The sequence below is a fragment of the Citricoccus sp. K5 genome (assembly GCF_902506195.1).
GTDB lineage: Bacteria > Actinomycetota > Actinomycetes > Actinomycetales > Micrococcaceae > Citricoccus.
The window spans coordinates 1-89,192 of record NZ_LR732819.1 but is presented as its reverse complement, the minus strand read 5'-3'; the positions used below and the strand labels follow the sequence as shown (position 1 = coordinate 89,192).

The 89,192-nt window shown below is 65.2% G+C and carries 126 protein-coding genes; 108 read left to right on the top strand and 18 right to left on the bottom strand.

Features of this window, described 5'->3' with window-relative positions:
- Positions 1–141: 141 nt before the first annotated feature.
- Genes BOSE125_RS17640 through BOSE125_RS17620 form a run of 5 tightly spaced genes read right to left on the bottom strand, consistent with a single transcriptional unit; the run spans position 142 to position 3,320 of the window.
- On the bottom strand, positions 142–1,257 hold the full coding sequence (locus tag BOSE125_RS17640; protein ID WP_159555501.1) for a site-specific integrase: 1,116 nt from the start codon (positions 1,255–1,257) through the stop codon (positions 142–144).
- The gene (locus tag BOSE125_RS17635) at positions 1,254–1,718 is read right to left on the bottom strand and encodes a hypothetical protein (RefSeq protein WP_159555499.1); all 465 of its coding nucleotides are present in this window, start codon (positions 1,716–1,718) and stop codon (positions 1,254–1,256) included. Before BOSE125_RS17635 ends, BOSE125_RS17640 begins: the two co-directional genes overlap by 4 nt.
- A gap of 29 nt (positions 1,719–1,747) precedes the next feature.
- Positions 1,748–2,347: a hypothetical protein gene (locus BOSE125_RS17630; RefSeq protein WP_159555497.1), complete on the bottom strand. Its 600-nt coding sequence runs from the start codon at positions 2,345–2,347 to the stop codon at positions 1,748–1,750.
- On the bottom strand, positions 2,344–2,727 hold the full coding sequence (locus tag BOSE125_RS17625) for an ImmA/IrrE family metallo-endopeptidase (RefSeq protein ID WP_159555495.1): 384 nt from the start codon (positions 2,725–2,727) through the stop codon (positions 2,344–2,346). Before BOSE125_RS17625 ends, BOSE125_RS17630 begins: the two co-directional genes overlap by 4 nt.
- Before the next feature lie 47 nt (positions 2,728–2,774).
- The gene (locus BOSE125_RS17620) at positions 2,775–3,320 is read right to left on the bottom strand and encodes a helix-turn-helix transcriptional regulator (RefSeq protein WP_159555493.1); all 546 of its coding nucleotides are present in this window, start codon (positions 3,318–3,320) and stop codon (positions 2,775–2,777) included.
- A gap of 193 nt (positions 3,321–3,513) precedes the next feature.
- On the opposite strand from BOSE125_RS17620, the gene BOSE125_RS17615 reads away from it, so the two are divergent.
- From BOSE125_RS17615 to BOSE125_RS17565, 11 genes are all read left to right on the top strand, one after another.
- Positions 3,514–3,840, top strand: coding sequence for a helix-turn-helix transcriptional regulator (locus BOSE125_RS17615; protein ID WP_159555491.1), 327 nt, complete (start codon positions 3,514–3,516; stop codon positions 3,838–3,840).
- A complete protein-coding gene (locus BOSE125_RS17610; protein WP_159555489.1) occupies positions 3,837–4,124 on the top strand; it encodes a hypothetical protein in 288 nt (95 codons plus the stop codon). The genes BOSE125_RS17615 and BOSE125_RS17610 overlap by 4 nt, the downstream gene beginning before the upstream one ends.
- Complete coding sequence (locus BOSE125_RS17605) at positions 4,124–4,300, top strand: helix-turn-helix domain-containing protein (RefSeq protein WP_159555487.1); 177 nt, start codon at positions 4,124–4,126, stop codon at positions 4,298–4,300. Before BOSE125_RS17610 ends, BOSE125_RS17605 begins: the two co-directional genes overlap by 1 nt.
- Positions 4,297–4,473: a hypothetical protein gene (locus BOSE125_RS17600; RefSeq protein ID WP_159555485.1), complete on the top strand. Its 177-nt coding sequence runs from the start codon at positions 4,297–4,299 to the stop codon at positions 4,471–4,473. Before BOSE125_RS17605 ends, BOSE125_RS17600 begins: the two co-directional genes overlap by 4 nt.
- Positions 4,474–4,579: 106 nt before the next feature.
- Complete coding sequence (locus BOSE125_RS17595) at positions 4,580–5,497, top strand: lambda-exonuclease family protein (RefSeq protein WP_159555483.1); 918 nt, start codon at positions 4,580–4,582, stop codon at positions 5,495–5,497.
- A 17-nt stretch (positions 5,498–5,514) separates the two neighbouring features.
- Complete coding sequence (locus BOSE125_RS17590) at positions 5,515–5,946, top strand: HNH endonuclease signature motif containing protein (protein ID WP_159555481.1); 432 nt, start codon at positions 5,515–5,517, stop codon at positions 5,944–5,946.
- Positions 5,943–6,923, top strand: a complete 981-nt coding sequence (locus tag BOSE125_RS17585; RefSeq protein ID WP_159555479.1) for a RecT family recombinase — start codon at positions 5,943–5,945, stop codon at positions 6,921–6,923. Before BOSE125_RS17590 ends, BOSE125_RS17585 begins: the two co-directional genes overlap by 4 nt.
- Positions 6,920–7,396, top strand: coding sequence for a single-stranded DNA-binding protein (gene ssb / locus BOSE125_RS17580; protein ID WP_159555477.1), 477 nt, complete (start codon positions 6,920–6,922; stop codon positions 7,394–7,396). The genes BOSE125_RS17585 and ssb (BOSE125_RS17580) overlap by 4 nt, the downstream gene beginning before the upstream one ends.
- A gap of 87 nt (positions 7,397–7,483) precedes the next feature.
- A complete protein-coding gene (locus tag BOSE125_RS17575; RefSeq protein WP_159555475.1) occupies positions 7,484–7,762 on the top strand; it encodes a glutaredoxin domain-containing protein in 279 nt (92 codons plus the stop codon).
- A 166-nt stretch (positions 7,763–7,928) separates the two neighbouring features.
- The gene (locus BOSE125_RS17570; RefSeq protein ID WP_159555473.1) at positions 7,929–8,336 is read left to right on the top strand and encodes a hypothetical protein; all 408 of its coding nucleotides are present in this window, start codon (positions 7,929–7,931) and stop codon (positions 8,334–8,336) included.
- Positions 8,333–8,632, top strand: a complete 300-nt coding sequence (locus tag BOSE125_RS17565) for a hypothetical protein (protein ID WP_159555471.1) — start codon at positions 8,333–8,335, stop codon at positions 8,630–8,632. The genes BOSE125_RS17570 and BOSE125_RS17565 overlap by 4 nt, the downstream gene beginning before the upstream one ends.
- A 131-nt stretch (positions 8,633–8,763) precedes the next feature.
- On the opposite strand, the gene BOSE125_RS17560 is transcribed toward BOSE125_RS17565, so the two are convergent.
- Complete coding sequence (locus tag BOSE125_RS17560; RefSeq protein ID WP_159555469.1) at positions 8,764–9,033, bottom strand: hypothetical protein; 270 nt, start codon at positions 9,031–9,033, stop codon at positions 8,764–8,766.
- A gap of 287 nt (positions 9,034–9,320) precedes the next feature.
- Positions 9,321–9,893 carry a DUF4145 domain-containing protein gene (locus tag BOSE125_RS17555; protein ID WP_201301312.1) on the bottom strand — a complete coding sequence of 191 codons (573 nt, stop codon included), beginning with the start codon at positions 9,891–9,893 and terminating at the stop codon, positions 9,321–9,323.
- A gap of 179 nt (positions 9,894–10,072) precedes the next feature.
- Here BOSE125_RS17555 and BOSE125_RS17550 point away from each other — a divergent pair, with 179 nt between their 5' ends.
- Entirely contained in the window at positions 10,073–10,450 is a 378-nt protein-coding gene (locus tag BOSE125_RS17550; protein WP_159555467.1) for a hypothetical protein, read from the top strand.
- Between the two features lie 234 nt (positions 10,451–10,684).
- Here BOSE125_RS17550 and BOSE125_RS17545 read toward each other — a convergent pair whose 3' ends face one another.
- The gene (locus BOSE125_RS17545; protein WP_159555465.1) at positions 10,685–10,987 is read right to left on the bottom strand and encodes a hypothetical protein; all 303 of its coding nucleotides are present in this window, start codon (positions 10,985–10,987) and stop codon (positions 10,685–10,687) included.
- 41 nt (positions 10,988–11,028) lie between these two features.
- Here BOSE125_RS17545 and BOSE125_RS17540 point away from each other — a divergent pair, with 41 nt between their 5' ends.
- The 9 genes from BOSE125_RS17540 (at position 11,029) to BOSE125_RS17500 (ending at position 14,488) form a co-directional block, all read left to right on the top strand.
- Positions 11,029–11,385, top strand: coding sequence for a hypothetical protein (locus BOSE125_RS17540; protein ID WP_159555463.1), 357 nt, complete (start codon positions 11,029–11,031; stop codon positions 11,383–11,385).
- 222 nt (positions 11,386–11,607) lie between these two features.
- The gene (locus tag BOSE125_RS17535; RefSeq protein ID WP_159555461.1) at positions 11,608–12,168 is read left to right on the top strand and encodes a hypothetical protein; all 561 of its coding nucleotides are present in this window, start codon (positions 11,608–11,610) and stop codon (positions 12,166–12,168) included.
- Positions 12,155–12,505, top strand: a complete 351-nt coding sequence (locus BOSE125_RS17530; RefSeq protein WP_201301311.1) for a VRR-NUC domain-containing protein — start codon at positions 12,155–12,157, stop codon at positions 12,503–12,505. The genes BOSE125_RS17535 and BOSE125_RS17530 overlap by 14 nt, the downstream gene beginning before the upstream one ends.
- An 80-nt stretch (positions 12,506–12,585) precedes the next feature.
- Positions 12,586–13,101, top strand: coding sequence for a helix-turn-helix domain-containing protein (locus BOSE125_RS17525; RefSeq protein WP_159555459.1), 516 nt, complete (start codon positions 12,586–12,588; stop codon positions 13,099–13,101).
- A complete protein-coding gene (locus tag BOSE125_RS17520; protein WP_159555457.1) occupies positions 13,098–13,385 on the top strand; it encodes a helix-turn-helix transcriptional regulator in 288 nt (95 codons plus the stop codon). Before BOSE125_RS17525 ends, BOSE125_RS17520 begins: the two co-directional genes overlap by 4 nt.
- Positions 13,382–13,852: a hypothetical protein gene (locus BOSE125_RS17515; RefSeq protein WP_159555455.1), complete on the top strand. Its 471-nt coding sequence runs from the start codon at positions 13,382–13,384 to the stop codon at positions 13,850–13,852. Before BOSE125_RS17520 ends, BOSE125_RS17515 begins: the two co-directional genes overlap by 4 nt.
- On the top strand, positions 13,849–14,049 hold the full coding sequence (locus tag BOSE125_RS17510; protein WP_159555453.1) for a hypothetical protein: 201 nt from the start codon (positions 13,849–13,851) through the stop codon (positions 14,047–14,049). The genes BOSE125_RS17515 and BOSE125_RS17510 overlap by 4 nt, the downstream gene beginning before the upstream one ends.
- On the top strand, positions 14,046–14,270 hold the full coding sequence (locus BOSE125_RS17505; RefSeq protein ID WP_159555451.1) for a hypothetical protein: 225 nt from the start codon (positions 14,046–14,048) through the stop codon (positions 14,268–14,270). The genes BOSE125_RS17510 and BOSE125_RS17505 overlap by 4 nt, the downstream gene beginning before the upstream one ends.
- On the top strand, positions 14,267–14,488 hold the full coding sequence (locus BOSE125_RS17500; protein WP_159555449.1) for a hypothetical protein: 222 nt from the start codon (positions 14,267–14,269) through the stop codon (positions 14,486–14,488). Before BOSE125_RS17505 ends, BOSE125_RS17500 begins: the two co-directional genes overlap by 4 nt.
- A gap of 160 nt (positions 14,489–14,648) precedes the next feature.
- Here BOSE125_RS17500 and BOSE125_RS17495 read toward each other — a convergent pair whose 3' ends face one another.
- Positions 14,649–15,107, bottom strand: a complete 459-nt coding sequence (locus tag BOSE125_RS17495) for a hypothetical protein (protein WP_159555447.1) — start codon at positions 15,105–15,107, stop codon at positions 14,649–14,651.
- A 92-nt stretch (positions 15,108–15,199) separates the two neighbouring features.
- Between BOSE125_RS17495 and BOSE125_RS17490 the strand changes: the two genes are divergently transcribed.
- From BOSE125_RS17490 to BOSE125_RS17330, 33 genes are all read left to right on the top strand, one after another.
- Positions 15,200–15,922 (top strand): hypothetical protein, encoded by a 723-nt coding sequence (locus tag BOSE125_RS17490; RefSeq protein ID WP_159555445.1) that lies wholly within the window; start codon positions 15,200–15,202, stop codon positions 15,920–15,922.
- A 152-nt stretch (positions 15,923–16,074) separates the two neighbouring features.
- On the top strand, positions 16,075–16,716 hold the full coding sequence (locus tag BOSE125_RS17485; RefSeq protein WP_159555443.1) for a hypothetical protein: 642 nt from the start codon (positions 16,075–16,077) through the stop codon (positions 16,714–16,716).
- Entirely contained in the window at positions 16,703–17,374 is a 672-nt protein-coding gene (locus BOSE125_RS17480) for an HGGxSTG domain-containing protein (protein WP_159555441.1), read from the top strand. Before BOSE125_RS17485 ends, BOSE125_RS17480 begins: the two co-directional genes overlap by 14 nt.
- Positions 17,371–17,613 carry a hypothetical protein gene (locus BOSE125_RS17475; RefSeq protein ID WP_159555439.1) on the top strand — a complete coding sequence of 81 codons (243 nt, stop codon included), beginning with the start codon at positions 17,371–17,373 and terminating at the stop codon, positions 17,611–17,613. Before BOSE125_RS17480 ends, BOSE125_RS17475 begins: the two co-directional genes overlap by 4 nt.
- Positions 17,614–17,905: 292 nt before the next feature.
- Complete coding sequence (locus BOSE125_RS17470) at positions 17,906–18,535, top strand: hypothetical protein (protein ID WP_159555437.1); 630 nt, start codon at positions 17,906–17,908, stop codon at positions 18,533–18,535.
- A gap of 339 nt (positions 18,536–18,874) precedes the next feature.
- Positions 18,875–20,353 carry a phage terminase large subunit gene (gene terL / locus BOSE125_RS17465; RefSeq protein WP_159555435.1) on the top strand — a complete coding sequence of 493 codons (1,479 nt, stop codon included), beginning with the start codon at positions 18,875–18,877 and terminating at the stop codon, positions 20,351–20,353.
- Between the two features lie 16 nt (positions 20,354–20,369).
- Positions 20,370–21,965 carry a hypothetical protein gene (locus BOSE125_RS17460; RefSeq protein ID WP_159555433.1) on the top strand — a complete coding sequence of 532 codons (1,596 nt, stop codon included), beginning with the start codon at positions 20,370–20,372 and terminating at the stop codon, positions 21,963–21,965.
- Positions 21,965–22,141: a hypothetical protein gene (locus BOSE125_RS17455; protein WP_159555431.1), complete on the top strand. Its 177-nt coding sequence runs from the start codon at positions 21,965–21,967 to the stop codon at positions 22,139–22,141. The genes BOSE125_RS17460 and BOSE125_RS17455 overlap by 1 nt, the downstream gene beginning before the upstream one ends.
- 12 nt (positions 22,142–22,153) lie before the next feature.
- Complete coding sequence (locus BOSE125_RS17450; RefSeq protein WP_159555429.1) at positions 22,154–23,197, top strand: phage minor head protein; 1,044 nt, start codon at positions 22,154–22,156, stop codon at positions 23,195–23,197.
- Between the two features lie 171 nt (positions 23,198–23,368).
- Positions 23,369–24,607 carry a hypothetical protein gene (locus tag BOSE125_RS17445; protein WP_159555427.1) on the top strand — a complete coding sequence of 413 codons (1,239 nt, stop codon included), beginning with the start codon at positions 23,369–23,371 and terminating at the stop codon, positions 24,605–24,607.
- A gap of 2 nt (positions 24,608–24,609) precedes the next feature.
- Complete coding sequence (locus BOSE125_RS17440) at positions 24,610–24,951, top strand: DUF2190 family protein (protein WP_159555425.1); 342 nt, start codon at positions 24,610–24,612, stop codon at positions 24,949–24,951.
- 14 nt (positions 24,952–24,965) lie between these two features.
- Positions 24,966–26,075 carry a Mu-like prophage major head subunit gpT family protein gene (locus BOSE125_RS17435; protein WP_159555423.1) on the top strand — a complete coding sequence of 370 codons (1,110 nt, stop codon included), beginning with the start codon at positions 24,966–24,968 and terminating at the stop codon, positions 26,073–26,075.
- A gap of 103 nt (positions 26,076–26,178) precedes the next feature.
- Positions 26,179–26,547, top strand: a complete 369-nt coding sequence (locus BOSE125_RS17430) for a hypothetical protein (protein ID WP_159555421.1) — start codon at positions 26,179–26,181, stop codon at positions 26,545–26,547.
- On the top strand, positions 26,541–26,990 hold the full coding sequence (locus BOSE125_RS17425; protein WP_256376004.1) for a DUF6093 family protein: 450 nt from the start codon (positions 26,541–26,543) through the stop codon (positions 26,988–26,990). Before BOSE125_RS17430 ends, BOSE125_RS17425 begins: the two co-directional genes overlap by 7 nt.
- Entirely contained in the window at positions 26,990–27,343 is a 354-nt protein-coding gene (locus BOSE125_RS17420; protein WP_159555417.1) for an HK97-gp10 family putative phage morphogenesis protein, read from the top strand. The genes BOSE125_RS17425 and BOSE125_RS17420 overlap by 1 nt, the downstream gene beginning before the upstream one ends.
- Entirely contained in the window at positions 27,343–27,789 is a 447-nt protein-coding gene (locus BOSE125_RS17415; RefSeq protein WP_159555415.1) for a hypothetical protein, read from the top strand. The genes BOSE125_RS17420 and BOSE125_RS17415 overlap by 1 nt, the downstream gene beginning before the upstream one ends.
- A 9-nt stretch (positions 27,790–27,798) precedes the next feature.
- Positions 27,799–28,005 (top strand): hypothetical protein, encoded by a 207-nt coding sequence (locus BOSE125_RS17410; protein ID WP_159555413.1) that lies wholly within the window; start codon positions 27,799–27,801, stop codon positions 28,003–28,005.
- A gap of 2 nt (positions 28,006–28,007) precedes the next feature.
- Complete coding sequence (locus tag BOSE125_RS17405) at positions 28,008–28,250, top strand: hypothetical protein (RefSeq protein WP_159555411.1); 243 nt, start codon at positions 28,008–28,010, stop codon at positions 28,248–28,250.
- Between the two features lie 2 nt (positions 28,251–28,252).
- The gene (locus BOSE125_RS17400) at positions 28,253–28,810 is read left to right on the top strand and encodes a hypothetical protein (RefSeq protein ID WP_159555409.1); all 558 of its coding nucleotides are present in this window, start codon (positions 28,253–28,255) and stop codon (positions 28,808–28,810) included.
- 99 nt (positions 28,811–28,909) lie between these two features.
- The gene (locus BOSE125_RS17395) at positions 28,910–29,125 is read left to right on the top strand and encodes a hypothetical protein (protein ID WP_159555407.1); all 216 of its coding nucleotides are present in this window, start codon (positions 28,910–28,912) and stop codon (positions 29,123–29,125) included.
- Entirely contained in the window at positions 29,118–29,678 is a 561-nt protein-coding gene (locus BOSE125_RS17390; RefSeq protein ID WP_159555405.1) for a hypothetical protein, read from the top strand. The genes BOSE125_RS17395 and BOSE125_RS17390 overlap by 8 nt, the downstream gene beginning before the upstream one ends.
- Positions 29,591–30,055, top strand: a complete 465-nt coding sequence (locus tag BOSE125_RS17385) for a hypothetical protein (RefSeq protein ID WP_159555403.1) — start codon at positions 29,591–29,593, stop codon at positions 30,053–30,055. Before BOSE125_RS17390 ends, BOSE125_RS17385 begins: the two co-directional genes overlap by 88 nt.
- A 12-nt stretch (positions 30,056–30,067) precedes the next feature.
- Positions 30,068–33,622, top strand: coding sequence for a phage tail tape measure protein (locus BOSE125_RS17380; protein WP_159555401.1), 3,555 nt, complete (start codon positions 30,068–30,070; stop codon positions 33,620–33,622).
- Entirely contained in the window at positions 33,619–34,404 is a 786-nt protein-coding gene (locus BOSE125_RS17375; protein ID WP_159555399.1) for a hypothetical protein, read from the top strand. Before BOSE125_RS17380 ends, BOSE125_RS17375 begins: the two co-directional genes overlap by 4 nt.
- 9 nt (positions 34,405–34,413) lie before the next feature.
- On the top strand, positions 34,414–35,529 hold the full coding sequence (locus BOSE125_RS17370) for a hypothetical protein (protein WP_159555397.1): 1,116 nt from the start codon (positions 34,414–34,416) through the stop codon (positions 35,527–35,529).
- A gap of 510 nt (positions 35,530–36,039) precedes the next feature.
- Complete coding sequence (locus BOSE125_RS17365; protein WP_159555395.1) at positions 36,040–39,561, top strand: hypothetical protein; 3,522 nt, start codon at positions 36,040–36,042, stop codon at positions 39,559–39,561.
- A gap of 130 nt (positions 39,562–39,691) precedes the next feature.
- Positions 39,692–40,147 (top strand): hypothetical protein, encoded by a 456-nt coding sequence (locus BOSE125_RS17360; RefSeq protein WP_159555393.1) that lies wholly within the window; start codon positions 39,692–39,694, stop codon positions 40,145–40,147.
- Between the two features lie 24 nt (positions 40,148–40,171).
- A complete protein-coding gene (locus tag BOSE125_RS17355; RefSeq protein ID WP_159555391.1) occupies positions 40,172–40,444 on the top strand; it encodes a hypothetical protein in 273 nt (90 codons plus the stop codon).
- Between the two features lie 2 nt (positions 40,445–40,446).
- On the top strand, positions 40,447–41,358 hold the full coding sequence (locus BOSE125_RS17350; protein ID WP_159555389.1) for a M23 family metallopeptidase: 912 nt from the start codon (positions 40,447–40,449) through the stop codon (positions 41,356–41,358).
- Between the two features lie 2 nt (positions 41,359–41,360).
- Positions 41,361–41,681 (top strand): hypothetical protein, encoded by a 321-nt coding sequence (locus tag BOSE125_RS17345; protein WP_159555387.1) that lies wholly within the window; start codon positions 41,361–41,363, stop codon positions 41,679–41,681.
- 153 nt (positions 41,682–41,834) lie between these two features.
- Entirely contained in the window at positions 41,835–42,659 is an 825-nt protein-coding gene (locus BOSE125_RS17340) for a M23 family metallopeptidase (protein ID WP_159555385.1), read from the top strand.
- Between the two features lie 313 nt (positions 42,660–42,972).
- Positions 42,973–43,704 (top strand): hypothetical protein, encoded by a 732-nt coding sequence (locus tag BOSE125_RS17335; RefSeq protein WP_159555383.1) that lies wholly within the window; start codon positions 42,973–42,975, stop codon positions 43,702–43,704.
- Positions 43,705–43,803: 99 nt separating this feature from the next.
- On the top strand, positions 43,804–44,433 hold the full coding sequence (locus BOSE125_RS17330; RefSeq protein WP_159555381.1) for a helicase associated domain-containing protein: 630 nt from the start codon (positions 43,804–43,806) through the stop codon (positions 44,431–44,433).
- A 193-nt stretch (positions 44,434–44,626) separates the two neighbouring features.
- Here the strand turns inward: BOSE125_RS17330 and BOSE125_RS17325 are convergent, their stop codons facing one another.
- Genes BOSE125_RS17325 through BOSE125_RS17305 form a run of 5 tightly spaced genes read right to left on the bottom strand, consistent with a single transcriptional unit; the run spans position 44,627 to position 47,805 of the window.
- Positions 44,627–45,742, bottom strand: coding sequence for a site-specific integrase (locus tag BOSE125_RS17325; RefSeq protein ID WP_159555501.1), 1,116 nt, complete (start codon positions 45,740–45,742; stop codon positions 44,627–44,629).
- Complete coding sequence (locus BOSE125_RS17320; protein WP_159555499.1) at positions 45,739–46,203, bottom strand: hypothetical protein; 465 nt, start codon at positions 46,201–46,203, stop codon at positions 45,739–45,741. Before BOSE125_RS17320 ends, BOSE125_RS17325 begins: the two co-directional genes overlap by 4 nt.
- Positions 46,204–46,232: 29 nt before the next feature.
- Positions 46,233–46,832, bottom strand: a complete 600-nt coding sequence (locus BOSE125_RS17315) for a hypothetical protein (protein WP_159555497.1) — start codon at positions 46,830–46,832, stop codon at positions 46,233–46,235.
- On the bottom strand, positions 46,829–47,212 hold the full coding sequence (locus BOSE125_RS17310; RefSeq protein ID WP_159555495.1) for an ImmA/IrrE family metallo-endopeptidase: 384 nt from the start codon (positions 47,210–47,212) through the stop codon (positions 46,829–46,831). The genes BOSE125_RS17315 and BOSE125_RS17310 overlap by 4 nt, the downstream gene beginning before the upstream one ends.
- Before the next feature lie 47 nt (positions 47,213–47,259).
- On the bottom strand, positions 47,260–47,805 hold the full coding sequence (locus BOSE125_RS17305) for a helix-turn-helix transcriptional regulator (protein WP_159555493.1): 546 nt from the start codon (positions 47,803–47,805) through the stop codon (positions 47,260–47,262).
- 193 nt (positions 47,806–47,998) lie between these two features.
- Here BOSE125_RS17305 and BOSE125_RS17300 point away from each other — a divergent pair, with 193 nt between their 5' ends.
- The 11 genes from BOSE125_RS17300 (at position 47,999) to BOSE125_RS17250 (ending at position 53,117) form a co-directional block, all read left to right on the top strand.
- Positions 47,999–48,325: a helix-turn-helix transcriptional regulator gene (locus BOSE125_RS17300; protein WP_159555491.1), complete on the top strand. Its 327-nt coding sequence runs from the start codon at positions 47,999–48,001 to the stop codon at positions 48,323–48,325.
- The gene (locus BOSE125_RS17295; protein ID WP_159555489.1) at positions 48,322–48,609 is read left to right on the top strand and encodes a hypothetical protein; all 288 of its coding nucleotides are present in this window, start codon (positions 48,322–48,324) and stop codon (positions 48,607–48,609) included. Before BOSE125_RS17300 ends, BOSE125_RS17295 begins: the two co-directional genes overlap by 4 nt.
- Positions 48,609–48,785, top strand: coding sequence for a helix-turn-helix domain-containing protein (locus BOSE125_RS17290; protein ID WP_159555487.1), 177 nt, complete (start codon positions 48,609–48,611; stop codon positions 48,783–48,785). The genes BOSE125_RS17295 and BOSE125_RS17290 overlap by 1 nt, the downstream gene beginning before the upstream one ends.
- Positions 48,782–48,958 carry a hypothetical protein gene (locus BOSE125_RS17285; protein WP_159555485.1) on the top strand — a complete coding sequence of 59 codons (177 nt, stop codon included), beginning with the start codon at positions 48,782–48,784 and terminating at the stop codon, positions 48,956–48,958. The genes BOSE125_RS17290 and BOSE125_RS17285 overlap by 4 nt, the downstream gene beginning before the upstream one ends.
- A gap of 106 nt (positions 48,959–49,064) precedes the next feature.
- Positions 49,065–49,982: a lambda-exonuclease family protein gene (locus BOSE125_RS17280; protein WP_159555483.1), complete on the top strand. Its 918-nt coding sequence runs from the start codon at positions 49,065–49,067 to the stop codon at positions 49,980–49,982.
- 17 nt (positions 49,983–49,999) lie between these two features.
- On the top strand, positions 50,000–50,431 hold the full coding sequence (locus tag BOSE125_RS17275; protein ID WP_159555481.1) for an HNH endonuclease signature motif containing protein: 432 nt from the start codon (positions 50,000–50,002) through the stop codon (positions 50,429–50,431).
- Complete coding sequence (locus BOSE125_RS17270; RefSeq protein ID WP_159555479.1) at positions 50,428–51,408, top strand: RecT family recombinase; 981 nt, start codon at positions 50,428–50,430, stop codon at positions 51,406–51,408. Before BOSE125_RS17275 ends, BOSE125_RS17270 begins: the two co-directional genes overlap by 4 nt.
- A complete protein-coding gene (ssb, locus tag BOSE125_RS17265; RefSeq protein ID WP_159555477.1) occupies positions 51,405–51,881 on the top strand; it encodes a single-stranded DNA-binding protein in 477 nt (158 codons plus the stop codon). Before BOSE125_RS17270 ends, ssb (BOSE125_RS17265) begins: the two co-directional genes overlap by 4 nt.
- An 87-nt stretch (positions 51,882–51,968) precedes the next feature.
- Positions 51,969–52,247 carry a glutaredoxin domain-containing protein gene (locus BOSE125_RS17260; RefSeq protein ID WP_159555475.1) on the top strand — a complete coding sequence of 93 codons (279 nt, stop codon included), beginning with the start codon at positions 51,969–51,971 and terminating at the stop codon, positions 52,245–52,247.
- 166 nt (positions 52,248–52,413) lie between these two features.
- A complete protein-coding gene (locus BOSE125_RS17255; RefSeq protein ID WP_159555473.1) occupies positions 52,414–52,821 on the top strand; it encodes a hypothetical protein in 408 nt (135 codons plus the stop codon).
- On the top strand, positions 52,818–53,117 hold the full coding sequence (locus BOSE125_RS17250) for a hypothetical protein (RefSeq protein WP_159555471.1): 300 nt from the start codon (positions 52,818–52,820) through the stop codon (positions 53,115–53,117). Before BOSE125_RS17255 ends, BOSE125_RS17250 begins: the two co-directional genes overlap by 4 nt.
- 131 nt (positions 53,118–53,248) lie before the next feature.
- Here the strand turns inward: BOSE125_RS17250 and BOSE125_RS17245 are convergent, their stop codons facing one another.
- Both BOSE125_RS17245 and BOSE125_RS17240 read right to left on the bottom strand, forming a co-directional pair.
- Positions 53,249–53,518 carry a hypothetical protein gene (locus tag BOSE125_RS17245; protein WP_159555469.1) on the bottom strand — a complete coding sequence of 90 codons (270 nt, stop codon included), beginning with the start codon at positions 53,516–53,518 and terminating at the stop codon, positions 53,249–53,251.
- A gap of 287 nt (positions 53,519–53,805) precedes the next feature.
- Positions 53,806–54,378 (bottom strand): DUF4145 domain-containing protein, encoded by a 573-nt coding sequence (locus tag BOSE125_RS17240; RefSeq protein WP_201301312.1) that lies wholly within the window; start codon positions 54,376–54,378, stop codon positions 53,806–53,808.
- A 179-nt stretch (positions 54,379–54,557) separates the two neighbouring features.
- On the opposite strand from BOSE125_RS17240, the gene BOSE125_RS17235 reads away from it, so the two are divergent.
- On the top strand, positions 54,558–54,935 hold the full coding sequence (locus BOSE125_RS17235) for a hypothetical protein (protein ID WP_159555467.1): 378 nt from the start codon (positions 54,558–54,560) through the stop codon (positions 54,933–54,935).
- 234 nt (positions 54,936–55,169) lie between these two features.
- Here the strand turns inward: BOSE125_RS17235 and BOSE125_RS17230 are convergent, their stop codons facing one another.
- Positions 55,170–55,472, bottom strand: a complete 303-nt coding sequence (locus BOSE125_RS17230) for a hypothetical protein (RefSeq protein ID WP_159555465.1) — start codon at positions 55,470–55,472, stop codon at positions 55,170–55,172.
- Positions 55,473–55,513: 41 nt separating this feature from the next.
- Between BOSE125_RS17230 and BOSE125_RS17225 the strand changes: the two genes are divergently transcribed.
- The 9 genes from BOSE125_RS17225 to BOSE125_RS17185 all read left to right on the top strand — a co-directional run bounded on the left by BOSE125_RS17225 (position 55,514) and on the right by BOSE125_RS17185 (position 58,973).
- A complete protein-coding gene (locus BOSE125_RS17225) occupies positions 55,514–55,870 on the top strand; it encodes a hypothetical protein (protein WP_159555463.1) in 357 nt (118 codons plus the stop codon).
- A gap of 222 nt (positions 55,871–56,092) precedes the next feature.
- A complete protein-coding gene (locus BOSE125_RS17220) occupies positions 56,093–56,653 on the top strand; it encodes a hypothetical protein (RefSeq protein WP_159555461.1) in 561 nt (186 codons plus the stop codon).
- Complete coding sequence (locus BOSE125_RS17215; RefSeq protein WP_201301311.1) at positions 56,640–56,990, top strand: VRR-NUC domain-containing protein; 351 nt, start codon at positions 56,640–56,642, stop codon at positions 56,988–56,990. Before BOSE125_RS17220 ends, BOSE125_RS17215 begins: the two co-directional genes overlap by 14 nt.
- Before the next feature lie 80 nt (positions 56,991–57,070).
- Positions 57,071–57,586: a helix-turn-helix domain-containing protein gene (locus BOSE125_RS17210; RefSeq protein ID WP_159555459.1), complete on the top strand. Its 516-nt coding sequence runs from the start codon at positions 57,071–57,073 to the stop codon at positions 57,584–57,586.
- Positions 57,583–57,870, top strand: a complete 288-nt coding sequence (locus tag BOSE125_RS17205) for a helix-turn-helix transcriptional regulator (protein ID WP_159555457.1) — start codon at positions 57,583–57,585, stop codon at positions 57,868–57,870. Before BOSE125_RS17210 ends, BOSE125_RS17205 begins: the two co-directional genes overlap by 4 nt.
- Positions 57,867–58,337, top strand: coding sequence for a hypothetical protein (locus BOSE125_RS17200; RefSeq protein WP_159555455.1), 471 nt, complete (start codon positions 57,867–57,869; stop codon positions 58,335–58,337). Before BOSE125_RS17205 ends, BOSE125_RS17200 begins: the two co-directional genes overlap by 4 nt.
- Positions 58,334–58,534, top strand: coding sequence for a hypothetical protein (locus BOSE125_RS17195; protein ID WP_159555453.1), 201 nt, complete (start codon positions 58,334–58,336; stop codon positions 58,532–58,534). Before BOSE125_RS17200 ends, BOSE125_RS17195 begins: the two co-directional genes overlap by 4 nt.
- Positions 58,531–58,755: a hypothetical protein gene (locus BOSE125_RS17190; protein WP_159555451.1), complete on the top strand. Its 225-nt coding sequence runs from the start codon at positions 58,531–58,533 to the stop codon at positions 58,753–58,755. Before BOSE125_RS17195 ends, BOSE125_RS17190 begins: the two co-directional genes overlap by 4 nt.
- Positions 58,752–58,973, top strand: coding sequence for a hypothetical protein (locus tag BOSE125_RS17185; protein WP_159555449.1), 222 nt, complete (start codon positions 58,752–58,754; stop codon positions 58,971–58,973). The genes BOSE125_RS17190 and BOSE125_RS17185 overlap by 4 nt, the downstream gene beginning before the upstream one ends.
- Positions 58,974–59,133: 160 nt before the next feature.
- Here BOSE125_RS17185 and BOSE125_RS17180 read toward each other — a convergent pair whose 3' ends face one another.
- On the bottom strand, positions 59,134–59,592 hold the full coding sequence (locus BOSE125_RS17180; RefSeq protein WP_159555447.1) for a hypothetical protein: 459 nt from the start codon (positions 59,590–59,592) through the stop codon (positions 59,134–59,136).
- 92 nt (positions 59,593–59,684) lie between these two features.
- Here BOSE125_RS17180 and BOSE125_RS17175 point away from each other — a divergent pair, with 92 nt between their 5' ends.
- The 33 genes from BOSE125_RS17175 (at position 59,685) to BOSE125_RS17015 (ending at position 88,918) form a co-directional block, all read left to right on the top strand.
- Entirely contained in the window at positions 59,685–60,407 is a 723-nt protein-coding gene (locus tag BOSE125_RS17175; protein WP_159555445.1) for a hypothetical protein, read from the top strand.
- A 152-nt stretch (positions 60,408–60,559) separates the two neighbouring features.
- Positions 60,560–61,201: a hypothetical protein gene (locus tag BOSE125_RS17170; RefSeq protein WP_159555443.1), complete on the top strand. Its 642-nt coding sequence runs from the start codon at positions 60,560–60,562 to the stop codon at positions 61,199–61,201.
- Positions 61,188–61,859 (top strand): HGGxSTG domain-containing protein, encoded by a 672-nt coding sequence (locus tag BOSE125_RS17165; protein ID WP_159555441.1) that lies wholly within the window; start codon positions 61,188–61,190, stop codon positions 61,857–61,859. The genes BOSE125_RS17170 and BOSE125_RS17165 overlap by 14 nt, the downstream gene beginning before the upstream one ends.
- Complete coding sequence (locus BOSE125_RS17160) at positions 61,856–62,098, top strand: hypothetical protein (protein ID WP_159555439.1); 243 nt, start codon at positions 61,856–61,858, stop codon at positions 62,096–62,098. Before BOSE125_RS17165 ends, BOSE125_RS17160 begins: the two co-directional genes overlap by 4 nt.
- Before the next feature lie 292 nt (positions 62,099–62,390).
- The gene (locus tag BOSE125_RS17155; protein ID WP_159555437.1) at positions 62,391–63,020 is read left to right on the top strand and encodes a hypothetical protein; all 630 of its coding nucleotides are present in this window, start codon (positions 62,391–62,393) and stop codon (positions 63,018–63,020) included.
- Between the two features lie 339 nt (positions 63,021–63,359).
- Positions 63,360–64,838: a phage terminase large subunit gene (terL, locus tag BOSE125_RS17150; protein WP_159555435.1), complete on the top strand. Its 1,479-nt coding sequence runs from the start codon at positions 63,360–63,362 to the stop codon at positions 64,836–64,838.
- A gap of 16 nt (positions 64,839–64,854) precedes the next feature.
- Positions 64,855–66,450, top strand: coding sequence for a hypothetical protein (locus BOSE125_RS17145; protein WP_159555433.1), 1,596 nt, complete (start codon positions 64,855–64,857; stop codon positions 66,448–66,450).
- Positions 66,450–66,626, top strand: coding sequence for a hypothetical protein (locus tag BOSE125_RS17140; protein WP_159555431.1), 177 nt, complete (start codon positions 66,450–66,452; stop codon positions 66,624–66,626). Before BOSE125_RS17145 ends, BOSE125_RS17140 begins: the two co-directional genes overlap by 1 nt.
- 12 nt (positions 66,627–66,638) lie before the next feature.
- On the top strand, positions 66,639–67,682 hold the full coding sequence (locus BOSE125_RS17135; protein WP_159555429.1) for a phage minor head protein: 1,044 nt from the start codon (positions 66,639–66,641) through the stop codon (positions 67,680–67,682).
- Positions 67,683–67,853: 171 nt separating this feature from the next.
- Entirely contained in the window at positions 67,854–69,092 is a 1,239-nt protein-coding gene (locus BOSE125_RS17130) for a hypothetical protein (RefSeq protein ID WP_159555427.1), read from the top strand.
- A 2-nt stretch (positions 69,093–69,094) separates the two neighbouring features.
- Positions 69,095–69,436, top strand: a complete 342-nt coding sequence (locus BOSE125_RS17125) for a DUF2190 family protein (RefSeq protein WP_159555425.1) — start codon at positions 69,095–69,097, stop codon at positions 69,434–69,436.
- 14 nt (positions 69,437–69,450) lie between these two features.
- Positions 69,451–70,560 (top strand): Mu-like prophage major head subunit gpT family protein, encoded by a 1,110-nt coding sequence (locus tag BOSE125_RS17120; protein WP_159555423.1) that lies wholly within the window; start codon positions 69,451–69,453, stop codon positions 70,558–70,560.
- 103 nt (positions 70,561–70,663) lie between these two features.
- Entirely contained in the window at positions 70,664–71,032 is a 369-nt protein-coding gene (locus tag BOSE125_RS17115; protein ID WP_159555421.1) for a hypothetical protein, read from the top strand.
- Positions 71,026–71,475 (top strand): DUF6093 family protein, encoded by a 450-nt coding sequence (locus BOSE125_RS17110; protein ID WP_256376004.1) that lies wholly within the window; start codon positions 71,026–71,028, stop codon positions 71,473–71,475. Before BOSE125_RS17115 ends, BOSE125_RS17110 begins: the two co-directional genes overlap by 7 nt.
- Positions 71,475–71,828: an HK97-gp10 family putative phage morphogenesis protein gene (locus tag BOSE125_RS17105; RefSeq protein WP_159555417.1), complete on the top strand. Its 354-nt coding sequence runs from the start codon at positions 71,475–71,477 to the stop codon at positions 71,826–71,828. Before BOSE125_RS17110 ends, BOSE125_RS17105 begins: the two co-directional genes overlap by 1 nt.
- Positions 71,828–72,274 carry a hypothetical protein gene (locus tag BOSE125_RS17100; protein WP_159555415.1) on the top strand — a complete coding sequence of 149 codons (447 nt, stop codon included), beginning with the start codon at positions 71,828–71,830 and terminating at the stop codon, positions 72,272–72,274. The genes BOSE125_RS17105 and BOSE125_RS17100 overlap by 1 nt, the downstream gene beginning before the upstream one ends.
- A 9-nt stretch (positions 72,275–72,283) precedes the next feature.
- Positions 72,284–72,490 (top strand): hypothetical protein, encoded by a 207-nt coding sequence (locus tag BOSE125_RS17095; RefSeq protein WP_159555413.1) that lies wholly within the window; start codon positions 72,284–72,286, stop codon positions 72,488–72,490.
- A 2-nt stretch (positions 72,491–72,492) separates the two neighbouring features.
- Positions 72,493–72,735: a hypothetical protein gene (locus tag BOSE125_RS17090; protein ID WP_159555411.1), complete on the top strand. Its 243-nt coding sequence runs from the start codon at positions 72,493–72,495 to the stop codon at positions 72,733–72,735.
- A gap of 2 nt (positions 72,736–72,737) precedes the next feature.
- The gene (locus BOSE125_RS17085) at positions 72,738–73,295 is read left to right on the top strand and encodes a hypothetical protein (protein WP_159555409.1); all 558 of its coding nucleotides are present in this window, start codon (positions 72,738–72,740) and stop codon (positions 73,293–73,295) included.
- Between the two features lie 99 nt (positions 73,296–73,394).
- Positions 73,395–73,610: a hypothetical protein gene (locus tag BOSE125_RS17080; protein ID WP_159555407.1), complete on the top strand. Its 216-nt coding sequence runs from the start codon at positions 73,395–73,397 to the stop codon at positions 73,608–73,610.
- Complete coding sequence (locus BOSE125_RS17075) at positions 73,603–74,163, top strand: hypothetical protein (RefSeq protein ID WP_159555405.1); 561 nt, start codon at positions 73,603–73,605, stop codon at positions 74,161–74,163. Before BOSE125_RS17080 ends, BOSE125_RS17075 begins: the two co-directional genes overlap by 8 nt.
- Complete coding sequence (locus BOSE125_RS17070) at positions 74,076–74,540, top strand: hypothetical protein (RefSeq protein ID WP_159555403.1); 465 nt, start codon at positions 74,076–74,078, stop codon at positions 74,538–74,540. Before BOSE125_RS17075 ends, BOSE125_RS17070 begins: the two co-directional genes overlap by 88 nt.
- Positions 74,541–74,552: 12 nt before the next feature.
- Complete coding sequence (locus BOSE125_RS17065; RefSeq protein WP_159555401.1) at positions 74,553–78,107, top strand: phage tail tape measure protein; 3,555 nt, start codon at positions 74,553–74,555, stop codon at positions 78,105–78,107.
- A complete protein-coding gene (locus BOSE125_RS17060) occupies positions 78,104–78,889 on the top strand; it encodes a hypothetical protein (RefSeq protein ID WP_159555399.1) in 786 nt (261 codons plus the stop codon). Before BOSE125_RS17065 ends, BOSE125_RS17060 begins: the two co-directional genes overlap by 4 nt.
- A 9-nt stretch (positions 78,890–78,898) precedes the next feature.
- Positions 78,899–80,014 carry a hypothetical protein gene (locus tag BOSE125_RS17055; protein ID WP_159555397.1) on the top strand — a complete coding sequence of 372 codons (1,116 nt, stop codon included), beginning with the start codon at positions 78,899–78,901 and terminating at the stop codon, positions 80,012–80,014.
- Between the two features lie 510 nt (positions 80,015–80,524).
- The gene (locus tag BOSE125_RS17050) at positions 80,525–84,046 is read left to right on the top strand and encodes a hypothetical protein (protein WP_159555395.1); all 3,522 of its coding nucleotides are present in this window, start codon (positions 80,525–80,527) and stop codon (positions 84,044–84,046) included.
- A 130-nt stretch (positions 84,047–84,176) separates the two neighbouring features.
- Positions 84,177–84,632, top strand: coding sequence for a hypothetical protein (locus BOSE125_RS17045; protein WP_159555393.1), 456 nt, complete (start codon positions 84,177–84,179; stop codon positions 84,630–84,632).
- Positions 84,633–84,656: 24 nt separating this feature from the next.
- Complete coding sequence (locus tag BOSE125_RS17040; protein ID WP_159555391.1) at positions 84,657–84,929, top strand: hypothetical protein; 273 nt, start codon at positions 84,657–84,659, stop codon at positions 84,927–84,929.
- Between the two features lie 2 nt (positions 84,930–84,931).
- The gene (locus tag BOSE125_RS17035; RefSeq protein WP_159555389.1) at positions 84,932–85,843 is read left to right on the top strand and encodes a M23 family metallopeptidase; all 912 of its coding nucleotides are present in this window, start codon (positions 84,932–84,934) and stop codon (positions 85,841–85,843) included.
- 2 nt (positions 85,844–85,845) lie between these two features.
- Entirely contained in the window at positions 85,846–86,166 is a 321-nt protein-coding gene (locus BOSE125_RS17030) for a hypothetical protein (protein ID WP_159555387.1), read from the top strand.
- Between the two features lie 153 nt (positions 86,167–86,319).
- Positions 86,320–87,144 carry a M23 family metallopeptidase gene (locus BOSE125_RS17025; RefSeq protein WP_159555385.1) on the top strand — a complete coding sequence of 275 codons (825 nt, stop codon included), beginning with the start codon at positions 86,320–86,322 and terminating at the stop codon, positions 87,142–87,144.
- A gap of 313 nt (positions 87,145–87,457) precedes the next feature.
- Complete coding sequence (locus BOSE125_RS17020) at positions 87,458–88,189, top strand: hypothetical protein (RefSeq protein WP_159555383.1); 732 nt, start codon at positions 87,458–87,460, stop codon at positions 88,187–88,189.
- A 99-nt stretch (positions 88,190–88,288) separates the two neighbouring features.
- Positions 88,289–88,918: a helicase associated domain-containing protein gene (locus BOSE125_RS17015; RefSeq protein ID WP_159555381.1), complete on the top strand. Its 630-nt coding sequence runs from the start codon at positions 88,289–88,291 to the stop codon at positions 88,916–88,918.
- Positions 88,919–89,192 lie beyond the last annotated feature (274 nt).

Genomic DNA, 89,192 nt, shown 5'->3' with positions numbered 1-89,192 from the left:
GACTCCCCGGGCGCCCCGGAGGCTCCTGAGAAGGGGCAGTAGCCTGTAGACGCGAAGAACCCCCGCCGTGCACGGCGGGGGTTCTTCGCGTCTGACGGGACAGGCTGGCTTGTACGCCGGGTTCTGTGAGCCGACCAGTGTTTACGCGACCTTCGCCGGGTCTGTGGCGGTTTTGTGGCGGTTGAGCTTGATCAGACCGTCCGACAGACCCACCAGCATGGAGTCGTCCTCGGGCATCACGTGAGCGTAGGTCTGCAGCGTCTCCGTGCCGTCCTTGTGCCCCAGCCGGCGGGCGACTGCCACCACCGATGCACCCTGGGACAGGAGCACCGACGCGTGGTGATGCCGCAGCTGATGGAACCCCGGGCCCGCCCATGGCAGCTTGGTGCGCATTCTCGACCAGACGCCGGAGGCTCGGTTTCGGGAGAATCCCTCACCGCCGTAATGGAAGACGAGACCCTCCGGCCCCGGGTTCTCGACCAGAGGGCGCAACACCTCAAGTGTGGCTGGTCCAACGCTCAGAACCCGGCGTGAGAACGGTGTCTTGAGGGGCCCGAAGGTCGGCATCGGAGAGTCCCCTCGGTTCTGGCGGTCCACGGTGATGAAGCCGTTCTTCAGGTCAACGCGGTCCGCGGTCAGGCCACGCCACTCCCCCGGGCGCAAACCGGTGGCCGCAACCACGAGGACGACCTCCCGGTACCGCGGCAGGATGGTGTCCGCGATCGTCTGGACCTGCTCGACCGTGAGCGGCACGATCCGTTCCGAAGAGAGTGGGGGCAACCTGATCTTCACGCACGGCGACTTCTCCACCACGCCATCCAGTGCGGCTTCCGTGAAGATCCCACTGAGGTACGAGTACGTCCGTCGGACGGTGGACGGGGCCAGCTTGTAGTCCTGAGACCAGGCCAGCACGGCATCCTGGACCTCGGCCCGCGTGACCTCGTCCATGACCTTGTCCCCCAGTGCTGGCACGATGCTGAGCCGAACCGTGGACGCGATCGTGTCCCGCGATGACTTCCGCTGATGGATCTGACGAGCCTCCCACTGTGCGGCGTACTCGGTGACCGAAATCGGATCTGCGGCGCCCCGCTTGCTCTTGTCGTGAGCCCATTCGATTGCTTCGTCCTTCAGATCGAAGGACTTCTTCTCCTCGGCGCCGCGGCCGTTCGTGCGGATCGCCTGCCAGCGCTTGCCCTTCCCGTACCGGGCGGTCCGGCTCTTGTCCTTCCGCATCCAGAGGTCGACGACGCGGCTCATTCGATGGTGGCCACGCAGGACGCTACCGAGTAGCGACCAGATGAGGACTTTTCCGCCACGACCTCATCGTCAACACTGATCCGGCACAGGACCCCTGCCGCCCCCTCCTGCAGCTGGGCGCTCATTGAGACGATCTCCCCAGCGTCCATCTTGCGCGTAACCCCAGACGTCCCCGTCTTGTTCTGGAGGGGCAGTGTGTAGGTCCCCTGTTCGGTCCCATCGACGCCCGTCAGGGTGACCATGGCCGACGGATCCTTGCCAGTGGCCGAGTTGAACTCATGCGGCTTCACGGCTTCCACTTCGATCAGCACATCCCGTGGGCCCATAGCTTCGAGTGCGGCCTTCATCTCAGCTTGCTGTGACGCTGATTCCCGGGCCTCAGGTTCCGGGTCTCCGCACCCTGTCAGTGCGAGCAGGGTAGCCGCGGTGGCGAGTGCAAAGGGTGCGAGACGGTGCTTCATGGTGCGAGTCCTTCTACGTGAAATTGGAATCATCGGCTGGTGACTGAAGCTGTACCCGTGTAGGTGCCGTCTGAATCAAACTTCACCGAGCATGTGTAGCGGTTGGCGACCATCGCCCCGAAGCTGTTCTGCGACTCAACGGTGCCGGTCGAGGTCCACGAGTTCCCAGAGCCGGTCGCTGACTGCCCCGAAAACTTCGCTGTGGATGGGGCCTTGAGCTTGTCCTTCACGAGTCGTTCACACGAGACGATCGCCAGGCCCTCGTGCGGCTCGTCGCTGTCGTCATCACTGAATGCTCCGTTCATTAGCGCCATACATCCGCCGAGTAGCAGCAGGAGCCCGACCATGAACGCCGCGAAGCATCCGACGAGCGTCTTCTGCGCGCCATCCATGGGCTTGTACGACAGCAGGGCTACGTCACCGTCCCAGCGGTCCACCTTGTAGCCGGCGCCGTCGATCTTGGCCTCAATGTCCTCACGGTTGTCGGCGGCACGGAGATCCTTGCGAACCTCTTTGCCGCTGGAATCTTCGATGAGGATGGGTCGATAACTGATGGTGGACGGTTTGCCGTCGTTGTCCACCAGCTCCTCCCGCAGGGGCAGGACTGTGGCGGTGAACTTCTTCTTCATGGTGCGAGTCCTTCTGCGAGTTGGTGCTTCTGGTGGTCGGTGAGGTGGTGGAGCCGGTCGAGGAGGACTGGGTGGGTCACCTCGAGGTGGTCGGCGAGTTCGTGGAGGTTGACCACGTGGCGGTGCCGCCACAGGGCTTCCCATGGGATGAGCCACTCGGCGGCCTGGCGCCGTACCCATGTTTCGATCTTCGGGGGCTGGTGATGGGTGTGCCCGGCGTCGATGTGGACGAGCTCGTGGGCGATGGCGCACCGCCGTTCCACTTCGGTGAGTCGGTCATCGACCCAGATCCGTGAGCCGTCGGTGACGCCGGCGAGGTTGATGGGGAGTCGAGCGGCAAGGACGGGGATGCCCAGGGCCGCCGCGATTCGTTCGGGCACTTCGCAACACCTCCATTCGATGGACGGTACTGAGCAGCCCGGACGCGTTAGCTGTCCTGCGACTCCTCCCCTGCACTGTCAATCTCGTCCCGGATGGCTCGGCCATGACCGGACCGGTCCTTGTCGGCCGCCAACTCGTAGACGTTGGGCGGAAGGCCGGGTTCGGCGTCGTCGGGCGCAGATTGGGCGTTCTGGAGACGTGCTTGCAATTCTCGGATGGTGGCATTCCGGTCAGCGAGCCGTCGAGTGAGCTCTACGAGGAGGGCGTCATCGGACGCGTCGAAGATCTCGCTCGAGACGGTGCTGGTGCTGGCGCTGGTCCAAGGGTCGGACTGAAGGTCGGTTAGCTGAAGGTCAGCAGGGTCGGAGTCTGAGGCGATGGCCTGGGTGACTTTCGACCAGTCCCACTCGAGGCCTTCGGCCACGGCCCGGAGGATTCTGGTGGTGGGGATGCGCTTGCCCTTGATGAAGTCGGAGACGGTGTTCTCGGATGCTCCGATGCGGAGGATGAACTGCCTGCGAGATTCATGGCTCAGTTTGAGTTGCTGGTCGGCGAGTGCGCCGAGTCGTTGGTAGGTGTCCTGTTCGCTCATGACCTCAAGTTTGGGGCCGATTGAGGTGCAACACCAAGAATGGAACATGTCATGGGTTGCGCCATTTGAGTGTGAGACACGCATGTGATTCATGTACGTGGATGCGTGATTGACGTGCGGTTATGCGTGTTGCACCTCCATGTTGCGGTGCGATTGCTGGACAGATGTAACAACGTTGCGGTACGGTTCATGCATGAACACCGCAACCCTCCCCTTCGCAATAGGGGCACCAGAAACCACAGATGACGAACGAATCGCCGTCGGCAAGCGGCTGCGCTTCATCCGTTCCAATATCCACCTCATCCGCAACGACCTTTTCGGCCGCCCTGTCGGACAGCAGGACATCGCCAACGCCCTGCAGATCGGCCGAGCAACCGTCGCTCACTACGAACGTGGATCCCGAAACATCCCCGACTGGGTGATTCAGGACATCGCCGCCATGTACGGCATCGACGTCGATCTCCTCACCCCGACCGCACGACGCGGGCTCTCGCCTCGCATCCACGGGGTGCCGGCATGAGCCGCCCCGCAGTCCTCGAGCAGGACCCGGGCGCATGGATGGCTGACGCGATCGACTACATCGTTCGCCGCGCCAACGCCGTGGGCACTGTGACCGCCGACGACCTGCGCCGGGATCTCCCCGAACCGCACCACCCGAACGCGGTGGGCCGGGCCTTCGGCATCGCATCCAGCCGCAACCTCATCACCAAGGTGCGCCCGGTCAACTCCACCACCCGCTCCCGTCACGGCGGCGGCTCCTGGGCTTGGGGCCTCCACGAGTCACAGATGGTGAGGGCCGCCTGATGCCGACCGTTCTCCTGTCTGTGAAGCAGGCCGCTGAGCGCCTCAACGAACACCCCGACACGACCCGGGCCCGGCTCCGGGCCGGTGAGCTCAAGGGCACCCGGTTCTCGAAGCGCGGCGCGTGGAAGGTCACCGAAGCCGCCGTCGAACATCTCATCAAGAGGAGCACCAAGTGAAGTACGGCATGTGTGACATCGAGGTCAGCCCGGCCTCCAACTACATCGACCCGGAACCGGCCGAGTACTGCGCGGCCGACACTGCCCCTTGGCATGACCTCTGCCCCGAGCACGGCGGCCCGGACATCAACGCCGCCGACCCGGAAGAGGTGGACCACGCATGGGCCGCCTGATCCGAGACGCCACCGACCTGCTCCTGCTCGTGGCGATCTTCTTCTCCGCCAGCCTCCCCTTCCTGATCTTCGGCCAGTCCGGCCTCTCCTGAAAGCGACACCCATCATGAGCACCAAATACGAACACACCACGTTCCTTGCCACGCAGACCGAACCCCTCACCCCCGGCTCTGATGAATGGGCGCGCACCGTGTCCGCATCGAAGGTCCCCGCGATCCTCGGCATCAGCAAGTGGGACTCCGCCTACAGCTTGTGGGCCCGAGCCACCGGCCGCCTCGAGAACGAGGAAGGCAACAAGGCCACCGAGCGCGGCACCTACCTCGAGCCGGCCATCCGTCAGTGGCTCGCCGACCAGCTGCCCGGCAACCGAGTCACCGAGGGCGCCACCTTCGTCCACCCGGACAACCCCGCCCACATCGCCACCCCTGACGCCCTGATCTACGAGGGCCGCCGTCGCACCCCCTGGGCGCTCGGTGAGGTCAAGACCGCCTACAACGGCGACGAGTGGGGCAAGGCCGGCACCTGCGACGTCCCGGCGGACTACATGGCCCAGGTGGCGTGGCAGATGTGGATCACCGGCGCCCGCACCGTCTACGTGGCCGCCCTCGTGAACATGGAGTTCCGTCTCTACGTCATCCACTGGGAGGACGTGGCCGCCGACATGGACGACATCCTCGCGATGGTCGCCGTGTGGGAACACCACGTGGCCAAGGACATCGCCCCCGACTGGGACGGGTCGGACGCCACCCTCGCCGCGGTGCGCCGCATGCACCCGGACATCGACCCGGAAGCCGAAGCCGTCATCCCGGAGTGGTGGGCCCTCGAGCTCTGGGCAGCAATCGACGCCGAGAAGACCGCCGTCGCGGAGACCAAGCGGTGCAAGTCCCGGATCCTCGGCTCCGCCGGCAACGCCCGGGCCATCGTGACCGAAGACGGCCGCAAGGCCGGCACCCGCTCCGCCAAGAACGGCGGCACTCCCTACCTCACCCCAGCCAAGTACACCCCCGCGACCATCGCGGCCTGAACGAAGGACCACCCATCATGACGATCACCCGGCGCCCCATTGGCGAACGCCTCTGGGAGCGCGTGGACAAGACCGGCACCTGCTGGATCTGGACCGGGCCAGTCAACGACAACGGCTATGGCGTCATCAGCACCGGTGGCCGTGAAGGGCGCCTCCTGAGAGTCCACCGGCTTGCCTACGAACTCCTCGTCGGACCTATTCCGGAGGGCCTCCACATCGACCACGTCAGGAACAAGGGGTGCGCGTCGAGAAGGTGCGTCAACCCGGACCACCTTGAGCCAGTCACGCAGGCGGAGAACAACCGCCGCGCCTTCGAGAACCACACCCATTGCCCGCGAGGGCACGAACTCCCACCCAAGACCGCTCCCGGCGTCCGCCGGCCCCAGTGCAGGACCTGCAAGAGCGAATACGACCGCAAGCGACATCAGAAACGGAAGGCATCAGCATGAGCAACGCAGTAGCAACCCGAGGCGATACCGCCCTGACCATCCACCCCGGGCAGACCGAGTTCAACGAAGCGCAGGTAGCCACCCTGGCGCAGCTCGGCATGGACCGGGCCAATCGTGGCGACCTCGCCGTGTTCTTCCACCAGGCAGTCCGAACAGGGCTTGACCCCTTCGCCCGTCAGATCTACATGATCGAACGGCAGGGCAAGCAGACCATCCAGACCGGCATCGACGGGTTCCGCCTGATCGCCCGCCGTGCGGTGAACAACTCCCGTGAGACGTTCGGGTACGAGGACACTCTGTGGTGCGGGCCGGACGGTCAGTGGACGGATGTGTGGCTGTCCAAGGATCAGCCCGCCGCTGCCAAGGTGACCGTGGTCCGCAACGGTGAGCGGTTCCCGGCTGTGGCCCTTTTCGATGAATACGCCGGACGCAAGCGAGATGGCGGCCTCATGCAGATGTGGGCTACCAAGGGCGCCCTGATGCTCGCCAAGTGCGCCGAGGCTCTGGCCCTGCGCAAGGCGTTCCCGCAGGATCTGTCCGGCCTGTACACCTCCGACGAGATGCAGCAGGCCGACTACCAGGGTCCGTCCGGCCCTGCTCGCCCTGACGCCCCGGCATCCCAGGGTGGCGGCTCTCGGATCGCTCAGGCCCGCCAGCGTGCACAGTCCCAGGGCAAGGCGCCCTCCGCGCCCTCCCCTGCCCAGGCTGCCGAACCAGAGGCCCCAGCCGACGAGCCCTCGGAGCCGATGTGCGACCGCGACCTGTGGAACCACATCAGCAAGGCACTCGACGGGCTCGACGTCACCACCCCCGACGACAAGCTAGCCGCCGTGTCCGACATGCTCGGCCGCCGGATCACCCGCGGCGGGGAAATGACCGCAGCCGAAGCGCACGGCGTGCTCTCCAAACTCGACCCCACCGTTGGCCAGGACGACGCAGTGGAAGCCGAAATCGTGGACGAGGCGGACGCGGCATGAGCAGCGAACAGATGATCACCATCCGCGGTCGACTCACCGCCGATCCGGAACTGAGGTTCACTCCGTCCGGCGCGGCAGTCGCCAACTTCACAATCGCGGCGAACCCCCGGAAGTTCGACAAGCAGTCGAATGAGTGGAAGGACGGCGAAGCCATCTTCTGGCGGTGCACCGCATGGAAGGACCTCGGCGAGAACATCGCAGCCTCACTGGTGAAGGGGTCGGCCGTCATCGCACTGGCCGAGCTCGAGGCCCGCTCCTACGAGACGCGTGAGGGCGAGAAGAGGACGGTCACCGAGGCTCGCATCGAGGCCATGGGCCCGGACCTCCGGTGGTCCACGGCCCGTGTCGAGAAGGCCAGCCGTTCGAGCAGCGGTTTCGGCGGGAGCGCCCCGGCATCGGACGCCGGCGCGTGGGGCGGGTCCACCGGCGGCAGCTGGAACACCCCAGCGGCCGACCAAGAACCCCCGTTCTAGCCACACCAGCGTGAGCCGATCCAGCGGCCCCCCGGAATGCAACAGGCCGGGCACGCACTCCCCCAACACCGATGAGAGGACCGCGCCATGCGCACCATCACCGTCTACTCCAAGACCAACTGCCAGCAGTGCACCGCCACGAAGCGGTGGCTCACCAAAGCCGGCACCCCCTACGAGGTCAAACAGGTTGACCTTCCCCTGGCCTCGGCCGAACGGGACATCGCCGCCATCAAGGCCCTCGGCTACAAGGGTGTCCCGGTGACCATCGTGTCCCGCGACGGAGTCCCGGACGAGCACTGGCACGGGTTCCGGCCCGACAAGCTCGAAGCGTTCTGCGCCGCTGACTTCGAGGAGAAGGTGGCATGAAAGGCGATCGCTGCTGCATGAAGTGCCGAGCCATCCCTGGAACCTGCGTGCGCAAATGGGCGTGCCCTTGCCACATGGAATCCAAGCAGAAGCCGCCGAGCGGCACAGCTCCGGCCCTCCGCGCCCTGCTCGCTGAGGCCGGGTCACTGACCGGGGTGAGGCGAGCATGAGCGGATACCAGCACCGGCCCGAGGTCCACGCGCACACCCGGGTGGCTCACGAGCTCATGGCATGGAGGCAACGCGCAGAGGTCGCCGAAGCGCGAGCCGGACGCCAAGACGCCCAGATTGCCCAGGCTCAACGACGCGCCGACTACTACGAGAAGAGGGCGCGGACGGCCACAGAGAAGGCCCAGCAGGTGGCTGCTGAAGAAGTCAACAAGGCCACCGAGCGGGTCCGCACCCTCGAAGCCGAGGCCGCTGTCCACGTCCGCGAGATTCAACGCCTCAAGCACATGTACGAACCCGACGGCATGCCCCGCCGGCCAGCAGACGAACGCCTCGGCCGGGAACGCCTGGCAGCCGCAGCCGCCGAAGTCGACCAATACCACCAGCAGGGCAGGGCGGCTGCATGAGCGACGACATCGACGGGCAGGAGGACTTGTTCGACCTGCTGGAAGACGCACCCCCGGTCAAGACGTTCACGGCCTACTACTACGCAGGCACGTTCGGCTACCGGTGCGGATGGTGCGGAGCGCAGACCGGCCCCCACACGGGGGCGATGCTCGCCACCTGGAACGGCCGCGTCAGCACCGCCCCCGGAGCGCTCTGCTGGTCCATCTGCAAGACCTGCGCCCACATCCCCGGCCAATGGAGCCCGCCACCACAGGACACGTGGCAGATCGAAGGAGACCCCGAATGGAAGCCATGACCGGCAACGCCGTCACCCCACCAGCAGCACGCGACCTCATCACCATCGGCGCCGACTCACTCGGGGTAGCAGCGTGAGCGGCACAGCGGCCAGAACGACGGTCATCAGCGTCCGTCACGGAACACGACTGGTTAGCGGCGAATCTTCCACTCGTACCCATAGATCGGCGTGGGCCCTGACGTGTCCACCACGTAATCACAGTTCCTCAGAATCGTGTACGAGACGCCCTGCATATCGAGGCTCGACCGAAGATCCGCGAAGTGGATCAGGCACGTCGTCTTGGACGTATAGAACCTGTCGATCACATCCGCCTGTGCCGGTGCAGCCCCCACAATGCCTGCACCGCCGATCATGCCTACAGCCAAGGCAGCCCCCGCAATGCGCTTCGCGATCGTCTTCATAACCCCTCCAAGAGTCGTTCTCGACACCCCATCACTCTGACGGGGCCTATGCCGAATCACGATCCCATTCCCACGCAAGCCCGACAACCACCGCAGCCCGATAGAGGTACCCATTCCATGAAAACGCCACGCGCCCTACAGGGGCCCATCGGCGCCACCGGCCAATGCCTCGCGCACGTGGACATGGCCCCGATCCCCGCGATCGGCCACCCCGGATACACGGGCCCCTGCTGGCGACCACTGCCCTGTGCTGACCACGACAAGGAGAAGTCATGATCGAATACGCCTCAGGGAGTCTGGTTCTCCCTCTCCACGCGACGTTGTCGAACCCTGGCCGTTCTCGCTGGTCCTTGGAAAACCTCTTGCAGAATCTCGTCCATCAGAGCAAGGATCTCGGCCGCGTCTTCAGCATTCACCTGGACAGCAATGTCTCCGTGAGCCATATCGTTCCCGAACTCACGGATTTCATGGGCAGCATCCTTCGTGTCCTCACGGATCAAATCAGCCGCCCGCATCGCATCGATCTTCTGAACCAAGCGGCCGGAAGTGATGCCCTTCTCTTTGGCCGAGGCTTCGATCACCGTTCGCGCCATCAGTATCGCGGACATGAAGTTTTCGATGCTGTTGGATTTGTGAGCTTCCGAAGCTGCTCGACCAATGTGGTCGGGCACGTCCGGAAAGGCTTGGCCTTCGACCCACTTCGGCTCCCAAGTGTCCGGATCTCTGAAGCGCCAAAACTCAACTGGATCAGCCAGCGAAGCTTCATGCAGGTGGGATTCGATGTGCGTGTCCGTCCGAGCGACCGACAGGCCGCTGCAGTTGGAACACTTCATCGGCGCGTAAAGCACCGCGGAGTGCATTCTTTCGATTCGGTATTCCGCAGGAGCGACCTTCGAAACTGCGTGTCCAGATCCTGCTGGTTGCATCGACGCTTTCTCCCCGCACCATCCGCATTTCCAAGCCGCCATTGTTCCTCCTGGTTGTTCCGTCGCTTTGACCATTCTGCCGGAGGTTCTGCACAACCGGTCGGGTGCGTCTCATGAGGTCCCGCGCCCACCTCCGAGTGGTCCCTGACCTTCCCGAGGTGCAGGTGCGCCCACTGCCGGCGAAGTGGGACGGCAAACCGGTCACCTGGGGCGAATGGTCCAGCGACCTGACCACGTTCGTGCACCACGCACCACCCGAGGAATGGGCCTGCCAGAAGTGCGGCGGGCTCCACGGGCACGACGCGGCCCGCGGCGTCATCAAGGGCCACTCCCTCACCCCGAGGAAGCTCTACGCCATGCGCTGCCGAGCCTGCGGACACGACACCGTCACCGAATGGGATCACTCCAACGAGTGGCGCACCTGGGACCTCGACGAGTCCGACTACGCACCCGACGGGTCATGGGAAACCGGGCAGGGAGTCCTGCTGTGAGGCACCAGCCGACCACACTCCCCCCGCACGTCGTCACCTGTCTCTGCGGCAAGGCGTACTCCCCCACGAAGGCCGACGCCCGGCGCCTGCGCCGTGACATCGAAACCTACAAGCACTCCCACCACCACGTGAGGTTCTACGAATGCCCCCACGGTGGCTGGCACTGGACACGACGAATCGACAGGAGGCCCGCTTGGGTACCTGCCGCATGAACTAAAGCGTTTGCCGTCCCCGCTACTCCGTAGCAGGCGGAACGACTCGGGACTTGTCCTTGCAAAGGTAAACCACGCCCATGGCCACAAACGGAATCAAGAAAGCGACGATCCCAACCCATCCCTGGCCCTCGCTGAGTTGTTCTTCGGCAAGCAAGTACGCTCCGCTGCCGGCTCCAATGATGCTCATCGCGACTATGGCCACTGCTGCCGAATCCTGAGTTGCAACACTGGCGTATTTCGAGTCGCGAATCGCTTTCAACCCGATCAGGGACAAAACCCATATTCCTCCGATGAATGCCCCCGCAGTAACCAGATCGTTCACTTTTCCCCTTAAAGATTCTGACGAATATGACGAGGATAATCATGGCTTGGTTCAACGCCGACGACAAAATGCACTCACACCCCAAGGTCCGGTCCGCAGGACTCGAAGCCATCGGACTCTGGACGGTGGCCGGCACATACTGCACCGACTACCTCACCGACGGCCACGTACCCGCCTGGTTCGTGGACTCCTGGCCCAAGGGCAAGTCCCTGGCCGGACGCCTGGTCAAGGCCAACCTCTGGGAAGTGGCTGAGGAGGGCTGGCAGTTCCTCTCCTGGGCCGAATACCAGCGCACCCGAACACAGGTGGAACGCGACAAGGCCAAGGCCGCAGAACGCAAAGCGAACTGGCTCGCGAAGCAGGGGAAGAGCGGTGACCGCAACCCGGACGAACGGTGACAGAACGGCGTTCCGAATGCGTTCCACACGGAAGGAGAGCGGTCCCCGCACACATGCCGAACGGAGACAGAACGCGAGTGGAACACGAGACCAAGACCAAGACCAAGACCAAGGTCTTTAACTCACCTCCCACATCCATCTCGCCTTTGACTCTGGTCCAGAAATTGATGATCGAAAAATCATCATCATTCGTTACCCAACGCACGCGAGGAGCGACCGCCGATGACCACCCCCGCCAACACCCCGCAGCCCTGCATCCCACAGACCGCCGCCCAAGCCCTGGCCCTCTACATCCACCAGACCATCCGCCCCGACTGGCACCCCACCGGACTCACCACCGGCATCGGCCACGCAGCACGCGCCAGCACCGACCCAGCAGCCGTCGCCATCGCATCCATCCAGGCCGCCAGCAACCCCGCCAACCGCACACCGGCCGTCATCCAGTACCCCGGACCCCACTGGCCCGCAGCCGCCAAACCCGACCGGGCCGCAGCGCCCCGGACCCCGTGCGAGGAGCACGACTGGGAACCCGCCCACACCTGCCGGTGCTGCATCTCCGACATCAAACTCGGACAGCGACCAGCAGACCGACTCGGCAAGCGTCACGACCCAGAGCCGGAACCCTACGCAGGACGCACAAAACCCGGCCCAGGACAGCCGAACACATCAACCTTGAGGAATGATCAAGGCGACCCCGCGAACAGCCCGGAGAACGGCACACAGGACCCCGGAGCGACCCCCACCGTAGGTGCAACCCCCAAAGACACCCATGACCACCCTTAGCGCCACCGGCCGACTCCCCGCAGGACACCCCATCCACACCCTCACCGAGAAGCAACTCCAAGGCACCATCACCGACATGGCCACCCTGCTCGGCTGGCGCTGGTTCCATGTGCACGATTCCCGACGCTCACCTGCAGGCTTCCCGGATTTGGTGCTGGTTCATCCGGGGCAGGGGCGGACACTGTGGCGGGAGTTGAAGACGGCGAAGGGCCGGGTGTCCCCCGACCAGAAGGTGTGGTTGGCAGACCTCGTGGCGGCTGGGGAAGACGCCGACGTGTGGCGGCCGGCTGACCTTGCGTCGGGTCGGGTGCTGGCTGAGTTGCGTGGACAGGGTTGAGGTGTCGGTACTACCGGATTGAGGCATGGTTGATGTAGGCTTGCGGTACGCGAACACGACCAACATCAAGGAGGCCCACCATGGCCAACCCACTCCCCGGCACGATCGGCTCCCGAATCCGGAAGGCCCGCGAAACGCTCGGACTGAACCAGGACATGTTCCGCATCCGACTCGCCAAGAACGGCTTGACCATCTCACAGGGCACGCTCTCCAAGATCGAATCAGGAGTCCGTGAACTGCGGCTCCACGAATCGCCGGCCCTTTGCTCCACCCTCGGCGTCACCCTGGACCACCTCGCTGGCGTTGCGGATCAAGACCCCAATCGCATCCAGGTCACGGACGGCGACCGCTTTGACTTCCATCTCCGGTCACTCGTTGACCTATTGGCTGACATGAATCTCGCTGTCTCCGCCAAGCAACACCTCTCGCTGCAGGACTTGGCTGAACGGTTCGCCATCCCGGAGAAGACTCTCTACGTATGGCGCACCAACGGCTCCGGCCCCAAGGGATTCCGGGTCGGGAAACACGTCCGCTACCGCATCGAGGACGTCGAAGCCTGGGAGCAGGAGCAGGTCGAGGCAGGTGACGACCGATGAGCAAGCACTTTGACGACCGCGTGCGCGAGCGACGCGAAGAACTGGGCATGACGTTGACCGAGCTTGCCGAGAGAGCCGGCTACGGCGGTCACCAGGCGATCATTCGAATCGAGAACGAAGGGTCAGTCGGGATCGAGAAGGCAGTCAAGATCGCCGACATCCTCGGCTCCCCCCTCGATGAACTGACCGGCCGATACCCGGTTGCGCAAGTACTCATGGAGAAGAAGGGCCAACGCGAAATGGCGCGGGACCTCATCGAGCACTTGGAGGGATACCTCGCATGACCACCCCGACCCCGGAGCAGTTGGCCGAAATGGTTGGCCTTGGAACCTTGGACCCCATCCTCAACCACTGGACCAGTGCCCTCGGCTGCGTGGCGTGGGTCGAGAAGTCCGACCGCCGGTGTGGCCGGGACGCCCCCGGCTACCTGTGCGGGCGGCACGAGACAGTGGCCCGGCGCCGGTGGGAGAAGCATGTGGAGCGGGAGGCCGTGAAGCGTGAGAAGCGCACAGCCGACCGGGCCCGGAACCTGCCCGGCTGGAAGGCCGAGCTCGCCCGCGTGGAAGCCGAAATCAACCGGCTGGACCCACCCCGCCCAGCCGACTACGACCGCGCCGCCATCGGGGGCCAGGTCCACCCCAGCATCACCAAGCAGCGCCGTGCCTTCATGTCCGACACACGCATCCAGAAAATGGCCGCCCTCACCCGCCGCCACGAACAACTCACCCGCATGATCGGAGCCGACACATGAGCACCACCACGAACCAGAACACCGACAAGCCCGGCTCAACGATCACCGCCATCGGCCTAGGTCTCGCAGTCCTCGGCCTAGTCCTCACCGTCCTGGGGATGACCGCCGCGATGGCCCTCATCCTCGTCGGCCTGGCCATCGCTGCCGTCGGCTTCGGACGCCGCATCCTCCACTCCCTCGAGGGAGGCCGGTCATGAACCGCCCGAGTATCGCCGCGTTCCTCGACAAGCTGGTCGCCACCCTCGAACCCAAGGACTACACCACCCTCGACTGCAGGGCCGGTGTCCACGGTGGTTGCGAGACCTGCGCCTGCCACTGCCACGCCCCCGCTGTGTGCACCTGCATCCGCGACGTGACGACCCCGGCAACCGTGGCCGTCCCCGACCCGACGTGCGCACGCCACGAGGTGACCGCATGAGCAACGCCGGGAAGATCATCGACAAGCTGACTGGCAGATACCAGTGCGTGGCCCGTGGATGCACGACCGGAATCGTTGCGCTGACCATGGCCCCCAAATGGGTGCAAGAGCGGGACGACGAGCAGATGGTCTACCAGTGCCACAAGTGCGGCGCTCTCTGGTACCAGAACGGCGAGTCAATCCTGTGGCCAGAACCAGAAGAGGAGCTCACCCCATGAGCCCCCTCGCATTCGGCCTACTCATCGCCACCGGATACGCCGTCGTCGGCGGCCTCATGATCGCCGCCCTCGAATACATCTACCGTCGCATCACCAGGAGCCAACGATGATCACCACCTACACGGGCGTACTACTGGCCGAAGGGAAGGCCGCGCCGGTGTCAACGCTTACTTGCCGACGAAGTAGCGGACGCTTCAGGTCCATGGCCGTCATCATGCTTCTCGAACATGCTGGGTACGCCAGCCAACATAATGGTCGGAACAATCGCCGTTGCCAGGACGGCCACGATCCATGCAACCCAGATACCTGTCTCTATCACCCAGAACCAAGAGAAATAGAGACCGACAAACAGGATCACACCGATAAACCACATGGCCGCGACACCGGCGCCATCCACCCGGCGCCGCAGCTGCAAGCTCAGTTGGTCCGACCTGTATTCGAGTGCCTTATTCAGATGCTCTCGCTCAACACTGTCCTCTGGAAGTTTGTCACGGAGGTCAACAAGCTTCTCCAAGTCACTCATACTCCGGTTCCGGCGCATAAAAAAAGCGCTTCCCCCGTAGGCAAGAATGGCCGGGACGGCAGGCAACAGGGTGGGCAACCACGAACCAATATCCAACGATCACTCCTGAGGATAGAAATCAAGCAAAACTCTAACCCGGCGACGAGAGTTACCAAGTCCCCCAGCTGCGAATCCCTAGGATCAAGCGCATGACTACACCATCGCCCGCACCCCGCCCTGAGCTCGAAGAGGGCGTCACCGAACTCGAGCGCATGAATGACCACCTCGATCTCATCTCAGAAGTGTTGGGAGAACCGGAGTCCATCGCCGAAGCTGCGATGCACGCAGCGTGGTGGACCGCCGGTGCGACTCTGCTGTTGGTCGGGGGTGCCATTCTCACCTTTGTGGCTGCGTGGCGCACGCTGAGACAAATGAAGCGTGATAGCCACGCGCAGACTCGCCCGTATGTCCACGCCCGGCTCGAGCCCAGCGTGGCCGGAGCGTCCTGGGATCTTGTCATCGCGAACACCGGGAAGTCCACAGCACGAGAATTGAAGCTCGATCTCAAAAAGTGGCCGAACGTCGAGGGCGACATGCTAGTCGACCACGTCCGAGAGATGTTCAAGGAATACCTCACGCTCCCGCCCGAGACGCACATCCGAGTTATGTGGAACCTCAACCCGGGCCGGAAGAGAAACGGTCACGGAGCAGAAGGCTTCGTGGACCCCACGAGTATCCAACTGGCCTACACCGATGACCGCAACGCCAAGAAGAAGAAGTTCAAGGAGTACACGGACGAGTACTTGCTGGACGCCGACGTACTTGGCATGACGCCACTCGGATGGTCTGGCAGGACTGTTTCCTCCGAAGACGGTGTAACTGCGAAGAAGCTCGCCGAGATCGTGCAATCAATCAATCAGCTACGCCTCTGAGACGGAATCCAAACGGAATCGACCCGTAAGAAGCGACCCGAGGAAGTGTGTGCAAACTTGATCAATTATGGGAGGACCCCGCCCAGCCAGAAATTGGTTGGAGAAAGGCCAAGCTGTGCGTTTGTCGCGTCGGAGAGTCAAGGTGCAGGCACATGACCACCGAGCAAACCCTCCTTCTCTGGACCATGATTGGCACCGCCGGAACCGCACTCTTCACTCTGCTGTTGGCGCTCTTCGCGTTACTCGCATGGCGAGCCTCTGCAAAGTCGCTCGGCATCATGCGCGATCAGGAGAAGGCCACCGCCAAGGCCGCCGCGGAGCAAGTAGAGGACCAGACCTGGGGGCGGCAAGTTGAAGCGCTGGCCAAGTATCTCGACCTGCTCCGGAGATACGCAATGACCGAGCCCATGAGCAAAAGCGACGTGGCCTGGCTTGAAGGTTCGGGAACTCGCCCCGACGAGACGAAACAGCGCGCCGCCCGTGATCAAGTCCAATCTCATGGGAACTTGGAGCGGGACTTGCAAGTCGCGGGCGACATCTGGCGGATGCTCCATAGAAGCGAGTTCAAGGCCACCTTTCCTTTATACCGAGCTGAGTCAGCCATCGTGAAGGCGTTTCCAGAGATACCCCGGGGCCGACAGGACCACATGGCGTGGATAAGCGCCGCTGTGGCACTCGTCGTGGGTGTTCAGGCTTGGCAGTTGTCTTGGAACAAGGAAGCCAACGCTCAAGCATTGCTGGACGACGTTGAACGAATGCTGGCGAAAGGAGCACAGCCGTATGACCGAGCCTGACCCCTACACCCCCGGCCAGACGGCGGAGAACGGGCGGCCGATCTGTGGGGCTAAGAAGAAGGACGGCAACCCATGCGGTGCATCCCCAGCGAAGGGTGCCACTCGGTGCCGGCGGCATGGCGGGAACACGCCACAGGCGAAGGGGAAGGCCAAAGCCCGGGTCACCACGGAGAAGGCCGGCCGTGCCCTCCGGAACCTCGGCTACGACTCCGAGGCCGAGAACATCAACCCCGCCGAAGCCCTCCTACGGCTCGTGTCCGACAAGTACCGGGAAGTCGCCTGGCTCCGCATGCAAGTCGACCACATCCAAGCGGGCAACAACCCCGGCGGCACCACGCCCCTCGTCTGGGGCGTCACCGGCCACGAATTCGGCGTCGGACCCGACGGCCCCATCGACAAGACCACAGAGTCGTCGGACCTGAACATCTACGTGCGCTGGCTCCACACCGCCGAAGACCAACTCGCCCGGTACGCGTCCGCCGCGCTCAAGGCGGGCGTCGAACAACGCCAGTTGGATATCCGCGAAGCCGAAGCGCTGATCTTCGTCGGAGCCATCAACTCCATCCTCACCGCATTGCAGCTCACCACCGAGCAACAGCAGCTCGTCCCCACCATCGTGCCTCAGGCACTACGGGCACTCGAAGGCAGGACCGCATGAGACAGCGAAAGGCACGCGCCGGCCTGACCATCCGCGACGGCCGCGCCTACACCGAGGTGCGGGACCTCCGCAATGGGAGCACACTCGTCACAGATCACGGCACCGTCCGGATCTGGCAGAAGTTGCTGGACGAAGCCCGCGTGGACGTCGCCGCCTTCGACCGGGTCATCTTCGCCGGGCACTCCCTCAAGGACTGGGACGACCTAACCCCCGACGACTGGGAAGGACGGGCCGTATGACCACTGCCAAGGAACGTTTGCAGGCACACGCCGAAGCACTGAGAGCGAGCTCATTCTGGCCGTACCTGTGCGCCCCGTCCGACTGCTCCAAGGCACCACACCGCGGCCCCGAGGGGCCGAACGAGGACATGGGTCAGTGCGGCCAGTGTGGATCCCCGTCGTGGTCCATGCGGCCCTGGGGCGAGACCTTCGGTTACCACCTGGATGACTGCTCCCTACCCATCTGGCACGAGTCTCGCTGCCAGCCCGGCGGCACCGGACACCCTGACGCACCCACGATTCGAGGATGACCATGACCGAGACCGAGATCCACCTGTGCGAGACCGGGTGCGCCCGCCCCGCCCCGTCGACCCTCATGTGCTGGGACTGCGTGGACGACATCGTGCGGGCAGTCGAGCGGGGCTGGTCTGTATCTGATGGACTACTGGCCATCAGCCGTCGGGAGATGGCCCCCCAGCTACTCCGCACCGAAGCCACCACCCGGCCCGCCTACGGCCCCACCGAACCCATGAACCTCACCGCCCTGGCCATCCTCCAAGACCTCCGAGCATGGCGGCAGCTGACCGCCGCGGACTGGTCCCAAGTCGAGAACCCGGGATGGTGGCACCACTGGGTGCAAGCCCGCGTGCAGATGGCCGTGGACATGGTCGAAGGAGAGAAGGAGACGGCGCCGGACCTCGCTGGCGTCCGCCACCGGGTCAAGCAAGAAGGCGCCTACGTGCCCATGCTCGTCGGCACCGCCACCGCCTGGCTCGCCAGGTACGGCATCTACGTCGACAAGAAGCGAGTGGGCATGTGGGCCGCCCGCGGCAAGCTCCACCCCAACGGCAGGGACCACACCGGGACCGCGCTCTACACGCCAGCCGCCATCGTCGCCGCCCTCCACCCGACACGCGACCCAGAAGCACTCATTGAGGTGTAGTTGAGGCGTGATTGCTGTATAGTTGGGTAACAGCAGGGACGTTTGCCGTCCCCACAAAGACCGCCGGTGGTGGGTTGAGGGTCCTGTTCGCGCTAGATACTCCCCACCATCGGCCCCCACTTCACGGTGTGGACAGCCCGGACCGAGCATCGACGAGAACCGCCGGCAGCTAGAACACACCGTGAACACTTCAACAGCCCCGTTGTCTGGCAGGGGGCGACCCGGACGCAATGCATATGCGTCAAGGTGCGAACGGGCTACCCCAAACGCTGGGACGCCGGCGGGCCCGCCACTGTCAACCAACTTCAACACCGAGGATCGGAGGACGGAGGCCGCACCATGGCAGCGGCATCCGTGTGGGAGCTGGCGGCCCAGAAGTTCGAGAAGACGGCGCCCGAGTACGCCAGCCCCTTGGACATGGCCACCGCCCTCGACCCTCGAGTGGTCCGCACCCCAGCACTGGACCTCATCAACCAGCGCCTCGTGGAGACCATGAACAAGCCGGACGGCCGGCTCATCATCTCCATGCCACCCCAGGAGGGCAAGAGCCAGCTCGGCTCCCGCCGCTTCCCCCTCTGGGCCCTGACCCAGAACCCCGATCTGCGCGTGGCCATCGCCTCCTACGAGGCCAACATCGCCCGCCGCTGGGGCCGCGTCATCCGCGACGACCTCAACCAGTACACCGACCGGCTGGGCCTCCGCGTCCGCCCCGACCTGGCCTCACAGGCCGAATGGCAGCTGGCCAACCAAGAGGGCGGCGTCTTCACTGCTGGTGTCGGTGGGGCCATGACCGGCCGCCCCGTGGACCTCATGATCATCGACGACCCCGTGAAGGGCCGCGAGCAGGCCGACTCCCCCACCATCCAGGAGAAGACCTGGACATGGTGGACCGACACCGTCCTGACCCGCCTCGCCCCCGGCGCCCCGGTCATCCTCATCTTGACCCGCTGGTCCGAGAACGACCTCGCAGGGAAGCTCCTCGACGATGAGCCGGACGTGTGGGAGTTCCTCAACATCCCAGCCCAAGCCGAAGGCGACAACGACCCCCTCGGCCGTGATCCTGACGAGTTCATGATCTCCGCCCGTGGCCGCACCACCGCCCAGTGGGAAGCCCGCAAGCGCTCATCCGGCCCCGTCACCTGGGCCAGTCTCTACCAGGGCCGGCCTTCCCCGGCTGAGGGTGGGATCTTCCCCACCGACTGGCCGACCTACGACACGCCCATCTGGGTGCAGCACGACGACGGGCGCCGAACCGTCCCCGGAATCGACCGTGAAGACCACGAGCTCATCCAGTCGTGGGACCTCGCATTCAAGGGCGGCGACCGGTCGGACTTCGTAGTCGGACAGGTCTGGTTGCGAGTCGGAGCCGACGTGTACCTGCTGGACCAGATCCGTGGCCGCATGGACTTCAACCGAACCCTCCAGGCCGTGAAGGACATGACCGCGAAGTGGCCACAGGCCGGCGCGAAGTTCATCGAGGACAAAGCGAACGGCCCCGCGGTGATCAACAGTCTGTCCCAGTCCATCCCCGGGATAATCCCGGTGGAACCCGAGGGCGGCAAGGTGGCCCGCGCCAACGCCATCAGCCCGTTCGCGCACGCCAAGAACATCCACCTGCCAGCCGCGGCCCTGCTGTCCAACGTCCAGGACCTCCGGGACGAGGCCCTCAACTTCCCGAACGCCGCCCACGACGACACGATCGACGGCATGACCCAGGCAGTCAACCAGCTACTCCTGCGCCCGCTCACCGGCGGCCCGCAAGACCTGGATGAACTGGTCCCCGACACAGAGATGGATTGGTCCCTCTCCCCCTACTGACCGAAGGAGGCCGCCCGTGGGCATTCTGCAGACGCTTGGTCTCCGCCAGTCCCCCGCCGTCCGTGAAGCTCTTACTGCCGGGCCGGACCCGGTCGTGGTGGCGGAGGTGGATTCTCTGACGTTCAAGTTGGAGAAGGCGCAGGAGGCCATCGCGGACCTGCAGCGGGACAACGCCGGCTGGGCCCGCATCGGAGCCGAGACCGTGGAAGTGGATCACTCCACCCTCGTGTCCAACGCCAACCTCGTACGGGCCTTCTCCGGGATGAACCCGCTCATGGTGCGGGCCAAGGCCATCCGTGGCGCCTACGTGTGGGGCGCCGGCTGCACCATCACCGCTCCCGACAACGGGCAGATCGAGGGGCGCCGCTCCCAGGACGTGTCCGCCATCGTGGACGCCTACGTGAAGGACGCCGGGAACAAGGCGGCCGTGTTCGGTGAACAGGCCCGCATGGACCTCGAGGGCGACTTGTTCGACGACGGCAACGTGTTCGTCGGCCACTGGGTAGACCCTCTGTTGGGGACCGTCATGGCCCGCGTCATCCCGTTCGATGAGGTCACCGACAAGCTCACCGCCCCGGGAGACCGGGCCACCACCCACTACTACCTTCGTGAGTGGACCGAGCAACTGAACACCGAGGGCACGCCTCGCCGGATGGCGGCCTGGTACCCGGACATCGACTTCGACCCGATCAACAAGCCCTCGGTCATCAAGGGGAAGCCCGTTCTGTGGCCGGGCAAGACCACCCCCGGGTACGGTGGCGGCGCTGCGATCTGCCACGTGAAGGTCAACGGGGCCGGCCGATCCCGCAAGTGGGGTGTCGGTGACGGCTTCCCCGCGATCCCGTACGCCCGCATGTACAAGGAGTTCTTGGAGGACTGCTGGAACCTGTACAAGGCGCTGTCGAAGATCGCCCGTGTGATCAGCTCGAAGACCGACAAGACCCAGACGGCCCGCGCCGCTGCACAAGCCACCAACGGCCCGGCGGGTGGCACCCTGTACGGTTCCGACCTGCAGGCGAACACCCCGTCCTACTCCGGAATTGAGCCGGTCAAGGGCCGCCCGTTCGCGTCCATGGTCGCCGCGGCCACCGGTGTAGCCGTCACCATCCTCACCGCCGACCCCGGCCAGGAAGGTGCCCGTGCTGTCGCCGAGACCCTGGACAAGCCCATGCGGCTCACGTTCGAGAACCGGCAGAAGCTGTGGGCCGAGTTCATCCGCGCCTCCGTTGGGTACCGGATCAAGCAGTCCGTGAAGGCTCCCCGCGGGGAGTTGAAGGGCCGCATCGAACAGGTCCGGGACCGCACTCAGGTGGTGTTTGCGGACGAGACGGACCAGACGGTCACGGTGGACTTCCCGCCAATCGAGGATGACAACCTCACCATCCTCATGGATGCCGTGAAGATCGCTGACGAGACGGGCAAGATGCCGCCGGTGGAGATCCTGCGGCTCATCCTGCGGGCGTTCAACGTTGAGAACGCTGACGACATCATTGATGACGCTCTTGACGATGACGGCAACTGGATCGACCCCAACCAGACCGCAGCCGACGCCGCAGGGCAGGCCGCGGCCAATGCCCTACGCAACGGCGGAAACCCGGCGGACGTCCTGTGATGTGGGTCCACGCCGCCGGTTGGCTACTGCTGTTCGTCGTCATTGCGGTCCTGCTGCTGGCCATCACCTACCAGCCCACGGGCAAGGTCGGCGGGTATCGGCCGGAGGACCCACCGAGGAAGCCGCCCGCGCCGCCGACCGACCCGGGGAGCTCGTCGCACCGAGGAACACTCTGAGGGGGTGCCCGCATGGCTGTAACCGATGAGGTTGTGCAGCTGGTGCGGGCATCCCGTGACCGGACCGTAGAACTCACCGACCAGCAGGTCGTCGCCATCACCCGAGGATGGGTCGATGCCTGGGACGAGCTCACCCCCAAGTTTGCCGACGCTCTCACCGTCTTGCTGGCCACGGACGCCGACACCATCCCAGCCAGCGTGATCGCGAAAGACCGGCGCCTCGCCCAAGCCCTGGCCGCCGCTCGGTCCCGCCTGGACGAGCTCGCCGCCCTGACCAAGGTGACCATCACCAACGACCTCGGCACCGCAGTCCTGGACGCCGTAGACGCGCACCTCGCCTCACTGCAAGCCCAACTCCCGCCCGAGGCCCCCGGGGTCACGCTCGGCACCCTGAACGATGACACCCTGGACGCCATCGTGGCCCGCTCCACCCAGCAGATCGCATCCACCACCGCAGCACTCGCCCCGGCCGCTGAGGCAGCCATGCGCGCCGAGCTCATCCGCGGCATCACCGTCGGGGACAACCCGAACACGGTGGCCCGACGCATCATGACCCGCACCGAGGGAGCGTTCAACGGTGGCCTCGCCCGGGCCGCCCGCATCGCCCGAACCGAAATGCTCGACGCCGGCCGGGCCGCCAGCCGTGCCAGTGCACAAGTCAACCGGGACCTCATCACCGCCCGCATCTGGATCGCATCACTCGACTCCCGGACCTGCGGATCCTGTCTCGCCCAGCACGGCACGGAATGGCCGGTCGATCAGTTCGGCCCCGAGGACCACCAGCAGGGCCGGTGCACGTTCGTGGACAAGACCAAGACCTGGGCGGAGCTCGGCTTCACCGGCATTGAGGACGACGAGCCCGACCGGCCTGCCGAGCGAGACGACTGGTGGAACAGCCTCACCGAAGAGACCCAGGACCGCGCCCTCGGCAAGACCCGGGCCGACCTACTCCGCAACGGGGATGTCACCTGGGCGGACCTATCCACTCGCCACGAGAGCCCCGACTGGCGGCCGTCCTACAGCCTCACCCCAGTGAAAGACCTACTCCCCCAGTAGGTGCGCCCGGTAGTTCGCCGCGGGCCGGTGCTCCACCGCCCCGCAAAACCGGCACTTCACCCACATCGCCCCACCGAACGACGCCAAATGCACACCGTCAAGCACCCACTGGTGCCCATCCGGGGTGCACACGTTCGCGTCATCATCCACCCCAACAGCCTAGGAGGCATCGTGGCGACTCTGCTACAGCAGCGCATCCATGAGGCCACGACCACGGCGCCGGCCAACACCGGTCCGGGCCGTGTTCTCCTGACCATCATCACCCCTGGCCAAGGATCGTCCGGCCAATACTCAGCAGAGATGCTCGAGCGGGCCGCCAAGGACAAGGCGTTCCCCCGAGGCACCCAGGGCCACGTGAACCACACGACCGCCATGGAAGACATGGAGCGCCCGGAGGGTGACCTCCGGAACCTTGCCCTCGTCCTGACAGAGGACGCCCGGTGGACCGGCGATGCCCTCGTCGCCGAGGCCCGTGTCGGGTCCGCGTGGCGTGACTTCGTGACCGAGTTCGGCGAGTTCATCGGGGTCTCCATCAGTGCGGCCGCCGAGATCTCCGAGGACGGCACCGTGAACCGCCTCATCCCGGACCCCTTCAACCGCGTGGACCTAGTGACCGTCGCCGGCCGCGGGGGACGCATCGCCGAGGTCCTGGAAGCGGCCCGAGTCATCGAGTCCCGCTCGATGCGGGCCACTGAGACCACGAACGGTGACCGCAACGGGTGGCTGGCGAAGGCCGTCTACGACACCCACGGCACGGACGGCTCGTACGTCTGGTTCGAGGACTTCGACGACGACTACGTCTACTACTCCACCGATGAGCGGTACACGACTCGCACCTACCGGCAGACGTACACCGTCGACGGGTCCACCGTGACGCTCGAGGGCGGCCCGGAGCCGGTGCGCCGCCGCACCGAGTTCGACCCCATTACCCCCACAGATTCCCCGTCCGGTCCGGCCGGGGTCAACGAGAAAAAGGAGGGCGCCACCATGGCGACCATCGATGACAAGGAACTCGCCGACCTGCGCGAGTCCGCCGGCCGGGTCACCGCGCTGGAGAAGGAACTGAAGGACGAACGCGACGCCCGCGAGGAAGACGCTCGCAAGGCCGCCAAGGAAGCAGCCGAGGCCCGCAAGGACAAGGCCCTGGCCGCCGTCACCGAGGCGTTCGGCAAGGACGCCCCGAAGTTCTACGTGACCGCCGCCGAGTCGGCCGCGAAGGACGACGACTACGACCACGACGCGTTCGCCGCCATGGTCACCGAGGCCGCAGCCGCCCGTGAGTCCGCCAACGGCGCCGGCACCCCCTCCGGCGTCGGCGACACCGCCGCCACCGGCTCCGAGGACATCACCCCCGAGTCCGCCAGCAAGGCCGTCGCTGAGGCGTTCGGCCGCAACGTGAAGGAGGCCTGACCGTGGCCAAGAACATGCGCCTCCCCGAGGCACTGCACATCTCCCTGCCCGTCCCCGCCTACGTCGTCCCCGGTTCCCCTGTGGCCGTCGGCGCCTTCCGCGGCATCGCCCAGACCGAACGATTCCCCGACGGCACCGCCACCGTGTGGCTCAACGGCTCCGCTGACGTCACCGTCACCGGCGCCGTCGCCAACGTCGGAGACCCGGTGTACATCACCGCCGCCACCGGCGCACTCACCACCACCGCCACGGACAACCTCCTGTTCGGCTTCGCACTGGCCACCAAGGCCGCCGCTGCCGGACCGGTCGAAGTCTCCCTGCTCAACGGCCCGGCACAGGCCTGAAGGAGAGAAACACCATGACCATTCTCAACACCGAAGAACTCCTCCTGGCCGAAGGCTGGGAGAAGCGCAACGCCCCCTCGCAGGGCTTCCTCACCAACATGGTCGAGGCCGCCAAGCTATTCAACGACGGCATGAAGCGGGGCAACCCCTTCAAGAAGGCCATGCTGTCTGAGGCGCTCACCCGGGGTGACTTCAACATCTACCTCGGCGCCGCCTTCGACCGGGAGATGCTTGCCAAGTACGAGGATCTGACCCCGGAGTGGCAGAAGCTCGCCCGGGCCACCACCGTGAAGGACTTCAAGCCGAAGACCTTTGTCGACCTGTTCGGCGGCCGTGGTGCCCTCGATGAGGTCAAGGAGGGTGCCGAGTACAAGGAGCGGAACAAGGACGCGGCCAAGTACGAACTGGCCGTGAAGAAGTTCGGCAACCTGTTCAAGCTGACCTGGGAGCTCATCGTCAACGATGACCTCGACGGCCTGACTCAGCTGCCGGCCGACCTGGCCCAGGGCGCAATCGAGACCGAGGACAAGGCCGCCTTCGAGGCATTCGTGTCCGCCGCCGGTCCGAAGGCAGACTTCTTCAAGTCCGCCAACGGCAACGCCGTGGACAACAAGCCGCTCACCCGCGCCAACCTGCAGGCCGCCTACGTGGCGATCAGCAAGCGCAAGGACAAGAACGGCAACCCGTCCCGGGTGGCCAACTCCAAGATGCAGCTGGTTGTCCCCGCTGCCCTGATGTTCGAGGCCGAGCAGCTGGTGTCCACCCCGACGATCCCGAACCCCGAGGGCGGGTCCGGGATGATTCCGAACCCGCTGGCCGGCAAGTTCACCGTCGTGGTGTCGGACTACCTGACTGTGGTGAACACCTCGGCCAAGGCGGACACCACCTGGTACCTGCTGCCCGCTCCGACGGCGTCGCGTCCGGCCCTCGTGGTCGCCAAGCTCCGCGGCCAGGAGAACCCGGACATCCGGGTCAAGGCCGACCAGGGCCAGCGCCTCACTGGTGGGGCCATCTCCCCGGAGGAAGGCTCGTTCGGCGATGACACGATCGCCTACCGCGGCCGCCACGTCGTGGGCGCCGGCACCCTGGATCCGATGCTGACGTACGCGTCCACCGGTTCCTGATCTTCCCCTCTGAATGGGTGGGGCATGTGAGCACCCAGCGCCAATAGCTGGCACCTCTGCCCCACCCGCCCCCTTCAACTTCATAGCGCCGGGAGGTACTGCCGTGCCCATCAACTTCACTACCCCGGTTGGACTCGTCCGTCTGAACATCACGGACCTGGACGAGAATGCCCCGCTGCTCTCGGATGACATGATCACCGGCCTGCTGGTGGCTTCCGATGAGAACGTGAACCGAGCAACCGCCCGGGCGCTGCGCATCATCGCCACCTCTGAGGTGCTGGTCGCAAAGAAGATCCGCACCCAGGACCTCTCGTCGGATGGGCCGGCGGTGGCCGCTGAGCTCCGGGCGCAGGCTGACGAGTACGACGGCCACGCCAACACTGAGGACGGTGAAGCCTCGTTCATCGGCTACGTGGCCCCCGGGCTGTCTGGCCGTCATGAAGCCGAAGAGTACGGACGCTGGCCATGGTAGGCCTCCCGAATCACCAGGTCATCCCACCGGAGTGGCAACAACACCATAGGCCTGTTGCCGAGTCCACCATGACAGGGCTTTGTCGGGTTCATGGTGCCGACGCCCCGCCGGTATGGCCGGACGTAGAGCCCAGCCCCGGTCCTGCGTACGCCAGTGACGTGCCCTGCCGTGTGCAGCAACGCACCGGCGAACGCGAGGCCGAGGTCGTCTCTCAAGACGTGAGCACCCGTGAGTACCTCGTGACCCTGCCACTTTCACGGATGCCGGACTTGACCGTCACGGGCTCAGGCCCGTACATCACCGTCACCGGGTACAAGCCCGGCCACGACGGTGACCCGCACCTGATCGGACGCCGCCTCAAGGTCACGTCCATCCAGCGCGGAACTCTCGTCTGGGAGCGTGACCTCACCTGCCTGGACGACCTCACCCAGGGCGGTGGCTGATGGGTGCAGGCGACGACATTCGGGCCCACGCCAACCGGCTACAGACCGCCCCGGGGAAACTCCGGCCCATGGTCGTGGCCGCCACCGTGAAGGCCACGATCGACACCGCCAACGGAGCCCGGGAACTGGCGCCGGTGGACACAGGCATGCTCAAGGGTTCCATCACCACGGAGACCGGAACCGACGGCAGCGCCGTCTATGGCCAGGTAGAGGCCGGCGTGAACTATGCCGCGTACGTCGAGCACGGCACGTCCCGCATGGCACCCCAGCCCTATATGTCCCCGGCATTCGAGAAGAACAGCGCGAAGTGGTTGGAAGCCCTCGGCCAGCTCGGCGGGAAGGCGGTCACCTGATGGCAGGCATCCCTGACGCTCACCCGATCTTTAAGCACATCGAAGCCCTGATCAAGACGGTCCGGTCATTCGGCCCGACCCGCGTCGACACCGGCAAAGTCCCCGCCGGGATCACCACCGTGGGCGGCCACATCCTGCCGTACTGCGTGCTCTGGCCCGGAGCCGGATCCCCCTACGACCAGGAGCCCGTGGCTGGCGGCCCGGACCTGCAGGGCCAGGAGTTCCGGTTCAACACCACCGTGGCCGCCACAGAGACATGGGCGGTCCTCGGTGCCACCGGCGAACTCAAAGCGGCCCTCACCGGCGCCCGGGTCGGCTCCGGCATCATCCGGCCGGCCCTTTCCCAGCAAGCCGCGACCGTCCTCACGGACACCGACATCTCCCCGGCCCGCCCATTCCTTCCCCTCTCCTGGACCCTGACCACCACCCGCAACCCCGAACAGTAGGAGGCCCCCGTGCCGAAGCAGTCCCCTGATGGCCGTGTGTGGGCCATCCGAAAGAACGACGCCACCAAGCAGAAGTTCCGGTGGCCCGCCCACCTCGTCGAGCTCGACGACAACCTCGACTTCGCCCCCTCGGAGAAGAACCGGCGCCGCGTCACTGAGCCCGAACCGAACACCACCCCCAAGGCCAGCCGCGTGGCCGAGCCGAAGGACGCCTGACCATGAGCAACGAGATTCCAGAGGGCTACGAGCCCGCTGAGAACGCCGCAGCCAATGACATCGTCATGGACGCCCTTGAGAAGGCGCTGGCCGCGCAGGACCGCGACCCCTACGGCGAGGACAGCCCAATCGAGCTGATCGGGCTGTCAGACGCTGTCGTCGAGGCACTGCTCAAGGCAGGCGTCGCCATTCCCGAAGGGCTGCAGAGCCCGTTCACTACACCCCTCACCCAGAAGGAGTCCTGACCATGACCGTCACCCCCATCTCTGCCCTGCCCCCGCGAACGTTCGCCGAGCAGCGCCGCAAGATCACCGTCCTCACCGCACCCCCGACCGAACCCCTCGGTGCGCTCACCGTCGCCACCCTGACGGCCGGCATGGACGCCGCCTGCCGTGTCGCCCAGGAAGGCACCCGGTTCGCGGCCACCGCCTCGGAGACACTGAACCAGCCCGCCGTGTGCGAGCCGTCCTCGGCTTCCGTACCCGCCCGCTCGAACTACGAGGGCTCCATCGCGGTGTTCCGGTACTTCGACGAGACGAACCCGGGCGCTGCCGACCCGACCGGCGACGTCCTGTTCCAGGCCCTCAAGGTCAAGGGCACCCCCGTGTACGTGGTGGAGTCCCTGACCGGCAAGGACTGGGACGAGGAGTGGGAGGCCGGCGACGAGTACTCCGTGTTCGCCGTGACCACGGACAACTGGCAGCGCCAGGCCGACCCTCACGCCGGGTACATCCACGTCACGATCCCACTGACGGTGCAGGACGCCGAACTCAACGGCGTCGTCGCAGGCACCGCCGGGGCCTGACCCACTGAACTCCCGGTCCCGGCGTGCTGATGGGTCACCGCCGGGACCGGGTCCAGCCCCTCCTGATCACCCATCGAAACCCATCAAGGAGAACCCATCATGCGACTCATCTCCCTCGGCGCGACGGTGCACGCCAACGCCGACCACATCACCCACCTGCAGACTGAACTCATACCCGAACGGAACGCAGGTGTGGTCATCATCCACCTGACCGGCGGGGCCAAGATCAACTACCAACTCGACCGCCTCGGCGTGCCACTCGCGAAGCAGGCCGACGACATCATCAAGCAGATCCAGGAGGCCGCTCGTGGCTGACCTGGACCCAGATACCTTCGACCTCACCGGATGGCTGGCCGGCCACGACCCGGACGAGTACCGGCCCCGACAGACCGTCACCGTCTACCTCATCCAGCCCGGCCTCAAGGACGAGCTCGACCGCCTCCGCGAGGAGCACACCAACCGTGACGCTGCGGTCAAGCGAGCCGAGACCGAGAAGCTGCAGCGCTCCGTCGCCGAGCCGTCCGCCAACGCTCACCAGGTGGCCCTCAACCGCATCGAGGCCCGCATGGCCGAGCTCATCGAGCAGGTCGACGAGGCGAAGCGGGAAATCACCATCATCGGCATGATCAACCCCGAAGTTGAGGCAGCCACCGCCGACATAGAGCGCAAGGACGCCGCCGGCCGCACCTACGCCCTGCTGGCCGCCTCCGCTCGAGTCGACGGCAAACGCGTCACCGTCGATGGACTCAAGGCCCTGCACTCCGCCATCGGCCAGGGCCAGTGGCAGCAGCTCGTGAACGCCTTCAACGAGGCCACCTACGGCGATCCGACCGGCGGCGTCACGGCCCCTTTCTCGCCGAGGTCCTGACCCGAGACCACGCCCGCCCCACCCTCGCCCTGCTCGACACCAGCGTCCGTTACCAGCGGGCCCCGTCGGCGTGGGTGGGCGGGGACGGGACTTGGACGGATCGGGACCACCTGCTCACCCACGCCCACACCCTCTACCAACGGATGCTCTGCCCCGACTGCGGGCGCACCCTCACCGAGTGCGGATCCGGCGCCTACAACGTCCAGACCCGCATCTGTGAGCCGTCGGCCGCCATCCAGCGCTGGCGAAAGGAGAACAAGGACCCCGCCCCCGGGATCGTCCTCTTCGCCGTGCCCTCCGAAGCCGCAGCCGACTCACCCACCGTCGCATCCGCACCCGCCTGGTGGCGCGAGAAGTACGGAACCCCAACCGAATAGAAGGAGGCCACCGTGGCGGATGAAGTCGTACGGTCACGGTTCGAGGCCGAAACCTCCGGGTACGACCGGGCGATGGAGCGGTCCGCGAAGGTCACCGACAAGTTCGCCGACTCCGCAGACAAGGCCGGCAAGGCCACCGAGCAGTCAGCGCAGAAGCAAGAGCGGGCCGCTCAGAATGCCGCCAAGGCCCAGGACCGTTCCGCTGACGCCGCCGGCCGCCTCCGCGTCGCCCAGCAGAAGCTCAACGACGCCCGCACCAGCGGCGACACCACCCGCATCGTTGCCGCCGAGGAAGGCGTGGCCAAGGCACAGCGCGACGTTGAGCGCACCGCCCAGGAAGCCGCATCCGCCCAGGACGCCCTGCAACGTGAGCTCGCTGGATCCGGGGACGCCGCACAGCAGTCAACCGGCAAGTTCGAGCGTCTCTCCAAGGCCGTCAAGGACCACCGCGGCGACATGGAGCAGGTGGGTACCGTCGCCCTCGCCGCCGGGGCCGGACTGACTGCCGCTGCGGCTGGCATGGGTAAAGCCGCCATGGACTGGGAGACCGCGTGGGTCGGCGTCAATAAGACCGTCGATGGATCAGCCGAAGAAATGGCAGCCCTCGAGGGCGAGCTCCGGACCCTCGCCACCACCCTGCCGGCCACCCACACGGAAATCGCGGCCGTCGCCGAGGCAGCCGGCCAGCTCGGCATCGCACGGGAAGACGTGGCCGCGTTCACCCGCACCATGATCGACCTCGGCGAGACCACCAACCTCACCGCCGAAGAGGCCGCCACCACCCTCGCTCAGTTCATGAACATCATGGGCACCAGCGCGGACGACATCGACAACCTCGGATCCTCCCTCGTGGCCCTCGGCAACGACGGCGCCAGCACCGAGAAGGACATCCTCATGATGGGGATGCGCGTCGCCGCCGTCGGCAAGCAGATGGGCATGTCTGAGGACCAGGTCATGGCCCTGGCCTCCGCGATGTCCTCCGTGGGCATCGAAGCTGAGGCTGGCGGTACCGCCATATCCATGGTGATGAAGAAGATCGACACCTCCGTCCGTGAAGGCGGGGACTCCCTCACCGGGTGGGCCGAAGCGGCCGGTGTCTCCGCAGAGGAGTTCGCCAACGCCTGGCAGAACCGCCCCGCCGAGGCCATGGTCATGCTCACCTCCGGGCTGGGAGACGTTGCCGCCAACGGTGGAGACGTGAACGGCATGCTCGCCGACCTCGGCGTGAAGGGTGTCCGTGAGGCAGACACCATGCTTCGCCTGGCCCAGTCCGGGGATCTGCTCGCCGAGTCCTTCGAAACTGGCGCCGAGTCATTCGCGTCCGCGTCCGCCCTGGCCGACGAGGCCTCCAAGCGGTACGAGACCGCAGAGTCCCGCATCGCCGTGTCCTGGAACAAGATCAAGGACTCCGCGATCGACGCCGGCGGGGCCATCCTGCCCGTCGTCGCGACCGTGACCGAGTCCATCGGTGGCATTGCCGAGGTGTTCTCCGCCCTGCCTGACCCGGTGAAGGCCGGACTGGGAGCCCTGACCGGTGCCGGTGGCATCGCCTTGTTGGCCGCCGGCGGGTTCCTTACCCTCGCCCCCCGAGTCGTGGACACCGTCGACGCCATGCGCGGCCTCGGTGTCACCGGCGCCCGGGCAAAGTCGGCACTCCGTATCGGTGGTATCGCCACCGGTGCCGCGGTCGGAATCACTGCCCTCGTGACCGGCCTGACCGCCCTCTACAACTCCACACGAGACGCTGCACCTGGCGTGGAGGAAGTCGCCAACGCCACGCTGAAACTCAACGAGGCCGGCGACTCGGCCGACCTGGACAGCAAGTTCGACTTCTCCGGAATCACCACCCACGTCAACGGGTTCGGTGACGCGCTCAAGCGCATCGACCTGTCCAACCCGATCAAGCACGTCCAGTCCTTCGGCGACACCGTCTTCCAGCAGGACAACGTCATGTCACAGGTGCGGGACACCATCACGTCCCTGGACCAAGCGCTGGCCACCATGGACGCCGAATCGGCAGCGCAACAGATGAACGCCCTGCGCATCGAAGCGGAGTCCGTTGGCCGCATGGACCTGTCCTCCTGGACCGAACTGCAACGGGTATTCCCGGAGTACGCGAAGGGCGTGGAGGCCGCGGCCAACGCCACCGGGCAGGCCACGTCCGAGGCGGACCTGTTCCAGGCCGCCATGGGCAACCTCCCGGCGCACATGCAGGCCGTCGCCGAGGGCGGAGAAGCCGCAGGCGAGGGAGCCGCGGCCGGCGCCGAAGGAATCAACGAGCTCGGAGAAGCGGCCGAGGAAACCGAAGAGTCCCTGTCGGACATCGTGGACGCCATGATGACCCTCGGTGTCATCAACCGCGACGCGCAGGCGGCCACCGATGCTCACCAGCAGTCCCTCCGGGACCTGGCCGAGTCGTTCAAGGAGAACGGCATGTCCATCGAAGGGAACACCGAGAAGGCCGCGGCCAACCGCGCCGCCACCCGCGAGGTCGCCGAGACCGCGTGGGACGCTGCGGCGGCCCTGGCAGAGCAGGGGGCCGCGCACGGAGATGTTCGTGCCGAGCTCGAGTCCGGGTATGCCGCCCTGTACGAGACAGCGCGTGCCTCTGGGATGAATGCCACGGCCGCCGAGGAATGGGCTAAGGCCCAGCTTGGCATCGACCGGGACGTGGAAGTGTCCACGTGGATGGATGAGTCTGCTGCTCGTATGGCCGAGTTCACCGGGCAGGCTGTCGAAGCCATCCCTGGGTACAAGGGCGTTACCGTCGCTGTGTCCGAAGACGGCACCGCCGGCTCCGTGCAGGAGAAAATCAACGAGGTCACCGGCAAGACGGAGCACATCTTCGTCACCGAGGACGGAACGACGATCGATGTCCAGGCGAAGATCCGGAACATCAACGGTGTCGAACGCACCGTCTGGGTTGATGACAACGGCACCGTGTACGGGACCCAGCAGGACATCAACAACATCGAGGGCACCGACGTGGTCGCCCGCGCCCATGCCGAGACCGCGGCTGCTGAGCGTGAGTTCGCCCAGTTGGCCCGGACCCGGTCAGTGAAGTTCGTGGCGTCCGGGCTGAACAACCTGAGCAGTTCCCTGTCCGGGATGATGAACCGCTTCGGTGGCTACACAGGCGGCATGGTGGGTCGAGACTTCGGCCTGCCGCGCCTGGCCAATGGCGGGCGCCTGCCCTACTACGGGTTGGGCACGGACACCATCCTCGGCATTGGGTCCCACGGAAGGCCGACAGCCCTTGTGGATGATGGCGAATTTGTGGAGCCGGAGCCTATGACGCGGAAATACCTCGGAGTGCTTGAGGCGATCCGGGTGGATCACCCATCCATCCAGCACCTCGCCGGACTGCAGGGCGGGGGCACGGTGGGCCGGGAGTGGTCGGGGTCCTCGATTAACGTCGGCCTCGACTACGAACGACTGGAGGCGTCACTGGGTGGGCGTGGCGGTCCGCAGATCAATCTCGGGGGCATCCACACCATTGATCCGACAGCGGCGGCCAAGGTCGCTGTGGGGGATCTGCAGCACGCATTGGAGGTCAACGGACTATGAGCCAGATTGTCTACGTCGATGGGGTGAACATGTCGGCGCTGCCGTATGGGGTAAGGGCTACGGTCACGACCTTGGACGGCTGGTGGGATTCGCCGGAGACGCGTTCCCAGTCAGTCCCCCGCCTGGCTCGGGGCGGAGATTTCGAGGCCCCGGTCTATGACGAGGCTCGGTTCATCGAATTCGCGGCCAACATTCACGCGCCGTCGCACGAGTCCATGCACAAGATCGGCATGGTCTTCACTGGCATGTTCCGCCGCAATGGCGGGCGGGGTGCGTTCCGTGTGGACGATCACTGGCCGGGTCAGTATCAGTTCGCCAACGTGGAGCGTGCCTCCTCGATCCGGTTCACGCCGATCACGGACAAGCTGGCGCGGCTGTCGATGACGCTGAAGGCCCCAGACCCCTACAAGTACGGGATCCGCAACGAGTTCAACGGCGTGCCGGGGACCGCCATCGACATCCACCATGACGGCAATGCTGAGGCGTGGCCGATCTTCGTGGTGTCTGGGACGTTCCCCGGTGGGTTCACGGTGTACGGGTCCTCGACCGCCCCGATTGCGTTTACGGACGCCATCTGGCAGTCCGCAGGCGATGTGGTGACGATCTACTCCGGCACAGGCGAGGTCTACCTGAACGGCAACCCGGCCCCCGGCGGGTCGGTCGGACGGTCCACGCTGACGTCTGTGGCGCCGAGTGAGTCCCGCCGGGTGAACGTTATCCCCCACGACGGGGCGAACAGCACGGCCACGTACCTGGTCCGGCTGTACGACACCTACATCTAAGGAGGCCGCGTGGAGCGGGACTGGCGGTTCTTCATCGTGAGCACGAACAGCGGGGTCGTCCATCGGGAGATCTACCCGTCGGCGTTCAACGGGGACATTTCCTTGAACACAGGTGTCGGCGGATCGGTCACGATCCCACTGGCGTCCGTTCGCGACGCGGGCAAGTCGTACTGGGAGTCGCTGACCCTGCCGACCATCCGGTCCTTGTTCGTGACCTACAAGGGTGTCGCCGTGTGGGGCGGTGTGGTGTGGAAGCGGAAGTACACCAAGTCCGCGAACACGATCACCCTGACGATGCAGGATCTGTGGTCGGTGCTGAAGCGCCGCTACCTCATCCGGGCTATCACCCGGCCTGCCGAGTCCCATCTCCAGTTCGGGCCCTACTCCTTGGTGACCGCTGCATGGAAGATCGTCCAGTTCGCCAAGGATGACGCCACCTGGCGCGATGACCTGCCGATCATCTTCCCGTCCAACACGGTGGCTGGCGACACGGTGCTCAACTACCGGGGGTACCAGGCCATTACGGTGGCCGACGCGGTGGAACAGGTGATCGGTTGGTCCGGCGGACCGGATGTCTGGTTCAAGCCGGAGCGCAACACCTCTGACAGCACGGGCCGGTTCCACTGGCGGATGCAGTCCGAGGCCGCCCTCAACATGGACCACCAGATCGACGTGAACCTGGTGGGCTCGGGCGTGGACTACGAGGTCGAGCACGATGCCGAGAACGTGGTGAACAAGGCGTACGTGTTCGGTGTCGGCAACGGGTCCAAGACCGCGTCCGCGTCCGAGTTCCGCCACGAGACCCAGTACATCCAGTTGGACGGGGCGTGGATGGATCGCAAGACCCACCAGCGCCACCATCTCGTCCGCTTCGCCGGGGAACGGGTCCGCCGGAACGCCGACATGAACTACACGCACCGGATGACGATCCACCCGGATGGGTTTCCTGGCCTGCTGAACAACAACGAGTCCGCGCTGAGGATCGTGCCGGGCATGGTCGTGAACCGCATCTCGGACGACTCGGACCCGTTCCTCAACCCCAATAAGTCGTTCCGGCTGGCCGGTTACCGGCTGTCCGTCGGCGCGAACGGCGCAGACCCCATTGAGCTTGATCTGAGAGGATGACCAGCTTTGGCAGACCGTAACCCCCTCACCCTGGATCAGGGTCCGATGGTGACCACGATGAAGGCACTGGACCGCCGTGCCAGGTCTCTTGAGGCAGGGTTCTCCCTGGCCAACTCGTCCGTGGATGACGGCGAGGTGATGGTCATCGGCCCGGGTGGCCACATCGAAGGCCTGCCGCTAGAGGACATCCCAGTGGATACCGTCCCGCCGCAGGCCCCATCCAAGCTGGTGACGGCAGAGCGGTACGGTGTCCTGTTGCCGCAGTGGGACGGGCTGGGTGAGGACGGCCAGTCGATGCCGGACGACTTTGCCAGCACCACCGTGTACGCCGCCCTGTCAGCCACCGCGCCTGACGATGAGTGGGAGGCCGTAGGCACCCTTGGTGGCGGCGGCGTGCTGCCGGTGGCCGGCCGGGAGGCTAACGTGCCGGTGTTCTTCCGTGCCATCGCTGCCGATACCACGGGCAACCGTTCCGATCCTGGTCCGGCGTCTGACGGGGTGGCCCCCTCCGTGCTGGTCAACGTGGACGACATCAAGGCCGTGCTGGCCGCGGCCCGTGAGGAACTGGCGGAGTACGCGGAGACGGCCGACGCCCGCATGGTCACTCTGGACCAGAAGGCCACAGAAGCCCGCACGGACATCGACGCCGCTGTCAGCCGGCAAGGTGAGCTAGAAATCATCCTCGAGCCGCTGCCCGGTCAGGTGGAAGCGGCAGAGAAGAACGTCGAGATCGCGACCAACGCCGCCATCGCCGCCGAGGCACGGGCGACCGAGGCCAACAACAGGGCGATGACCCGGCTGGCCAACGGCAACTTCGAGGCGGGATTGCAGTACTGGACCGGCAATGCTGTTCTTGCCGACGAGGGCCATTCCGGCTCCCACTCCGCGCTCATCGGTTCAGTGGGCGACGGGATCACGCCAGAGTCGTTCATGCCCGTTGTGGAGGGGCAGATCTGGGAGCTGCAGTATTACTTCAAGGCAGCAAACGATGCCGCTGTCGGGGCGCAGATCGTGGCCGCCCTGATGGACGAATCCGGGGCGTATGTATCTGGGTACTGGAGGAATACCGAGTCCACCATGGACTGGCAGGATTCCGGCGCGCTTCGGTACACACTTCCAGCCGACGTAAATATGGTGCGCCCTAGGATCTTTCGGTCCGGTCTGGCAACCAAGGCGGCTCACTTTCTGATTGACGACGTGGTCCTCCGTGATGTGACCGACGTGGTCCGCCTCGAAATCGCCGCGCAGGAGGCCAAGAAGGCCGGCACGGATGCCCAGTCTACGGCCGCCGCACTGCAGCTCCGCGTGGACGGCGTGGACACCCGCCTGGAAGCCGCAGAGGGGCGAACCGAGGCTGTGGCCGGCGAAGCCGCCGAAGCCCTGTCCGATCTGGACGCCGCCCTCACGCAGGCGTTCCAGCAGGGTGACACGGCCGCGAAAAATGCCGCCATCCAGGCTGCCGCCTCCGACGCTACGACCAAGGCCAACAACGCTCGCACCGCCGCTGAGGCTGAGGCCAAACGACTCGCCGAAGCGGAGGCCGCTGCCGCCCAGTCTGCTGCTGAGGCGACCGCCGCTGCCGACGCCAAGACCAAAGCCGACAAGGCCCTTGCCGACGCCAAGCTCGATGCCACCAGCAAGTCCGGAGCGGCGCAGACCGCAGCGGAAGCGGAGGCTAAACGGCTGGCTACCGCCGCAGAGAACGCGGCCAAAGCTGCTGCTGCAGCCGACGCGAAGGCTAAGGCTGACGCTGCTCAGGCTGAGGCCATCAAGCAGGCCAAGGCTGACGCGACGACCAAGGCTGATGCCGCTCAGGCAGAGGCCCTCCGGCTGGCCAAGCTCGACGCTACGGCGAAGGCTGACGCGGCCAAGAGCGGGGCGATCAGTGCTGCCGCTGCTGATGCTCAGGAAAAGTTTGATGCCGCCATGTCCGCCGCTGTCGAGGCCTACAAGTCCACCGAGAATATGGTAGCCAACGGCTCGTTCGAGCAGGGCTGGACCGGATGGAACCGCGAGCACTCCGGTGGCACTGTTGACACCTCTGTGTCCCGTTCTGGCGGATCTTCTTTTCGGACTAACAACAATGGCGCGGCAAGCCAGGCAGAGTTCCCCGTGCAGGCCGGGCAGATCTGGCGCTACTCGTGGTGGTACAAGACCGAAGCTGGATTCATCTCTGGCACTCCTGGTGGTTTGCGGTTGCGTGGCAAGGGGGCCGCTGGCGTCCTGACCGACGTGGCCTCTACGGCCATGACAGAAAGCCTTGACTGGAAGCATCAGGCAGTTGAGTACGTTGTACCTGCGAATGTGACTCACTTGGCGGCGCGCTTCGCGTTCGCAATGGGTAGTACTCAGAAGAACATCTGGGTTGACGACCTCGAGTTGAAGAACGTCACCGATGTGAAGAGGCTTGAGCAAGCTGCGCTGGCCGCGCAGAACAGGGCCGACAGCGCACACGGCGAGGCCGGCAAGGCGTGGAACCACGCCGATGCCGCGATGGATGCCGCCGCGACGGCGAAGTCCGACGCTATCAAGCACGCTGACAGCCTGCCGAAGGTGCTGCACGGCACGGCCGGCCCGTCGGGCACGGCTCCGAACGGCTCAATCTGGTGGCAGCACCAGAGCACCCTGTCCGGTCGTGTCATTGGCCAGTGGAACCGGGTGAACAACGCCTGGGTCTCCACCCCGATCGACAGTGCGGCCATCGCCAACCTGGACGTGGGCAAGCTGACCGCCGGCAGCGCCGAGGTGGCCGAGCTGGTCACGCAGAAGCTCCTGGCCAACCAGGCGATCATCAACCGCCTCACGGTCGGAATCCAGGCGTGGATCAGTGGCGTCCTCATCAAGGATGGGGCTATCGACGCCTCTAAGATCACTGTCACCGACGAACTGATCACGGACATCTTCGGGGCCAATCGGGCGCTGATCGAGGACGAGTTGGTGGTGCAGGGGAGCCTGTTTGCCAATAACGCCACCCTTATCTCGGCAGCCATGAAGACCCTCTCCGTCACGGAGAAGGCCCAGTTTGCCGACGCCTATGCGGATCAGCTCTACGCGGCTATGGCTGTTATCGAGAGGCTGCAGGCCACTGAGGCCTGGATCGGCGGGACACTCCTCAAGGACGGGGCTGTCACCACTGACAAGATGACAGTGACGGAAACGCTGTGGGCGGCGCTGGGCCAGTTCGTGGAAATCACGGCAGGCATGATCAAGGCCAATGCCTTCGAGGGCCAGACCTTTACCGGCGGCCGCTTCGTGGGCGCGCTGTTCGAAACACTGGCCGCAGCGAACCGGGGACTGAAGTGGGACGGCCAGGGCATTCGGTCATTCGATCCGAATGGCAATCTCATGTTGCACTTCGACTCCGCGACGGGCAAGCTCATCGTCGGGCCTAACGGCATCATCGAGGGCGGCAAGATCCAGACCACGCCCGTGCCGTCCGACCATGTGGTCGGGGCCCACAACTCGGTCTACATGAACACGAACGGCATCAGCGTCGGCACTGCTGGCGCGCAGTCCGGCGACGCGCTCTGGTACGTCTCCGCCCGCGACGGGCACATGTGGGCCGCCGAGGCGCAGATCGACCGGCTGGTCGGCGGCCTCGCACTCGAAGGACCGGCCTACTCCTACGCCGCTGACGGCAACTGGAACATGCCACAGCCTGTCGAGTCCGAGGCGCAGCTCACCACGAAGGCCTACGTCGATAAGCAGGCGGGCGGCCAGTGGGCTTTCATCCCCCTTCGGAACGGCTGGACAGCATTCGGTCAGGGCTATGCCGGGCCGCAGTGGCGCCGTGAGGGAAAGACCGTTCGCTTGCGTGGGGTCCTCAGCGGTGCCATGGCCACCACTGCCATGTCGGTTCTGCCCGCCGAGGCGCGGCCGACATACCCGCAGCTGCTCAATGTCCGCGCATGGACAGCCCAAACGGCGCCCTACCGCCTCAACATCGCCACCGACGGCACCATGTCCCAGACCGGACTCACCACCGTGCCGTCCTGGATCTCCTTGGACGGCGTCACCTACCCCATCGACTGACGCAACGGCACCCACTAGGTCGACCTCATCCGGTCCACCATTCACGCCCTGATCACCACAATCCGAGCACAACCAGAACAGAGGCCCTGACCACACCGGTCGGGGCCTCTGCCATGCTCAAGGAGGGCAGATGACGCAAGCCAACGTCCTCGAACCAGCCGGGACCGGCGCGCTGCGCCGGCTCTGGCTCCGCATTCACGAACCCCGTGTCGTCGCCCTCATCCACTTCTTCACGTACACCGTGCTGCTGTGCGGCGGCATCGCCGCCCTCTGGGATCCGCCCACATCCATCGCCGGACAGATCGGCCTAATTTCAATGCTCATGCTGGCCGGAATGCTCGCCATCGGCGGCGCAATCGGGGCGGTGGCCGTGCTGCCCGGATGGTGGTGGGTCGAGCGCTACGCCACCATGCTCATCGTCACCGCGGCCACCATCTACGCCGTCATCATCGGCACCCTCCAGATCACCTCAGCCGGCAACCGGCTGCTGCAGCTGTCCGTCGTGCTCGGACTGATAGGCCACGTCATCGTCCGCATGGTCCGCATCTGGGACCGGCCATACGATCCGGCACGCCGAAACCGCTGACCACAGCGAGAGGGAGGGGCCAGCGTGGACCCAGCAATCATCACCGCACTCATTTCCGTACCCGGAGGGTTCATCCTCAAGGCCGCCTATGACGGGATCCGTCAATGGAGCGTCGGCAAGAAGGACGAAGCCCAGCGGATGGCCACCAAGCTCGACGAGGCCCGAATAGAGGCCGGCAGGTCCCGCCGGTTCTGGTACCTCTGGCGCGAACACGCCCACCTGGTCCGCCGACTTCTCATCGACAAGGGAACCCCCTACCAGGAGCTGCCACCCATCCCCGAAGACCAGGAGAACTGACCATGCCAGTAGAAGACCGATCCCGGTTCACCAGCGCCTTCGGGAAGCGTGACATCGACAACGGGCCACGAGACCACTGGGGCGTGGACTTCGGCGGCCCTACGCCCGGCGAGTCCGTGTTCGCCAAGGCCGCAGCAGATGGCGTCATGGAGTGGATCAAGACCATCCCACTGCGCTCCGGCCCGGCCATCGGCATCCGGCACCCGGACGGGTCACTGACCGCCTACCTCCACACCCGCCGCCACAAGGTCAAGCCGGGCCAACAGGTCAAGCGCGGCGAGGTGATCGCCGAGACATGGCACACCGGCATCCCCCTGTCCAACGGCATCCACCTCCACTTCGAATGGTGGGACGACTACCGCGACCACCGCAGCGTGTTCAACCCTCTCAGCAGGCTCGCCCAGTACGGGTGGGTCATCAAGGACGGTCGGCTCTACGACGAATGGGACGGCCGCGCCACCGCCACCCCGTCCAGTTCCACCGATAAGCCGTCCGCCATCATCCCCGCAGCACCAGCACCCCAAGAAGGAGAACTCACCGTGAGTGATGTCAGCAAGATCATGCATGAACTGGCCCAGATCCGAGCTCAGATCTCCGGTGGCCACGTCCAGCAGCTCGGTAAGCACGACGAAGAGGCCGCACGGGACGCCGGGGACAGCCTCGCTGACACCCTCGCCGAGGTGCGCTCCACCGTCAACGAGCTCCGCGCCATCGTTGGCACCACCAGCCGCACGTCCGCATGGGTCATCGACCCCGAGACCGGTCAGCAGGTCGAGGTCTACCTCTCCGGCGTCCTCCAGCGCATCGACGGCAAGCTCTCCGCGCTCGTGGAGTCCGCCGAGAACGCGGGCACGGTGGAACCCGACCGCGTGCGCACCCTCGCCCCCGCCGTCAATACCGTGAAGGAGGCCTGACCATGGCTGTCACCCAGCTCGCACCCGGCACGCCGACTCAGGTTGCTCACCCGGCGAAGACCACGGTCCGCACCGTGGTGCAGACCCTCGTGGCCGTGGCCGTCGGCATCGTGGTCCTCGGCCCGCCGATCATCGACGCCATCGTCCAGGAGGAGGGCCTGCCCGAGCAGACCCGCGGCCCGCTCCTGGCCGTCTCCGGCGTCGTCGTGGCCATCGGCGCGATCGCCGCCCGCATCATGGCCATCCCCGGCGTCAACAAGCTGCTCGAGCGCATCGGCCTCGGCACCGGCGTCGAGAAGGAACCTGGCCGCCACGTCGCCTAATAGCCGGTCACACAAAGCCAACCCTGACGGCCTACATGGCCGACCTCCCCGGCGGGCCCCCACCACCTCACTCGAGGTTGGTGGGGCCCTTCCGTCTGTTAATGGTCATGTCGTCGCCTATTCACTTTTGTCGCCTCCAATGAGCCTGACAGCATGCATTCATCGCATCGCAGAACCATCGTCGAAAAAAGGTGGCGCAAATTTCGTGTGAGGGGTTTTCATGAAGCGCTCGTTGAACTACGGTTTGCAGGGAACGGCCAGGAAAATCTAAGGGAGATTCCAGGCGCATTAGACGGGATAACTTTTAGATGGGAACGCTTCATGCCCACAATTGATGGCGCCCGATTGACCGATATTTATGGGTATCGTGAATGGCGTGACGAGGATCCATACTTGGATGCGTATCATTACGGGATCGACATTGCTGGCGTCACTCCCAACACCCGCCCGGCAATTTTCGCCGCAGCTAATGGCCAAGTGGAGTTCGTCGGCTCCTATGTTGTTCCGAATCGGAATGGTCAACATATCGGCATTCGACACCCGGACGGCACGCTCTCGTTCTACGGTCACATCAGTGATCCTCGCGTGTCTCAGGGTCAGAGAGTCGGCCGAGGTCAGCGAATCGCAACGATGGGCAACACGGGTACAGCGAATGTCCACTTGCATTTTGAGTCTTGGGTGACCGATCAGACTACTCACAGAAACCCGATTTCATGGCTCAGTCAATACGGCTGGTCACTTTCGGGTGATCGTTTACGAGACACCGGTGATTTCCCGGATGATCCCACATATGGTAACTATCAGGAGGATGAAGTGCTTTTTCTTTACGGGGCCAGCAAGGGTCGAGTTCTGTCGGGCGGCGTCTTCGCCGGGGTGCACGTTTCGGTAATTGAGCAGGCACGGGCCGCAGGGATCCCGGTCATTTCGCTCACCGATGCCGGGCACGCAAGCTTGGTTGCCTCATTCGGTCTGTCCTGATTTAGCGCCTGACCTCCTCGGTGGGGTCATCGCACCTCTTAGCGTGAGTCTCTGTCTGGGATTCACTGCGCTCAAGTCATTGGGCTTCGCCCTGATGGCTGGCCTGGACACCGCAGAGATTGGCCAGGCGTAGCAAGTTCGAGTTCCGAAAAGACGGGCGAAACACATGGCGCGAAATCTGTCGCGAAGAAATGTACTCCTTGGCACCCTCATATCAGTATCTTCGACTGCCCTGGTCGGTCAAGGCGTAGCCAGCGCCAGTCCCGTCCGGAGCCCACAGGCGTCCGATTTGCTTGTGGGGCTTCAGGCGGGGATGACCGTGTCCATCGGCGTTGATGCCGGGCACGTCGGCACGGTCCACGCTGGCCGTCAGGCGGCTGCAAGAAAAAATGCCGGATCAAGCAGTAGCAAAGAGGCCTTGCGTTACAACTGGGCCGAGAATAAGGACGTCGGGGGTGATCGTGCCGCTATCGCGAGTCCGACAGAGCCTTTCGCCTACTCCAATGCCAGTGGAACGGGGCTCTATCCTAGCGGGTCCCTCCCAGGGGGCGAAGGACTCGACAGCTTAGGTCTCTGGTTGTCCCATACTCGGGCGTCAGACGGTGTTTCTGCGCAATTGTTGCCCGGTGCTGAATTCGTCTCGGATTTCTTACTCAAGGCCGAGACGCCAGATCGCAGCGAGGACATCTTTCCTGACATCCCGGAGGTTGGTCGGTGGCAAGGGCGAATTGAATCGACGATGCTGTCGAATGAATCGACGTCGGGGAAACTCGAGTTCTCCGAGCCAAAGACTGATCACTCCGAAAGTGGGTTCACCTACTTCCAGGGTCTTGTGCGGTTCACTACGGATCAGCCAGTGAACCTCGGTAGTTCCGTGACTCGCGTTGAGTTCTTGCCACGCGTGACCTGGAAGTCGGAGATGTACTTGTCCTTGCGCGTCTCTAGTGTCTTGCGATCCGGTGTGATTGAACTGCGGCAAGGTAATACCGTTGAGCGGCTGGACATCGCGCACGACGGCATCACAGATGTTCGACTGAACCGATAAGCACGACCCCGTGGGGACGCTCCAGGACGGTCGGCGCGTCCCCGCAGTCGCTAGCATTCGTCAATCTCAGCGGATGCTAGAGAAGCTAATCTGACTCGTATGACCGACAGCCCCCGCCTACTCCACCCGGAGTGGGTGCTGTTCTACCGGCAGGGCATCACCCCCGAGAAGATCGCCGAGCTCAACGACCACCCCGTGCAGAAGGTCCGTGACTACCTGGGCCGCATCACACACAAGTACCCCGAGATGGTGGCCGGCCGCCTGTACCTCCACGACCAGCCCCGGCCACGGCCCACGACGGTCGTGGATCGCGACCGTCGGTGGAAGGCCGCCCACGCCCGCGTGATGGCGTTCATTGAGGAGCACGGCCGGCGCCCGTACCGGAACTCCTACGACGATCCCGAGGGGCCCCTCTCCCAATGGCTGTCCACGCAGCGCTCCGAGCACAAGCTAGGACGGCTGGCCGTGCACCGGGCCCGGTGGCTCGACGAGACGATCCCCGGCTGGAAGACGGACACCCGCAGCCTTCACCACGACGCAGCATGGAGACTCCGCCTGATCGACGCCGTCCAGTTCCGGAGAGAGCACGACCGGTGGCCGAGGTCTGCCGGTCCGGAAGACCCACTGAGCGACTGGATCGGCCACCAGCGCACCAGACACCGCACCGGGAAACTCCCCACCGAGCAGCGCCGCGCCCTGGACCGGGACCTACCCGGATGGCGGGACTGAAATCTGTGGCGGTTCTGTGGCGGTTGAGCCGCCACAGAGGGCCCGAATGGACCACAACTTCTAGTACATCCGTTCGACTGTCCGATATGCCGACGCCCCTGGATCACCGCAATCTAGAGGCAATACAGGGGCGTTAGCAGAGGTAAGCGGGACAGGCTGGCTTGTACGCCGGGTTCTGTGAGCCGACCAGTGTTTACGCGACCTTCGCCGGGTCTGTGGCGGTTTTGTGGCGGTTGAGCTTGATCAGACCGTCCGACAGACCCACCAGCATGGAGTCGTCCTCGGGCATCACGTGAGCGTAGGTCTGCAGCGTCTCCGTGCCGTCCTTGTGCCCCAGCCGGCGGGCGACTGCCACCACCGATGCACCCTGGGACAGGAGCACCGACGCGTGGTGATGCCGCAGCTGATGGAACCCCGGGCCCGCCCATGGCAGCTTGGTGCGCATTCTCGACCAGACGCCGGAGGCTCGGTTTCGGGAGAATCCCTCACCGCCGTAATGGAAGACGAGACCCTCCGGCCCCGGGTTCTCGACCAGAGGGCGCAACACCTCAAGTGTGGCTGGTCCAACGCTCAGAACCCGGCGTGAGAACGGTGTCTTGAGGGGCCCGAAGGTCGGCATCGGAGAGTCCCCTCGGTTCTGGCGGTCCACGGTGATGAAGCCGTTCTTCAGGTCAACGCGGTCCGCGGTCAGGCCACGCCACTCCCCCGGGCGCAAACCGGTGGCCGCAACCACGAGGACGACCTCCCGGTACCGCGGCAGGATGGTGTCCGCGATCGTCTGGACCTGCTCGACCGTGAGCGGCACGATCCGTTCCGAAGAGAGTGGGGGCAACCTGATCTTCACGCACGGCGACTTCTCCACCACGCCATCCAGTGCGGCTTCCGTGAAGATCCCACTGAGGTACGAGTACGTCCGTCGGACGGTGGACGGGGCCAGCTTGTAGTCCTGAGACCAGGCCAGCACGGCATCCTGGACCTCGGCCCGCGTGACCTCGTCCATGACCTTGTCCCCCAGTGCTGGCACGATGCTGAGCCGAACCGTGGACGCGATCGTGTCCCGCGATGACTTCCGCTGATGGATCTGACGAGCCTCCCACTGTGCGGCGTACTCGGTGACCGAAATCGGATCTGCGGCGCCCCGCTTGCTCTTGTCGTGAGCCCATTCGATTGCTTCGTCCTTCAGATCGAAGGACTTCTTCTCCTCGGCGCCGCGGCCGTTCGTGCGGATCGCCTGCCAGCGCTTGCCCTTCCCGTACCGGGCGGTCCGGCTCTTGTCCTTCCGCATCCAGAGGTCGACGACGCGGCTCATTCGATGGTGGCCACGCAGGACGCTACCGAGTAGCGACCAGATGAGGACTTTTCCGCCACGACCTCATCGTCAACACTGATCCGGCACAGGACCCCTGCCGCCCCCTCCTGCAGCTGGGCGCTCATTGAGACGATCTCCCCAGCGTCCATCTTGCGCGTAACCCCAGACGTCCCCGTCTTGTTCTGGAGGGGCAGTGTGTAGGTCCCCTGTTCGGTCCCATCGACGCCCGTCAGGGTGACCATGGCCGACGGATCCTTGCCAGTGGCCGAGTTGAACTCATGCGGCTTCACGGCTTCCACTTCGATCAGCACATCCCGTGGGCCCATAGCTTCGAGTGCGGCCTTCATCTCAGCTTGCTGTGACGCTGATTCCCGGGCCTCAGGTTCCGGGTCTCCGCACCCTGTCAGTGCGAGCAGGGTAGCCGCGGTGGCGAGTGCAAAGGGTGCGAGACGGTGCTTCATGGTGCGAGTCCTTCTACGTGAAATTGGAATCATCGGCTGGTGACTGAAGCTGTACCCGTGTAGGTGCCGTCTGAATCAAACTTCACCGAGCATGTGTAGCGGTTGGCGACCATCGCCCCGAAGCTGTTCTGCGACTCAACGGTGCCGGTCGAGGTCCACGAGTTCCCAGAGCCGGTCGCTGACTGCCCCGAAAACTTCGCTGTGGATGGGGCCTTGAGCTTGTCCTTCACGAGTCGTTCACACGAGACGATCGCCAGGCCCTCGTGCGGCTCGTCGCTGTCGTCATCACTGAATGCTCCGTTCATTAGCGCCATACATCCGCCGAGTAGCAGCAGGAGCCCGACCATGAACGCCGCGAAGCATCCGACGAGCGTCTTCTGCGCGCCATCCATGGGCTTGTACGACAGCAGGGCTACGTCACCGTCCCAGCGGTCCACCTTGTAGCCGGCGCCGTCGATCTTGGCCTCAATGTCCTCACGGTTGTCGGCGGCACGGAGATCCTTGCGAACCTCTTTGCCGCTGGAATCTTCGATGAGGATGGGTCGATAACTGATGGTGGACGGTTTGCCGTCGTTGTCCACCAGCTCCTCCCGCAGGGGCAGGACTGTGGCGGTGAACTTCTTCTTCATGGTGCGAGTCCTTCTGCGAGTTGGTGCTTCTGGTGGTCGGTGAGGTGGTGGAGCCGGTCGAGGAGGACTGGGTGGGTCACCTCGAGGTGGTCGGCGAGTTCGTGGAGGTTGACCACGTGGCGGTGCCGCCACAGGGCTTCCCATGGGATGAGCCACTCGGCGGCCTGGCGCCGTACCCATGTTTCGATCTTCGGGGGCTGGTGATGGGTGTGCCCGGCGTCGATGTGGACGAGCTCGTGGGCGATGGCGCACCGCCGTTCCACTTCGGTGAGTCGGTCATCGACCCAGATCCGTGAGCCGTCGGTGACGCCGGCGAGGTTGATGGGGAGTCGAGCGGCAAGGACGGGGATGCCCAGGGCCGCCGCGATTCGTTCGGGCACTTCGCAACACCTCCATTCGATGGACGGTACTGAGCAGCCCGGACGCGTTAGCTGTCCTGCGACTCCTCCCCTGCACTGTCAATCTCGTCCCGGATGGCTCGGCCATGACCGGACCGGTCCTTGTCGGCCGCCAACTCGTAGACGTTGGGCGGAAGGCCGGGTTCGGCGTCGTCGGGCGCAGATTGGGCGTTCTGGAGACGTGCTTGCAATTCTCGGATGGTGGCATTCCGGTCAGCGAGCCGTCGAGTGAGCTCTACGAGGAGGGCGTCATCGGACGCGTCGAAGATCTCGCTCGAGACGGTGCTGGTGCTGGCGCTGGTCCAAGGGTCGGACTGAAGGTCGGTTAGCTGAAGGTCAGCAGGGTCGGAGTCTGAGGCGATGGCCTGGGTGACTTTCGACCAGTCCCACTCGAGGCCTTCGGCCACGGCCCGGAGGATTCTGGTGGTGGGGATGCGCTTGCCCTTGATGAAGTCGGAGACGGTGTTCTCGGATGCTCCGATGCGGAGGATGAACTGCCTGCGAGATTCATGGCTCAGTTTGAGTTGCTGGTCGGCGAGTGCGCCGAGTCGTTGGTAGGTGTCCTGTTCGCTCATGACCTCAAGTTTGGGGCCGATTGAGGTGCAACACCAAGAATGGAACATGTCATGGGTTGCGCCATTTGAGTGTGAGACACGCATGTGATTCATGTACGTGGATGCGTGATTGACGTGCGGTTATGCGTGTTGCACCTCCATGTTGCGGTGCGATTGCTGGACAGATGTAACAACGTTGCGGTACGGTTCATGCATGAACACCGCAACCCTCCCCTTCGCAATAGGGGCACCAGAAACCACAGATGACGAACGAATCGCCGTCGGCAAGCGGCTGCGCTTCATCCGTTCCAATATCCACCTCATCCGCAACGACCTTTTCGGCCGCCCTGTCGGACAGCAGGACATCGCCAACGCCCTGCAGATCGGCCGAGCAACCGTCGCTCACTACGAACGTGGATCCCGAAACATCCCCGACTGGGTGATTCAGGACATCGCCGCCATGTACGGCATCGACGTCGATCTCCTCACCCCGACCGCACGACGCGGGCTCTCGCCTCGCATCCACGGGGTGCCGGCATGAGCCGCCCCGCAGTCCTCGAGCAGGACCCGGGCGCATGGATGGCTGACGCGATCGACTACATCGTTCGCCGCGCCAACGCCGTGGGCACTGTGACCGCCGACGACCTGCGCCGGGATCTCCCCGAACCGCACCACCCGAACGCGGTGGGCCGGGCCTTCGGCATCGCATCCAGCCGCAACCTCATCACCAAGGTGCGCCCGGTCAACTCCACCACCCGCTCCCGTCACGGCGGCGGCTCCTGGGCTTGGGGCCTCCACGAGTCACAGATGGTGAGGGCCGCCTGATGCCGACCGTTCTCCTGTCTGTGAAGCAGGCCGCTGAGCGCCTCAACGAACACCCCGACACGACCCGGGCCCGGCTCCGGGCCGGTGAGCTCAAGGGCACCCGGTTCTCGAAGCGCGGCGCGTGGAAGGTCACCGAAGCCGCCGTCGAACATCTCATCAAGAGGAGCACCAAGTGAAGTACGGCATGTGTGACATCGAGGTCAGCCCGGCCTCCAACTACATCGACCCGGAACCGGCCGAGTACTGCGCGGCCGACACTGCCCCTTGGCATGACCTCTGCCCCGAGCACGGCGGCCCGGACATCAACGCCGCCGACCCGGAAGAGGTGGACCACGCATGGGCCGCCTGATCCGAGACGCCACCGACCTGCTCCTGCTCGTGGCGATCTTCTTCTCCGCCAGCCTCCCCTTCCTGATCTTCGGCCAGTCCGGCCTCTCCTGAAAGCGACACCCATCATGAGCACCAAATACGAACACACCACGTTCCTTGCCACGCAGACCGAACCCCTCACCCCCGGCTCTGATGAATGGGCGCGCACCGTGTCCGCATCGAAGGTCCCCGCGATCCTCGGCATCAGCAAGTGGGACTCCGCCTACAGCTTGTGGGCCCGAGCCACCGGCCGCCTCGAGAACGAGGAAGGCAACAAGGCCACCGAGCGCGGCACCTACCTCGAGCCGGCCATCCGTCAGTGGCTCGCCGACCAGCTGCCCGGCAACCGAGTCACCGAGGGCGCCACCTTCGTCCACCCGGACAACCCCGCCCACATCGCCACCCCTGACGCCCTGATCTACGAGGGCCGCCGTCGCACCCCCTGGGCGCTCGGTGAGGTCAAGACCGCCTACAACGGCGACGAGTGGGGCAAGGCCGGCACCTGCGACGTCCCGGCGGACTACATGGCCCAGGTGGCGTGGCAGATGTGGATCACCGGCGCCCGCACCGTCTACGTGGCCGCCCTCGTGAACATGGAGTTCCGTCTCTACGTCATCCACTGGGAGGACGTGGCCGCCGACATGGACGACATCCTCGCGATGGTCGCCGTGTGGGAACACCACGTGGCCAAGGACATCGCCCCCGACTGGGACGGGTCGGACGCCACCCTCGCCGCGGTGCGCCGCATGCACCCGGACATCGACCCGGAAGCCGAAGCCGTCATCCCGGAGTGGTGGGCCCTCGAGCTCTGGGCAGCAATCGACGCCGAGAAGACCGCCGTCGCGGAGACCAAGCGGTGCAAGTCCCGGATCCTCGGCTCCGCCGGCAACGCCCGGGCCATCGTGACCGAAGACGGCCGCAAGGCCGGCACCCGCTCCGCCAAGAACGGCGGCACTCCCTACCTCACCCCAGCCAAGTACACCCCCGCGACCATCGCGGCCTGAACGAAGGACCACCCATCATGACGATCACCCGGCGCCCCATTGGCGAACGCCTCTGGGAGCGCGTGGACAAGACCGGCACCTGCTGGATCTGGACCGGGCCAGTCAACGACAACGGCTATGGCGTCATCAGCACCGGTGGCCGTGAAGGGCGCCTCCTGAGAGTCCACCGGCTTGCCTACGAACTCCTCGTCGGACCTATTCCGGAGGGCCTCCACATCGACCACGTCAGGAACAAGGGGTGCGCGTCGAGAAGGTGCGTCAACCCGGACCACCTTGAGCCAGTCACGCAGGCGGAGAACAACCGCCGCGCCTTCGAGAACCACACCCATTGCCCGCGAGGGCACGAACTCCCACCCAAGACCGCTCCCGGCGTCCGCCGGCCCCAGTGCAGGACCTGCAAGAGCGAATACGACCGCAAGCGACATCAGAAACGGAAGGCATCAGCATGAGCAACGCAGTAGCAACCCGAGGCGATACCGCCCTGACCATCCACCCCGGGCAGACCGAGTTCAACGAAGCGCAGGTAGCCACCCTGGCGCAGCTCGGCATGGACCGGGCCAATCGTGGCGACCTCGCCGTGTTCTTCCACCAGGCAGTCCGAACAGGGCTTGACCCCTTCGCCCGTCAGATCTACATGATCGAACGGCAGGGCAAGCAGACCATCCAGACCGGCATCGACGGGTTCCGCCTGATCGCCCGCCGTGCGGTGAACAACTCCCGTGAGACGTTCGGGTACGAGGACACTCTGTGGTGCGGGCCGGACGGTCAGTGGACGGATGTGTGGCTGTCCAAGGATCAGCCCGCCGCTGCCAAGGTGACCGTGGTCCGCAACGGTGAGCGGTTCCCGGCTGTGGCCCTTTTCGATGAATACGCCGGACGCAAGCGAGATGGCGGCCTCATGCAGATGTGGGCTACCAAGGGCGCCCTGATGCTCGCCAAGTGCGCCGAGGCTCTGGCCCTGCGCAAGGCGTTCCCGCAGGATCTGTCCGGCCTGTACACCTCCGACGAGATGCAGCAGGCCGACTACCAGGGTCCGTCCGGCCCTGCTCGCCCTGACGCCCCGGCATCCCAGGGTGGCGGCTCTCGGATCGCTCAGGCCCGCCAGCGTGCACAGTCCCAGGGCAAGGCGCCCTCCGCGCCCTCCCCTGCCCAGGCTGCCGAACCAGAGGCCCCAGCCGACGAGCCCTCGGAGCCGATGTGCGACCGCGACCTGTGGAACCACATCAGCAAGGCACTCGACGGGCTCGACGTCACCACCCCCGACGACAAGCTAGCCGCCGTGTCCGACATGCTCGGCCGCCGGATCACCCGCGGCGGGGAAATGACCGCAGCCGAAGCGCACGGCGTGCTCTCCAAACTCGACCCCACCGTTGGCCAGGACGACGCAGTGGAAGCCGAAATCGTGGACGAGGCGGACGCGGCATGAGCAGCGAACAGATGATCACCATCCGCGGTCGACTCACCGCCGATCCGGAACTGAGGTTCACTCCGTCCGGCGCGGCAGTCGCCAACTTCACAATCGCGGCGAACCCCCGGAAGTTCGACAAGCAGTCGAATGAGTGGAAGGACGGCGAAGCCATCTTCTGGCGGTGCACCGCATGGAAGGACCTCGGCGAGAACATCGCAGCCTCACTGGTGAAGGGGTCGGCCGTCATCGCACTGGCCGAGCTCGAGGCCCGCTCCTACGAGACGCGTGAGGGCGAGAAGAGGACGGTCACCGAGGCTCGCATCGAGGCCATGGGCCCGGACCTCCGGTGGTCCACGGCCCGTGTCGAGAAGGCCAGCCGTTCGAGCAGCGGTTTCGGCGGGAGCGCCCCGGCATCGGACGCCGGCGCGTGGGGCGGGTCCACCGGCGGCAGCTGGAACACCCCAGCGGCCGACCAAGAACCCCCGTTCTAGCCACACCAGCGTGAGCCGATCCAGCGGCCCCCCGGAATGCAACAGGCCGGGCACGCACTCCCCCAACACCGATGAGAGGACCGCGCCATGCGCACCATCACCGTCTACTCCAAGACCAACTGCCAGCAGTGCACCGCCACGAAGCGGTGGCTCACCAAAGCCGGCACCCCCTACGAGGTCAAACAGGTTGACCTTCCCCTGGCCTCGGCCGAACGGGACATCGCCGCCATCAAGGCCCTCGGCTACAAGGGTGTCCCGGTGACCATCGTGTCCCGCGACGGAGTCCCGGACGAGCACTGGCACGGGTTCCGGCCCGACAAGCTCGAAGCGTTCTGCGCCGCTGACTTCGAGGAGAAGGTGGCATGAAAGGCGATCGCTGCTGCATGAAGTGCCGAGCCATCCCTGGAACCTGCGTGCGCAAATGGGCGTGCCCTTGCCACATGGAATCCAAGCAGAAGCCGCCGAGCGGCACAGCTCCGGCCCTCCGCGCCCTGCTCGCTGAGGCCGGGTCACTGACCGGGGTGAGGCGAGCATGAGCGGATACCAGCACCGGCCCGAGGTCCACGCGCACACCCGGGTGGCTCACGAGCTCATGGCATGGAGGCAACGCGCAGAGGTCGCCGAAGCGCGAGCCGGACGCCAAGACGCCCAGATTGCCCAGGCTCAACGACGCGCCGACTACTACGAGAAGAGGGCGCGGACGGCCACAGAGAAGGCCCAGCAGGTGGCTGCTGAAGAAGTCAACAAGGCCACCGAGCGGGTCCGCACCCTCGAAGCCGAGGCCGCTGTCCACGTCCGCGAGATTCAACGCCTCAAGCACATGTACGAACCCGACGGCATGCCCCGCCGGCCAGCAGACGAACGCCTCGGCCGGGAACGCCTGGCAGCCGCAGCCGCCGAAGTCGACCAATACCACCAGCAGGGCAGGGCGGCTGCATGAGCGACGACATCGACGGGCAGGAGGACTTGTTCGACCTGCTGGAAGACGCACCCCCGGTCAAGACGTTCACGGCCTACTACTACGCAGGCACGTTCGGCTACCGGTGCGGATGGTGCGGAGCGCAGACCGGCCCCCACACGGGGGCGATGCTCGCCACCTGGAACGGCCGCGTCAGCACCGCCCCCGGAGCGCTCTGCTGGTCCATCTGCAAGACCTGCGCCCACATCCCCGGCCAATGGAGCCCGCCACCACAGGACACGTGGCAGATCGAAGGAGACCCCGAATGGAAGCCATGACCGGCAACGCCGTCACCCCACCAGCAGCACGCGACCTCATCACCATCGGCGCCGACTCACTCGGGGTAGCAGCGTGAGCGGCACAGCGGCCAGAACGACGGTCATCAGCGTCCGTCACGGAACACGACTGGTTAGCGGCGAATCTTCCACTCGTACCCATAGATCGGCGTGGGCCCTGACGTGTCCACCACGTAATCACAGTTCCTCAGAATCGTGTACGAGACGCCCTGCATATCGAGGCTCGACCGAAGATCCGCGAAGTGGATCAGGCACGTCGTCTTGGACGTATAGAACCTGTCGATCACATCCGCCTGTGCCGGTGCAGCCCCCACAATGCCTGCACCGCCGATCATGCCTACAGCCAAGGCAGCCCCCGCAATGCGCTTCGCGATCGTCTTCATAACCCCTCCAAGAGTCGTTCTCGACACCCCATCACTCTGACGGGGCCTATGCCGAATCACGATCCCATTCCCACGCAAGCCCGACAACCACCGCAGCCCGATAGAGGTACCCATTCCATGAAAACGCCACGCGCCCTACAGGGGCCCATCGGCGCCACCGGCCAATGCCTCGCGCACGTGGACATGGCCCCGATCCCCGCGATCGGCCACCCCGGATACACGGGCCCCTGCTGGCGACCACTGCCCTGTGCTGACCACGACAAGGAGAAGTCATGATCGAATACGCCTCAGGGAGTCTGGTTCTCCCTCTCCACGCGACGTTGTCGAACCCTGGCCGTTCTCGCTGGTCCTTGGAAAACCTCTTGCAGAATCTCGTCCATCAGAGCAAGGATCTCGGCCGCGTCTTCAGCATTCACCTGGACAGCAATGTCTCCGTGAGCCATATCGTTCCCGAACTCACGGATTTCATGGGCAGCATCCTTCGTGTCCTCACGGATCAAATCAGCCGCCCGCATCGCATCGATCTTCTGAACCAAGCGGCCGGAAGTGATGCCCTTCTCTTTGGCCGAGGCTTCGATCACCGTTCGCGCCATCAGTATCGCGGACATGAAGTTTTCGATGCTGTTGGATTTGTGAGCTTCCGAAGCTGCTCGACCAATGTGGTCGGGCACGTCCGGAAAGGCTTGGCCTTCGACCCACTTCGGCTCCCAAGTGTCCGGATCTCTGAAGCGCCAAAACTCAACTGGATCAGCCAGCGAAGCTTCATGCAGGTGGGATTCGATGTGCGTGTCCGTCCGAGCGACCGACAGGCCGCTGCAGTTGGAACACTTCATCGGCGCGTAAAGCACCGCGGAGTGCATTCTTTCGATTCGGTATTCCGCAGGAGCGACCTTCGAAACTGCGTGTCCAGATCCTGCTGGTTGCATCGACGCTTTCTCCCCGCACCATCCGCATTTCCAAGCCGCCATTGTTCCTCCTGGTTGTTCCGTCGCTTTGACCATTCTGCCGGAGGTTCTGCACAACCGGTCGGGTGCGTCTCATGAGGTCCCGCGCCCACCTCCGAGTGGTCCCTGACCTTCCCGAGGTGCAGGTGCGCCCACTGCCGGCGAAGTGGGACGGCAAACCGGTCACCTGGGGCGAATGGTCCAGCGACCTGACCACGTTCGTGCACCACGCACCACCCGAGGAATGGGCCTGCCAGAAGTGCGGCGGGCTCCACGGGCACGACGCGGCCCGCGGCGTCATCAAGGGCCACTCCCTCACCCCGAGGAAGCTCTACGCCATGCGCTGCCGAGCCTGCGGACACGACACCGTCACCGAATGGGATCACTCCAACGAGTGGCGCACCTGGGACCTCGACGAGTCCGACTACGCACCCGACGGGTCATGGGAAACCGGGCAGGGAGTCCTGCTGTGAGGCACCAGCCGACCACACTCCCCCCGCACGTCGTCACCTGTCTCTGCGGCAAGGCGTACTCCCCCACGAAGGCCGACGCCCGGCGCCTGCGCCGTGACATCGAAACCTACAAGCACTCCCACCACCACGTGAGGTTCTACGAATGCCCCCACGGTGGCTGGCACTGGACACGACGAATCGACAGGAGGCCCGCTTGGGTACCTGCCGCATGAACTAAAGCGTTTGCCGTCCCCGCTACTCCGTAGCAGGCGGAACGACTCGGGACTTGTCCTTGCAAAGGTAAACCACGCCCATGGCCACAAACGGAATCAAGAAAGCGACGATCCCAACCCATCCCTGGCCCTCGCTGAGTTGTTCTTCGGCAAGCAAGTACGCTCCGCTGCCGGCTCCAATGATGCTCATCGCGACTATGGCCACTGCTGCCGAATCCTGAGTTGCAACACTGGCGTATTTCGAGTCGCGAATCGCTTTCAACCCGATCAGGGACAAAACCCATATTCCTCCGATGAATGCCCCCGCAGTAACCAGATCGTTCACTTTTCCCCTTAAAGATTCTGACGAATATGACGAGGATAATCATGGCTTGGTTCAACGCCGACGACAAAATGCACTCACACCCCAAGGTCCGGTCCGCAGGACTCGAAGCCATCGGACTCTGGACGGTGGCCGGCACATACTGCACCGACTACCTCACCGACGGCCACGTACCCGCCTGGTTCGTGGACTCCTGGCCCAAGGGCAAGTCCCTGGCCGGACGCCTGGTCAAGGCCAACCTCTGGGAAGTGGCTGAGGAGGGCTGGCAGTTCCTCTCCTGGGCCGAATACCAGCGCACCCGAACACAGGTGGAACGCGACAAGGCCAAGGCCGCAGAACGCAAAGCGAACTGGCTCGCGAAGCAGGGGAAGAGCGGTGACCGCAACCCGGACGAACGGTGACAGAACGGCGTTCCGAATGCGTTCCACACGGAAGGAGAGCGGTCCCCGCACACATGCCGAACGGAGACAGAACGCGAGTGGAACACGAGACCAAGACCAAGACCAAGACCAAGGTCTTTAACTCACCTCCCACATCCATCTCGCCTTTGACTCTGGTCCAGAAATTGATGATCGAAAAATCATCATCATTCGTTACCCAACGCACGCGAGGAGCGACCGCCGATGACCACCCCCGCCAACACCCCGCAGCCCTGCATCCCACAGACCGCCGCCCAAGCCCTGGCCCTCTACATCCACCAGACCATCCGCCCCGACTGGCACCCCACCGGACTCACCACCGGCATCGGCCACGCAGCACGCGCCAGCACCGACCCAGCAGCCGTCGCCATCGCATCCATCCAGGCCGCCAGCAACCCCGCCAACCGCACACCGGCCGTCATCCAGTACCCCGGACCCCACTGGCCCGCAGCCGCCAAACCCGACCGGGCCGCAGCGCCCCGGACCCCGTGCGAGGAGCACGACTGGGAACCCGCCCACACCTGCCGGTGCTGCATCTCCGACATCAAACTCGGACAGCGACCAGCAGACCGACTCGGCAAGCGTCACGACCCAGAGCCGGAACCCTACGCAGGACGCACAAAACCCGGCCCAGGACAGCCGAACACATCAACCTTGAGGAATGATCAAGGCGACCCCGCGAACAGCCCGGAGAACGGCACACAGGACCCCGGAGCGACCCCCACCGTAGGTGCAACCCCCAAAGACACCCATGACCACCCTTAGCGCCACCGGCCGACTCCCCGCAGGACACCCCATCCACACCCTCACCGAGAAGCAACTCCAAGGCACCATCACCGACATGGCCACCCTGCTCGGCTGGCGCTGGTTCCATGTGCACGATTCCCGACGCTCACCTGCAGGCTTCCCGGATTTGGTGCTGGTTCATCCGGGGCAGGGGCGGACACTGTGGCGGGAGTTGAAGACGGCGAAGGGCCGGGTGTCCCCCGACCAGAAGGTGTGGTTGGCAGACCTCGTGGCGGCTGGGGAAGACGCCGACGTGTGGCGGCCGGCTGACCTTGCGTCGGGTCGGGTGCTGGCTGAGTTGCGTGGACAGGGTTGAGGTGTCGGTACTACCGGATTGAGGCATGGTTGATGTAGGCTTGCGGTACGCGAACACGACCAACATCAAGGAGGCCCACCATGGCCAACCCACTCCCCGGCACGATCGGCTCCCGAATCCGGAAGGCCCGCGAAACGCTCGGACTGAACCAGGACATGTTCCGCATCCGACTCGCCAAGAACGGCTTGACCATCTCACAGGGCACGCTCTCCAAGATCGAATCAGGAGTCCGTGAACTGCGGCTCCACGAATCGCCGGCCCTTTGCTCCACCCTCGGCGTCACCCTGGACCACCTCGCTGGCGTTGCGGATCAAGACCCCAATCGCATCCAGGTCACGGACGGCGACCGCTTTGACTTCCATCTCCGGTCACTCGTTGACCTATTGGCTGACATGAATCTCGCTGTCTCCGCCAAGCAACACCTCTCGCTGCAGGACTTGGCTGAACGGTTCGCCATCCCGGAGAAGACTCTCTACGTATGGCGCACCAACGGCTCCGGCCCCAAGGGATTCCGGGTCGGGAAACACGTCCGCTACCGCATCGAGGACGTCGAAGCCTGGGAGCAGGAGCAGGTCGAGGCAGGTGACGACCGATGAGCAAGCACTTTGACGACCGCGTGCGCGAGCGACGCGAAGAACTGGGCATGACGTTGACCGAGCTTGCCGAGAGAGCCGGCTACGGCGGTCACCAGGCGATCATTCGAATCGAGAACGAAGGGTCAGTCGGGATCGAGAAGGCAGTCAAGATCGCCGACATCCTCGGCTCCCCCCTCGATGAACTGACCGGCCGATACCCGGTTGCGCAAGTACTCATGGAGAAGAAGGGCCAACGCGAAATGGCGCGGGACCTCATCGAGCACTTGGAGGGATACCTCGCATGACCACCCCGACCCCGGAGCAGTTGGCCGAAATGGTTGGCCTTGGAACCTTGGACCCCATCCTCAACCACTGGACCAGTGCCCTCGGCTGCGTGGCGTGGGTCGAGAAGTCCGACCGCCGGTGTGGCCGGGACGCCCCCGGCTACCTGTGCGGGCGGCACGAGACAGTGGCCCGGCGCCGGTGGGAGAAGCATGTGGAGCGGGAGGCCGTGAAGCGTGAGAAGCGCACAGCCGACCGGGCCCGGAACCTGCCCGGCTGGAAGGCCGAGCTCGCCCGCGTGGAAGCCGAAATCAACCGGCTGGACCCACCCCGCCCAGCCGACTACGACCGCGCCGCCATCGGGGGCCAGGTCCACCCCAGCATCACCAAGCAGCGCCGTGCCTTCATGTCCGACACACGCATCCAGAAAATGGCCGCCCTCACCCGCCGCCACGAACAACTCACCCGCATGATCGGAGCCGACACATGAGCACCACCACGAACCAGAACACCGACAAGCCCGGCTCAACGATCACCGCCATCGGCCTAGGTCTCGCAGTCCTCGGCCTAGTCCTCACCGTCCTGGGGATGACCGCCGCGATGGCCCTCATCCTCGTCGGCCTGGCCATCGCTGCCGTCGGCTTCGGACGCCGCATCCTCCACTCCCTCGAGGGAGGCCGGTCATGAACCGCCCGAGTATCGCCGCGTTCCTCGACAAGCTGGTCGCCACCCTCGAACCCAAGGACTACACCACCCTCGACTGCAGGGCCGGTGTCCACGGTGGTTGCGAGACCTGCGCCTGCCACTGCCACGCCCCCGCTGTGTGCACCTGCATCCGCGACGTGACGACCCCGGCAACCGTGGCCGTCCCCGACCCGACGTGCGCACGCCACGAGGTGACCGCATGAGCAACGCCGGGAAGATCATCGACAAGCTGACTGGCAGATACCAGTGCGTGGCCCGTGGATGCACGACCGGAATCGTTGCGCTGACCATGGCCCCCAAATGGGTGCAAGAGCGGGACGACGAGCAGATGGTCTACCAGTGCCACAAGTGCGGCGCTCTCTGGTACCAGAACGGCGAGTCAATCCTGTGGCCAGAACCAGAAGAGGAGCTCACCCCATGAGCCCCCTCGCATTCGGCCTACTCATCGCCACCGGATACGCCGTCGTCGGCGGCCTCATGATCGCCGCCCTCGAATACATCTACCGTCGCATCACCAGGAGCCAACGATGATCACCACCTACACGGGCGTACTACTGGCCGAAGGGAAGGCCGCGCCGGTGTCAACGCTTACTTGCCGACGAAGTAGCGGACGCTTCAGGTCCATGGCCGTCATCATGCTTCTCGAACATGCTGGGTACGCCAGCCAACATAATGGTCGGAACAATCGCCGTTGCCAGGACGGCCACGATCCATGCAACCCAGATACCTGTCTCTATCACCCAGAACCAAGAGAAATAGAGACCGACAAACAGGATCACACCGATAAACCACATGGCCGCGACACCGGCGCCATCCACCCGGCGCCGCAGCTGCAAGCTCAGTTGGTCCGACCTGTATTCGAGTGCCTTATTCAGATGCTCTCGCTCAACACTGTCCTCTGGAAGTTTGTCACGGAGGTCAACAAGCTTCTCCAAGTCACTCATACTCCGGTTCCGGCGCATAAAAAAAGCGCTTCCCCCGTAGGCAAGAATGGCCGGGACGGCAGGCAACAGGGTGGGCAACCACGAACCAATATCCAACGATCACTCCTGAGGATAGAAATCAAGCAAAACTCTAACCCGGCGACGAGAGTTACCAAGTCCCCCAGCTGCGAATCCCTAGGATCAAGCGCATGACTACACCATCGCCCGCACCCCGCCCTGAGCTCGAAGAGGGCGTCACCGAACTCGAGCGCATGAATGACCACCTCGATCTCATCTCAGAAGTGTTGGGAGAACCGGAGTCCATCGCCGAAGCTGCGATGCACGCAGCGTGGTGGACCGCCGGTGCGACTCTGCTGTTGGTCGGGGGTGCCATTCTCACCTTTGTGGCTGCGTGGCGCACGCTGAGACAAATGAAGCGTGATAGCCACGCGCAGACTCGCCCGTATGTCCACGCCCGGCTCGAGCCCAGCGTGGCCGGAGCGTCCTGGGATCTTGTCATCGCGAACACCGGGAAGTCCACAGCACGAGAATTGAAGCTCGATCTCAAAAAGTGGCCGAACGTCGAGGGCGACATGCTAGTCGACCACGTCCGAGAGATGTTCAAGGAATACCTCACGCTCCCGCCCGAGACGCACATCCGAGTTATGTGGAACCTCAACCCGGGCCGGAAGAGAAACGGTCACGGAGCAGAAGGCTTCGTGGACCCCACGAGTATCCAACTGGCCTACACCGATGACCGCAACGCCAAGAAGAAGAAGTTCAAGGAGTACACGGACGAGTACTTGCTGGACGCCGACGTACTTGGCATGACGCCACTCGGATGGTCTGGCAGGACTGTTTCCTCCGAAGACGGTGTAACTGCGAAGAAGCTCGCCGAGATCGTGCAATCAATCAATCAGCTACGCCTCTGAGACGGAATCCAAACGGAATCGACCCGTAAGAAGCGACCCGAGGAAGTGTGTGCAAACTTGATCAATTATGGGAGGACCCCGCCCAGCCAGAAATTGGTTGGAGAAAGGCCAAGCTGTGCGTTTGTCGCGTCGGAGAGTCAAGGTGCAGGCACATGACCACCGAGCAAACCCTCCTTCTCTGGACCATGATTGGCACCGCCGGAACCGCACTCTTCACTCTGCTGTTGGCGCTCTTCGCGTTACTCGCATGGCGAGCCTCTGCAAAGTCGCTCGGCATCATGCGCGATCAGGAGAAGGCCACCGCCAAGGCCGCCGCGGAGCAAGTAGAGGACCAGACCTGGGGGCGGCAAGTTGAAGCGCTGGCCAAGTATCTCGACCTGCTCCGGAGATACGCAATGACCGAGCCCATGAGCAAAAGCGACGTGGCCTGGCTTGAAGGTTCGGGAACTCGCCCCGACGAGACGAAACAGCGCGCCGCCCGTGATCAAGTCCAATCTCATGGGAACTTGGAGCGGGACTTGCAAGTCGCGGGCGACATCTGGCGGATGCTCCATAGAAGCGAGTTCAAGGCCACCTTTCCTTTATACCGAGCTGAGTCAGCCATCGTGAAGGCGTTTCCAGAGATACCCCGGGGCCGACAGGACCACATGGCGTGGATAAGCGCCGCTGTGGCACTCGTCGTGGGTGTTCAGGCTTGGCAGTTGTCTTGGAACAAGGAAGCCAACGCTCAAGCATTGCTGGACGACGTTGAACGAATGCTGGCGAAAGGAGCACAGCCGTATGACCGAGCCTGACCCCTACACCCCCGGCCAGACGGCGGAGAACGGGCGGCCGATCTGTGGGGCTAAGAAGAAGGACGGCAACCCATGCGGTGCATCCCCAGCGAAGGGTGCCACTCGGTGCCGGCGGCATGGCGGGAACACGCCACAGGCGAAGGGGAAGGCCAAAGCCCGGGTCACCACGGAGAAGGCCGGCCGTGCCCTCCGGAACCTCGGCTACGACTCCGAGGCCGAGAACATCAACCCCGCCGAAGCCCTCCTACGGCTCGTGTCCGACAAGTACCGGGAAGTCGCCTGGCTCCGCATGCAAGTCGACCACATCCAAGCGGGCAACAACCCCGGCGGCACCACGCCCCTCGTCTGGGGCGTCACCGGCCACGAATTCGGCGTCGGACCCGACGGCCCCATCGACAAGACCACAGAGTCGTCGGACCTGAACATCTACGTGCGCTGGCTCCACACCGCCGAAGACCAACTCGCCCGGTACGCGTCCGCCGCGCTCAAGGCGGGCGTCGAACAACGCCAGTTGGATATCCGCGAAGCCGAAGCGCTGATCTTCGTCGGAGCCATCAACTCCATCCTCACCGCATTGCAGCTCACCACCGAGCAACAGCAGCTCGTCCCCACCATCGTGCCTCAGGCACTACGGGCACTCGAAGGCAGGACCGCATGAGACAGCGAAAGGCACGCGCCGGCCTGACCATCCGCGACGGCCGCGCCTACACCGAGGTGCGGGACCTCCGCAATGGGAGCACACTCGTCACAGATCACGGCACCGTCCGGATCTGGCAGAAGTTGCTGGACGAAGCCCGCGTGGACGTCGCCGCCTTCGACCGGGTCATCTTCGCCGGGCACTCCCTCAAGGACTGGGACGACCTAACCCCCGACGACTGGGAAGGACGGGCCGTATGACCACTGCCAAGGAACGTTTGCAGGCACACGCCGAAGCACTGAGAGCGAGCTCATTCTGGCCGTACCTGTGCGCCCCGTCCGACTGCTCCAAGGCACCACACCGCGGCCCCGAGGGGCCGAACGAGGACATGGGTCAGTGCGGCCAGTGTGGATCCCCGTCGTGGTCCATGCGGCCCTGGGGCGAGACCTTCGGTTACCACCTGGATGACTGCTCCCTACCCATCTGGCACGAGTCTCGCTGCCAGCCCGGCGGCACCGGACACCCTGACGCACCCACGATTCGAGGATGACCATGACCGAGACCGAGATCCACCTGTGCGAGACCGGGTGCGCCCGCCCCGCCCCGTCGACCCTCATGTGCTGGGACTGCGTGGACGACATCGTGCGGGCAGTCGAGCGGGGCTGGTCTGTATCTGATGGACTACTGGCCATCAGCCGTCGGGAGATGGCCCCCCAGCTACTCCGCACCGAAGCCACCACCCGGCCCGCCTACGGCCCCACCGAACCCATGAACCTCACCGCCCTGGCCATCCTCCAAGACCTCCGAGCATGGCGGCAGCTGACCGCCGCGGACTGGTCCCAAGTCGAGAACCCGGGATGGTGGCACCACTGGGTGCAAGCCCGCGTGCAGATGGCCGTGGACATGGTCGAAGGAGAGAAGGAGACGGCGCCGGACCTCGCTGGCGTCCGCCACCGGGTCAAGCAAGAAGGCGCCTACGTGCCCATGCTCGTCGGCACCGCCACCGCCTGGCTCGCCAGGTACGGCATCTACGTCGACAAGAAGCGAGTGGGCATGTGGGCCGCCCGCGGCAAGCTCCACCCCAACGGCAGGGACCACACCGGGACCGCGCTCTACACGCCAGCCGCCATCGTCGCCGCCCTCCACCCGACACGCGACCCAGAAGCACTCATTGAGGTGTAGTTGAGGCGTGATTGCTGTATAGTTGGGTAACAGCAGGGACGTTTGCCGTCCCCACAAAGACCGCCGGTGGTGGGTTGAGGGTCCTGTTCGCGCTAGATACTCCCCACCATCGGCCCCCACTTCACGGTGTGGACAGCCCGGACCGAGCATCGACGAGAACCGCCGGCAGCTAGAACACACCGTGAACACTTCAACAGCCCCGTTGTCTGGCAGGGGGCGACCCGGACGCAATGCATATGCGTCAAGGTGCGAACGGGCTACCCCAAACGCTGGGACGCCGGCGGGCCCGCCACTGTCAACCAACTTCAACACCGAGGATCGGAGGACGGAGGCCGCACCATGGCAGCGGCATCCGTGTGGGAGCTGGCGGCCCAGAAGTTCGAGAAGACGGCGCCCGAGTACGCCAGCCCCTTGGACATGGCCACCGCCCTCGACCCTCGAGTGGTCCGCACCCCAGCACTGGACCTCATCAACCAGCGCCTCGTGGAGACCATGAACAAGCCGGACGGCCGGCTCATCATCTCCATGCCACCCCAGGAGGGCAAGAGCCAGCTCGGCTCCCGCCGCTTCCCCCTCTGGGCCCTGACCCAGAACCCCGATCTGCGCGTGGCCATCGCCTCCTACGAGGCCAACATCGCCCGCCGCTGGGGCCGCGTCATCCGCGACGACCTCAACCAGTACACCGACCGGCTGGGCCTCCGCGTCCGCCCCGACCTGGCCTCACAGGCCGAATGGCAGCTGGCCAACCAAGAGGGCGGCGTCTTCACTGCTGGTGTCGGTGGGGCCATGACCGGCCGCCCCGTGGACCTCATGATCATCGACGACCCCGTGAAGGGCCGCGAGCAGGCCGACTCCCCCACCATCCAGGAGAAGACCTGGACATGGTGGACCGACACCGTCCTGACCCGCCTCGCCCCCGGCGCCCCGGTCATCCTCATCTTGACCCGCTGGTCCGAGAACGACCTCGCAGGGAAGCTCCTCGACGATGAGCCGGACGTGTGGGAGTTCCTCAACATCCCAGCCCAAGCCGAAGGCGACAACGACCCCCTCGGCCGTGATCCTGACGAGTTCATGATCTCCGCCCGTGGCCGCACCACCGCCCAGTGGGAAGCCCGCAAGCGCTCATCCGGCCCCGTCACCTGGGCCAGTCTCTACCAGGGCCGGCCTTCCCCGGCTGAGGGTGGGATCTTCCCCACCGACTGGCCGACCTACGACACGCCCATCTGGGTGCAGCACGACGACGGGCGCCGAACCGTCCCCGGAATCGACCGTGAAGACCACGAGCTCATCCAGTCGTGGGACCTCGCATTCAAGGGCGGCGACCGGTCGGACTTCGTAGTCGGACAGGTCTGGTTGCGAGTCGGAGCCGACGTGTACCTGCTGGACCAGATCCGTGGCCGCATGGACTTCAACCGAACCCTCCAGGCCGTGAAGGACATGACCGCGAAGTGGCCACAGGCCGGCGCGAAGTTCATCGAGGACAAAGCGAACGGCCCCGCGGTGATCAACAGTCTGTCCCAGTCCATCCCCGGGATAATCCCGGTGGAACCCGAGGGCGGCAAGGTGGCCCGCGCCAACGCCATCAGCCCGTTCGCGCACGCCAAGAACATCCACCTGCCAGCCGCGGCCCTGCTGTCCAACGTCCAGGACCTCCGGGACGAGGCCCTCAACTTCCCGAACGCCGCCCACGACGACACGATCGACGGCATGACCCAGGCAGTCAACCAGCTACTCCTGCGCCCGCTCACCGGCGGCCCGCAAGACCTGGATGAACTGGTCCCCGACACAGAGATGGATTGGTCCCTCTCCCCCTACTGACCGAAGGAGGCCGCCCGTGGGCATTCTGCAGACGCTTGGTCTCCGCCAGTCCCCCGCCGTCCGTGAAGCTCTTACTGCCGGGCCGGACCCGGTCGTGGTGGCGGAGGTGGATTCTCTGACGTTCAAGTTGGAGAAGGCGCAGGAGGCCATCGCGGACCTGCAGCGGGACAACGCCGGCTGGGCCCGCATCGGAGCCGAGACCGTGGAAGTGGATCACTCCACCCTCGTGTCCAACGCCAACCTCGTACGGGCCTTCTCCGGGATGAACCCGCTCATGGTGCGGGCCAAGGCCATCCGTGGCGCCTACGTGTGGGGCGCCGGCTGCACCATCACCGCTCCCGACAACGGGCAGATCGAGGGGCGCCGCTCCCAGGACGTGTCCGCCATCGTGGACGCCTACGTGAAGGACGCCGGGAACAAGGCGGCCGTGTTCGGTGAACAGGCCCGCATGGACCTCGAGGGCGACTTGTTCGACGACGGCAACGTGTTCGTCGGCCACTGGGTAGACCCTCTGTTGGGGACCGTCATGGCCCGCGTCATCCCGTTCGATGAGGTCACCGACAAGCTCACCGCCCCGGGAGACCGGGCCACCACCCACTACTACCTTCGTGAGTGGACCGAGCAACTGAACACCGAGGGCACGCCTCGCCGGATGGCGGCCTGGTACCCGGACATCGACTTCGACCCGATCAACAAGCCCTCGGTCATCAAGGGGAAGCCCGTTCTGTGGCCGGGCAAGACCACCCCCGGGTACGGTGGCGGCGCTGCGATCTGCCACGTGAAGGTCAACGGGGCCGGCCGATCCCGCAAGTGGGGTGTCGGTGACGGCTTCCCCGCGATCCCGTACGCCCGCATGTACAAGGAGTTCTTGGAGGACTGCTGGAACCTGTACAAGGCGCTGTCGAAGATCGCCCGTGTGATCAGCTCGAAGACCGACAAGACCCAGACGGCCCGCGCCGCTGCACAAGCCACCAACGGCCCGGCGGGTGGCACCCTGTACGGTTCCGACCTGCAGGCGAACACCCCGTCCTACTCCGGAATTGAGCCGGTCAAGGGCCGCCCGTTCGCGTCCATGGTCGCCGCGGCCACCGGTGTAGCCGTCACCATCCTCACCGCCGACCCCGGCCAGGAAGGTGCCCGTGCTGTCGCCGAGACCCTGGACAAGCCCATGCGGCTCACGTTCGAGAACCGGCAGAAGCTGTGGGCCGAGTTCATCCGCGCCTCCGTTGGGTACCGGATCAAGCAGTCCGTGAAGGCTCCCCGCGGGGAGTTGAAGGGCCGCATCGAACAGGTCCGGGACCGCACTCAGGTGGTGTTTGCGGACGAGACGGACCAGACGGTCACGGTGGACTTCCCGCCAATCGAGGATGACAACCTCACCATCCTCATGGATGCCGTGAAGATCGCTGACGAGACGGGCAAGATGCCGCCGGTGGAGATCCTGCGGCTCATCCTGCGGGCGTTCAACGTTGAGAACGCTGACGACATCATTGATGACGCTCTTGACGATGACGGCAACTGGATCGACCCCAACCAGACCGCAGCCGACGCCGCAGGGCAGGCCGCGGCCAATGCCCTACGCAACGGCGGAAACCCGGCGGACGTCCTGTGATGTGGGTCCACGCCGCCGGTTGGCTACTGCTGTTCGTCGTCATTGCGGTCCTGCTGCTGGCCATCACCTACCAGCCCACGGGCAAGGTCGGCGGGTATCGGCCGGAGGACCCACCGAGGAAGCCGCCCGCGCCGCCGACCGACCCGGGGAGCTCGTCGCACCGAGGAACACTCTGAGGGGGTGCCCGCATGGCTGTAACCGATGAGGTTGTGCAGCTGGTGCGGGCATCCCGTGACCGGACCGTAGAACTCACCGACCAGCAGGTCGTCGCCATCACCCGAGGATGGGTCGATGCCTGGGACGAGCTCACCCCCAAGTTTGCCGACGCTCTCACCGTCTTGCTGGCCACGGACGCCGACACCATCCCAGCCAGCGTGATCGCGAAAGACCGGCGCCTCGCCCAAGCCCTGGCCGCCGCTCGGTCCCGCCTGGACGAGCTCGCCGCCCTGACCAAGGTGACCATCACCAACGACCTCGGCACCGCAGTCCTGGACGCCGTAGACGCGCACCTCGCCTCACTGCAAGCCCAACTCCCGCCCGAGGCCCCCGGGGTCACGCTCGGCACCCTGAACGATGACACCCTGGACGCCATCGTGGCCCGCTCCACCCAGCAGATCGCATCCACCACCGCAGCACTCGCCCCGGCCGCTGAGGCAGCCATGCGCGCCGAGCTCATCCGCGGCATCACCGTCGGGGACAACCCGAACACGGTGGCCCGACGCATCATGACCCGCACCGAGGGAGCGTTCAACGGTGGCCTCGCCCGGGCCGCCCGCATCGCCCGAACCGAAATGCTCGACGCCGGCCGGGCCGCCAGCCGTGCCAGTGCACAAGTCAACCGGGACCTCATCACCGCCCGCATCTGGATCGCATCACTCGACTCCCGGACCTGCGGATCCTGTCTCGCCCAGCACGGCACGGAATGGCCGGTCGATCAGTTCGGCCCCGAGGACCACCAGCAGGGCCGGTGCACGTTCGTGGACAAGACCAAGACCTGGGCGGAGCTCGGCTTCACCGGCATTGAGGACGACGAGCCCGACCGGCCTGCCGAGCGAGACGACTGGTGGAACAGCCTCACCGAAGAGACCCAGGACCGCGCCCTCGGCAAGACCCGGGCCGACCTACTCCGCAACGGGGATGTCACCTGGGCGGACCTATCCACTCGCCACGAGAGCCCCGACTGGCGGCCGTCCTACAGCCTCACCCCAGTGAAAGACCTACTCCCCCAGTAGGTGCGCCCGGTAGTTCGCCGCGGGCCGGTGCTCCACCGCCCCGCAAAACCGGCACTTCACCCACATCGCCCCACCGAACGACGCCAAATGCACACCGTCAAGCACCCACTGGTGCCCATCCGGGGTGCACACGTTCGCGTCATCATCCACCCCAACAGCCTAGGAGGCATCGTGGCGACTCTGCTACAGCAGCGCATCCATGAGGCCACGACCACGGCGCCGGCCAACACCGGTCCGGGCCGTGTTCTCCTGACCATCATCACCCCTGGCCAAGGATCGTCCGGCCAATACTCAGCAGAGATGCTCGAGCGGGCCGCCAAGGACAAGGCGTTCCCCCGAGGCACCCAGGGCCACGTGAACCACACGACCGCCATGGAAGACATGGAGCGCCCGGAGGGTGACCTCCGGAACCTTGCCCTCGTCCTGACAGAGGACGCCCGGTGGACCGGCGATGCCCTCGTCGCCGAGGCCCGTGTCGGGTCCGCGTGGCGTGACTTCGTGACCGAGTTCGGCGAGTTCATCGGGGTCTCCATCAGTGCGGCCGCCGAGATCTCCGAGGACGGCACCGTGAACCGCCTCATCCCGGACCCCTTCAACCGCGTGGACCTAGTGACCGTCGCCGGCCGCGGGGGACGCATCGCCGAGGTCCTGGAAGCGGCCCGAGTCATCGAGTCCCGCTCGATGCGGGCCACTGAGACCACGAACGGTGACCGCAACGGGTGGCTGGCGAAGGCCGTCTACGACACCCACGGCACGGACGGCTCGTACGTCTGGTTCGAGGACTTCGACGACGACTACGTCTACTACTCCACCGATGAGCGGTACACGACTCGCACCTACCGGCAGACGTACACCGTCGACGGGTCCACCGTGACGCTCGAGGGCGGCCCGGAGCCGGTGCGCCGCCGCACCGAGTTCGACCCCATTACCCCCACAGATTCCCCGTCCGGTCCGGCCGGGGTCAACGAGAAAAAGGAGGGCGCCACCATGGCGACCATCGATGACAAGGAACTCGCCGACCTGCGCGAGTCCGCCGGCCGGGTCACCGCGCTGGAGAAGGAACTGAAGGACGAACGCGACGCCCGCGAGGAAGACGCTCGCAAGGCCGCCAAGGAAGCAGCCGAGGCCCGCAAGGACAAGGCCCTGGCCGCCGTCACCGAGGCGTTCGGCAAGGACGCCCCGAAGTTCTACGTGACCGCCGCCGAGTCGGCCGCGAAGGACGACGACTACGACCACGACGCGTTCGCCGCCATGGTCACCGAGGCCGCAGCCGCCCGTGAGTCCGCCAACGGCGCCGGCACCCCCTCCGGCGTCGGCGACACCGCCGCCACCGGCTCCGAGGACATCACCCCCGAGTCCGCCAGCAAGGCCGTCGCTGAGGCGTTCGGCCGCAACGTGAAGGAGGCCTGACCGTGGCCAAGAACATGCGCCTCCCCGAGGCACTGCACATCTCCCTGCCCGTCCCCGCCTACGTCGTCCCCGGTTCCCCTGTGGCCGTCGGCGCCTTCCGCGGCATCGCCCAGACCGAACGATTCCCCGACGGCACCGCCACCGTGTGGCTCAACGGCTCCGCTGACGTCACCGTCACCGGCGCCGTCGCCAACGTCGGAGACCCGGTGTACATCACCGCCGCCACCGGCGCACTCACCACCACCGCCACGGACAACCTCCTGTTCGGCTTCGCACTGGCCACCAAGGCCGCCGCTGCCGGACCGGTCGAAGTCTCCCTGCTCAACGGCCCGGCACAGGCCTGAAGGAGAGAAACACCATGACCATTCTCAACACCGAAGAACTCCTCCTGGCCGAAGGCTGGGAGAAGCGCAACGCCCCCTCGCAGGGCTTCCTCACCAACATGGTCGAGGCCGCCAAGCTATTCAACGACGGCATGAAGCGGGGCAACCCCTTCAAGAAGGCCATGCTGTCTGAGGCGCTCACCCGGGGTGACTTCAACATCTACCTCGGCGCCGCCTTCGACCGGGAGATGCTTGCCAAGTACGAGGATCTGACCCCGGAGTGGCAGAAGCTCGCCCGGGCCACCACCGTGAAGGACTTCAAGCCGAAGACCTTTGTCGACCTGTTCGGCGGCCGTGGTGCCCTCGATGAGGTCAAGGAGGGTGCCGAGTACAAGGAGCGGAACAAGGACGCGGCCAAGTACGAACTGGCCGTGAAGAAGTTCGGCAACCTGTTCAAGCTGACCTGGGAGCTCATCGTCAACGATGACCTCGACGGCCTGACTCAGCTGCCGGCCGACCTGGCCCAGGGCGCAATCGAGACCGAGGACAAGGCCGCCTTCGAGGCATTCGTGTCCGCCGCCGGTCCGAAGGCAGACTTCTTCAAGTCCGCCAACGGCAACGCCGTGGACAACAAGCCGCTCACCCGCGCCAACCTGCAGGCCGCCTACGTGGCGATCAGCAAGCGCAAGGACAAGAACGGCAACCCGTCCCGGGTGGCCAACTCCAAGATGCAGCTGGTTGTCCCCGCTGCCCTGATGTTCGAGGCCGAGCAGCTGGTGTCCACCCCGACGATCCCGAACCCCGAGGGCGGGTCCGGGATGATTCCGAACCCGCTGGCCGGCAAGTTCACCGTCGTGGTGTCGGACTACCTGACTGTGGTGAACACCTCGGCCAAGGCGGACACCACCTGGTACCTGCTGCCCGCTCCGACGGCGTCGCGTCCGGCCCTCGTGGTCGCCAAGCTCCGCGGCCAGGAGAACCCGGACATCCGGGTCAAGGCCGACCAGGGCCAGCGCCTCACTGGTGGGGCCATCTCCCCGGAGGAAGGCTCGTTCGGCGATGACACGATCGCCTACCGCGGCCGCCACGTCGTGGGCGCCGGCACCCTGGATCCGATGCTGACGTACGCGTCCACCGGTTCCTGATCTTCCCCTCTGAATGGGTGGGGCATGTGAGCACCCAGCGCCAATAGCTGGCACCTCTGCCCCACCCGCCCCCTTCAACTTCATAGCGCCGGGAGGTACTGCCGTGCCCATCAACTTCACTACCCCGGTTGGACTCGTCCGTCTGAACATCACGGACCTGGACGAGAATGCCCCGCTGCTCTCGGATGACATGATCACCGGCCTGCTGGTGGCTTCCGATGAGAACGTGAACCGAGCAACCGCCCGGGCGCTGCGCATCATCGCCACCTCTGAGGTGCTGGTCGCAAAGAAGATCCGCACCCAGGACCTCTCGTCGGATGGGCCGGCGGTGGCCGCTGAGCTCCGGGCGCAGGCTGACGAGTACGACGGCCACGCCAACACTGAGGACGGTGAAGCCTCGTTCATCGGCTACGTGGCCCCCGGGCTGTCTGGCCGTCATGAAGCCGAAGAGTACGGACGCTGGCCATGGTAGGCCTCCCGAATCACCAGGTCATCCCACCGGAGTGGCAACAACACCATAGGCCTGTTGCCGAGTCCACCATGACAGGGCTTTGTCGGGTTCATGGTGCCGACGCCCCGCCGGTATGGCCGGACGTAGAGCCCAGCCCCGGTCCTGCGTACGCCAGTGACGTGCCCTGCCGTGTGCAGCAACGCACCGGCGAACGCGAGGCCGAGGTCGTCTCTCAAGACGTGAGCACCCGTGAGTACCTCGTGACCCTGCCACTTTCACGGATGCCGGACTTGACCGTCACGGGCTCAGGCCCGTACATCACCGTCACCGGGTACAAGCCCGGCCACGACGGTGACCCGCACCTGATCGGACGCCGCCTCAAGGTCACGTCCATCCAGCGCGGAACTCTCGTCTGGGAGCGTGACCTCACCTGCCTGGACGACCTCACCCAGGGCGGTGGCTGATGGGTGCAGGCGACGACATTCGGGCCCACGCCAACCGGCTACAGACCGCCCCGGGGAAACTCCGGCCCATGGTCGTGGCCGCCACCGTGAAGGCCACGATCGACACCGCCAACGGAGCCCGGGAACTGGCGCCGGTGGACACAGGCATGCTCAAGGGTTCCATCACCACGGAGACCGGAACCGACGGCAGCGCCGTCTATGGCCAGGTAGAGGCCGGCGTGAACTATGCCGCGTACGTCGAGCACGGCACGTCCCGCATGGCACCCCAGCCCTATATGTCCCCGGCATTCGAGAAGAACAGCGCGAAGTGGTTGGAAGCCCTCGGCCAGCTCGGCGGGAAGGCGGTCACCTGATGGCAGGCATCCCTGACGCTCACCCGATCTTTAAGCACATCGAAGCCCTGATCAAGACGGTCCGGTCATTCGGCCCGACCCGCGTCGACACCGGCAAAGTCCCCGCCGGGATCACCACCGTGGGCGGCCACATCCTGCCGTACTGCGTGCTCTGGCCCGGAGCCGGATCCCCCTACGACCAGGAGCCCGTGGCTGGCGGCCCGGACCTGCAGGGCCAGGAGTTCCGGTTCAACACCACCGTGGCCGCCACAGAGACATGGGCGGTCCTCGGTGCCACCGGCGAACTCAAAGCGGCCCTCACCGGCGCCCGGGTCGGCTCCGGCATCATCCGGCCGGCCCTTTCCCAGCAAGCCGCGACCGTCCTCACGGACACCGACATCTCCCCGGCCCGCCCATTCCTTCCCCTCTCCTGGACCCTGACCACCACCCGCAACCCCGAACAGTAGGAGGCCCCCGTGCCGAAGCAGTCCCCTGATGGCCGTGTGTGGGCCATCCGAAAGAACGACGCCACCAAGCAGAAGTTCCGGTGGCCCGCCCACCTCGTCGAGCTCGACGACAACCTCGACTTCGCCCCCTCGGAGAAGAACCGGCGCCGCGTCACTGAGCCCGAACCGAACACCACCCCCAAGGCCAGCCGCGTGGCCGAGCCGAAGGACGCCTGACCATGAGCAACGAGATTCCAGAGGGCTACGAGCCCGCTGAGAACGCCGCAGCCAATGACATCGTCATGGACGCCCTTGAGAAGGCGCTGGCCGCGCAGGACCGCGACCCCTACGGCGAGGACAGCCCAATCGAGCTGATCGGGCTGTCAGACGCTGTCGTCGAGGCACTGCTCAAGGCAGGCGTCGCCATTCCCGAAGGGCTGCAGAGCCCGTTCACTACACCCCTCACCCAGAAGGAGTCCTGACCATGACCGTCACCCCCATCTCTGCCCTGCCCCCGCGAACGTTCGCCGAGCAGCGCCGCAAGATCACCGTCCTCACCGCACCCCCGACCGAACCCCTCGGTGCGCTCACCGTCGCCACCCTGACGGCCGGCATGGACGCCGCCTGCCGTGTCGCCCAGGAAGGCACCCGGTTCGCGGCCACCGCCTCGGAGACACTGAACCAGCCCGCCGTGTGCGAGCCGTCCTCGGCTTCCGTACCCGCCCGCTCGAACTACGAGGGCTCCATCGCGGTGTTCCGGTACTTCGACGAGACGAACCCGGGCGCTGCCGACCCGACCGGCGACGTCCTGTTCCAGGCCCTCAAGGTCAAGGGCACCCCCGTGTACGTGGTGGAGTCCCTGACCGGCAAGGACTGGGACGAGGAGTGGGAGGCCGGCGACGAGTACTCCGTGTTCGCCGTGACCACGGACAACTGGCAGCGCCAGGCCGACCCTCACGCCGGGTACATCCACGTCACGATCCCACTGACGGTGCAGGACGCCGAACTCAACGGCGTCGTCGCAGGCACCGCCGGGGCCTGACCCACTGAACTCCCGGTCCCGGCGTGCTGATGGGTCACCGCCGGGACCGGGTCCAGCCCCTCCTGATCACCCATCGAAACCCATCAAGGAGAACCCATCATGCGACTCATCTCCCTCGGCGCGACGGTGCACGCCAACGCCGACCACATCACCCACCTGCAGACTGAACTCATACCCGAACGGAACGCAGGTGTGGTCATCATCCACCTGACCGGCGGGGCCAAGATCAACTACCAACTCGACCGCCTCGGCGTGCCACTCGCGAAGCAGGCCGACGACATCATCAAGCAGATCCAGGAGGCCGCTCGTGGCTGACCTGGACCCAGATACCTTCGACCTCACCGGATGGCTGGCCGGCCACGACCCGGACGAGTACCGGCCCCGACAGACCGTCACCGTCTACCTCATCCAGCCCGGCCTCAAGGACGAGCTCGACCGCCTCCGCGAGGAGCACACCAACCGTGACGCTGCGGTCAAGCGAGCCGAGACCGAGAAGCTGCAGCGCTCCGTCGCCGAGCCGTCCGCCAACGCTCACCAGGTGGCCCTCAACCGCATCGAGGCCCGCATGGCCGAGCTCATCGAGCAGGTCGACGAGGCGAAGCGGGAAATCACCATCATCGGCATGATCAACCCCGAAGTTGAGGCAGCCACCGCCGACATAGAGCGCAAGGACGCCGCCGGCCGCACCTACGCCCTGCTGGCCGCCTCCGCTCGAGTCGACGGCAAACGCGTCACCGTCGATGGACTCAAGGCCCTGCACTCCGCCATCGGCCAGGGCCAGTGGCAGCAGCTCGTGAACGCCTTCAACGAGGCCACCTACGGCGATCCGACCGGCGGCGTCACGGCCCCTTTCTCGCCGAGGTCCTGACCCGAGACCACGCCCGCCCCACCCTCGCCCTGCTCGACACCAGCGTCCGTTACCAGCGGGCCCCGTCGGCGTGGGTGGGCGGGGACGGGACTTGGACGGATCGGGACCACCTGCTCACCCACGCCCACACCCTCTACCAACGGATGCTCTGCCCCGACTGCGGGCGCACCCTCACCGAGTGCGGATCCGGCGCCTACAACGTCCAGACCCGCATCTGTGAGCCGTCGGCCGCCATCCAGCGCTGGCGAAAGGAGAACAAGGACCCCGCCCCCGGGATCGTCCTCTTCGCCGTGCCCTCCGAAGCCGCAGCCGACTCACCCACCGTCGCATCCGCACCCGCCTGGTGGCGCGAGAAGTACGGAACCCCAACCGAATAGAAGGAGGCCACCGTGGCGGATGAAGTCGTACGGTCACGGTTCGAGGCCGAAACCTCCGGGTACGACCGGGCGATGGAGCGGTCCGCGAAGGTCACCGACAAGTTCGCCGACTCCGCAGACAAGGCCGGCAAGGCCACCGAGCAGTCAGCGCAGAAGCAAGAGCGGGCCGCTCAGAATGCCGCCAAGGCCCAGGACCGTTCCGCTGACGCCGCCGGCCGCCTCCGCGTCGCCCAGCAGAAGCTCAACGACGCCCGCACCAGCGGCGACACCACCCGCATCGTTGCCGCCGAGGAAGGCGTGGCCAAGGCACAGCGCGACGTTGAGCGCACCGCCCAGGAAGCCGCATCCGCCCAGGACGCCCTGCAACGTGAGCTCGCTGGATCCGGGGACGCCGCACAGCAGTCAACCGGCAAGTTCGAGCGTCTCTCCAAGGCCGTCAAGGACCACCGCGGCGACATGGAGCAGGTGGGTACCGTCGCCCTCGCCGCCGGGGCCGGACTGACTGCCGCTGCGGCTGGCATGGGTAAAGCCGCCATGGACTGGGAGACCGCGTGGGTCGGCGTCAATAAGACCGTCGATGGATCAGCCGAAGAAATGGCAGCCCTCGAGGGCGAGCTCCGGACCCTCGCCACCACCCTGCCGGCCACCCACACGGAAATCGCGGCCGTCGCCGAGGCAGCCGGCCAGCTCGGCATCGCACGGGAAGACGTGGCCGCGTTCACCCGCACCATGATCGACCTCGGCGAGACCACCAACCTCACCGCCGAAGAGGCCGCCACCACCCTCGCTCAGTTCATGAACATCATGGGCACCAGCGCGGACGACATCGACAACCTCGGATCCTCCCTCGTGGCCCTCGGCAACGACGGCGCCAGCACCGAGAAGGACATCCTCATGATGGGGATGCGCGTCGCCGCCGTCGGCAAGCAGATGGGCATGTCTGAGGACCAGGTCATGGCCCTGGCCTCCGCGATGTCCTCCGTGGGCATCGAAGCTGAGGCTGGCGGTACCGCCATATCCATGGTGATGAAGAAGATCGACACCTCCGTCCGTGAAGGCGGGGACTCCCTCACCGGGTGGGCCGAAGCGGCCGGTGTCTCCGCAGAGGAGTTCGCCAACGCCTGGCAGAACCGCCCCGCCGAGGCCATGGTCATGCTCACCTCCGGGCTGGGAGACGTTGCCGCCAACGGTGGAGACGTGAACGGCATGCTCGCCGACCTCGGCGTGAAGGGTGTCCGTGAGGCAGACACCATGCTTCGCCTGGCCCAGTCCGGGGATCTGCTCGCCGAGTCCTTCGAAACTGGCGCCGAGTCATTCGCGTCCGCGTCCGCCCTGGCCGACGAGGCCTCCAAGCGGTACGAGACCGCAGAGTCCCGCATCGCCGTGTCCTGGAACAAGATCAAGGACTCCGCGATCGACGCCGGCGGGGCCATCCTGCCCGTCGTCGCGACCGTGACCGAGTCCATCGGTGGCATTGCCGAGGTGTTCTCCGCCCTGCCTGACCCGGTGAAGGCCGGACTGGGAGCCCTGACCGGTGCCGGTGGCATCGCCTTGTTGGCCGCCGGCGGGTTCCTTACCCTCGCCCCCCGAGTCGTGGACACCGTCGACGCCATGCGCGGCCTCGGTGTCACCGGCGCCCGGGCAAAGTCGGCACTCCGTATCGGTGGTATCGCCACCGGTGCCGCGGTCGGAATCACTGCCCTCGTGACCGGCCTGACCGCCCTCTACAACTCCACACGAGACGCTGCACCTGGCGTGGAGGAAGTCGCCAACGCCACGCTGAAACTCAACGAGGCCGGCGACTCGGCCGACCTGGACAGCAAGTTCGACTTCTCCGGAATCACCACCCACGTCAACGGGTTCGGTGACGCGCTCAAGCGCATCGACCTGTCCAACCCGATCAAGCACGTCCAGTCCTTCGGCGACACCGTCTTCCAGCAGGACAACGTCATGTCACAGGTGCGGGACACCATCACGTCCCTGGACCAAGCGCTGGCCACCATGGACGCCGAATCGGCAGCGCAACAGATGAACGCCCTGCGCATCGAAGCGGAGTCCGTTGGCCGCATGGACCTGTCCTCCTGGACCGAACTGCAACGGGTATTCCCGGAGTACGCGAAGGGCGTGGAGGCCGCGGCCAACGCCACCGGGCAGGCCACGTCCGAGGCGGACCTGTTCCAGGCCGCCATGGGCAACCTCCCGGCGCACATGCAGGCCGTCGCCGAGGGCGGAGAAGCCGCAGGCGAGGGAGCCGCGGCCGGCGCCGAAGGAATCAACGAGCTCGGAGAAGCGGCCGAGGAAACCGAAGAGTCCCTGTCGGACATCGTGGACGCCATGATGACCCTCGGTGTCATCAACCGCGACGCGCAGGCGGCCACCGATGCTCACCAGCAGTCCCTCCGGGACCTGGCCGAGTCGTTCAAGGAGAACGGCATGTCCATCGAAGGGAACACCGAGAAGGCCGCGGCCAACCGCGCCGCCACCCGCGAGGTCGCCGAGACCGCGTGGGACGCTGCGGCGGCCCTGGCAGAGCAGGGGGCCGCGCACGGAGATGTTCGTGCCGAGCTCGAGTCCGGGTATGCCGCCCTGTACGAGACAGCGCGTGCCTCTGGGATGAATGCCACGGCCGCCGAGGAATGGGCTAAGGCCCAGCTTGGCATCGACCGGGACGTGGAAGTGTCCACGTGGATGGATGAGTCTGCTGCTCGTATGGCCGAGTTCACCGGGCAGGCTGTCGAAGCCATCCCTGGGTACAAGGGCGTTACCGTCGCTGTGTCCGAAGACGGCACCGCCGGCTCCGTGCAGGAGAAAATCAACGAGGTCACCGGCAAGACGGAGCACATCTTCGTCACCGAGGACGGAACGACGATCGATGTCCAGGCGAAGATCCGGAACATCAACGGTGTCGAACGCACCGTCTGGGTTGATGACAACGGCACCGTGTACGGGACCCAGCAGGACATCAACAACATCGAGGGCACCGACGTGGTCGCCCGCGCCCATGCCGAGACCGCGGCTGCTGAGCGTGAGTTCGCCCAGTTGGCCCGGACCCGGTCAGTGAAGTTCGTGGCGTCCGGGCTGAACAACCTGAGCAGTTCCCTGTCCGGGATGATGAACCGCTTCGGTGGCTACACAGGCGGCATGGTGGGTCGAGACTTCGGCCTGCCGCGCCTGGCCAATGGCGGGCGCCTGCCCTACTACGGGTTGGGCACGGACACCATCCTCGGCATTGGGTCCCACGGAAGGCCGACAGCCCTTGTGGATGATGGCGAATTTGTGGAGCCGGAGCCTATGACGCGGAAATACCTCGGAGTGCTTGAGGCGATCCGGGTGGATCACCCATCCATCCAGCACCTCGCCGGACTGCAGGGCGGGGGCACGGTGGGCCGGGAGTGGTCGGGGTCCTCGATTAACGTCGGCCTCGACTACGAACGACTGGAGGCGTCACTGGGTGGGCGTGGCGGTCCGCAGATCAATCTCGGGGGCATCCACACCATTGATCCGACAGCGGCGGCCAAGGTCGCTGTGGGGGATCTGCAGCACGCATTGGAGGTCAACGGACTATGAGCCAGATTGTCTACGTCGATGGGGTGAACATGTCGGCGCTGCCGTATGGGGTAAGGGCTACGGTCACGACCTTGGACGGCTGGTGGGATTCGCCGGAGACGCGTTCCCAGTCAGTCCCCCGCCTGGCTCGGGGCGGAGATTTCGAGGCCCCGGTCTATGACGAGGCTCGGTTCATCGAATTCGCGGCCAACATTCACGCGCCGTCGCACGAGTCCATGCACAAGATCGGCATGGTCTTCACTGGCATGTTCCGCCGCAATGGCGGGCGGGGTGCGTTCCGTGTGGACGATCACTGGCCGGGTCAGTATCAGTTCGCCAACGTGGAGCGTGCCTCCTCGATCCGGTTCACGCCGATCACGGACAAGCTGGCGCGGCTGTCGATGACGCTGAAGGCCCCAGACCCCTACAAGTACGGGATCCGCAACGAGTTCAACGGCGTGCCGGGGACCGCCATCGACATCCACCATGACGGCAATGCTGAGGCGTGGCCGATCTTCGTGGTGTCTGGGACGTTCCCCGGTGGGTTCACGGTGTACGGGTCCTCGACCGCCCCGATTGCGTTTACGGACGCCATCTGGCAGTCCGCAGGCGATGTGGTGACGATCTACTCCGGCACAGGCGAGGTCTACCTGAACGGCAACCCGGCCCCCGGCGGGTCGGTCGGACGGTCCACGCTGACGTCTGTGGCGCCGAGTGAGTCCCGCCGGGTGAACGTTATCCCCCACGACGGGGCGAACAGCACGGCCACGTACCTGGTCCGGCTGTACGACACCTACATCTAAGGAGGCCGCGTGGAGCGGGACTGGCGGTTCTTCATCGTGAGCACGAACAGCGGGGTCGTCCATCGGGAGATCTACCCGTCGGCGTTCAACGGGGACATTTCCTTGAACACAGGTGTCGGCGGATCGGTCACGATCCCACTGGCGTCCGTTCGCGACGCGGGCAAGTCGTACTGGGAGTCGCTGACCCTGCCGACCATCCGGTCCTTGTTCGTGACCTACAAGGGTGTCGCCGTGTGGGGCGGTGTGGTGTGGAAGCGGAAGTACACCAAGTCCGCGAACACGATCACCCTGACGATGCAGGATCTGTGGTCGGTGCTGAAGCGCCGCTACCTCATCCGGGCTATCACCCGGCCTGCCGAGTCCCATCTCCAGTTCGGGCCCTACTCCTTGGTGACCGCTGCATGGAAGATCGTCCAGTTCGCCAAGGATGACGCCACCTGGCGCGATGACCTGCCGATCATCTTCCCGTCCAACACGGTGGCTGGCGACACGGTGCTCAACTACCGGGGGTACCAGGCCATTACGGTGGCCGACGCGGTGGAACAGGTGATCGGTTGGTCCGGCGGACCGGATGTCTGGTTCAAGCCGGAGCGCAACACCTCTGACAGCACGGGCCGGTTCCACTGGCGGATGCAGTCCGAGGCCGCCCTCAACATGGACCACCAGATCGACGTGAACCTGGTGGGCTCGGGCGTGGACTACGAGGTCGAGCACGATGCCGAGAACGTGGTGAACAAGGCGTACGTGTTCGGTGTCGGCAACGGGTCCAAGACCGCGTCCGCGTCCGAGTTCCGCCACGAGACCCAGTACATCCAGTTGGACGGGGCGTGGATGGATCGCAAGACCCACCAGCGCCACCATCTCGTCCGCTTCGCCGGGGAACGGGTCCGCCGGAACGCCGACATGAACTACACGCACCGGATGACGATCCACCCGGATGGGTTTCCTGGCCTGCTGAACAACAACGAGTCCGCGCTGAGGATCGTGCCGGGCATGGTCGTGAACCGCATCTCGGACGACTCGGACCCGTTCCTCAACCCCAATAAGTCGTTCCGGCTGGCCGGTTACCGGCTGTCCGTCGGCGCGAACGGCGCAGACCCCATTGAGCTTGATCTGAGAGGATGACCAGCTTTGGCAGACCGTAACCCCCTCACCCTGGATCAGGGTCCGATGGTGACCACGATGAAGGCACTGGACCGCCGTGCCAGGTCTCTTGAGGCAGGGTTCTCCCTGGCCAACTCGTCCGTGGATGACGGCGAGGTGATGGTCATCGGCCCGGGTGGCCACATCGAAGGCCTGCCGCTAGAGGACATCCCAGTGGATACCGTCCCGCCGCAGGCCCCATCCAAGCTGGTGACGGCAGAGCGGTACGGTGTCCTGTTGCCGCAGTGGGACGGGCTGGGTGAGGACGGCCAGTCGATGCCGGACGACTTTGCCAGCACCACCGTGTACGCCGCCCTGTCAGCCACCGCGCCTGACGATGAGTGGGAGGCCGTAGGCACCCTTGGTGGCGGCGGCGTGCTGCCGGTGGCCGGCCGGGAGGCTAACGTGCCGGTGTTCTTCCGTGCCATCGCTGCCGATACCACGGGCAACCGTTCCGATCCTGGTCCGGCGTCTGACGGGGTGGCCCCCTCCGTGCTGGTCAACGTGGACGACATCAAGGCCGTGCTGGCCGCGGCCCGTGAGGAACTGGCGGAGTACGCGGAGACGGCCGACGCCCGCATGGTCACTCTGGACCAGAAGGCCACAGAAGCCCGCACGGACATCGACGCCGCTGTCAGCCGGCAAGGTGAGCTAGAAATCATCCTCGAGCCGCTGCCCGGTCAGGTGGAAGCGGCAGAGAAGAACGTCGAGATCGCGACCAACGCCGCCATCGCCGCCGAGGCACGGGCGACCGAGGCCAACAACAGGGCGATGACCCGGCTGGCCAACGGCAACTTCGAGGCGGGATTGCAGTACTGGACCGGCAATGCTGTTCTTGCCGACGAGGGCCATTCCGGCTCCCACTCCGCGCTCATCGGTTCAGTGGGCGACGGGATCACGCCAGAGTCGTTCATGCCCGTTGTGGAGGGGCAGATCTGGGAGCTGCAGTATTACTTCAAGGCAGCAAACGATGCCGCTGTCGGGGCGCAGATCGTGGCCGCCCTGATGGACGAATCCGGGGCGTATGTATCTGGGTACTGGAGGAATACCGAGTCCACCATGGACTGGCAGGATTCCGGCGCGCTTCGGTACACACTTCCAGCCGACGTAAATATGGTGCGCCCTAGGATCTTTCGGTCCGGTCTGGCAACCAAGGCGGCTCACTTTCTGATTGACGACGTGGTCCTCCGTGATGTGACCGACGTGGTCCGCCTCGAAATCGCCGCGCAGGAGGCCAAGAAGGCCGGCACGGATGCCCAGTCTACGGCCGCCGCACTGCAGCTCCGCGTGGACGGCGTGGACACCCGCCTGGAAGCCGCAGAGGGGCGAACCGAGGCTGTGGCCGGCGAAGCCGCCGAAGCCCTGTCCGATCTGGACGCCGCCCTCACGCAGGCGTTCCAGCAGGGTGACACGGCCGCGAAAAATGCCGCCATCCAGGCTGCCGCCTCCGACGCTACGACCAAGGCCAACAACGCTCGCACCGCCGCTGAGGCTGAGGCCAAACGACTCGCCGAAGCGGAGGCCGCTGCCGCCCAGTCTGCTGCTGAGGCGACCGCCGCTGCCGACGCCAAGACCAAAGCCGACAAGGCCCTTGCCGACGCCAAGCTCGATGCCACCAGCAAGTCCGGAGCGGCGCAGACCGCAGCGGAAGCGGAGGCTAAACGGCTGGCTACCGCCGCAGAGAACGCGGCCAAAGCTGCTGCTGCAGCCGACGCGAAGGCTAAGGCTGACGCTGCTCAGGCTGAGGCCATCAAGCAGGCCAAGGCTGACGCGACGACCAAGGCTGATGCCGCTCAGGCAGAGGCCCTCCGGCTGGCCAAGCTCGACGCTACGGCGAAGGCTGACGCGGCCAAGAGCGGGGCGATCAGTGCTGCCGCTGCTGATGCTCAGGAAAAGTTTGATGCCGCCATGTCCGCCGCTGTCGAGGCCTACAAGTCCACCGAGAATATGGTAGCCAACGGCTCGTTCGAGCAGGGCTGGACCGGATGGAACCGCGAGCACTCCGGTGGCACTGTTGACACCTCTGTGTCCCGTTCTGGCGGATCTTCTTTTCGGACTAACAACAATGGCGCGGCAAGCCAGGCAGAGTTCCCCGTGCAGGCCGGGCAGATCTGGCGCTACTCGTGGTGGTACAAGACCGAAGCTGGATTCATCTCTGGCACTCCTGGTGGTTTGCGGTTGCGTGGCAAGGGGGCCGCTGGCGTCCTGACCGACGTGGCCTCTACGGCCATGACAGAAAGCCTTGACTGGAAGCATCAGGCAGTTGAGTACGTTGTACCTGCGAATGTGACTCACTTGGCGGCGCGCTTCGCGTTCGCAATGGGTAGTACTCAGAAGAACATCTGGGTTGACGACCTCGAGTTGAAGAACGTCACCGATGTGAAGAGGCTTGAGCAAGCTGCGCTGGCCGCGCAGAACAGGGCCGACAGCGCACACGGCGAGGCCGGCAAGGCGTGGAACCACGCCGATGCCGCGATGGATGCCGCCGCGACGGCGAAGTCCGACGCTATCAAGCACGCTGACAGCCTGCCGAAGGTGCTGCACGGCACGGCCGGCCCGTCGGGCACGGCTCCGAACGGCTCAATCTGGTGGCAGCACCAGAGCACCCTGTCCGGTCGTGTCATTGGCCAGTGGAACCGGGTGAACAACGCCTGGGTCTCCACCCCGATCGACAGTGCGGCCATCGCCAACCTGGACGTGGGCAAGCTGACCGCCGGCAGCGCCGAGGTGGCCGAGCTGGTCACGCAGAAGCTCCTGGCCAACCAGGCGATCATCAACCGCCTCACGGTCGGAATCCAGGCGTGGATCAGTGGCGTCCTCATCAAGGATGGGGCTATCGACGCCTCTAAGATCACTGTCACCGACGAACTGATCACGGACATCTTCGGGGCCAATCGGGCGCTGATCGAGGACGAGTTGGTGGTGCAGGGGAGCCTGTTTGCCAATAACGCCACCCTTATCTCGGCAGCCATGAAGACCCTCTCCGTCACGGAGAAGGCCCAGTTTGCCGACGCCTATGCGGATCAGCTCTACGCGGCTATGGCTGTTATCGAGAGGCTGCAGGCCACTGAGGCCTGGATCGGCGGGACACTCCTCAAGGACGGGGCTGTCACCACTGACAAGATGACAGTGACGGAAACGCTGTGGGCGGCGCTGGGCCAGTTCGTGGAAATCACGGCAGGCATGATCAAGGCCAATGCCTTCGAGGGCCAGACCTTTACCGGCGGCCGCTTCGTGGGCGCGCTGTTCGAAACACTGGCCGCAGCGAACCGGGGACTGAAGTGGGACGGCCAGGGCATTCGGTCATTCGATCCGAATGGCAATCTCATGTTGCACTTCGACTCCGCGACGGGCAAGCTCATCGTCGGGCCTAACGGCATCATCGAGGGCGGCAAGATCCAGACCACGCCCGTGCCGTCCGACCATGTGGTCGGGGCCCACAACTCGGTCTACATGAACACGAACGGCATCAGCGTCGGCACTGCTGGCGCGCAGTCCGGCGACGCGCTCTGGTACGTCTCCGCCCGCGACGGGCACATGTGGGCCGCCGAGGCGCAGATCGACCGGCTGGTCGGCGGCCTCGCACTCGAAGGACCGGCCTACTCCTACGCCGCTGACGGCAACTGGAACATGCCACAGCCTGTCGAGTCCGAGGCGCAGCTCACCACGAAGGCCTACGTCGATAAGCAGGCGGGCGGCCAGTGGGCTTTCATCCCCCTTCGGAACGGCTGGACAGCATTCGGTCAGGGCTATGCCGGGCCGCAGTGGCGCCGTGAGGGAAAGACCGTTCGCTTGCGTGGGGTCCTCAGCGGTGCCATGGCCACCACTGCCATGTCGGTTCTGCCCGCCGAGGCGCGGCCGACATACCCGCAGCTGCTCAATGTCCGCGCATGGACAGCCCAAACGGCGCCCTACCGCCTCAACATCGCCACCGACGGCACCATGTCCCAGACCGGACTCACCACCGTGCCGTCCTGGATCTCCTTGGACGGCGTCACCTACCCCATCGACTGACGCAACGGCACCCACTAGGTCGACCTCATCCGGTCCACCATTCACGCCCTGATCACCACAATCCGAGCACAACCAGAACAGAGGCCCTGACCACACCGGTCGGGGCCTCTGCCATGCTCAAGGAGGGCAGATGACGCAAGCCAACGTCCTCGAACCAGCCGGGACCGGCGCGCTGCGCCGGCTCTGGCTCCGCATTCACGAACCCCGTGTCGTCGCCCTCATCCACTTCTTCACGTACACCGTGCTGCTGTGCGGCGGCATCGCCGCCCTCTGGGATCCGCCCACATCCATCGCCGGACAGATCGGCCTAATTTCAATGCTCATGCTGGCCGGAATGCTCGCCATCGGCGGCGCAATCGGGGCGGTGGCCGTGCTGCCCGGATGGTGGTGGGTCGAGCGCTACGCCACCATGCTCATCGTCACCGCGGCCACCATCTACGCCGTCATCATCGGCACCCTCCAGATCACCTCAGCCGGCAACCGGCTGCTGCAGCTGTCCGTCGTGCTCGGACTGATAGGCCACGTCATCGTCCGCATGGTCCGCATCTGGGACCGGCCATACGATCCGGCACGCCGAAACCGCTGACCACAGCGAGAGGGAGGGGCCAGCGTGGACCCAGCAATCATCACCGCACTCATTTCCGTACCCGGAGGGTTCATCCTCAAGGCCGCCTATGACGGGATCCGTCAATGGAGCGTCGGCAAGAAGGACGAAGCCCAGCGGATGGCCACCAAGCTCGACGAGGCCCGAATAGAGGCCGGCAGGTCCCGCCGGTTCTGGTACCTCTGGCGCGAACACGCCCACCTGGTCCGCCGACTTCTCATCGACAAGGGAACCCCCTACCAGGAGCTGCCACCCATCCCCGAAGACCAGGAGAACTGACCATGCCAGTAGAAGACCGATCCCGGTTCACCAGCGCCTTCGGGAAGCGTGACATCGACAACGGGCCACGAGACCACTGGGGCGTGGACTTCGGCGGCCCTACGCCCGGCGAGTCCGTGTTCGCCAAGGCCGCAGCAGATGGCGTCATGGAGTGGATCAAGACCATCCCACTGCGCTCCGGCCCGGCCATCGGCATCCGGCACCCGGACGGGTCACTGACCGCCTACCTCCACACCCGCCGCCACAAGGTCAAGCCGGGCCAACAGGTCAAGCGCGGCGAGGTGATCGCCGAGACATGGCACACCGGCATCCCCCTGTCCAACGGCATCCACCTCCACTTCGAATGGTGGGACGACTACCGCGACCACCGCAGCGTGTTCAACCCTCTCAGCAGGCTCGCCCAGTACGGGTGGGTCATCAAGGACGGTCGGCTCTACGACGAATGGGACGGCCGCGCCACCGCCACCCCGTCCAGTTCCACCGATAAGCCGTCCGCCATCATCCCCGCAGCACCAGCACCCCAAGAAGGAGAACTCACCGTGAGTGATGTCAGCAAGATCATGCATGAACTGGCCCAGATCCGAGCTCAGATCTCCGGTGGCCACGTCCAGCAGCTCGGTAAGCACGACGAAGAGGCCGCACGGGACGCCGGGGACAGCCTCGCTGACACCCTCGCCGAGGTGCGCTCCACCGTCAACGAGCTCCGCGCCATCGTTGGCACCACCAGCCGCACGTCCGCATGGGTCATCGACCCCGAGACCGGTCAGCAGGTCGAGGTCTACCTCTCCGGCGTCCTCCAGCGCATCGACGGCAAGCTCTCCGCGCTCGTGGAGTCCGCCGAGAACGCGGGCACGGTGGAACCCGACCGCGTGCGCACCCTCGCCCCCGCCGTCAATACCGTGAAGGAGGCCTGACCATGGCTGTCACCCAGCTCGCACCCGGCACGCCGACTCAGGTTGCTCACCCGGCGAAGACCACGGTCCGCACCGTGGTGCAGACCCTCGTGGCCGTGGCCGTCGGCATCGTGGTCCTCGGCCCGCCGATCATCGACGCCATCGTCCAGGAGGAGGGCCTGCCCGAGCAGACCCGCGGCCCGCTCCTGGCCGTCTCCGGCGTCGTCGTGGCCATCGGCGCGATCGCCGCCCGCATCATGGCCATCCCCGGCGTCAACAAGCTGCTCGAGCGCATCGGCCTCGGCACCGGCGTCGAGAAGGAACCTGGCCGCCACGTCGCCTAATAGCCGGTCACACAAAGCCAACCCTGACGGCCTACATGGCCGACCTCCCCGGCGGGCCCCCACCACCTCACTCGAGGTTGGTGGGGCCCTTCCGTCTGTTAATGGTCATGTCGTCGCCTATTCACTTTTGTCGCCTCCAATGAGCCTGACAGCATGCATTCATCGCATCGCAGAACCATCGTCGAAAAAAGGTGGCGCAAATTTCGTGTGAGGGGTTTTCATGAAGCGCTCGTTGAACTACGGTTTGCAGGGAACGGCCAGGAAAATCTAAGGGAGATTCCAGGCGCATTAGACGGGATAACTTTTAGATGGGAACGCTTCATGCCCACAATTGATGGCGCCCGATTGACCGATATTTATGGGTATCGTGAATGGCGTGACGAGGATCCATACTTGGATGCGTATCATTACGGGATCGACATTGCTGGCGTCACTCCCAACACCCGCCCGGCAATTTTCGCCGCAGCTAATGGCCAAGTGGAGTTCGTCGGCTCCTATGTTGTTCCGAATCGGAATGGTCAACATATCGGCATTCGACACCCGGACGGCACGCTCTCGTTCTACGGTCACATCAGTGATCCTCGCGTGTCTCAGGGTCAGAGAGTCGGCCGAGGTCAGCGAATCGCAACGATGGGCAACACGGGTACAGCGAATGTCCACTTGCATTTTGAGTCTTGGGTGACCGATCAGACTACTCACAGAAACCCGATTTCATGGCTCAGTCAATACGGCTGGTCACTTTCGGGTGATCGTTTACGAGACACCGGTGATTTCCCGGATGATCCCACATATGGTAACTATCAGGAGGATGAAGTGCTTTTTCTTTACGGGGCCAGCAAGGGTCGAGTTCTGTCGGGCGGCGTCTTCGCCGGGGTGCACGTTTCGGTAATTGAGCAGGCACGGGCCGCAGGGATCCCGGTCATTTCGCTCACCGATGCCGGGCACGCAAGCTTGGTTGCCTCATTCGGTCTGTCCTGATTTAGCGCCTGACCTCCTCGGTGGGGTCATCGCACCTCTTAGCGTGAGTCTCTGTCTGGGATTCACTGCGCTCAAGTCATTGGGCTTCGCCCTGATGGCTGGCCTGGACACCGCAGAGATTGGCCAGGCGTAGCAAGTTCGAGTTCCGAAAAGACGGGCGAAACACATGGCGCGAAATCTGTCGCGAAGAAATGTACTCCTTGGCACCCTCATATCAGTATCTTCGACTGCCCTGGTCGGTCAAGGCGTAGCCAGCGCCAGTCCCGTCCGGAGCCCACAGGCGTCCGATTTGCTTGTGGGGCTTCAGGCGGGGATGACCGTGTCCATCGGCGTTGATGCCGGGCACGTCGGCACGGTCCACGCTGGCCGTCAGGCGGCTGCAAGAAAAAATGCCGGATCAAGCAGTAGCAAAGAGGCCTTGCGTTACAACTGGGCCGAGAATAAGGACGTCGGGGGTGATCGTGCCGCTATCGCGAGTCCGACAGAGCCTTTCGCCTACTCCAATGCCAGTGGAACGGGGCTCTATCCTAGCGGGTCCCTCCCAGGGGGCGAAGGACTCGACAGCTTAGGTCTCTGGTTGTCCCATACTCGGGCGTCAGACGGTGTTTCTGCGCAATTGTTGCCCGGTGCTGAATTCGTCTCGGATTTCTTACTCAAGGCCGAGACGCCAGATCGCAGCGAGGACATCTTTCCTGACATCCCGGAGGTTGGTCGGTGGCAAGGGCGAATTGAATCGACGATGCTGTCGAATGAATCGACGTCGGGGAAACTCGAGTTCTCCGAGCCAAAGACTGATCACTCCGAAAGTGGGTTCACCTACTTCCAGGGTCTTGTGCGGTTCACTACGGATCAGCCAGTGAACCTCGGTAGTTCCGTGACTCGCGTTGAGTTCTTGCCACGCGTGACCTGGAAGTCGGAGATGTACTTGTCCTTGCGCGTCTCTAGTGTCTTGCGATCCGGTGTGATTGAACTGCGGCAAGGTAATACCGTTGAGCGGCTGGACATCGCGCACGACGGCATCACAGATGTTCGACTGAACCGATAAGCACGACCCCGTGGGGACGCTCCAGGACGGTCGGCGCGTCCCCGCAGTCGCTAGCATTCGTCAATCTCAGCGGATGCTAGAGAAGCTAATCTGACTCGTATGACCGACAGCCCCCGCCTACTCCACCCGGAGTGGGTGCTGTTCTACCGGCAGGGCATCACCCCCGAGAAGATCGCCGAGCTCAACGACCACCCCGTGCAGAAGGTCCGTGACTACCTGGGCCGCATCACACACAAGTACCCCGAGATGGTGGCCGGCCGCCTGTACCTCCACGACCAGCCCCGGCCACGGCCCACGACGGTCGTGGATCGCGACCGTCGGTGGAAGGCCGCCCACGCCCGCGTGATGGCGTTCATTGAGGAGCACGGCCGGCGCCCGTACCGGAACTCCTACGACGATCCCGAGGGGCCCCTCTCCCAATGGCTGTCCACGCAGCGCTCCGAGCACAAGCTAGGACGGCTGGCCGTGCACCGGGCCCGGTGGCTCGACGAGACGATCCCCGGCTGGAAGACGGACACCCGCAGCCTTCACCACGACGCAGCATGGAGACTCCGCCTGATCGACGCCGTCCAGTTCCGGAGAGAGCACGACCGGTGGCCGAGGTCTGCCGGTCCGGAAGACCCACTGAGCGACTGGATCGGCCACCAGCGCACCAGACACCGCACCGGGAAACTCCCCACCGAGCAGCGCCGCGCCCTGGACCGGGACCTACCCGGATGGCGGGACTGAAATCTGTGGCGGTTCTGTGGCGGTTGAGCCGCCACAGAGGGCCCGAATGGACCACAACTTCTAGTACATCCGTTCGACTGTCCGATATGCCGACGCCCCTGGATCACCGCAATCTAGAGGCAATACAGGGGCGTTAGCAGAGGTAAGCGGGACAGGCTGGCTTGTACGCCGGGTTCTGTACCGGGAGCGGTCACCCGCTTCCCAGCGACGGCCATCCATCTAGGCCCGCCGTTGCCGGCGGGCTCAAGCGGCCAACCCGGATGCTCGGGCGGGC

Coding starts and splice junctions, on each gene's coding strand:
- BOSE125_RS17640 (WP_159555501.1), bottom strand. CDS start 1,257: ATGAGCCGCGTCGTCGACCTCTGGATGCGGAAGGACAAGAGCCGGACC.
- BOSE125_RS17635 (WP_159555499.1), bottom strand. CDS start 1,718: ATGAAGCACCGTCTCGCACCCTTTGCACTCGCCACCGCGGCTACCCTG.
- BOSE125_RS17630 (WP_159555497.1), bottom strand. CDS start 2,347: ATGAAGAAGAAGTTCACCGCCACAGTCCTGCCCCTGCGGGAGGAGCTG.
- BOSE125_RS17620 (WP_159555493.1), bottom strand. CDS start 3,320: ATGAGCGAACAGGACACCTACCAACGACTCGGCGCACTCGCCGACCAG.
- BOSE125_RS17615 (WP_159555491.1), top strand. CDS start 3,514: ATGAACACCGCAACCCTCCCCTTCGCAATAGGGGCACCAGAAACCACA.
- BOSE125_RS17610 (WP_159555489.1), top strand. CDS start 3,837: ATGAGCCGCCCCGCAGTCCTCGAGCAGGACCCGGGCGCATGGATGGCT.
- BOSE125_RS17605 (WP_159555487.1), top strand. CDS start 4,124: ATGCCGACCGTTCTCCTGTCTGTGAAGCAGGCCGCTGAGCGCCTCAAC.
- BOSE125_RS17595 (WP_159555483.1), top strand. CDS start 4,580: ATGAGCACCAAATACGAACACACCACGTTCCTTGCCACGCAGACCGAA.
- BOSE125_RS17590 (WP_159555481.1), top strand. CDS start 5,515: ATGACGATCACCCGGCGCCCCATTGGCGAACGCCTCTGGGAGCGCGTG.
- BOSE125_RS17585 (WP_159555479.1), top strand. CDS start 5,943: ATGAGCAACGCAGTAGCAACCCGAGGCGATACCGCCCTGACCATCCAC.
- ssb (WP_159555477.1), top strand. CDS start 6,920: ATGAGCAGCGAACAGATGATCACCATCCGCGGTCGACTCACCGCCGAT.
- BOSE125_RS17575 (WP_159555475.1), top strand. CDS start 7,484: ATGCGCACCATCACCGTCTACTCCAAGACCAACTGCCAGCAGTGCACC.
- BOSE125_RS17570 (WP_159555473.1), top strand. CDS start 7,929: ATGAGCGGATACCAGCACCGGCCCGAGGTCCACGCGCACACCCGGGTG.
- BOSE125_RS17565 (WP_159555471.1), top strand. CDS start 8,333: ATGAGCGACGACATCGACGGGCAGGAGGACTTGTTCGACCTGCTGGAA.
- BOSE125_RS17560 (WP_159555469.1), bottom strand. CDS start 9,033: ATGAAGACGATCGCGAAGCGCATTGCGGGGGCTGCCTTGGCTGTAGGC.
- BOSE125_RS17555 (WP_201301312.1), bottom strand. CDS start 9,893: ATGCACTCCGCGGTGCTTTACGCGCCGATGAAGTGTTCCAACTGCAGC.
- BOSE125_RS17550 (WP_159555467.1), top strand. CDS start 10,073: ATGAGGTCCCGCGCCCACCTCCGAGTGGTCCCTGACCTTCCCGAGGTG.
- BOSE125_RS17540 (WP_159555463.1), top strand. CDS start 11,029: ATGGCTTGGTTCAACGCCGACGACAAAATGCACTCACACCCCAAGGTC.
- BOSE125_RS17535 (WP_159555461.1), top strand. CDS start 11,608: ATGACCACCCCCGCCAACACCCCGCAGCCCTGCATCCCACAGACCGCC.
- BOSE125_RS17530 (WP_201301311.1), top strand. CDS start 12,155: ATGACCACCCTTAGCGCCACCGGCCGACTCCCCGCAGGACACCCCATC.
- BOSE125_RS17525 (WP_159555459.1), top strand. CDS start 12,586: ATGGCCAACCCACTCCCCGGCACGATCGGCTCCCGAATCCGGAAGGCC.
- BOSE125_RS17520 (WP_159555457.1), top strand. CDS start 13,098: ATGAGCAAGCACTTTGACGACCGCGTGCGCGAGCGACGCGAAGAACTG.
- BOSE125_RS17515 (WP_159555455.1), top strand. CDS start 13,382: ATGACCACCCCGACCCCGGAGCAGTTGGCCGAAATGGTTGGCCTTGGA.
- BOSE125_RS17510 (WP_159555453.1), top strand. CDS start 13,849: ATGAGCACCACCACGAACCAGAACACCGACAAGCCCGGCTCAACGATC.
- BOSE125_RS17505 (WP_159555451.1), top strand. CDS start 14,046: ATGAACCGCCCGAGTATCGCCGCGTTCCTCGACAAGCTGGTCGCCACC.
- BOSE125_RS17500 (WP_159555449.1), top strand. CDS start 14,267: ATGAGCAACGCCGGGAAGATCATCGACAAGCTGACTGGCAGATACCAG.
- BOSE125_RS17490 (WP_159555445.1), top strand. CDS start 15,200: ATGACTACACCATCGCCCGCACCCCGCCCTGAGCTCGAAGAGGGCGTC.
- BOSE125_RS17485 (WP_159555443.1), top strand. CDS start 16,075: ATGACCACCGAGCAAACCCTCCTTCTCTGGACCATGATTGGCACCGCC.
- BOSE125_RS17480 (WP_159555441.1), top strand. CDS start 16,703: ATGACCGAGCCTGACCCCTACACCCCCGGCCAGACGGCGGAGAACGGG.
- BOSE125_RS17475 (WP_159555439.1), top strand. CDS start 17,371: ATGAGACAGCGAAAGGCACGCGCCGGCCTGACCATCCGCGACGGCCGC.
- BOSE125_RS17470 (WP_159555437.1), top strand. CDS start 17,906: ATGACCGAGACCGAGATCCACCTGTGCGAGACCGGGTGCGCCCGCCCC.
- terL (WP_159555435.1), top strand. CDS start 18,875: ATGGCAGCGGCATCCGTGTGGGAGCTGGCGGCCCAGAAGTTCGAGAAG.
- BOSE125_RS17455 (WP_159555431.1), top strand. CDS start 21,965: ATGTGGGTCCACGCCGCCGGTTGGCTACTGCTGTTCGTCGTCATTGCG.
- BOSE125_RS17450 (WP_159555429.1), top strand. CDS start 22,154: ATGGCTGTAACCGATGAGGTTGTGCAGCTGGTGCGGGCATCCCGTGAC.
- BOSE125_RS17435 (WP_159555423.1), top strand. CDS start 24,966: ATGACCATTCTCAACACCGAAGAACTCCTCCTGGCCGAAGGCTGGGAG.
- BOSE125_RS17425 (WP_256376004.1), top strand. CDS start 26,541: ATGGTAGGCCTCCCGAATCACCAGGTCATCCCACCGGAGTGGCAACAA.
- BOSE125_RS17420 (WP_159555417.1), top strand. CDS start 26,990: ATGGGTGCAGGCGACGACATTCGGGCCCACGCCAACCGGCTACAGACC.
- BOSE125_RS17415 (WP_159555415.1), top strand. CDS start 27,343: ATGGCAGGCATCCCTGACGCTCACCCGATCTTTAAGCACATCGAAGCC.
- BOSE125_RS17405 (WP_159555411.1), top strand. CDS start 28,008: ATGAGCAACGAGATTCCAGAGGGCTACGAGCCCGCTGAGAACGCCGCA.
- BOSE125_RS17400 (WP_159555409.1), top strand. CDS start 28,253: ATGACCGTCACCCCCATCTCTGCCCTGCCCCCGCGAACGTTCGCCGAG.
- BOSE125_RS17395 (WP_159555407.1), top strand. CDS start 28,910: ATGCGACTCATCTCCCTCGGCGCGACGGTGCACGCCAACGCCGACCAC.
- BOSE125_RS17375 (WP_159555399.1), top strand. CDS start 33,619: ATGAGCCAGATTGTCTACGTCGATGGGGTGAACATGTCGGCGCTGCCG.
- BOSE125_RS17360 (WP_159555393.1), top strand. CDS start 39,692: ATGACGCAAGCCAACGTCCTCGAACCAGCCGGGACCGGCGCGCTGCGC.
- BOSE125_RS17350 (WP_159555389.1), top strand. CDS start 40,447: ATGCCAGTAGAAGACCGATCCCGGTTCACCAGCGCCTTCGGGAAGCGT.
- BOSE125_RS17345 (WP_159555387.1), top strand. CDS start 41,361: ATGGCTGTCACCCAGCTCGCACCCGGCACGCCGACTCAGGTTGCTCAC.
- BOSE125_RS17340 (WP_159555385.1), top strand. CDS start 41,835: ATGCATTCATCGCATCGCAGAACCATCGTCGAAAAAAGGTGGCGCAAA.
- BOSE125_RS17335 (WP_159555383.1), top strand. CDS start 42,973: ATGACCGTGTCCATCGGCGTTGATGCCGGGCACGTCGGCACGGTCCAC.
- BOSE125_RS17330 (WP_159555381.1), top strand. CDS start 43,804: ATGACCGACAGCCCCCGCCTACTCCACCCGGAGTGGGTGCTGTTCTAC.
- BOSE125_RS17325 (WP_159555501.1), bottom strand. CDS start 45,742: ATGAGCCGCGTCGTCGACCTCTGGATGCGGAAGGACAAGAGCCGGACC.
- BOSE125_RS17320 (WP_159555499.1), bottom strand. CDS start 46,203: ATGAAGCACCGTCTCGCACCCTTTGCACTCGCCACCGCGGCTACCCTG.
- BOSE125_RS17315 (WP_159555497.1), bottom strand. CDS start 46,832: ATGAAGAAGAAGTTCACCGCCACAGTCCTGCCCCTGCGGGAGGAGCTG.
- BOSE125_RS17305 (WP_159555493.1), bottom strand. CDS start 47,805: ATGAGCGAACAGGACACCTACCAACGACTCGGCGCACTCGCCGACCAG.
- BOSE125_RS17300 (WP_159555491.1), top strand. CDS start 47,999: ATGAACACCGCAACCCTCCCCTTCGCAATAGGGGCACCAGAAACCACA.
- BOSE125_RS17295 (WP_159555489.1), top strand. CDS start 48,322: ATGAGCCGCCCCGCAGTCCTCGAGCAGGACCCGGGCGCATGGATGGCT.
- BOSE125_RS17290 (WP_159555487.1), top strand. CDS start 48,609: ATGCCGACCGTTCTCCTGTCTGTGAAGCAGGCCGCTGAGCGCCTCAAC.
- BOSE125_RS17280 (WP_159555483.1), top strand. CDS start 49,065: ATGAGCACCAAATACGAACACACCACGTTCCTTGCCACGCAGACCGAA.
- BOSE125_RS17275 (WP_159555481.1), top strand. CDS start 50,000: ATGACGATCACCCGGCGCCCCATTGGCGAACGCCTCTGGGAGCGCGTG.
- BOSE125_RS17270 (WP_159555479.1), top strand. CDS start 50,428: ATGAGCAACGCAGTAGCAACCCGAGGCGATACCGCCCTGACCATCCAC.
- ssb (WP_159555477.1), top strand. CDS start 51,405: ATGAGCAGCGAACAGATGATCACCATCCGCGGTCGACTCACCGCCGAT.
- BOSE125_RS17260 (WP_159555475.1), top strand. CDS start 51,969: ATGCGCACCATCACCGTCTACTCCAAGACCAACTGCCAGCAGTGCACC.
- BOSE125_RS17255 (WP_159555473.1), top strand. CDS start 52,414: ATGAGCGGATACCAGCACCGGCCCGAGGTCCACGCGCACACCCGGGTG.
- BOSE125_RS17250 (WP_159555471.1), top strand. CDS start 52,818: ATGAGCGACGACATCGACGGGCAGGAGGACTTGTTCGACCTGCTGGAA.
- BOSE125_RS17245 (WP_159555469.1), bottom strand. CDS start 53,518: ATGAAGACGATCGCGAAGCGCATTGCGGGGGCTGCCTTGGCTGTAGGC.
- BOSE125_RS17240 (WP_201301312.1), bottom strand. CDS start 54,378: ATGCACTCCGCGGTGCTTTACGCGCCGATGAAGTGTTCCAACTGCAGC.
- BOSE125_RS17235 (WP_159555467.1), top strand. CDS start 54,558: ATGAGGTCCCGCGCCCACCTCCGAGTGGTCCCTGACCTTCCCGAGGTG.
- BOSE125_RS17225 (WP_159555463.1), top strand. CDS start 55,514: ATGGCTTGGTTCAACGCCGACGACAAAATGCACTCACACCCCAAGGTC.
- BOSE125_RS17220 (WP_159555461.1), top strand. CDS start 56,093: ATGACCACCCCCGCCAACACCCCGCAGCCCTGCATCCCACAGACCGCC.
- BOSE125_RS17215 (WP_201301311.1), top strand. CDS start 56,640: ATGACCACCCTTAGCGCCACCGGCCGACTCCCCGCAGGACACCCCATC.
- BOSE125_RS17210 (WP_159555459.1), top strand. CDS start 57,071: ATGGCCAACCCACTCCCCGGCACGATCGGCTCCCGAATCCGGAAGGCC.
- BOSE125_RS17205 (WP_159555457.1), top strand. CDS start 57,583: ATGAGCAAGCACTTTGACGACCGCGTGCGCGAGCGACGCGAAGAACTG.
- BOSE125_RS17200 (WP_159555455.1), top strand. CDS start 57,867: ATGACCACCCCGACCCCGGAGCAGTTGGCCGAAATGGTTGGCCTTGGA.
- BOSE125_RS17195 (WP_159555453.1), top strand. CDS start 58,334: ATGAGCACCACCACGAACCAGAACACCGACAAGCCCGGCTCAACGATC.
- BOSE125_RS17190 (WP_159555451.1), top strand. CDS start 58,531: ATGAACCGCCCGAGTATCGCCGCGTTCCTCGACAAGCTGGTCGCCACC.
- BOSE125_RS17185 (WP_159555449.1), top strand. CDS start 58,752: ATGAGCAACGCCGGGAAGATCATCGACAAGCTGACTGGCAGATACCAG.
- BOSE125_RS17175 (WP_159555445.1), top strand. CDS start 59,685: ATGACTACACCATCGCCCGCACCCCGCCCTGAGCTCGAAGAGGGCGTC.
- BOSE125_RS17170 (WP_159555443.1), top strand. CDS start 60,560: ATGACCACCGAGCAAACCCTCCTTCTCTGGACCATGATTGGCACCGCC.
- BOSE125_RS17165 (WP_159555441.1), top strand. CDS start 61,188: ATGACCGAGCCTGACCCCTACACCCCCGGCCAGACGGCGGAGAACGGG.
- BOSE125_RS17160 (WP_159555439.1), top strand. CDS start 61,856: ATGAGACAGCGAAAGGCACGCGCCGGCCTGACCATCCGCGACGGCCGC.
- BOSE125_RS17155 (WP_159555437.1), top strand. CDS start 62,391: ATGACCGAGACCGAGATCCACCTGTGCGAGACCGGGTGCGCCCGCCCC.
- terL (WP_159555435.1), top strand. CDS start 63,360: ATGGCAGCGGCATCCGTGTGGGAGCTGGCGGCCCAGAAGTTCGAGAAG.
- BOSE125_RS17140 (WP_159555431.1), top strand. CDS start 66,450: ATGTGGGTCCACGCCGCCGGTTGGCTACTGCTGTTCGTCGTCATTGCG.
- BOSE125_RS17135 (WP_159555429.1), top strand. CDS start 66,639: ATGGCTGTAACCGATGAGGTTGTGCAGCTGGTGCGGGCATCCCGTGAC.
- BOSE125_RS17120 (WP_159555423.1), top strand. CDS start 69,451: ATGACCATTCTCAACACCGAAGAACTCCTCCTGGCCGAAGGCTGGGAG.
- BOSE125_RS17110 (WP_256376004.1), top strand. CDS start 71,026: ATGGTAGGCCTCCCGAATCACCAGGTCATCCCACCGGAGTGGCAACAA.
- BOSE125_RS17105 (WP_159555417.1), top strand. CDS start 71,475: ATGGGTGCAGGCGACGACATTCGGGCCCACGCCAACCGGCTACAGACC.
- BOSE125_RS17100 (WP_159555415.1), top strand. CDS start 71,828: ATGGCAGGCATCCCTGACGCTCACCCGATCTTTAAGCACATCGAAGCC.
- BOSE125_RS17090 (WP_159555411.1), top strand. CDS start 72,493: ATGAGCAACGAGATTCCAGAGGGCTACGAGCCCGCTGAGAACGCCGCA.
- BOSE125_RS17085 (WP_159555409.1), top strand. CDS start 72,738: ATGACCGTCACCCCCATCTCTGCCCTGCCCCCGCGAACGTTCGCCGAG.
- BOSE125_RS17080 (WP_159555407.1), top strand. CDS start 73,395: ATGCGACTCATCTCCCTCGGCGCGACGGTGCACGCCAACGCCGACCAC.
- BOSE125_RS17060 (WP_159555399.1), top strand. CDS start 78,104: ATGAGCCAGATTGTCTACGTCGATGGGGTGAACATGTCGGCGCTGCCG.
- BOSE125_RS17045 (WP_159555393.1), top strand. CDS start 84,177: ATGACGCAAGCCAACGTCCTCGAACCAGCCGGGACCGGCGCGCTGCGC.
- BOSE125_RS17035 (WP_159555389.1), top strand. CDS start 84,932: ATGCCAGTAGAAGACCGATCCCGGTTCACCAGCGCCTTCGGGAAGCGT.
- BOSE125_RS17030 (WP_159555387.1), top strand. CDS start 85,846: ATGGCTGTCACCCAGCTCGCACCCGGCACGCCGACTCAGGTTGCTCAC.
- BOSE125_RS17025 (WP_159555385.1), top strand. CDS start 86,320: ATGCATTCATCGCATCGCAGAACCATCGTCGAAAAAAGGTGGCGCAAA.
- BOSE125_RS17020 (WP_159555383.1), top strand. CDS start 87,458: ATGACCGTGTCCATCGGCGTTGATGCCGGGCACGTCGGCACGGTCCAC.
- BOSE125_RS17015 (WP_159555381.1), top strand. CDS start 88,289: ATGACCGACAGCCCCCGCCTACTCCACCCGGAGTGGGTGCTGTTCTAC.